111 protein-coding genes and 1 riboswitch (1 of these 112 running past the window's edge) are annotated in these 112,556 nt (G+C 61.5%); of the genes, 75 read left to right on the top strand and 36 right to left on the bottom strand.

Annotated elements, in window-relative coordinates:
• Together NTD80_RS01695 and NTD80_RS01690 are read left to right on the top strand one after the other, a co-directional pair.
• Window positions 1-424, top strand: partial view of an RNA polymerase sigma factor gene (locus NTD80_RS01695; protein ID WP_065909639.1) — the 3' portion only. It extends 191 nt beyond the left edge of the window; only the last 424 of its 615 coding nucleotides appear in the window; its start codon lies beyond the left edge, outside the window; it ends in the stop codon at window positions 422-424.
• Entirely contained in the window at window positions 418-663 is a 246-nt protein-coding gene (locus tag NTD80_RS01690; protein ID WP_106802993.1) for a zf-HC2 domain-containing protein, read from the top strand. Before NTD80_RS01695 ends, NTD80_RS01690 begins: the two co-directional genes overlap by 7 nt.
• A gap of 107 nt (window positions 664-770) precedes the next feature.
• On the opposite strand, the gene NTD80_RS01685 is transcribed toward NTD80_RS01690, so the two are convergent.
• A complete protein-coding gene (locus tag NTD80_RS01685; protein WP_065909643.1) occupies window positions 771-2,117 on the bottom strand; it encodes a putative porin in 1,347 nt (448 codons plus the stop codon).
• 283 nt (window positions 2,118-2,400) lie between these two features.
• Here NTD80_RS01685 and NTD80_RS01680 point away from each other — a divergent pair, with 283 nt between their 5' ends.
• Window positions 2,401-3,525 carry a GNAT family N-acetyltransferase gene (locus NTD80_RS01680; protein ID WP_262131870.1) on the top strand — a complete coding sequence of 375 codons (1,125 nt, stop codon included), beginning with the start codon at window positions 2,401-2,403 and terminating at the stop codon, window positions 3,523-3,525.
• Window positions 3,526-3,535: 10 nt separating this feature from the next.
• Here NTD80_RS01680 and aqpZ read toward each other — a convergent pair whose 3' ends face one another.
• From aqpZ to NTD80_RS01655, 5 genes are all read right to left on the bottom strand, one after another.
• Complete coding sequence (gene aqpZ / locus NTD80_RS01675; RefSeq protein WP_065909644.1) at window positions 3,536-4,237, bottom strand: aquaporin Z; 702 nt, start codon at window positions 4,235-4,237, stop codon at window positions 3,536-3,538.
• Window positions 4,238-4,509: 272 nt separating this feature from the next.
• Window positions 4,510-6,342, bottom strand: a complete 1,833-nt coding sequence (locus tag NTD80_RS01670) for an ABC transporter ATP-binding protein (protein WP_262131868.1) — start codon at window positions 6,340-6,342, stop codon at window positions 4,510-4,512.
• Window positions 6,343-6,424: 82 nt separating this feature from the next.
• Window positions 6,425-6,988, bottom strand: a complete 564-nt coding sequence (locus NTD80_RS01665; protein ID WP_262131867.1) for a peptidylprolyl isomerase — start codon at window positions 6,986-6,988, stop codon at window positions 6,425-6,427.
• A 3-nt stretch (window positions 6,989-6,991) separates the two neighbouring features.
• Window positions 6,992-7,795 carry an alpha/beta fold hydrolase gene (locus tag NTD80_RS01660; protein WP_213553478.1) on the bottom strand — a complete coding sequence of 268 codons (804 nt, stop codon included), beginning with the start codon at window positions 7,793-7,795 and terminating at the stop codon, window positions 6,992-6,994.
• Window positions 7,796-7,809: 14 nt separating this feature from the next.
• On the bottom strand, window positions 7,810-8,733 hold the full coding sequence (locus tag NTD80_RS01655; protein WP_065909653.1) for a LysR family transcriptional regulator: 924 nt from the start codon (window positions 8,731-8,733) through the stop codon (window positions 7,810-7,812).
• A 49-nt stretch (window positions 8,734-8,782) separates the two neighbouring features.
• Here NTD80_RS01655 and NTD80_RS01650 point away from each other — a divergent pair, with 49 nt between their 5' ends.
• From NTD80_RS01650 to NTD80_RS01640, 3 genes are all read left to right on the top strand, one after another.
• Window positions 8,783-9,097, top strand: a complete 315-nt coding sequence (locus tag NTD80_RS01650; protein ID WP_065909655.1) for a 3-phosphoglycerate kinase — start codon at window positions 8,783-8,785, stop codon at window positions 9,095-9,097.
• Between the two features lie 151 nt (window positions 9,098-9,248).
• Entirely contained in the window at window positions 9,249-9,848 is a 600-nt protein-coding gene (locus NTD80_RS01645; RefSeq protein WP_262131863.1) for an FMN-dependent NADH-azoreductase, read from the top strand.
• A gap of 202 nt (window positions 9,849-10,050) precedes the next feature.
• Window positions 10,051-10,920, top strand: a complete 870-nt coding sequence (locus tag NTD80_RS01640) for a carboxylate/amino acid/amine transporter (protein ID WP_106802996.1) — start codon at window positions 10,051-10,053, stop codon at window positions 10,918-10,920.
• On the opposite strand, the gene NTD80_RS01635 is transcribed toward NTD80_RS01640, so the two are convergent.
• Window positions 10,917-12,215 (bottom strand): mechanosensitive ion channel family protein, encoded by a 1,299-nt coding sequence (locus NTD80_RS01635; protein WP_106802997.1) that lies wholly within the window; start codon window positions 12,213-12,215, stop codon window positions 10,917-10,919. The two genes, NTD80_RS01640 and NTD80_RS01635, sit on opposite strands and share 4 nt — an antisense overlap.
• A 193-nt stretch (window positions 12,216-12,408) precedes the next feature.
• Between NTD80_RS01635 and NTD80_RS01630 the strand changes: the two genes are divergently transcribed.
• A complete protein-coding gene (locus tag NTD80_RS01630) occupies window positions 12,409-13,755 on the top strand; it encodes a DEAD/DEAH box helicase (protein ID WP_262131860.1) in 1,347 nt (448 codons plus the stop codon).
• A gap of 49 nt (window positions 13,756-13,804) precedes the next feature.
• On the opposite strand, the gene NTD80_RS01625 is transcribed toward NTD80_RS01630, so the two are convergent.
• Window positions 13,805-14,080, bottom strand: coding sequence for a hypothetical protein (locus NTD80_RS01625; RefSeq protein ID WP_262131859.1), 276 nt, complete (start codon window positions 14,078-14,080; stop codon window positions 13,805-13,807).
• Window positions 14,081-14,233: 153 nt separating this feature from the next.
• Here NTD80_RS01625 and NTD80_RS01620 point away from each other — a divergent pair, with 153 nt between their 5' ends.
• Window positions 14,234-14,623: a hypothetical protein gene (locus NTD80_RS01620; RefSeq protein WP_017134854.1), complete on the top strand. Its 390-nt coding sequence runs from the start codon at window positions 14,234-14,236 to the stop codon at window positions 14,621-14,623.
• An 823-nt stretch (window positions 14,624-15,446) separates the two neighbouring features.
• Here the strand turns inward: NTD80_RS01620 and NTD80_RS01615 are convergent.
• From NTD80_RS01615 to NTD80_RS01605, 3 genes are all read right to left on the bottom strand, one after another.
• A complete protein-coding gene (locus NTD80_RS01615) occupies window positions 15,447-16,313 on the bottom strand; it encodes a DUF6279 family lipoprotein (protein ID WP_262131857.1) in 867 nt (288 codons plus the stop codon).
• Window positions 16,314-16,379: 66 nt separating this feature from the next.
• Entirely contained in the window at window positions 16,380-17,102 is a 723-nt protein-coding gene (locus NTD80_RS01610) for a TorF family putative porin (RefSeq protein ID WP_262131855.1), read from the bottom strand.
• Window positions 17,103-17,309: 207 nt separating this feature from the next.
• Window positions 17,310-17,489 carry a hypothetical protein gene (locus NTD80_RS01605; RefSeq protein ID WP_003193095.1) on the bottom strand — a complete coding sequence of 60 codons (180 nt, stop codon included), beginning with the start codon at window positions 17,487-17,489 and terminating at the stop codon, window positions 17,310-17,312.
• Window positions 17,490-17,811: 322 nt separating this feature from the next.
• On the opposite strand from NTD80_RS01605, the gene NTD80_RS01600 reads away from it, so the two are divergent.
• From NTD80_RS01600 to NTD80_RS01590, 3 genes are all read left to right on the top strand, one after another.
• The gene (locus NTD80_RS01600) at window positions 17,812-18,648 is read left to right on the top strand and encodes a S1 RNA-binding domain-containing protein (protein ID WP_034099624.1); all 837 of its coding nucleotides are present in this window, start codon (window positions 17,812-17,814) and stop codon (window positions 18,646-18,648) included.
• A gap of 113 nt (window positions 18,649-18,761) precedes the next feature.
• Window positions 18,762-19,160, top strand: a complete 399-nt coding sequence (locus tag NTD80_RS01595) for a DUF2177 family protein (RefSeq protein ID WP_106803003.1) — start codon at window positions 18,762-18,764, stop codon at window positions 19,158-19,160.
• Window positions 19,161-19,356: 196 nt separating this feature from the next.
• Window positions 19,357-20,799 carry an NCS1 family nucleobase:cation symporter-1 gene (locus NTD80_RS01590; RefSeq protein WP_065909676.1) on the top strand — a complete coding sequence of 481 codons (1,443 nt, stop codon included), beginning with the start codon at window positions 19,357-19,359 and terminating at the stop codon, window positions 20,797-20,799.
• Here the strand turns inward: NTD80_RS01590 and NTD80_RS01585 are convergent.
• A complete protein-coding gene (locus NTD80_RS01585) occupies window positions 20,711-21,919 on the bottom strand; it encodes an MFS transporter (RefSeq protein ID WP_120449391.1) in 1,209 nt (402 codons plus the stop codon). The two genes, NTD80_RS01590 and NTD80_RS01585, sit on opposite strands and share 89 nt — an antisense overlap.
• 103 nt (window positions 21,920-22,022) lie before the next feature.
• On the opposite strand from NTD80_RS01585, the gene ptrR reads away from it, so the two are divergent.
• The 5 genes from ptrR (at window position 22,023) to NTD80_RS01560 (ending at window position 26,139) form a co-directional block, all read left to right on the top strand.
• Entirely contained in the window at window positions 22,023-22,916 is an 894-nt protein-coding gene (gene ptrR, locus NTD80_RS01580; protein ID WP_262131852.1) for a putrescine utilization regulator PtrR, read from the top strand.
• A 142-nt stretch (window positions 22,917-23,058) separates the two neighbouring features.
• The gene (locus tag NTD80_RS01575; protein ID WP_003193089.1) at window positions 23,059-23,181 is read left to right on the top strand and encodes a PA1414 family protein; all 123 of its coding nucleotides are present in this window, start codon (window positions 23,059-23,061) and stop codon (window positions 23,179-23,181) included.
• A gap of 231 nt (window positions 23,182-23,412) precedes the next feature.
• Window positions 23,413-24,015 (top strand): N-acetylmuramoyl-L-alanine amidase, encoded by a 603-nt coding sequence (locus tag NTD80_RS01570; RefSeq protein ID WP_262131850.1) that lies wholly within the window; start codon window positions 23,413-23,415, stop codon window positions 24,013-24,015.
• Complete coding sequence (locus NTD80_RS01565; RefSeq protein ID WP_262131849.1) at window positions 24,006-24,386, top strand: hypothetical protein; 381 nt, start codon at window positions 24,006-24,008, stop codon at window positions 24,384-24,386. Before NTD80_RS01570 ends, NTD80_RS01565 begins: the two co-directional genes overlap by 10 nt.
• 187 nt (window positions 24,387-24,573) lie before the next feature.
• Entirely contained in the window at window positions 24,574-26,139 is a 1,566-nt protein-coding gene (locus tag NTD80_RS01560) for an NAD(P)-dependent oxidoreductase (RefSeq protein WP_262131848.1), read from the top strand.
• A gap of 66 nt (window positions 26,140-26,205) precedes the next feature.
• On the opposite strand, the gene NTD80_RS01555 is transcribed toward NTD80_RS01560, so the two are convergent.
• From NTD80_RS01555 to NTD80_RS01535, 5 genes are all read right to left on the bottom strand, one after another.
• A complete protein-coding gene (locus NTD80_RS01555; RefSeq protein WP_262131847.1) occupies window positions 26,206-27,588 on the bottom strand; it encodes a sodium:solute symporter in 1,383 nt (460 codons plus the stop codon).
• A 24-nt stretch (window positions 27,589-27,612) separates the two neighbouring features.
• On the bottom strand, window positions 27,613-29,127 hold the full coding sequence (locus tag NTD80_RS01550; protein ID WP_065909686.1) for a purine-cytosine permease family protein: 1,515 nt from the start codon (window positions 29,125-29,127) through the stop codon (window positions 27,613-27,615).
• Window positions 29,128-29,148: 21 nt separating this feature from the next.
• Window positions 29,149-29,571: a YybH family protein gene (locus NTD80_RS01545; RefSeq protein WP_065909688.1), complete on the bottom strand. Its 423-nt coding sequence runs from the start codon at window positions 29,569-29,571 to the stop codon at window positions 29,149-29,151.
• Entirely contained in the window at window positions 29,571-30,521 is a 951-nt protein-coding gene (speB, locus tag NTD80_RS01540) for an agmatinase (RefSeq protein WP_065909690.1), read from the bottom strand. The genes NTD80_RS01545 and speB overlap by 1 nt, the downstream gene beginning before the upstream one ends.
• Before the next feature lie 98 nt (window positions 30,522-30,619).
• On the bottom strand, window positions 30,620-30,916 hold the full coding sequence (locus tag NTD80_RS01535; protein ID WP_262131845.1) for a hypothetical protein: 297 nt from the start codon (window positions 30,914-30,916) through the stop codon (window positions 30,620-30,622).
• Between the two features lie 110 nt (window positions 30,917-31,026).
• Here NTD80_RS01535 and NTD80_RS01530 point away from each other — a divergent pair, with 110 nt between their 5' ends.
• The 7 genes from NTD80_RS01530 (at window position 31,027) to NTD80_RS01500 (ending at window position 38,891) form a co-directional block, all read left to right on the top strand.
• On the top strand, window positions 31,027-31,920 hold the full coding sequence (locus NTD80_RS01530) for a LysR family transcriptional regulator (protein ID WP_017134867.1): 894 nt from the start codon (window positions 31,027-31,029) through the stop codon (window positions 31,918-31,920).
• Window positions 31,921-31,925: 5 nt separating this feature from the next.
• On the top strand, window positions 31,926-32,531 hold the full coding sequence (locus tag NTD80_RS01525) for a tRNA-uridine aminocarboxypropyltransferase (RefSeq protein ID WP_262131844.1): 606 nt from the start codon (window positions 31,926-31,928) through the stop codon (window positions 32,529-32,531).
• A gap of 173 nt (window positions 32,532-32,704) precedes the next feature.
• On the top strand, window positions 32,705-33,607 hold the full coding sequence (cysM, locus tag NTD80_RS01520) for a cysteine synthase CysM (protein ID WP_106803010.1): 903 nt from the start codon (window positions 32,705-32,707) through the stop codon (window positions 33,605-33,607).
• Complete coding sequence (rlmD, locus tag NTD80_RS01515; RefSeq protein ID WP_262131841.1) at window positions 33,607-34,959, top strand: 23S rRNA (uracil(1939)-C(5))-methyltransferase RlmD; 1,353 nt, start codon at window positions 33,607-33,609, stop codon at window positions 34,957-34,959. The genes cysM and rlmD overlap by 1 nt, the downstream gene beginning before the upstream one ends.
• A 122-nt stretch (window positions 34,960-35,081) precedes the next feature.
• Window positions 35,082-37,325, top strand: a complete 2,244-nt coding sequence (relA, locus tag NTD80_RS01510; protein WP_065909697.1) for a GTP diphosphokinase — start codon at window positions 35,082-35,084, stop codon at window positions 37,323-37,325.
• A gap of 161 nt (window positions 37,326-37,486) precedes the next feature.
• Window positions 37,487-38,320, top strand: a complete 834-nt coding sequence (mazG, locus tag NTD80_RS01505) for a nucleoside triphosphate pyrophosphohydrolase (protein WP_262131839.1) — start codon at window positions 37,487-37,489, stop codon at window positions 38,318-38,320.
• Window positions 38,321-38,345: 25 nt separating this feature from the next.
• Complete coding sequence (locus tag NTD80_RS01500; RefSeq protein ID WP_010208656.1) at window positions 38,346-38,891, top strand: DUF2058 domain-containing protein; 546 nt, start codon at window positions 38,346-38,348, stop codon at window positions 38,889-38,891.
• Window positions 38,892-39,381: 490 nt separating this feature from the next.
• Here NTD80_RS01500 and NTD80_RS01495 read toward each other — a convergent pair whose 3' ends face one another.
• The 4 genes from NTD80_RS01495 to purM all read right to left on the bottom strand — a co-directional run bounded on the left by NTD80_RS01495 (window position 39,382) and on the right by purM (window position 42,308).
• Window positions 39,382-39,570: a hypothetical protein gene (locus tag NTD80_RS01495; protein ID WP_065909702.1), complete on the bottom strand. Its 189-nt coding sequence runs from the start codon at window positions 39,568-39,570 to the stop codon at window positions 39,382-39,384.
• 307 nt (window positions 39,571-39,877) lie between these two features.
• Entirely contained in the window at window positions 39,878-40,591 is a 714-nt protein-coding gene (locus tag NTD80_RS01490) for a DUF3108 domain-containing protein (protein WP_065909705.1), read from the bottom strand.
• Between the two features lie 8 nt (window positions 40,592-40,599).
• Window positions 40,600-41,250 (bottom strand): phosphoribosylglycinamide formyltransferase, encoded by a 651-nt coding sequence (purN, locus tag NTD80_RS01485; protein ID WP_065909707.1) that lies wholly within the window; start codon window positions 41,248-41,250, stop codon window positions 40,600-40,602.
• Window positions 41,250-42,308 (bottom strand): phosphoribosylformylglycinamidine cyclo-ligase, encoded by a 1,059-nt coding sequence (purM, locus tag NTD80_RS01480; protein ID WP_005790182.1) that lies wholly within the window; start codon window positions 42,306-42,308, stop codon window positions 41,250-41,252. Before purM ends, purN begins: the two co-directional genes overlap by 1 nt.
• Before the next feature lie 356 nt (window positions 42,309-42,664).
• Here purM and NTD80_RS01475 point away from each other — a divergent pair, with 356 nt between their 5' ends.
• The 5 genes from NTD80_RS01475 to NTD80_RS01455 all read left to right on the top strand — a co-directional run bounded on the left by NTD80_RS01475 (window position 42,665) and on the right by NTD80_RS01455 (window position 47,257).
• Window positions 42,665-43,705 (top strand): DUF2066 domain-containing protein, encoded by a 1,041-nt coding sequence (locus tag NTD80_RS01475; RefSeq protein WP_262131835.1) that lies wholly within the window; start codon window positions 42,665-42,667, stop codon window positions 43,703-43,705.
• Between the two features lie 43 nt (window positions 43,706-43,748).
• The gene (locus tag NTD80_RS01470; protein ID WP_065909713.1) at window positions 43,749-44,822 is read left to right on the top strand and encodes an AI-2E family transporter; all 1,074 of its coding nucleotides are present in this window, start codon (window positions 43,749-43,751) and stop codon (window positions 44,820-44,822) included.
• A gap of 203 nt (window positions 44,823-45,025) precedes the next feature.
• Entirely contained in the window at window positions 45,026-45,730 is a 705-nt protein-coding gene (gene hda, locus NTD80_RS01465; protein WP_058422138.1) for a DnaA regulatory inactivator Hda, read from the top strand.
• Window positions 45,731-45,943: 213 nt separating this feature from the next.
• Window positions 45,944-46,573 (top strand): C40 family peptidase, encoded by a 630-nt coding sequence (locus NTD80_RS01460; RefSeq protein ID WP_065909715.1) that lies wholly within the window; start codon window positions 45,944-45,946, stop codon window positions 46,571-46,573.
• Window positions 46,574-46,717: 144 nt separating this feature from the next.
• Window positions 46,718-47,257 carry a C40 family peptidase gene (locus NTD80_RS01455; RefSeq protein WP_025855819.1) on the top strand — a complete coding sequence of 180 codons (540 nt, stop codon included), beginning with the start codon at window positions 46,718-46,720 and terminating at the stop codon, window positions 47,255-47,257.
• Between the two features lie 43 nt (window positions 47,258-47,300).
• On the opposite strand, the gene NTD80_RS01450 is transcribed toward NTD80_RS01455, so the two are convergent.
• Window positions 47,301-48,614 (bottom strand): PQQ-dependent sugar dehydrogenase, encoded by a 1,314-nt coding sequence (locus NTD80_RS01450; RefSeq protein ID WP_262131833.1) that lies wholly within the window; start codon window positions 48,612-48,614, stop codon window positions 47,301-47,303.
• 99 nt (window positions 48,615-48,713) lie between these two features.
• Window positions 48,714-48,978: riboswitch (cobalamin riboswitch) on the top strand.
• Window positions 48,979-49,056: 78 nt separating this feature from the next.
• On the opposite strand from NTD80_RS01450, the gene cobO reads away from it, so the two are divergent.
• The 14 genes from cobO (at window position 49,057) to NTD80_RS01380 (ending at window position 60,473) form a co-directional block, all read left to right on the top strand.
• Complete coding sequence (gene cobO / locus NTD80_RS01445; RefSeq protein WP_010208674.1) at window positions 49,057-49,668, top strand: cob(I)yrinic acid a,c-diamide adenosyltransferase; 612 nt, start codon at window positions 49,057-49,059, stop codon at window positions 49,666-49,668.
• Entirely contained in the window at window positions 49,665-51,056 is a 1,392-nt protein-coding gene (locus NTD80_RS01440) for a cobyrinate a,c-diamide synthase (protein WP_262131831.1), read from the top strand. Before cobO ends, NTD80_RS01440 begins: the two co-directional genes overlap by 4 nt.
• Window positions 51,053-51,703, top strand: a complete 651-nt coding sequence (gene bluB, locus NTD80_RS01435) for a 5,6-dimethylbenzimidazole synthase (protein WP_262131829.1) — start codon at window positions 51,053-51,055, stop codon at window positions 51,701-51,703. Before NTD80_RS01440 ends, bluB begins: the two co-directional genes overlap by 4 nt.
• Window positions 51,700-52,608 (top strand): adenosylcobinamide-phosphate synthase CbiB, encoded by a 909-nt coding sequence (cbiB, locus tag NTD80_RS01430; RefSeq protein WP_262131826.1) that lies wholly within the window; start codon window positions 51,700-51,702, stop codon window positions 52,606-52,608. The genes bluB and cbiB overlap by 4 nt, the downstream gene beginning before the upstream one ends.
• The gene (cobD, locus tag NTD80_RS01425; RefSeq protein WP_262131825.1) at window positions 52,601-53,590 is read left to right on the top strand and encodes a threonine-phosphate decarboxylase CobD; all 990 of its coding nucleotides are present in this window, start codon (window positions 52,601-52,603) and stop codon (window positions 53,588-53,590) included. The genes cbiB and cobD overlap by 8 nt, the downstream gene beginning before the upstream one ends.
• Complete coding sequence (locus NTD80_RS01420; protein WP_262131823.1) at window positions 53,587-55,038, top strand: cobyric acid synthase; 1,452 nt, start codon at window positions 53,587-53,589, stop codon at window positions 55,036-55,038. Before cobD ends, NTD80_RS01420 begins: the two co-directional genes overlap by 4 nt.
• Before the next feature lie 139 nt (window positions 55,039-55,177).
• A complete protein-coding gene (gene cobU / locus NTD80_RS01415; RefSeq protein WP_262131821.1) occupies window positions 55,178-55,699 on the top strand; it encodes a bifunctional adenosylcobinamide kinase/adenosylcobinamide-phosphate guanylyltransferase in 522 nt (173 codons plus the stop codon).
• The gene (gene cobT, locus NTD80_RS01410; RefSeq protein WP_065909729.1) at window positions 55,696-56,751 is read left to right on the top strand and encodes a nicotinate-nucleotide--dimethylbenzimidazole phosphoribosyltransferase; all 1,056 of its coding nucleotides are present in this window, start codon (window positions 55,696-55,698) and stop codon (window positions 56,749-56,751) included. The genes cobU and cobT overlap by 4 nt, the downstream gene beginning before the upstream one ends.
• Window positions 56,748-57,323: an alpha-ribazole phosphatase family protein gene (gene cobC / locus NTD80_RS01405; RefSeq protein ID WP_262131819.1), complete on the top strand. Its 576-nt coding sequence runs from the start codon at window positions 56,748-56,750 to the stop codon at window positions 57,321-57,323. The genes cobT and cobC overlap by 4 nt, the downstream gene beginning before the upstream one ends.
• Before the next feature lie 2 nt (window positions 57,324-57,325).
• Window positions 57,326-58,054: an adenosylcobinamide-GDP ribazoletransferase gene (locus NTD80_RS01400; RefSeq protein ID WP_262131887.1), complete on the top strand. Its 729-nt coding sequence runs from the start codon at window positions 57,326-57,328 to the stop codon at window positions 58,052-58,054.
• A 42-nt stretch (window positions 58,055-58,096) separates the two neighbouring features.
• Window positions 58,097-58,501 carry a MarR family winged helix-turn-helix transcriptional regulator gene (locus tag NTD80_RS01395; protein ID WP_065909733.1) on the top strand — a complete coding sequence of 135 codons (405 nt, stop codon included), beginning with the start codon at window positions 58,097-58,099 and terminating at the stop codon, window positions 58,499-58,501.
• Window positions 58,502-58,564: 63 nt separating this feature from the next.
• A complete protein-coding gene (locus tag NTD80_RS01390) occupies window positions 58,565-59,764 on the top strand; it encodes an MFS transporter (protein WP_262131885.1) in 1,200 nt (399 codons plus the stop codon).
• Window positions 59,761-59,883 (top strand): hypothetical protein, encoded by a 123-nt coding sequence (locus tag NTD80_RS01385; RefSeq protein ID WP_262131817.1) that lies wholly within the window; start codon window positions 59,761-59,763, stop codon window positions 59,881-59,883. Before NTD80_RS01390 ends, NTD80_RS01385 begins: the two co-directional genes overlap by 4 nt.
• 35 nt (window positions 59,884-59,918) lie before the next feature.
• A complete protein-coding gene (locus NTD80_RS01380) occupies window positions 59,919-60,473 on the top strand; it encodes a glutathione peroxidase (protein ID WP_262131816.1) in 555 nt (184 codons plus the stop codon).
• Between the two features lie 65 nt (window positions 60,474-60,538).
• On the opposite strand, the gene NTD80_RS01375 is transcribed toward NTD80_RS01380, so the two are convergent.
• The 4 genes from NTD80_RS01375 to NTD80_RS01360 all read right to left on the bottom strand — a co-directional run bounded on the left by NTD80_RS01375 (window position 60,539) and on the right by NTD80_RS01360 (window position 63,724).
• Window positions 60,539-61,843, bottom strand: a complete 1,305-nt coding sequence (locus NTD80_RS01375) for an OmpP1/FadL family transporter (protein WP_262131814.1) — start codon at window positions 61,841-61,843, stop codon at window positions 60,539-60,541.
• A gap of 146 nt (window positions 61,844-61,989) precedes the next feature.
• The gene (locus NTD80_RS01370) at window positions 61,990-62,472 is read right to left on the bottom strand and encodes a hypothetical protein (protein ID WP_262131812.1); all 483 of its coding nucleotides are present in this window, start codon (window positions 62,470-62,472) and stop codon (window positions 61,990-61,992) included.
• 281 nt (window positions 62,473-62,753) lie between these two features.
• On the bottom strand, window positions 62,754-62,975 hold the full coding sequence (locus NTD80_RS01365; RefSeq protein ID WP_024076751.1) for a hypothetical protein: 222 nt from the start codon (window positions 62,973-62,975) through the stop codon (window positions 62,754-62,756).
• 443 nt (window positions 62,976-63,418) lie between these two features.
• Entirely contained in the window at window positions 63,419-63,724 is a 306-nt protein-coding gene (locus tag NTD80_RS01360; protein ID WP_262131810.1) for a hypothetical protein, read from the bottom strand.
• 456 nt (window positions 63,725-64,180) lie between these two features.
• Here NTD80_RS01360 and NTD80_RS01355 point away from each other — a divergent pair, with 456 nt between their 5' ends.
• Window positions 64,181-64,504, top strand: coding sequence for a hypothetical protein (locus NTD80_RS01355; protein ID WP_065909744.1), 324 nt, complete (start codon window positions 64,181-64,183; stop codon window positions 64,502-64,504).
• A 175-nt stretch (window positions 64,505-64,679) separates the two neighbouring features.
• Window positions 64,680-66,044 carry a DNA recombination protein RmuC gene (gene rmuC / locus NTD80_RS01350; protein WP_177343968.1) on the top strand — a complete coding sequence of 455 codons (1,365 nt, stop codon included), beginning with the start codon at window positions 64,680-64,682 and terminating at the stop codon, window positions 66,042-66,044.
• A gap of 90 nt (window positions 66,045-66,134) precedes the next feature.
• On the opposite strand, the gene NTD80_RS01345 is transcribed toward rmuC, so the two are convergent.
• From NTD80_RS01345 to NTD80_RS01335, 3 genes are all read right to left on the bottom strand, one after another.
• Window positions 66,135-69,605 carry a PAS domain-containing hybrid sensor histidine kinase/response regulator gene (locus tag NTD80_RS01345; RefSeq protein WP_262131809.1) on the bottom strand — a complete coding sequence of 1,157 codons (3,471 nt, stop codon included), beginning with the start codon at window positions 69,603-69,605 and terminating at the stop codon, window positions 66,135-66,137.
• Between the two features lie 119 nt (window positions 69,606-69,724).
• Window positions 69,725-70,108, bottom strand: a complete 384-nt coding sequence (locus NTD80_RS01340) for a YbaN family protein (protein ID WP_065909749.1) — start codon at window positions 70,106-70,108, stop codon at window positions 69,725-69,727.
• Window positions 70,109-70,128: 20 nt separating this feature from the next.
• Window positions 70,129-70,716, bottom strand: a complete 588-nt coding sequence (locus NTD80_RS01335; RefSeq protein WP_065909751.1) for a YecA family protein — start codon at window positions 70,714-70,716, stop codon at window positions 70,129-70,131.
• A 275-nt stretch (window positions 70,717-70,991) separates the two neighbouring features.
• Between NTD80_RS01335 and recQ the strand changes: the two genes are divergently transcribed.
• Entirely contained in the window at window positions 70,992-73,118 is a 2,127-nt protein-coding gene (recQ, locus tag NTD80_RS01330) for a DNA helicase RecQ (protein WP_065909753.1), read from the top strand.
• 121 nt (window positions 73,119-73,239) lie between these two features.
• Window positions 73,240-73,674 carry a MarR family transcriptional regulator gene (locus NTD80_RS01325; protein ID WP_065909756.1) on the top strand — a complete coding sequence of 145 codons (435 nt, stop codon included), beginning with the start codon at window positions 73,240-73,242 and terminating at the stop codon, window positions 73,672-73,674.
• Window positions 73,675-73,788: 114 nt separating this feature from the next.
• On the opposite strand, the gene NTD80_RS01320 is transcribed toward NTD80_RS01325, so the two are convergent.
• The gene (locus NTD80_RS01320; protein ID WP_106803026.1) at window positions 73,789-75,978 is read right to left on the bottom strand and encodes a patatin-like phospholipase family protein; all 2,190 of its coding nucleotides are present in this window, start codon (window positions 75,976-75,978) and stop codon (window positions 73,789-73,791) included.
• A gap of 84 nt (window positions 75,979-76,062) precedes the next feature.
• Between NTD80_RS01320 and NTD80_RS01315 the strand changes: the two genes are divergently transcribed.
• Window positions 76,063-76,350, top strand: a complete 288-nt coding sequence (locus NTD80_RS01315; protein WP_262131807.1) for a SelT/SelW/SelH family protein — start codon at window positions 76,063-76,065, stop codon at window positions 76,348-76,350.
• Window positions 76,351-76,389: 39 nt separating this feature from the next.
• Here the strand turns inward: NTD80_RS01315 and NTD80_RS01310 are convergent, their stop codons facing one another.
• The 3 genes from NTD80_RS01310 to NTD80_RS01300 form a co-directional block, all read right to left on the bottom strand.
• Window positions 76,390-76,671, bottom strand: coding sequence for a hypothetical protein (locus NTD80_RS01310; RefSeq protein WP_262131805.1), 282 nt, complete (start codon window positions 76,669-76,671; stop codon window positions 76,390-76,392).
• A 128-nt stretch (window positions 76,672-76,799) separates the two neighbouring features.
• Window positions 76,800-77,684, bottom strand: a complete 885-nt coding sequence (locus NTD80_RS01305) for a DMT family transporter (protein ID WP_065909764.1) — start codon at window positions 77,682-77,684, stop codon at window positions 76,800-76,802.
• An 82-nt stretch (window positions 77,685-77,766) separates the two neighbouring features.
• Window positions 77,767-78,528: a helix-turn-helix transcriptional regulator gene (locus NTD80_RS01300; protein ID WP_262131802.1), complete on the bottom strand. Its 762-nt coding sequence runs from the start codon at window positions 78,526-78,528 to the stop codon at window positions 77,767-77,769.
• Window positions 78,529-78,665: 137 nt separating this feature from the next.
• On the opposite strand from NTD80_RS01300, the gene NTD80_RS01295 reads away from it, so the two are divergent.
• Window positions 78,666-79,475, top strand: a complete 810-nt coding sequence (locus tag NTD80_RS01295; protein WP_106803028.1) for a UDP-2,3-diacylglucosamine diphosphatase — start codon at window positions 78,666-78,668, stop codon at window positions 79,473-79,475.
• 123 nt (window positions 79,476-79,598) lie between these two features.
• On the opposite strand, the gene NTD80_RS01290 is transcribed toward NTD80_RS01295, so the two are convergent.
• From NTD80_RS01290 to phhA, 3 genes are all read right to left on the bottom strand, one after another.
• Entirely contained in the window at window positions 79,599-80,792 is a 1,194-nt protein-coding gene (locus NTD80_RS01290) for an amino acid aminotransferase (protein WP_262131801.1), read from the bottom strand.
• Window positions 80,792-81,148: a 4a-hydroxytetrahydrobiopterin dehydratase gene (locus tag NTD80_RS01285; protein WP_010208721.1), complete on the bottom strand. Its 357-nt coding sequence runs from the start codon at window positions 81,146-81,148 to the stop codon at window positions 80,792-80,794. Before NTD80_RS01285 ends, NTD80_RS01290 begins: the two co-directional genes overlap by 1 nt.
• A gap of 97 nt (window positions 81,149-81,245) precedes the next feature.
• Entirely contained in the window at window positions 81,246-82,037 is a 792-nt protein-coding gene (phhA, locus tag NTD80_RS01280) for a phenylalanine 4-monooxygenase (protein WP_120449348.1), read from the bottom strand.
• Window positions 82,038-82,293: 256 nt separating this feature from the next.
• Here phhA and NTD80_RS01275 point away from each other — a divergent pair, with 256 nt between their 5' ends.
• From NTD80_RS01275 to NTD80_RS01145, 27 genes are all read left to right on the top strand, one after another.
• Window positions 82,294-83,856 (top strand): sigma-54-dependent transcriptional regulator, encoded by a 1,563-nt coding sequence (locus NTD80_RS01275; protein WP_106803030.1) that lies wholly within the window; start codon window positions 82,294-82,296, stop codon window positions 83,854-83,856.
• A gap of 311 nt (window positions 83,857-84,167) precedes the next feature.
• A complete protein-coding gene (locus NTD80_RS01270) occupies window positions 84,168-84,908 on the top strand; it encodes a flagellar basal body rod protein FlgF (protein ID WP_065909780.1) in 741 nt (246 codons plus the stop codon).
• A 60-nt stretch (window positions 84,909-84,968) separates the two neighbouring features.
• Complete coding sequence (gene flgG / locus NTD80_RS01265; protein ID WP_005790105.1) at window positions 84,969-85,754, top strand: flagellar basal-body rod protein FlgG; 786 nt, start codon at window positions 84,969-84,971, stop codon at window positions 85,752-85,754.
• A 53-nt stretch (window positions 85,755-85,807) separates the two neighbouring features.
• Entirely contained in the window at window positions 85,808-86,503 is a 696-nt protein-coding gene (gene flgH, locus NTD80_RS01260) for a flagellar basal body L-ring protein FlgH (RefSeq protein ID WP_003214607.1), read from the top strand.
• A 27-nt stretch (window positions 86,504-86,530) separates the two neighbouring features.
• On the top strand, window positions 86,531-87,619 hold the full coding sequence (locus NTD80_RS01255) for a flagellar basal body P-ring protein FlgI (protein ID WP_033901075.1): 1,089 nt from the start codon (window positions 86,531-86,533) through the stop codon (window positions 87,617-87,619).
• A 4-nt stretch (window positions 87,620-87,623) separates the two neighbouring features.
• The gene (gene flgJ, locus NTD80_RS01250) at window positions 87,624-88,889 is read left to right on the top strand and encodes a flagellar assembly peptidoglycan hydrolase FlgJ (RefSeq protein WP_065909782.1); all 1,266 of its coding nucleotides are present in this window, start codon (window positions 87,624-87,626) and stop codon (window positions 88,887-88,889) included.
• Between the two features lie 10 nt (window positions 88,890-88,899).
• Window positions 88,900-90,954, top strand: coding sequence for a flagellar hook-associated protein FlgK (gene flgK / locus NTD80_RS01245; RefSeq protein WP_120449346.1), 2,055 nt, complete (start codon window positions 88,900-88,902; stop codon window positions 90,952-90,954).
• A gap of 14 nt (window positions 90,955-90,968) precedes the next feature.
• Window positions 90,969-92,600: a flagellar hook-associated protein 3 gene (locus tag NTD80_RS01240; RefSeq protein WP_262131800.1), complete on the top strand. Its 1,632-nt coding sequence runs from the start codon at window positions 90,969-90,971 to the stop codon at window positions 92,598-92,600.
• Between the two features lie 276 nt (window positions 92,601-92,876).
• Window positions 92,877-93,806 (top strand): ketoacyl-ACP synthase III, encoded by a 930-nt coding sequence (locus tag NTD80_RS01235; RefSeq protein WP_065909788.1) that lies wholly within the window; start codon window positions 92,877-92,879, stop codon window positions 93,804-93,806.
• 264 nt (window positions 93,807-94,070) lie between these two features.
• Entirely contained in the window at window positions 94,071-95,480 is a 1,410-nt protein-coding gene (locus tag NTD80_RS01230; protein WP_262131799.1) for a flagellin, read from the top strand.
• Between the two features lie 74 nt (window positions 95,481-95,554).
• Window positions 95,555-95,905 carry a flagellar protein FlaG gene (locus NTD80_RS01225; protein ID WP_262131798.1) on the top strand — a complete coding sequence of 117 codons (351 nt, stop codon included), beginning with the start codon at window positions 95,555-95,557 and terminating at the stop codon, window positions 95,903-95,905.
• Between the two features lie 80 nt (window positions 95,906-95,985).
• Window positions 95,986-97,389, top strand: coding sequence for a flagellar filament capping protein FliD (gene fliD, locus NTD80_RS01220; protein ID WP_262131797.1), 1,404 nt, complete (start codon window positions 95,986-95,988; stop codon window positions 97,387-97,389).
• A gap of 140 nt (window positions 97,390-97,529) precedes the next feature.
• Window positions 97,530-97,934: a flagellar export chaperone FliS gene (fliS, locus tag NTD80_RS01215; protein WP_262131795.1), complete on the top strand. Its 405-nt coding sequence runs from the start codon at window positions 97,530-97,532 to the stop codon at window positions 97,932-97,934.
• A 41-nt stretch (window positions 97,935-97,975) separates the two neighbouring features.
• Complete coding sequence (fliT, locus tag NTD80_RS01210) at window positions 97,976-98,272, top strand: flagellar protein FliT (RefSeq protein ID WP_028617332.1); 297 nt, start codon at window positions 97,976-97,978, stop codon at window positions 98,270-98,272.
• 171 nt (window positions 98,273-98,443) lie between these two features.
• Complete coding sequence (locus tag NTD80_RS01205; protein ID WP_065909797.1) at window positions 98,444-99,919, top strand: sigma-54 dependent transcriptional regulator; 1,476 nt, start codon at window positions 98,444-98,446, stop codon at window positions 99,917-99,919.
• A gap of 110 nt (window positions 99,920-100,029) precedes the next feature.
• Window positions 100,030-101,241, top strand: coding sequence for a sensor histidine kinase (locus NTD80_RS01200; protein ID WP_106805615.1), 1,212 nt, complete (start codon window positions 100,030-100,032; stop codon window positions 101,239-101,241).
• 6 nt (window positions 101,242-101,247) lie between these two features.
• Window positions 101,248-102,624 carry a sigma-54-dependent transcriptional regulator gene (locus NTD80_RS01195; protein WP_065909799.1) on the top strand — a complete coding sequence of 459 codons (1,377 nt, stop codon included), beginning with the start codon at window positions 101,248-101,250 and terminating at the stop codon, window positions 102,622-102,624.
• A gap of 132 nt (window positions 102,625-102,756) precedes the next feature.
• The gene (gene fliE, locus NTD80_RS01190) at window positions 102,757-103,086 is read left to right on the top strand and encodes a flagellar hook-basal body complex protein FliE (RefSeq protein WP_065909800.1); all 330 of its coding nucleotides are present in this window, start codon (window positions 102,757-102,759) and stop codon (window positions 103,084-103,086) included.
• A gap of 16 nt (window positions 103,087-103,102) precedes the next feature.
• Entirely contained in the window at window positions 103,103-104,881 is a 1,779-nt protein-coding gene (gene fliF / locus NTD80_RS01185) for a flagellar basal-body MS-ring/collar protein FliF (protein WP_065909802.1), read from the top strand.
• Window positions 104,874-105,893, top strand: a complete 1,020-nt coding sequence (gene fliG / locus NTD80_RS01180; protein ID WP_010208743.1) for a flagellar motor switch protein FliG — start codon at window positions 104,874-104,876, stop codon at window positions 105,891-105,893. The genes fliF and fliG overlap by 8 nt, the downstream gene beginning before the upstream one ends.
• A gap of 10 nt (window positions 105,894-105,903) precedes the next feature.
• Window positions 105,904-106,668, top strand: a complete 765-nt coding sequence (gene fliH, locus NTD80_RS01175; protein WP_065909803.1) for a flagellar assembly protein FliH — start codon at window positions 105,904-105,906, stop codon at window positions 106,666-106,668.
• Window positions 106,658-108,016: a flagellar protein export ATPase FliI gene (gene fliI / locus NTD80_RS01170; RefSeq protein ID WP_065909805.1), complete on the top strand. Its 1,359-nt coding sequence runs from the start codon at window positions 106,658-106,660 to the stop codon at window positions 108,014-108,016. Before fliH ends, fliI begins: the two co-directional genes overlap by 11 nt.
• Before the next feature lie 3 nt (window positions 108,017-108,019).
• A complete protein-coding gene (gene fliJ / locus NTD80_RS01165) occupies window positions 108,020-108,469 on the top strand; it encodes a flagellar export protein FliJ (protein WP_065909807.1) in 450 nt (149 codons plus the stop codon).
• A 171-nt stretch (window positions 108,470-108,640) separates the two neighbouring features.
• Window positions 108,641-108,946, top strand: a complete 306-nt coding sequence (locus NTD80_RS01160) for an STAS domain-containing protein (protein ID WP_106803036.1) — start codon at window positions 108,641-108,643, stop codon at window positions 108,944-108,946.
• Entirely contained in the window at window positions 108,943-110,661 is a 1,719-nt protein-coding gene (locus tag NTD80_RS01155) for a fused response regulator/phosphatase (protein WP_262131786.1), read from the top strand. The genes NTD80_RS01160 and NTD80_RS01155 overlap by 4 nt, the downstream gene beginning before the upstream one ends.
• 30 nt (window positions 110,662-110,691) lie before the next feature.
• Window positions 110,692-111,036, top strand: a complete 345-nt coding sequence (locus tag NTD80_RS01150; protein ID WP_065909810.1) for an Hpt domain-containing protein — start codon at window positions 110,692-110,694, stop codon at window positions 111,034-111,036.
• Between the two features lie 146 nt (window positions 111,037-111,182).
• Window positions 111,183-112,523, top strand: a complete 1,341-nt coding sequence (locus NTD80_RS01145; RefSeq protein WP_262131784.1) for a flagellar hook-length control protein FliK — start codon at window positions 111,183-111,185, stop codon at window positions 112,521-112,523.
• Window positions 112,524-112,556 lie beyond the last annotated feature (33 nt).

The raw sequence follows: 112,556 nt of genomic DNA, 5'->3' as shown, positions 1-112,556 counted from the left end.
GGGGCGCTCCAGCCTCAAGACCTGGCTGCTGACCATCACGGCCAACGCCGCCAAGGGTCGCTATAAGCAGAATCGCCGGGAAGTGCTGCTCGACGACCTGCCTTCGCCCCATGGCACCATTGGCGACGACCGTTTTACCCCCGATGATGGCCACTGGGCCGTCGCGCCCTACGCCTGGCACCAGGACACCCCGGAAGCCCTGCTGACCGAGGATGAACTGCGCAAGTGCCTGGAGCATACGTTGCTGAACCTGTCTGATTTGCAAAGCAGCGTGCTGGTATTGCGCGAACGCCAGGGCCTGGAGTTGGAAGAAATCTGTAATCTTCTGACACTCTCGCTCTCCAATGTCCGTGTGCTGTTGCATCGAGCACGGCTTAAAGTCTTCGCCACGGTGGAGCATTTTGAGGAAACGGGCGAATGTTGACCTGTAAAGAGCAAGTGGCGCGGTCCAGTGACTATCTCGACGGGCAATTGACCTTTCGCGAGCGTCTGCTGGTGCGTCATCACTTGATGTTCTGCCCGAACTGCCGACGGTTCATCCGTCAGATGCGCCTGATGCAGGCGACGCTGAAGATCATGCCGCAAGCGCCGGTAAAGGATGTGGATGCCTTGGCGCAGCGCCTGGCTGACGAGCGGCTCAAGGATCAGAAAGACGGGGAATAGGCAGGCTCGCGTGGGTGGGGCGAACGGATGATGGGGATCTCCCCGCCCACGCAAGACTGTTACAACCACCTCGGGCCGTCCTGGCCCAAGGTGTTCAACGCTGACACTTAGAACTTGGCTTCTGCATCCAGCTGCAGGGTATTGGCGTTCGCGTCGCGGTAGCCCGGGGCGCTGGCGTAATCGGCCTTGGTCAGGAAGTACGTGGCGCCGATGGCGAAGTTCTTGTCGATGTCGTAGCCGACCTTGAACTTGTGACCGCGCGCACCGGTGAAGCCGCCGGCGAAGTCGGAGTCGGTGAAGGCGCCGACCACTGCGTAGCGCTGTACGTCGCGGTAGTTGTAGTCCAGGTTGAAGCCGAACACCTTGGACTTGGCACCCAGCAACCAGGCAGTGTCCTGATCTTTTTGAGTGGCTTCGTTGTTCTTCACGTATTGACCGTAGAACGACAACGGTACGGCCAGGCCGCCGATATCGACTTGGCTGAAGCCTTCATACAAACGGTACTCGCTGGCATTGCCGGCTGCGGTGTTGGCAATGGTTTCGGCCGGCGTCAGGCATTGAGTCGAGCCAGCGGTAGGGCAGCGGCTGTCCTGATCGTTCTGAAAAGCGTAGACGCTGCCACCCAGGGTGACTTTCAGGTTGTCGGTGAGGGAGAAACGCGAGCCCAACTGGCCGGCCGTCATGCGCAGGTCATTGCGAAATTGCACGCCTTCGCCGTTGACGTTGTCCTTGAGGGTGTAGTTACCCAGGCTGCCGAACAGCTCGGCGCTGGTGCCCAATGGGTATTTGTAGGTCACCGCCAGGCCTTCCGGGTTGACATCGCTGTCCCAGATCACGTCGCCCATGCTGACCCAGGGTTGCAGCATCTTGCCGCCAATCACGTGCAGGTTCTTGATCTGGTCCGGGTGATAGTCGATGTAGCCGAGGTCCAGCCACAGCGACTTCTTGTTGAAGTAGCTGTCCAGGTCCTGGTTGGTGGAGCGGGCGTCTTCGCTGTTGCCGGTGGCGATACGGATACCGGTGTCGACCTGCGAGTTAATTTCGGTATAGGCGCCCAGGCGGGCACGGATGCGCTGGCGATCCTTGTCCTTGCCACCGTTGTTGGGGGTGCCGTCGATCTTGACGGTTTCCTGGCGGAAACGCACATCACCCTTGAGTTGAGTCTTGGCGGCCCAGGCCAGCTTCTGGTCGAACACGCTGAGGTCGTTGGTTTTTTTCGCGGTGGCCGCGATCTGTTCGTTGGTCTCTTGTTGAGCTTGCTGTGCGATCTGCTTTTCTTTCTGATCCTTGGCCAGTTCCGCTTGCAGCTCGGTGTACTGCGCCGCAGTGATCTGGCCATTGGCCTTGAGCATGTCGAGCAATTTAGCGTCGACTGCAGCGCTGGCCGGAACGCTCAGGGCCAGTAACAGGCCGCCGCACAGGACCGCCGCAGTTTTAGTGGAAGCAAGACGCATATCAATCTCCGAAAGTGAGGAGGGATGGCAAACCATCCAGGACACAACCGACCGATGACGGACGGACAAATAACCACCTGTTAGAACCAGGCGCTCTAAAAACAGGCGTCAGTATCACGATCGTTTATGACGCAACAGTGGCGAAGTGATGTCATCTAGATGACAAATTATTTAAGAATGGAACTATCGGTTTAGAGCCTTGTCCGGCGATTTGAGGGTGTGCTGGGCTCGGCGATAAGCGATACTCGCGAGGCTTTCACGCCATGACGTAGTGAGGATGCCGATGCCGTTGCAACGCCTGGACAGCCTGTCCGAAATCGCCCCGCAGGTTTGGGATGCACTGGTGCCGCAGGCCCAACCTTTCGTGCGACACGCCTTCCTCAGCGCGCTGGAAGACAGCGCCAGCCTGGGTCCGCAATCGGGCTGGCAACCGGAGCACCTGTTGCACTGGGAGGGTGATCGGCTGGTGGCGGCCTTGCCCAGTTATCGCAAGTGGCATTCCTATGGCGAGTACGTGTTCGACCACGGCTGGGCGGATGCCTGTGAGCGGGCGGGCATCGACTATTACCCCAAGCTGCTGACGGCCGTGCCGTTCAGTCCGGTCAGCGGGCCGCGCCTGCTGGCGGCCAATGCCGAGGACGGGTTTGAGCTGCTCAAGAGCCTGCCGGGCTACCTGGAAATCGAGGGCCTCTCCAGCGCCCATATCAATTTCACCGACGCGTTGGCCGATGATGCGCTGGCCCGGCAACCCGGCTGGTTGCAGCGCCTGGGGTGTCAGTTTCACTGGCAGAACCGTGGCTACCGTGACTTCCAGGATTTCCTCGACGCGCTCAGTTCGCGCAAGCGCAAGCAGATGCGCAAAGAACGCGAACAAGTGGCGGGGCAGGGCATCGACTTCGAGTGGCTGCAAGGCCATGAACTGAGTGAGGCACAGTGGGATTTTGTCTACGCCTGCTACGCCAATACCTACGCGGTACGCCGCCAATCGCCCTACCTGACCCGCGCGTTTTTCAGCCTGCTGGCCGAACGCATGCCCGAGGCGATCCGAGTGGTGCTGGCCAAGCAAGGTAGTCGCCCGGTGGCCATGGCCTTTAGCCTGATCGGTGGCGACAGCTTCTACGGCCGCTACTGGGGCTGCCTGGCCGAGTTTGATCGACTGCATTTCGAAACCTGTTTCTACCAGGGCATGGACTACGCCATCGCCAACGGCCTGCAACGCTTCGACGCCGGCGCCCAGGGCGAGCACAAGCTGATTCGCGGGTTCGAGCCGGTGATTACCCGCTCATGGCACTACTTGCGTCATCCGGGATTGAAGAATGCGGTCGAGGACTTCCTGGCACGCGAACAGGTGGGAATCCTGGCGTATGCCGAAGAAGCAAGGGCAGCCCTGCCGTATCGGCAGGGCTGACCGGTTTGCCTTAAGCCGGCTCCTCCTTGCCCAGCCATCGATAGGCCACGCCGGCTATCGCCGCACCCAGCAATGGCGCGAGCCAGAACATCCACAACTGCTGGATCGCCCACCCGCCCACGATCAGCGCCGGGCCCGTACTGCGGGCCGGGTTGACCGAGGTGTTGGTCACGGGGATGGAGATCAGGTGGATCAAGGTCAAGGCCAGGCCAATGGCGATGGGCGCGAGGCCCTTGGGCGCGCGGTGGTCGGTGGCGCCGAGGATGATCAGCAGGAACATGGCTGTCATCACCAGCTCACAGACAAACCCCGCTGCCATTGAATAGCCACCCGGCGAATGCTCGCCATAGCCGTTGGAGGCCAGGCCCGACGCGAGTTCAAACCCCGGTTTGCCGCTGGCAATGAAATACAGCAAGGCGGCAGCGAGTGTGCCGCCAATGACTTGAGCCACGATGTACGCCGGTAACTCCCTGGCCGGAAACCTTCCGCCCACGACCAGCCCCACCGAGACCGCCGGGTTGAGGTGACAACCACTGATGTGCCCGATGGCGACTGCCATGGTCAGCACCGTGAGCCCGAACGCCAGGGCCACCCCCAACAATCCGATCCCGACTGCAGGAAACGCTGCGGCCAACACCGCACTCCCGCAACCGCCCAACACCAGCCAAAACGTACCTAACCCCTCTGTGACTGAACGCTTGAACAAAGACATGCAACCCGTCCTTGATAGATCGCTCTACCCAATCCGTAAATCAGTGATGCTCCCTGCAGATTTACTTCAGCGCCCGTCTGGGCACTGCTCTGAAGTACAGCACGTATACGGCACAAATCCAGGCGCAAAAAAAAGCGCCAGCCCTTTGAAACAGAGGGCTGGCGCCGTTTTAACCTGGAGTCGGCTTGCCGGCGATGGTGCCGGCAAACACTGCGGTGATCTTTCGGTCATCGCCGGCAAGCCGGCTCCTGCGGGGAGTTAGCGGTGTTGTCTCAGTCGATGCCGACAAAACCGCCGGTCTGGTGCTGCCACAACCGCGCATACAAGCCGCCATGGGCCAGCAGTTCGGCATGGCTGCCACTTTCGGCAATCTGGCCTTTCTCCAGCACCACCAGGCGGTCCATGCGCGCGATGGTCGACAACCGGTGCGCAATCGCAATCACCGTCTTGCCCTGCATCAGGGTCTCCAGGCTTTCCTGGATCGCCGCTTCCACTTCCGAGTCGAGCGCTGAGGTGGCTTCGTCCATGATCAGAATCGGCGCATCCTTGAGCAACACGCGCGCAATCGCAATGCGCTGGCGTTGTCCGCCCGAGAGTTTGACCCCGCGCTCACCCACGTGTGCATCCAGCCCGGTGCGGCCTTCGGAGTCGGACAGCAGCGGGATGAATTCATCGGCCCGCGCCTTGCGCACGGCGGCCCAGAGTTCTTCATCGGTGGCGTCCGGCTTGCCATACCGCAGGTTGTCGCGGATCGAGCGGTGCAGCAGCGAGGTGTCCTGGGTGATCATGCCGATCTGTTCGCGCAGGGTTTCCTGGGCCACCTCGGCGATGTCCTGTCCATCGATCAGGATGCGCCCGCCTTGCAGGTCGTACAGGCGCAGCAGCAGGTTGACCAGGGTCGATTTGCCCGCGCCGGAAGGGCCGATCAAGCCGATTTTCTCCCCGGCCCTGATGGTCAGGTTCAGGCCGCCAATGATCCCGCTCTTCTTGCCGTAGTGGAAATCCACCTGCTCGAAGCGCACTTCGCCGTGCGGCACGCTCAGGCGCGGGGCCTGGTCACGGTCGATTACGGCGAGCGGCTGGGCGATGGTCTTCAGGCCGTCCTGCACCATGCCGATGTTTTCGAAAATACCGTTGACCACCCACATGATCCAACCGGACATGTTGACGATCCGAATCACCAGGCCGGTGGCCAGGGCGATGGCGCCCACGGAGATCAGCGACTGCGTCCACAGCCACAGGGCCAGGCCGGTGGTGGTGACGATCAGCAGGCCGTTCATGGTGGTGATCACCACGTCCATACTGGTGACCACGCGGCTGGCCAGCTGGGTTTTTTCGGTCTGCTCGATGATCGCTTCCTTGGCGTATTCCTGCTCGTATTGAGTGTGCGCGAACAGCTTCAAGGTGGTGATGTTGGTGTAGCCGTCGACGATGCGGCCCATCAGCTTGGAGCGCGCCTCGGACGAGATCACCGAGCGTTCCTTCACGCGTGGCACGAAATAGCGCAGCGCCAGGCTGTAGCCGATGATCCAGGTCACCAGCGGGATCATCAGGCGCCAGTCGGCCTCGGCAAACAGCACCAGGGAGCTGATGGCGTAGATCGCCACGTGCCAGATCGCATCGACTGCCGCCACGGCGGAGTCGCGCAGGGAATTGCCGGTCTGCATGATGCGCTGGGCGATCCGCCCGGCGAAGTCGTTCTGGAAGAAATTCAGGCTCTGCTTGAGCACATAGCTGTGGTTCTGCCAGCGAATCAGGCTGGTCATGCCCGGGCTGATGGTCTGGTGTACCAGCAGGTCATGCAGGGCGCCGAAGATCGGGCGCAGCAGCAGGGCGACCACGGCCATCCAGATCAGCTCGGTGCTGTGCAGCTGGAAGAAGTTCGCCGGCGGCGTGCCTTGGGCCAGGTCGATGATGCGGCTCAGGTAGCTGAACAGCGCGACTTCGATCAGCGCGCCGATCAGGCCCACCACCAGCAACGCGGCAAAACTCGGCCACACCTGGCGCAGGTAGTAGAGATAGAAGGGCAGGACTTTATCGGGAGGGGCGGCGCTGGGCGCGTCGCGGAAAATATCGATCAGCTTTTCAAAACGACGATAGAGCATTAGGTTGACGCCCGCCTGGCGGGCTCTCCTGTTCAAATGCGCGCGCCGCCTCGTGGGCCGCGCGCGGAACTACCTGCAGACCTCAGTCGATGCGCTTGGCCGACTTGATCAGGACAGGATCGATTGGCACGTTCTGCATGCCTTGTTTGTTGGTGGTCTGCGAGTTGACGATGATGTCGACTACGTCCATGCCCTTGACCACTTTGGCGAATACGGCGTAACCGGCATCGCGGCCCGGGTCGAGGAAGGCATTGTCGGCCACGTTGATGAAGAACTGGCTGGTGGCCGAGTTCGGGTCATTGGTACGCGCCATGGACAAGGTGCCACGCACGTTATGCAGGCCGTTGCTGGCTTCGTTCTTGATCGGTGCTTCGGTCGGCTTCTGCGACATCGACTGGGTAAAGCCGCCACCCTGGACCATGAAGCCCGGGATCACACGGTGGAAAATCGTGTTGGTGTAGAAGCCCTTGTCGACATAGGCCAGGAAGTTCTTGGTACTGATCGGCGCCTTGACCGGGTCCAGTTCGATTTCAATGTCGCCGTTGGTGGTGGTGATCAGCACGTGAGGCGCCTTGGCGGGCTCGGCGGCCATCAGATTGGCAGCGAACAGAACGGAACCGGCAAAGAAGGCGATTTTTTTCAGCATGGGTCAGTGATCCTGGGTAGTGGTTTCGACTGTCTCTAGAAAATCGAGCAGGGTGGTATTAAAGACTTCGGGTTGATCCAAGGGCGTGGCATGGCGTGAATCTTCGATCACCACCAGCCGCGCATCGGGCAGCAGTTTTACATAGTTTTCTTTGTGCGCCACGGGGGTGTAGTCGTGGTCGGCGCTGATGACCAGGGTTGGACAGGTAATTCTCGAAAGTCGTTCCTGTACGCCCCAGCCCACAATCGCATCGAAGCTGGCGAGATAAGCACGTTTGTCGTTTTTTGCCCAGCGTTCGGCCATCTTGCGCCGCAGGTCGGCCTGTTCCGGCTTGGGGAACAACCGGTCGCCGAGGGCCTTGCCGATGGTCGCGAGGCTGAGCACCCGGGCGAGCGTCCAGCGCTTGGCCCACCACCCGTATTCCTGGAGACTGCGCACCTTGACCTCGGGCGCGCTGTTGACGATGCACAGGCTCTTGACCCGTGCGGGCTCGTCCACCGCGAGTTGAAACGCAATCATGCCACCCATGGACAGCCCCACCACGTGCGCGGCGGGCAGGTCCAGATGCTCGATGAGCGCGAGCAGGTCGTTGGTGAAGCCCTGGATGCTGTAGCGCTCGCGGGGTTTGTCCGAACGGCCGTGGCCACGTACATCCACCACGATCAGCCGATAGTGACGGGCCAGCACCGGGACCTGCAGCTCCCAATCCTGGCTGCTGGAGCCCAGGCCGTGGATCAGGATCAGCGGGCTGCCGCGACCGTATTGCGCGTAGTGCAGGTTGCATCCTTCATGTTCGAACCAGGCCATGGGTGAACTCCGTTTCAGGCTTGCTGGGGGGCCGCGAACGGTGCGTCCAGCGGCGCAGTGTCAAAGGTGCGCAGCAGTTCCACGAGGATCTGCGTGGCCGGGCCCAAGGGTTTGTCTTTGTTCGAGTAGAGATAGAACGTCGGGTTGCGGCTCCCGCCCTTTTCCAGGGGCAGTTGCTTGAGCAGGCCCTCCTTGAGCTCGCGCTCGATCAGGTGGCGGGGCAACCAGGCAAAGCCCAGGCCGCTGCTGACGAACGTGGCGGCGGTGGCCAGGCTGCCGACGGTCCAGCGTTGTTCGGCGCCGAGCCAACCCACATCCCGCGGTTGCTGGCGGCCGGAGTCACGGATTACCACCTGCATCTGGCTTTCGAGGTCCTGGAAGCTCAGTTCGCGGTTGAGCCGATGCAGGGGGTGATCGGGGTGAGCCACGGCGATGAATTCCACGTCGCTCATTTCCGTGCCCAGGTAACCCGGGATGATGAACCCACTGATGGCCAGGTCGGCCATGCCATCGAGCAACAGTTCTTCAACGCCCGACAGTACCTCTTCGCGCAGTCGCACGCGGCAACCACGGCTCTGCGGCATAAAGGCGGTGAGGGCACGCACCAGGCGCGCGTTGGGGTAGGCGGCGTCCACCACCAGGCGGACCTCGGCCTCCCAGCCCTGTTCCATATGATGGGCGAGGTCTTCTAATTGGCTGGCGTTTTTCACCAGTTGCCGGGAGCGGCGCAACAGCACTTCTCCGGCGTCGGTGAGCACCGCCTTGCGCCCATCGATGCGCAGCAGTGGCACGCCGAGCTGGTCTTGCATGCGGGCCACGGTGTAGCTCACCGAGGACTGCGAACGGTGCAGCGCTTCAGCCGCCTGGGCGAAGCCGCCGTGGTCGACCACGGCTTGCAGCGTGCGCCATTGATCGAGGGTAACGCGGGGCGCTTTCAAGATGGGCTCCTCTTGTCCTAAGCTGACAGTCCTTATTGGAGACTGCCGAATGAGAAAATTCTGTTGCGTGTTGCTGGCACTGCTGCCGATGACCGCGTTTGCCTACCCCATCGACGTGACTAAAAAGATCAATGGGGTACAAATCGATTACACCGCTTCCGATGTGGACGGCGACATCAGCTCGATCCAGCTCAATAACTACGGCACCCAGGATGCCGTGTGTTCGGTAACCTTCACCAACGGTCCGGAGTCCCCACGTCGCCGTACGGTGACGGTGCCCGCCGGCAAAAGCACCAACACCACGGTCAAGTTCAACCGCGCAATCATCAAGATGCGAATCGCCTTGGACTGTGCGCCGAAATAAAGCAACAGCAGAGCAGGTCGACAGGAACACTGCACATATAAACAAATTTATAGATGGGTTATAGCAGTTTTTTGCGCTTTTTAATCGAATGAGCCCTGGTTAACCTTTTCTCCATCGCCTTACAGCATTTACAGATGGAGCCTACGAAGCCATGTCCAATGTTCTGGTCATCGAAAGCAGCGCTCGCCAGCAGGATTCGATTTCCCGCCAACTGACCCGCCAGTTCATCAGCCAATGGCAGGCCGCCCATCCGGCAGACCAGATCACCGTGCGCGACGTGGCCCTCAACCCGGTTCCGCACCTGGACGCCAACCTGCTCGGCGGCTGGATGAAGCCTGCCGAGCAGCGCAACGACGATGAGCAGGTGTCGCTCGACCGTTCCGATGAATTGACCCACGAATTACTCGCCGCCGATGTGCTGGTGATGGCTGCGCCGATGTACAACTTCGCCATCCCAAGCACCCTCAAGGCCTGGCTGGACCACGTGCTGCGCGCCGGTGTGACCTTCAAGTACACCGCTACCGGCCCGCAGGGTTTGCTCACCGGCAAGCGCGCGATAGTGTTGACCGCTCGCGGCGGCATCCACACCGGCGCCAGCTCCGATCACCAGGAACCGTACCTGCGCCAGGTCATGGCGTTTATCGGGATTCACGACGTGACCTTCATCCACGCCGAAGGAGTGAACCTGAGCGGGGACTTCCAGGAAAAGGGCATCAACCACGCCAAGGCCTTGTTGGCACAGGTGGCCTGATCCGTTAATCGCCAGATAATCGCGCGGTGTTTATCTAGTGCCACGCAAACCCTTCAAGTACGCGTAACGAACCTCCCTTTGCACTTTTGCTCCTGAGTGCTCCTGCCCGACTGACGCTTTAGCGAGGTCGGGTTTTTTTTGCCTCGAGTTTCGTCAAGCGCCGAAAACCTTTAATGTCCCGCCCATTCGAAACGAGGCGCGCATGGGCTATCTACTGGTTGTCACCCTGATTCAGGCTTTTTCCTTCAGCTTGATCGGCGAATACCTCGCCGGTCACGTCGACAGCTACTTCGCGGTGCTGGTGCGCGTGGTGCTGGCTGGGCTGGTGTTTATCCCACTGACCCGCTGGCGTTCGGTGGAGCCGGCCTTCATGCGCGGCATGCTGCTGATCGGCGCCTTGCAGTTTGGCGTGACCTACGTGTGCCTGTACCTGAGCTTTCGCGTGCTGACGGTGCCGGAGGTGCTGCTGTTCACCATCCTCACGCCGCTGCATGTGACCCTGATCGAAGACGCCCTCAACCGCCGCTTCAATCCCTGGGCGCTGATCGCCGCGCTGGTGGCGGTAGCGGGCGCGGCGGTGATTCGTTTCGACCAGATCACCCCGCACTTCCTGATGGGCTTTTTGCTGCTGCAATTGGCCAACTTCACCTACGCCGCCGGGCAGGTGATGTACAAGCACCTGGTGGCGCGTTACCCGAGCGATCTGCCGCACTACCGACGTTTCGGTTATTTCTACGTGGGGGCGCTGCTGGTAGTGCTGCCGGCATTCCTGCTGTTCGGCAAAGCCGACTTCCTCCCCGACGCGCCGCTGCAGTGGGGCGTGCTGGTGTTCCTCGGGTTGGTCAGCACTGCGCTGGGCATGTACTGGTGGAACAAGGGCGCCTGCCTGGTGCAGGGCGGCACCCTGGCGGTGATGAACAACCTCCACGTGCCGGTGGGCCTGCTGCTGAATTTGCTGATCTGGAACCAGCATGAGCCGCTGGGACGGCTGGCGTTGGGCGGGCTGGTGATCGTGGGGGCGGTGTGGATCAGTCGGTTGGGCGTAAAACCGCCCAACCGCTCCATGGCTTAAATCGCGCGACTTTCCGGGGCCGGCAAATGGCTGGCCCCCAGCACCGCCGGCAACATCCCCGCGCGCAAATCACTGCCACTCGGCTGTTGATACAGGCTCAAGCCAAACTCCGGCAGCACGGCCAGCAGGTAATCGAAGATATCCCCCTGGATCCGCTCGTAATCCGCCCACGCGGTGGTGCGGGTAAAGCAGTAGATCTCCAGCGGCACGCCCTGGGCGGTGGTCTGCATCTGGCGGACCATGCAGGTCATGTTCGGCTGGATGTCCGGGTGGCTTTTCAGATAGGCCAGGGCGTAGGCGCGAAAGGTGCCGAGGTTGGTCATGCGGCGGCGGTTGGCCGACAGTTGCGCGCTGTTGCCCTGGGCTTCGTTCCAGGCCTTGAGTTCAGCCTGCTTGCGCCCGATGTAGTCGGTGAGCAAGTGCACCTGGGTCATGCGCAGTTCTTCATCGTCACGCAGGAAGCGCACGCCGCTGGCGTCGATAAACAAGCTGCGCTTGATCCGCCGGCCGCCGGAAGCCTGCATGCCGCGCCAGTTCTTGAACGACTCGGACATCAGGCGCCAGGTGGGAATCGAGACGATGGTCTTGTCGAAGTTCTGCACCTTGACCGTGTGCAGGGTGATGTCCACCACGTCACCGTCGGCGCCGACCTGGGGCATTTCGATCCAGTCGCCGACCCGCAGCATGTCGTTGCTGGTCAGTTGCACGCTGGCGACGAACGACAGCAGCGTGTCCTTGTACACCAACAGGATCACCGCCGACATCGCACCCAGGCCCGACAGCAGCAACAGCGGAGAGCGGTCGATCAGGGTGGCGACGATGATGATTGCGCCGAACACGAACAGCACCATTTTCGCCAGTTGCACGTAGCCCTTGATCGAGCGGGTGCGGGCGTGTTCGGTGCGCGCGTAGATATCCAGCAGTGCACTGAGCAGCGCGCTGATGGCCAGCACCATGAACAGGATGGTCAGTGCCAGGGCCACGTTGCCGATGAACAGGATGGCGGTTTTGCTAAGGTCAGGCACCAGGTACAGGCCGAACTGGATGACCAGCGACGGCGTCATCTGCGCCAGGCGGTGAAAGACTTTGTTGTGCCGCAGGTCGTTGAGCCAGTGCAGCGCCGGCTGCCGGCCGAGCAATTTGACGGCGTGGAGGATGAGGTAGCGCGCCACCCGTCCGAGCAGCAGCGCCACTACCAGCAACACCAGCAAGCCCAGGCTGGCGTGCAGCAGCGGGTGTTGATCGAGGGCGCCCCAGAGGTCCTGGGCGTTGAGCCAGAGCTGTTTGATATCCATGGGTGAAACCGATTCTTCTGTAAGACAAGACGAGGCGATTAGAGCATTTAAGTGCAACAAAGTTGATGTTCCGGACAAATGCCCTGACAAAAAAGCAGCTGATTAGCACCGTTCGCGTAAAGACACTCGGTTTGGACGCCCGAAACCGGTACCCTATGCAGCTGATTTTTTGTATTTCTTCGAGGTGGCACCCGTGTTTTCCCAATTCGCCCTGCACGAACGCCTGCTCAAAGCCGTGGCCGAGCTTAAATTTGTCGAGCCTACGCCTGTGCAAGCAGCGGCCATCCCGCTCGCGCTCGAAGGGCGTGACCTGCGGGTGACGGCTCAAACCGGGAGTGGCAAGACCGCCGCTTTCGTCCTGCCGATTCTTCACCGTCTGATCGGCCCGGCCAAAGTCCGTGTCAGCATCAAGACCCTGATCCTGCTGCCAACCCGCGAGCTGGCCCAGCAGACCCTGAAGGAAGTGGAACGCTTCTCGCAGTTCACCTTCATCAAGTCCGGCCTGATCACCGGTGGCGAAGACTTCAAGGTCCAGGCCGCCATGCTGCGCAAGGTGCCGGACATCCTGATCGGCACCCCGGGCCGCATGATCGAGCAACTGAATGCCGGCAACCTCGACCTCAAGGAAGTCGAAGTGCTGGTACTCGACGAAGCCGACCGCATGCTCGACATGGGCTTTGCCGACGACGTGCAGCGCCTGGTCGGCGAATGCGTCAACCGCCAGCAGACCATGCTGTTCTCCGCCACCACCGGCGGTTCGACCTTGCGCGATATGGTCGCCAAGGTCCTGAACAATCCTGAGCATCTGCAAGTCAACAACGTCAGCGACCTGAACGCGACCACGCGCCAGCAGATCGTCACCGCCGACCACAATGTGCACAAAGAGCAGATTCTCAACTGGCTGCTGGCCAACGAGACCTACCAGAAAGCCATTGTGTTCACCAACACCCGTGCAGCGGCCGACCGTATCTACGGTCGCCTGGTGGCTCAGGACTACAAAGCGTTCGTGCTGCACGGCGAAAAAGACCAGAAAGACCGCAAGCTGGCCATCGACCGCCTGAAGGCCGGTGGCGTGAAGATCCTGGTGGCCACCGATGTCGCCGCTCGCGGCCTGGACGTGGACGGCCTGGACATGGTCATCAACTTCGACATTCCCCGCAGCGGCGACGAGTACGTGCACCGTATTGGCCGTACCGGGCGTGCCGGCAACGATGGCCTGGCGATCTCGCTGATCTGCCACGGCGACTGGAACCTGATGTCGAGCATCGAGCGCTACCTCAAGCAGTCGTTCGAGCGCCGTACTATCAAGGAAGTCAAAGGCACCTACACCGGGCCGAAGAAGGTCAAGGCGTCGGGCAAGGCCGTGGGCGTGAAGAAGAAAAAGACCGACGCCAAGGGCGACAAGAAAAAGGCCGGTGCCAAGTCGCCGACCAAGCGCAAGATTGCCAACCGCCCGAAGACCGACAACCTGTCGTTGGTCAGCAAGGACGGCATGGCACCCCTCAAGCGCCGCAAGCCAGAAGCACCGGCTGCTGAGTAATTCAGCGCTGATATGAAAAAACCGGACAATGTCCGGTTTTTTTATGCCTTCAGTTTTTCGCCTTGGCGGCGGCTTCTTTCAATTCTTTCAAGCGGGCGTCGATCAGCTGGCACTTGTCGGGGAATTCCGCGCTTTCCGTGTCCAGGTCCATTTTCTGCAATTCATCATTCATTTCCTTGGCCTTGGTCGGGTTCTGCTCGGTGAGCTTGGCCACTTCCTGGCCGAGTTGCTCGCGCTTGGCGGTGGCCTCCTCGGGCGTGCAGGCCCAGGCGGGCAGGGCAGTCAGGAGCGTGGCGGCGATGGCGAGATTCATCAGGGTTTTCATGGGGGACCTCCTTGGCGGTTATGCTCAGTTGAGGTGGCGAACGTCTGGAAAGTTCAGAGAAATCACGCCCGTCCGGTCGGCTGAACGGCGAGTGACGTGGCGTGTCACACCTTTAGACGGGCTACTTTCCTTAGGCCTGCAGGAGGAATCAGGATGACGACTTACAACTGGGATTTGATCGAACGTCTGCTGCATGAAGTGCAGAACGGCGAAGGCAGCTTTGCCCCGCGCAAATATGCCGAGCAGGAAGCCGCCGAGAAGGCCACGGCGGGCGAATCCACGGGCAATCTGGATGCGCTGAAAAAGACCGCTGCCGATTACGAAGCGCTGCTGTTCAAGCGAGGGTTTATTGAATCGCGGCCTGAGGAGGAGGGCGGCAATGGTGAGAATTTCATACTGACCGCGCTCGGTGCGCAACTGCTGGCGCTGATCGACAGCTCGATACCCGGCAATGACCACCCGCGCCAGGTGCTCGATGAGCAAGCGGATGCGCTGGACCCGGCAACGTTTGCCGAGGTGGCGTCGAAGGCCCAGATTGCCTGAGCGGCCAACGTGAGGGCTTGCCCGCGAATACGGTGTGTCAGTCAAAGAATATGCTCGCTGATCCACCGCTTTCGCGGGCAAGCCCGCTCCCACATTTTTGATCGCGCTTCCGGGTTGGGATTTGGTTAGGTTTTCCAACATTCGCGCTGGCGGTACAACTCGGTTTAGCCCTGAAATACATACCAAATGTGGGAGCGGGCTTGCCCGCGAATACGGTGTGTCAGTCAACGAATATGCTGGCTGATTCACCGCCTTCGCGGGCAAGCCCGCTCCCACATTTTTGATCGCGCTTCCGGGTTGGGATTTGGTTAGGTTCGCCAACATTCGCGCTGCTGGTACAACTCGGTTTAGCCCTGAAATACATACCAAATGTGGGAGCGGGCTTGCTCGCGAATACGGTGTGTCAGTCAACGAATATGAGGGCTGATCCACCGCCTTCGCGGGCAAGCCCGCTCCCACATTTTTGATCGCTCTTCCGAATTGGGATTTGGTTAGGTTCGCCAACATTCTCGCTGCCGGTACAACTCGGTTTAGCCTTGAAATACATCCCAAATGTGGGAGCGGGCTTGCCCGCGAATACGGTGTGTCAGTCAACGAATATGCTGGCTGATCCACCGCCTTCGCGAGCAAGCCCGCTCCCACATTTTTGATCGCGGTGAAGCCGGGGGGTTGGCTGCGTGGCTGGAATAGTCGGGCCTTGCACTGCCGGCGGGGAGAACGCCTTTCTACCTGTGGGAGCGGGCTTGCCCGCGAATACGGTGTGTCAGTCAACGAAGATGCTGGCTGATCCACAGCCTTCGCGAGCAACCCCGCTGCCACATTTCTAGCTCGCAGCACCCTTCAGGCATTTGAGCGCCTTGAAGTCACTGCGCACGCCGTCGATTTTTTGCGTCAGCTTCAGTCGCTGCTGCACGGTGCTCTCAGCCATCAAGTCGACGATCAAACTGCGCGCAGCCGCTTCGGTCTGGGCATAGGCCGCGCGGTATTGCGGGGTCCACAGGCTTTCGCGATCTACCAGCAGTTGCTGCATTTTCTGCGGGAAGTCGGGGCTCTGGCGCTGCTTCACCGCTTCGATAAATTGCGCCTGCCAATGCGCGCGGTTGCCGATCCATTCCTGGTTTTGTTCCCCCAGGGCGATGGACCAGGCGGTCACGCGATTCTGCTGGCTGGCACTCAAAGGGCCCATCCAGGCGTCCAGGCGTTTGCTCATGCGTTGGGCGCGTTCCTTGATCTGCTGCTCAAGCGGCGGCTTGAGGTACTCGTCCTGACGCTTGCGCAGGTCTTTGGCCAGCGCATCGTTCATGTCCTTGACCTGTTGGCCGTCCAGCCCCTTGAGCAGTTCGATGGCCGACGGGGTGATCTCGCGGGCGACATCGGCAATGGCCTGTTTGGCTTCGGCAGTACGCGTCTGCAAAGCGGCGTCGGTGACCTGGTTGGTGTCGACCATCTGCTGCAGGCGGTCCAGCCAATCCAGGTAGCCCGGCAATTGCGTGGTGCAGTGCCAGGCCAGGTGTTCCTTGAGTTTGTCGTTGAACCAGCTCTTCTGCCCGGCGTTCATGTCCAGGTAGTCGTTGAGGGTCCAGGGGATGATGACGTCGAGGTTGCGATAGGCCAGGCCCACGCGATTGCAGCCGGCGAGCACCAGGCTCAGGGTCAGCAATACCACCAGTAGTTTGAGCCGACGCAGCATGGGCGGGTCCTTGCGCTGAGGGGGTTAGTGCATGTGAACCCGCGGCAGGCGCGACAGTTCAGCCCATCAATAAAACGACCGCGCGGCCTTCAAGGTCAACAGGCCGTCGCATTGCGAGTTGTGTCCGGAGTACGCCGAGCAGTCGCCGCCGCTGAGGCTGGAGTCGCTGTAGATCAGGTTCAGGTCAACGCCCTTCCACTGGCGGGAGAACTGCACCGACCAGTCACTGAACGTGCTGATGGAGCCGCCCTCCACCGAGACCGGGGTGCCCAACTGATGGGTGGTGTATTTCATGCTCACACCGATGCCGAATGGCTGCGTGCCGCCGAGGTCGGCGAACAGCGTGCTGTCCTGGCGGTCCGGATCATTGCTGAACGACGCACCGAAGCGGTTGCCCAGCAGGTTCAGTCCACCGTAGAACTCCTGGCTGTCGAGAGGGCTGAGCTTGGGATAGCTGTAATGGATCAGGCCCACTTCATAACCCAGGGTCTGGTCGAAGGGGTGCTTGAAGCCCATGTACGAGTCGACTTCAAGATTGCTGGTCGAGGACAGTCCCATGTTCGGCGAAAACTGGCCGACATACAGGCCGCTGTCGTGGCTCAGATCCAGCCCGCCGTGGAACGAGTCGCTGCCGGGAGAAGTCGGCTTGACCAGGCCCTGCGCCATGCTGCGGGTAGGTGTGGTGCCCAGTTTGAGGTCGAAGTCGCCCAGTTCGCGCTGGAAGATCTGCGCTTCGGCGAGGGGGCTGGCGGCCAGGGCTGCGACCAGGAAAATGCAGGGTTTGAACATGCTTCACTCCGTGAAAAGCGAGGAGCAGTGACGAAGAAAGTCGGGGAGATGCCCGTGCTAGACGTGTGCAAGCATACCGGCGAATGCCAGGAGTTGAGCCCCGTTCGTCGATTGGCGCGAGATTGAGTGTGTTTAAGAGGGTATCTGCGGCTCTAGTCCTAGCGCCTTGATGGCAAGGCGCTTAGGGACCAGGTGTGTTGCGCGGTGTTACTTTTTACCCAGGCTGATCTGCTTGGACGGGCCGAAAGTCTGGCCGCTGACGCCCTTGGCAATTTGCTGGATTTCGCCACCGGACTTGAGGAAAGCAGCAATCTGGCTGTTGATCGATTCGCTGGTTTCAACGGCGGGAGCTGGCTTTGCTTTGCTGTTGGATGCTTTTACGCGCATGGCGGCCACTAACCTGTAGAAAATTAACTTGGCCAGGCATCGTACAGGAAATACTTGACAATTGCTTGGCAAATATCCCCCGGGAATAAGTCTTGAGGCAGGAAAAGCGCAAACTTGGTTTTTGAATTAAGCCCCTAACTTACTGTTTTAACTGGAAACCAGTGGGCTGTGAGGCGTGACGGGCGCGCCGAAATTCAGCCGAATGATCGGACGAGCGGGGCGGTGCCAGTAGAACGCCACGCACGCCGCGATTTTTCAGGCGCGCGCGCGTGGCGAGCGCAACTCGGGTAGAATGCCGACCACGCAATGAGGGTATTTGGAAATGGCTTTAGTCGGGCGCTACAACAGCTTGCAAGTGGTTAAACACACGAACTTCGGTTTGTACCTGGACGGTGCGCAAGACGGTGAAATCCTCTTGCCTAATCGGTACATCCCCAAAGATATTCCCAGTGAAGATGAAGACTGGCTTAACGTTTTCATTTATCTGGACAGCGATGACAAACTTATCGCCACGACCGAAAAACCCAAAGTTCAAGTTGGCGAGTTTGCCAGTTTGAAAGTTGTTGAAGTCAACAGTATCGGCGTGTTCCTCGACTGGGGCTTGCCAAAGGATCTGTTGCTGCCGTATTCGGAAGAAAAACGCCAGTTGAGCGCCGGTGAATACTGCGTGGTGCATGTTTATCTCGACAAGCACACCAAGCGCATTACCGCCACCGCGCGGCTTGATCGCTACCTCGACAAAACGCCTGCCAACTACCAGGTGGGCCAGGAAGTCGACCTGCTGGTCGCAGAAGCCACCGACATGGGCTTCAAGGCGATCATCAACAACAAGCATTGGGGCCTCATCCACAAGAACGAAGTGTTCAAGTTCCTGCGCCCGGGCAAGGAAGAGAAAGGCTTTATCAAAGAGATCCGCGCCGATGGCAACATCAGCCTGAGCCTGCAGCCGGTCGGCCAGGAAGCGGCCTCCAGCCTCAACTCCAAGATCCTCGCCAAGTTGCGTGAAAACAATGGCACCCTGCCGGTCAGCGACAAGAGCGACCCGGCGGTGATCAGCAACTTGTTCGGCGTGAGCAAGGGCAACTTCAAGAAAGCCATCGGTGCGCTCTACAAGCAGGGCCAGATCGTGATTCATGCGGATCGCATTGAACTAAGCTGAGTGCGATTTGCTCTCCTGTAGGCGCCGGCTTGCCGGCAATGAGGCCAGTGGCCTTTAAGGTGTTTCCTCACACGCCGTCGCTGGCCAGCCAGCGCCTACAGAAGGTCACTGCAATGTCCAAACGATCGCTGTTCGCCTACCTCGGCACGTTGCTCGCGTTTCTCGTCCTTGACGGCCTTTGGCTCGGCGTCCTGATGGGCCCGACCTACAAATCCTTGCTGGGCCCGCTGATGCTTGATCAGCCGCGCCTGTTGCCCGCGGTGCTGTTTTACCTCCTTTATGCCCTCGGTTGTGTCGTCTTCGTGGTCTTGCCCAGCGCCAGCTGGCAACGCGCCGCGCGCCTTGGCGCCTTGCTTGGGCTGGTCGCCTACGGCACCTATGACCTGAGCAATTGGGCCACGCTGTACGGCTGGTCGGCCGCTCTTGCGATCATGGACATGGCGTGGGGCACCTTCCTGACGGCGGCCTGCTGCACCGTGGGATTCCTGTGTGCACATCGAGTGCACCAATGATTGTGTACAGGATTTACGTGCACCGTTACTGAGCGAAACCCAGTCTCTCACGACTGAAAAAGCCCTTTGGAACGCCGTCACACAGGGATTGTGTGCCATTGGCATGTATTCTGCTGAATACCTCGTATACAAATCATGCCGCCTTCCGTATGCACCCGCTACGGTAGCGCAGGCAGGTATTTCGAGGAGCCCAGCGATGACCGAACACTTGCCCAAAGGCTACAGCCCGCGCCTGTACAACCAGGACCTGGGGCCGCTGCCGCAGAAGTGGACCTGGTACAACATTTTTGCCTTTTGGATGAGTGACGTGCACAGCGTCGGCGGCTACGTGTTCGCCGCCAGCCTGTTCGCGTTGGGGCTGGCCAGTTGGCAGGTCTTGATTGCCTTGCTCGCCGGCATCTGCATCGTGCAATTGATCGCCAACCTGGTGGCCAAACCGAGCCAGCAAGCGGCAGTGCCTTATCCGGTGATCTGCCGGCTGGCCTTTGGCGTATTCGGAGCGAATATTCCCGCGGTGATTCGCGGCCTGATCGCCGTGGCCTGGTACGGGATTCAGACGTACCTGGCGTCGAGTGCCTTGATCATCGTGGTGCTGCGCTTTTTCCCACAGATGGCGGTGTATGCAGAGCCGCATTTCGCAGGCTTGTCGTACTTGGGCTGGTTTGGTTTCCTCAGCCTGTGGGTGCTGCAGGCAGCGGTCTTCTGGGCCGGCATGGAGTCGATTCGCCGCTTCATCGACTGGGCCGGTCCGGTGGTCTACGCGGTGATGTTTGCCCTGGCTGGATGGATTGTGTGGAAGGCCGGCTGGGCGAATATCAGCTTCACCCTGGCAGAAAAGTCGCTGTCGGGCTGGCAGGCGTTCGGTCAGGTGATCGTGGCGACGGCGCTGGTGGTGTCGTACTTTTCCGGGCCGACCCTGAATTTTGGCGACTTCAGCCGTTACTGCCGCAGCATGCGCGACGTGCGGCGCGGCAACTTCTGGGGGCTGCCGGTGAATTTCCTGGCGTTTTCCCTGGTCACCGTGGTGATCGTCTCGGGCACTTTGCCGGTGTTTGGTGAAATGCTCCATGACCCGATCGCGACGGTTTCGCGCATCGATAACAGCATGGCGGTGTTGCTGGGCGCCTTTGCCTTTGTCACGGCGACCATCGGCATCAATATCGTCGCCAACTTTGTCTCCCCGGCGTTTGACTTCGCCAACGTCGCACCGAGCAAAATCAGCTGGCGCGCCGGCGGGATGATCGCGGCTGTGGCATCGATCTTCATCACCCCCTGGAACCTGTTCAACAACCCGCTGATGATTCACTACACCCTGGACATCCTCGCAGCCTTCATCGGGCCGTTGTTCGGGATTCTGTTGGTGGATTTCTACCTGATCAAAAAGCAGAAGATCGATGTCGATGCGCTGTTCGATGACAGCCCAGGCGGGCGCTATTACTTCGACGGCGGCGTGAATTGGACGGCGGTCAAGGCGCTGGTGCCGGCGACGCTGGTGGGCGTCGCGATCACCTTCACCCCCGCGTTGCAGGGCATGGCCAATTTTGCCTGGTTTACCGGATGCTTCCTGGGTGGGCTGTTTTTCCTGGTGTTGTCGCGGCGCGAACAGGTGCGAGTGCCTGCGCCGATGGTTGCCGGCTGACCAACACCCCGCCCGCTACCAGCAGGCCCGCACCGGCGACTACCAGCGCCGGTTGCAGGCCGCCGCTGAGCTGGCTGCTGACCGACGCCAGCAATGGCCCGCTCAGTTGGCCGATCGCAAAGCTCGCGGTCAACAGCCCGGTGCTGCGCTGGTAGCCGTGGGGGGCGACTTCGCGCAAGCGCGCCATCACCAACTGCATGCACGCCAGGAACGGCCCGCCGCACAGCAGCACGCCCAGCGCCAACCCCCAGCCATTGCCCAGCAGGCAGGCGAACACCCCGGCCGCTTGCAACCACAGGGTCGCCATCAACCAGCGGCGGGTGGTGTGCGGGTCCTTGCGGCGCAGGCTCGCGGCCACCACGCCAATCGCCGCGGCCAGGCCAAAGCAGGGCCAGAACAGGTCGGCCTGCCAGGCGCCCTTGAATTGCGCGCTGGCCATCTGTGACAGAAACGTCGCCGGGATGATGTAGCCCAGGCCGTACAGCACGTAGATCCAGCACAGGTGCGTGATGCTGCCATTACTGGCTACCTCGGTGTGGCTGGAAACGGGCGCGCTGGCGGCGGAAGGCTTGGGCAAGAATGGCAGGATGGCCAGCAGCATCACCAATGCCACCCCGCCATACACCAGCCACAGCGTTGCGGAGTTTTGGCCCAGCAGGTTCGAGCCCAGCGCCAGCAACCCGGTCAGCAGAATCCCCAGCCCCGGCCCGGCAAACACCAGGGCGCCGAGGCGTGGGCGGCCGGCGGCAATCGCCAGCGGCTGGCTCAGGCTGGTGATCATCACCAGCGCCCAGGCGCTTGCCACACCCGTGCCGAAACGCAGCAGCAGGTGCGGCCAGAACCCGTGGGCCCAGTAAGACGCCAGCGTCAGCAGCACACACAGCCACAGCCCGCCGTACAAGCGACCGCGTACGTGGTGATGGCTACGGGCGAAGATCGAATCCACCGCGCCGACAAAGTAGCCCAGGTAATTGGCGGCAGCGATCAGTCCAGCGCCGGTCAAGTCGATCTGCCCCTCGCTGAGCAAATGCGGCATTTGCGGGGTGAGGGCGAAGCGGCCGATGCCCATCGCCATCATCAAGGCGACAAAGCTGGCAAGTAAGCGGATCAAAGGGGACATGGTCAGGTTTCCTGCGGGTCAGCGAATACCCTCAGGCTAAAGCGGATTGACTTTCTGTAAAAATGAATAATAGTGAGTAACTTGTTCAGTTTTGGAGAAAGGTATGGAGTTCAGTCAATTGCGCATCTTCCAGGCCGTGGCGGAAGAGGGCTCCATCACGCGGGCGGCTGACCGGTTGCACCGGGTGCCGTCAAACCTGTCTACGCGCCTCAAGCAAATGGAGGAGCAGCTCGGCGTAGAGCTGTTCGTGCGCGAGCGCCAGCGTTTGCAGCTTTCTCCTGCAGGTAAGGTGTTGTTGGACTACAGCACGCGCCTGCTGGCTCTGCATGATGAAGCCCATGGCGCCGTGCAAGGCGGGCAACCGGCGGGTGATTTTGTACTCGGCAGCATGTACAGCACGGCTGCCGTGCATTTGCCGAAGCTGCTGGCGCGTTATCACAAGGCTTACCCGATGGTGAACCTGCAGGTGCAATCGGCGCCCAGTGGCGAGTTGCTTGAAGGTCTGATTACCGGTCGCCTGGATGCTGCATTTGTGGACGGCCCGATCACGATCGCCACGCTGGACGGCGTGGCCTTGTGTGAAGAGCGCCTGGTGCTGATTTGCGAAGCCGACCATCCGCCAGTGCGCGGGCCGCAGGACGTCGCCGGGCGCGCAGTGTTCACCTTCCGACGCAGCTGCGCCTACCGGGCGCGGTTGGAAACCTGGTTTTCCCACGATCGCGTGGCCATGGGCCGGGCGATTGAGATCGAATCCTATCAAGGCATGCTCGCCTGCGTGATCGCAGGCTCCGGCGTGGCGCTGATGTCTGAATCCATGCTCGACAGCCTGCCGGGCAAGGACAGCGTGTCCGTTCATCCGCTGACAGGGCCTTTCGCCACTGCTACCACTTGGCTGATGTGGCGAAAGGGTATGCTCGGCGCTAACCTCAATGCGTGGATCGACCTGCAGCAAGAGGGCAAGGCCGAGTTCCTGCCGGACACGCGCGCAATCGCTTGAACGATCTGTCAGGATTTTGATCAATCCAGTAATAGTTCGTTGTGGTTTCGTTCAAGCAATACGTAGGACTTCGGGCTACTATCAGTGTAGGAAAGGGCGACAGAACTTGCGCCTACCAGCATTACCCTCAAAGGGGGCAACCATGAAAGAGAAAATCCAGAACTGGCTCCACGACCTCGGTGTTGCACTGGGCTTGATCGAGCCGCCACTGCAGCCGGTGCCGATCCGCACCGACGATGAGCAGCGTCGTCCACGTCGCAGGTAAGTCTTGAGGCGCTCACGGGATTCAATCGCGCGAGCGCTGACGCCTTCAGTCGTTCTTCAGGGCCTCACCGGTTCCCTGTAATCCGAGTGCACGTTTAGTACTATTCGCACCGCTTGATTGTCTGATGAGGCACGCCTCAATGTCGGACCCTTCTGCTTGTTACGTCATCCCTGCCTTTTCCCTATTTGCTCTCCTATATTTTTGTCTTTACAGGGATGAAAAGGCATTGAAATGTCGAGTGTTGATAGCGAAGGAATGTTGATTTCCGAAAGAGTCGAGCATCGTCGGTTTCAAACGATCGAACACGGCGATTTGCGCAGTGTGCGTGCTTTAGTGGTCCACCAGACCGACGCGCCCACGGCGCAGCACACCTTTAATGGCTACCTTGCCAAAGGCAGCGGTGCGCACTTTCTCATCGAAAAAAATGGCGTTATCTACCAGACGGCCAGCCTGAAAAAACGCTGTTATCACGTTGGGCGCTACCTTCGTTCCAAGTGCCTGGCCGTTGATAAGACGACGTGCGATACCCCTCAGATCCAAACTATCCAAGCACTCACCTGGACGTTGCAGATTCGGGCATTGGACAGGTATGAGCGTAGTAAGGACTATCCTGAGCGATACCCCATGAATGCTGATTCCCTGGGTATCGAACTGGTTGGCAAACATCTGGATGCTGCTCGTTATGAGGAGGTGACCGCTATGCAGAATGAGTCCCTGCGGTGGCTCGTGTCTGAATTGTATGGGCATTTTCGTCTGACACCGGCTGACGTCTACACACACCCGCAAATCTCATATAAGCATCCAGGTGAAGCCAGCAGTGCGGTATGGCAATGAATTTAAGGGCATTGTCTTTCGGCGTGTGTGTATTACTTGCCGGATGTTCGTCCTCCCATGCGGTTATCGAGGACATTCTCATCTCTGGCTTCCATTCCGACGAGCCTGAACGGTGCCGACCCAGTGACGTTGCACTGGATGAGCGGCAGGTGTCGTCCTTTTTTAAACGTGCCGAGCCTATCGACGGCCGCACACTGCATGACCAGTTTGATTGGGCGCCTTGTTACCTTGAAGGCACGCTGAAATATCAGGGAAACGCCTGTATTTGGCGGGTTAGGGCAGGCGCTACGGGTGAGGTCGAATGCTCGGCATCCGCGCAATATTTTGGCTGCAAGGACTGCGATGATTTGTTTAAAACACTCAAGCAGTAGCGTGGCGTGGGTCAGGCTTTGGCGTGCAACTGTCGGAATTGGACTACCTGTTCGTCAGAAATGGCTGGCTTATCTAATTCCAACAATCGGCATAGGTTGAAACTCAAGCGCCTCTTCGTAGCGCCCCAACTTTATTGAGTTCCTCACTTCGAGGTGTCAGTAATTCAGAATTGTTGGAGACAAAGCCATGTTGCTCTCTTCAGTTCCGCCCGTCGCCGCGTCGCTCATTGCCACGACCGAAAATATTCTGCATATCGCACCGGCCTCGAAGAGTTGGAAGGCGCAGGCGCCCGGTAACGTAGTGTTTCTTCCCCCGACAATAGCCAAGCAGGCCCTGCTCATACAGATCGGACTCCTGCGTCCCTCGACGATTATTCTCGGGGACCAAGCCGTCGATGCAGATGTCATTGAGCAATGGCGTATCTCTCATCCGTTTGGAGACCTTCATTTAATCCGCAGAGGCACAAGCCTGGATAACGTGCGGCTGGATCTATGCGAGTCCAATGGCATTCGAGTGGCCAACACACTGGGGGTCGACGCCCCGCATGTCGCGGTCTATATCGCACACTGGTTGAAACGGGCCGATGGCTCACTACCGCCCGATATCTGTGTGTTGGGATACGGCAATGTGGGTAAAGAGCTTGTCAAACTGTTACTTGATCGAGATCCGAATGTGCGGGTCAAAGTGTTGGACAGACACGGCCGAGCAACTGGCAATATCGACAGTCGAGTGTCATTTGTTAAGGACTGGTCCGAGGCGCTGGAGGGAGCCTTTGCTGTTGCCCTGTGCTTATCCCTGAATGATGACTGCGCTCATCGTATCGACGGGGTCCTCATCCAGCGTATGCACACACTCGCTCGCCTGGTCTGTATCGCCAACCCGGATGTCTTCAGTGATGACGCGTTGCGGACCCTGGCAACCGCTGAACACACCCAGCTTGTATTGGACTCCGATCCCGGGATATTGCATGCATTTCGGATGCGCACAGAAGCGCTCGGTTGCAGTCTTTCCACTTGGTGCAAACCCGCGACGCTGACGACACAGGCGGCCAGCACCGACGCCTGCCAATGCGACCTTGACTACGCGGTTTCAGTCCAACTGAGCGTCAAGGCCTTGCACTGCATTGCCAGGCGCAAGCGTGCACAATCATTGGTGATCCCCTCCCTGCAGGCCCATGCCGATGCGCCACGCGTCTCGATCATCGGTCGAGGTGTCAACGGCTTGTTGCAAGCGATGATGTTCCGGTTGGTAAATTATCGAGTCACCGTGTACGGCGAAAATCAGCCCGGCGAGGGAGCCCGTCGCAGGTCTGTGATGACGACTGTCAAACCGCCGCATAACGATTATCTACTGCTCGCGAATCAGTATTTGAATGACGAGTTAGATCGCGTCGGCATCGAGCTGTTTGAAAAGCTTCTGGCGGACAATCCTTCGATTGACGCATCAATTGAAGGTCTGCAATCCATCCGTTTTAGGGAAGGGGTTTCGGCGTTGTTGCTGCAGTCTGGGGTTCAGTTCCGTCCCCGGTCTCTAAGCCCGGTGCAAATTGCAGAGCTGAGCAAAGAGCAGTTTGTCGTTACTGCGCTGGGGGAAGGCGAACTGGATGGGCTTTCGATAGTGTATTGCGCTGCATACAACCAGATTGTGTCCGAAGCAACCTATTCCGATTGCACGGCACATGGGTTGATTTGGGCCTGCCTGGTCCAGGAAATCATCCAGGCTAGAGCGCCCTCGGTTTCGGCAATGCACTGATAAAAAAACGGGCGCGACATCCGACGTCGCGCCCGCTGAAGAAACCGCTCTAAATCCCGCTCTATCTCACACCGCGCTGGCCGCGACCCCCGCTGGCCGGCGCGACAACAAACTCACCAGCACAAAACTCACCAGCCCTACCGCCAGGCTGTAGTAGATCGGTGTGTTGGCATCCAAGCCATCCTTGATCATGAACACCAGCGCTGTCACAAAGCCCAGGGTCATGGACGTAATCGCCCCCGAGGTGGTCGCGCGTTTCCAGAAGATCGCACCGATCAGCGGGATCAGCATGCCACCCACCAACAGGTTGTAGGCCAGGGTCAGGGCGCTGATCACGTCGCTCACCACCAGCGCGATACCCAGCACGGCAATGCCGGTCAGCATCGTGAAGAGGCGGTTAATGCTCAGGCTCGACTGCTTGCCACCGCGCAGGCGCGGCAGCAGGTCTTCGGTCAGCACGGTAGAGGCGGCCAGCAGGCCGGCACTGGCGGTGGACATCATCGCTGCCAGTGCAGCGGCGATCACCAGGCCACGAATGCCGTCCGGCAGCGACATTTTGACGATGGCCGCAAAGGCGTTGTTGACGTTGTCCAGGTCCGGAATCAGCACGTGGGCGGCCATGCCGATCAGTGCACAGGCCAGGCCGTAGAGGATGCAGTAGAAGCCGGCGAACGTGCCTGCGTACTTGGCGACCTTTTCGTCACGGGCGGTGAATACTCGTTGCCAGATGTCCTGGCCGATCAGGATGCCGAAGAAGTAGATCATGAAGTAAGTAATGATCGTGTCCCAGCCGATCGCGGTGAAGCTGAAGCTGGATGCCGGCAGCTTGGCCACCAGTTCATCCCAGCCGCCCACGCGGTAGAGGCAGATCGGCAGCAGGATAAACATCAGGCCGACGGTCTTGATCACGAACTGCACGATGTCGGTCAGGGTCAGCGACCACATTCCGCCGATGGTCGAGTACACCACCACCACTCCACCACCAAGCAGCACCGAGATCCAGAACGGCAGGCCGAACAGCACCTGCAGCACCGTGCCGATAGCCAGGATCGAGGTCACGCCGATCATCAGCGCGTAGGCCAGCATGATCACCGCACTCGCTTGGCGGGCCATGGGGTTGTAGCGTTTTTCCAGGACCTGGGTCACGGTGAAGATCTTCAGCTTCAGCAGCGGCTTGGCCAGGAACAGGTTCAGCGCAATGATGCCCATGCCCAGCGCGGCACACAGCCAGAAGCCGGAGATGCCGTGCACGTAACCCAGGCGCACGGTGCCGACGGTGGACGCCCCGCCCAACACTGTGGCGGCCATGGTGCCCATGTACAGCGACGGGCCCAGGTTGCGGCCAGCCACCAGGTAGTCTTCGTGGGTCTTGGCGCGGCGCATGCCGTAATAGCCGAGCACGAGCATGCCGGCGGCGTAGATGAGTACGACGAATAAATCCAAAGCCATGACGGCGGTTCTCCGATTATTTTTTTAGGCTATTGAGGCGCTTTTTGTGGCGGGGGAGCTTGCTCCCGTGGGGCTGTGCAGCAGCTCCCTGGGGCCATAAACGGCCGCTGGTTCCGGGAACACACGCAGCAAGGTCAGGTACACCACCGAAGCCAGTCCCAGCGTCACCGGCAGGCTGATATCAATCCCGTCGGCCAGGTTGCCCAGCGGCCCGACAAACTGCCCAGGCAGGTTGACGAAGCACAGGCCGACCAGCGCGCTCGGGATCCAGGCCCCCAGCCCGCGCCAGTTCCAGCCGTGGCTGAACCAGTAGCGGCCGCCGGTTTCACCGCGGGTGAAGACCTGCAGGTCATCCGGGCAGTAGAAGCCGCGACGCACGATCAGGCCGATGATCATCATCACCATCCACGGCGTGGTGCAGGTGATGATCAGCACGGCGAAGGTCGACACGCTCTGCACCAGGTTGGCGGCGAAACGTCCGATAAAGATGAAGGCAATCGACATCACCCCGATCAGCAGCGTGGCCTTGACCCGCGACAGCAGGCGCGGGAACACGCTGGACATGTCCAGCCCCGTGCCATACAGCGAGGTAGTGCCGGTGGACATGCCGCCGATCACCGCGATCAGGCACACCGGCAGGAAGAACCAGCTGGGCGCAACCGCCAGCAGGCCGCCGACGTAGTTGTTGGCCGCGATGTAGTCCGGTGCCTTGACCGCCACGATGGTCGCGGTGGCCAGGCCGAACAGGAACGGGATCAGCGTGGCGATCTGCGCGAGGACCACCGCCAGCATGATGCGCATTTTCGGCGTCTCACGCGGGATGTAGCGCGACCAGTCGCCGAGGAATGCACCGAAGGAAATCGGGTTGCTCATGGCTACCAGCGCGGCGCCGATGAAGGCCGCCCAGAACCCGGCCTGGCCCATGGCGACGCTGCCGGCGAAGTGGCTGTCGAAGGCCGGCGCGAAGGCGAAGATCCCCAGCAGGAACAACAGGCTCGCCGCCCACACCGCGATGCGGTTGACCCACAGCATGAAGCGAAAGCCATAGATGCAGACGGTGAGGACGAGCAGCGCAAACAGCCCGTAGGCCAGGCCCAGGGTCAGGTCAGTTTCAGGCAAGCCCACCAGGCGTTTCGCACCGCCTACCAGCGCATCGCCTGAACTCCACACCGACAGTGAGAAGAACGCAATCGCCGTCAGCAGCGACAGGAACGAGCCGACAATCCGCCCGTGCACACCAAAGTGCGCACCGGAAGACACGGCGTTGTTGGTGCCATTGATCGGCCCGAACAGGCCCATCGGCGCCAGGATCAGCGCACCCACCAGCACGCCCAGCACGATCGCCCAGACGCCGGCCTGGAACGACAAGCCGAACAACACCGGAAAGGCACCCAGCACGGCGGTGGCAAAGGTATTGGCACCGCCGAAGATCAGTCGAAACAGATCCTTGGGGCCGGCGGTACGCTCGTGGTCCGGGATCTGTTCGACCCCGTTGGTTTCTATTTTGCGAATACTGTTTTCGTTGTTTTTATTATTCATGATCTGCTCCGATCACATTGGCTAATGGGGCGGCAGCCCTTCCGGCATAGCGGACAAATGTTCGTGACAGGCCAGCCACAGGCCTTGTTGTTCTGCGCCAGACCCTTGCCGTTTGAAGACAATGGTCTCGCGTTCCTGGCTATGAAATTGCTCCCCGTTCATGCGCAACTCGGTGGCCACGTCATGAATAAATATCGCCACGTCACCCTGCAGGCTGACGAAGGCATTGCTCGAGGTGCAGGACAGCACCTCGAATCCCTCGTCCCGACGCCAGCTGTCCCACAACGCCTGGTAGGCATCGCGACTGAGCAGCGGCTGGGGGAGGGTGTAGAACACAAAGCTGGCATCGTGGGTGAACGCGCCGAAATAGGCCTCGCGGTCATTGCGCGCGAAGGCCGCCACCAGATCGGCGGCGGCACGCAGCACCTCGGCTTGCGCGTTCATCAGCGGTGCGCCACGCCGGGCAGTACGCAGAGCATCTCGTACAGCAGGTTGGCGCCCAGCAACGAGGTGTTGCCGGTGGTGTCGTAGGGCGGCGAAACTTCTACCAGATCGCAACCAATCAGGTCGAGGCCCTGGCAGCCACGGATGATCTCGATGGCCTGGATGGTGGTCAGCCCGCCGATTTCCGGGGTGCCGGTGCCGGGCGCCCAGGCCGGGTCGATGCCGTCGATATCGAAGCTCAGGTACACCGGGCCGCCGCCGACTTTCTCACGCACTTCGGCCATCAATGGCGCGAGGGAGTGGTGCCAGCATTCTTCGGCCTGGACCACACGGAAGCCCTGTTTGCGGCTCCAGTTGAAGTCTTCGGCGGTGTAGCCCTGGGCACGCAAGCCGATCTGCACCACGCGGTCGCAATCGAGCAGGCCTTCTTCCACGGCGCGGCGGAAAGTGGTGCCGTGGGCGATTTTCTCGCCGAACATATGGTCGTTGACGTCGGCGTGGGCATCGATGTGCACCAGCCCGACCTTGCCGTGTTTCTTGTGGATCGCCCGCAGGATCGGCAGGGTGATGGTGTGGTCGCCGCCCAGCGTCAGCGGGATCACGTCGTGCTCGAGGATCTCATCGTAGGCTTCTTCGATGATGCGCACGGCGTCGAGCAGGTTGAAGGTGTTGATCGCCACATCACCGATATCCGCCACCGACAGCGAGTCGAACGGTGCGGCGCCGGTGGCCATGTTGTACGGGCGGATCATCACGGACTCGGCGCGAATTTCACGCGGCCCGAAGCGGGTGCCGGCGCGCAGCGAGGTGCCGATGTCCAGGGGCACGCCAACGAAGGCGGCATCCAGGCCCTTGGCCGTTTGCAGGTGGGGAAGACGCATCATGGTGGCGATGCCGGCGAAGCGCGGCATTTCGTTGCCGCCCAGTGGTTGGTGGAAAATCTTGTCCACGGGATTGCCTCATCGTTGTTTTGTTTATTAGAGGCCGATTCTGCGAAAAGCCCGGGACGGGAAGAATCGGCAGGGGCAAATACTTAGTTCAGATTTTTCTAAACTAATGCCAGCAGGTAGACTGTGATGAGCGGGTTCTCTGTGATGAGCGGGGGGGCTGTGGTGAGCAGGCTTTCTGTGGTGATCAGGTTTTCTGTGGTGAGCAGACTTGCTGTGGTGATCAGGTTTTCTGTGGTGAGCAGGCTTGTTGTGGTGAGCAGGCTTGCCCTGCGTTGGGGTGCGAAGCAGCCCCCAAAACACACTGAGGTTTTCCAGATGTAATGAGTCGTCAGGTTACGGGGCCGCTGCGCGGCCCAACGCAGGGCAAGCCTGCTCGCCACAATAAGCTTGTGCAACACAACAAGCCTCTGCAACCAGCAGGCTTGTGCAACACAACAGGCCTCTGCAACACGACAAGCCTGTGCACCACAACTAGCCCGCTTGCCACGAGACACCTGGAGACACGATGGCCAACGCCTTGCCCGACCTGAAACTCCTGCGCATCTTTGTCAGCGTCGTGCGCCACCAGGGGTTCGCCAACGCGCAGCACGAACTCAACCTGTCCACCTCGGCCATCTCGACCTATATGAGCCAGTTGGAAAGCGCGCTGGGCCTGGTGCTGTGCCATCGCGGCCGGGGCGGGTTCAGCCTGACCAGCAAGGGCGAGTTGTTTCATCAGGAAACCTTGCGTCTATTGGGCGAGCTGGAAGGCTTCGAGCAATACGCCGCCGCGCTCAAGGGCGAGCTGCGCGGTACCCTCAAGCTGGGTGTGCTCGACTCCACCGTCAGCGACAAGGCCTTGCCGTTCGCCGAAGTGATCGGCGCCTACAGCCTCGAGCACCCGGCGGTGCACCTGCACCTGTCGGTGATGAGCCCGTACGAACTGCAGCTCGGCGTGCAGGACAACCGCCTGGACCTGGCCATCGGCGCCTTTTCCAACCGCATGAGCGGGCTGATCTACATGCCGCTGTACCGCGAGCAGCACTGGTTGTATTGCAGTACCCGGCACCCGCTGTTCAACGAGCGACGCATCCCGGAACAGGTGATCACCCAGCAACGCATGGTCGGGCGCGGCTACTGGAGCCAGGCCGAATTGGCGCGCCATGGCTTCAAGCACAGCGCGGCGACCGTGGAAAGTATGGAGGCGCAACTGATCCTGGTGCTGTCCGGTGCCTACATCGGCTACCTGCCCGAGCACTACGCCCAGGCCTGGGCCGACAAGGGCGACCTGCGCGTCCTGTTGCCGGCCACCTTCGGCTACCAGGCGCCGTTCTCGATGATCATGCGCCGCGGTCGCAGCCGCGAACCGCTGATCCAGACTTTCCGCGATCTGCTCAAAGCTCAGCTCAACCAGGCCTGATAATCATGTCCAGACCCCAATGCCCCCGCTGCCTGAGGCCCGCCACTCACTGCCTGTGCGCGCTGATCCCGAGCCTCGACAGCCGCACGCGGGTGTTGCTGCTGCAGCATCCGAGTGAGGTCAACCATGCGCTGAACACGGCGCGGCTGGCGGCGTTGGGGTTGAACAACGCGCAGTTGGTCGTGAGTGAGGTATTCGACGACCTGTCGACATTATTGAACCCGCCCGGCTATCAGGCGCGGTTGCTGTTTCCGGCTGACGATGCCCAGCCGTTGCACGCCTACGCGTCTGGGGATCAACCGCTGTTGCTGGTAGTCCCCGACGGCACGTGGCGCAAGGCGCGCAAGCTGCTGCACCTCAATCCGTTGCTGGCGGCGTTGCCACGGGTGACGCTGGTCGAAGGCGCGGTTTCCCGCTACCGATTGCGCAAGGCGCCGGGGCCGGGTGCGCTGTCGACGGTGGAGGCGATTGTGCAGGCGTTGCAGGTGCTGGAGGCGCCGACTTCCTTCGAGCCGTTGCTCAAACCTTTTGAAGCATTGATCGAGGGGCAGATTGCGGCGATGGGGGAGGAGGTATTTCGCAAGAATCATGGCGACGGACAGGGCGGGTAGGCTATTGACCGGGGTGCGGCCATCGCCGGCAAGCCCGCGCATTTCCTGTAGGCGCGCGTCCACACAGTGCGTGCTTATTCCTTTACGCCATAAGCACCGCACTTTGCGTGATATGGCCCGCCAGCCTTTCCCGGTATGATGTTCGCCCCCGCAGTCTGGATTGCGAATACGCCATGACCTTGCAGTACCCTACAATCGCCGATTGCGTCGGCAACACGCCCCTGGTCCGCTTGCAACGCATGGCGGGTGAAACCAGCAATACCCTGTTGCTCAAGCTCGAAGGCAACAACCCGGCCGGGTCGGTAAAAGACCGCCCGGCGCTGTCGATGATCACCCGCGCCGAGTTGCGTGGGCAGATCCAGCCCGGCGACACCCTGATCGAAGCCACTTCCGGCAACACCGGGATCGCCTTGGCCATGGCCGCCGCGATCAAGGGCTACAAGATGGTCCTGATCATGCCCGACAACGGCAGCGCGGAGCGCAAGGCAGCGATGACCGCCTATGGCGCCGAGCTGATCCTGGTCACCCAGGAAGAAGGCATGGAAGGCGCGCGTGACCTCGCCGAGCGCATGGCCGCCGAAGGCCGTGGCCTGGTGCTGGACCAGTTTGCCAACGGCGATAACCCCGAGGCGCACTACACCACCACCGGTCCGGAAATCTGGCGCCAGACCCAGGGCACCATCACCCATTTCGTCAGTTCGATGGGCACCACCGGCACCATCATGGGCAATTCGCGCTACCTCAAGGAGCAGAACCCCGACATCCAGATCATCGGCCTGCAACCGATGGAAGGCTCGGCCATCCCCGGCATCCGCCGCTGGCCCGAAGAGTACCTGCCGAAGATCTACAACTCGACGCGCGTGGATCGCATCATCGACATGGCCCAGCGTGAAGCCGAAGACACCACCCGCCGCCTGGCGCGTGAGGAAGGCATCTTCTGCGGCGTGTCCTCCGGTGGCGCAGTGGCGGGCATGTTGCGCCTGTCCAGGGAAGTGGAAAACGCGGTGATCGTCGCGATCATCTGTGACCGAGGCGACCGCTACCTGTCGACCGGCATCTTCGACGCGCCCAACTGATGGCCAAGCACGAGAGAGGCCTGCGCTTCCAACCGACGGGCGGCAGCCGGGCCCCACAGATTCCCGTGGGCAAGAAACAGCGCCTGACCATCGAGCGCCTGGCCAACGATGGCCGTGGCATCGTGTTCTTTGAAGGTCGCACCTGGTTCGTCAACGGCGCGCTCGCCGGTGAAGAGGTTGAAGCGCGGGTGTTGGGCGCCCATGGCAAAGTGGTCGAGGCGCGCACCGAAAGAGTTTTCAAGGCCAGCGAACTGCGCCGCCCGGCGCCGTGTGCGCATTTCGGCCGCTGCGGCGGCTGCAGCGTGCAGCACTTGCCCCATGACGAACAACTTGCCCTGAAACAGCGCATGCTCGCCGAGCAGCTGTCCCGCGTGGCGGCGGTCGAACCGCTGGAGTGGGCAGCCCCGTTGAGCGGGCCGGAATTCGGCTATCGGCGCCGCGCCCGCGTGGCTGTGCGCTGGGATGCCAAGGCGAAAAAACTCGAAGTGGGTTTCCGCGCCGTGGCCAGCCAGGACATCATTGCCATCGATGATTGCCCGGTGCTGGTACAGGCCTTGCAACCGATCATGCAGCGCCTGCCCAACATGCTGCGCCGCCTGAGCAAGCCGCAGGCCCTGGGCCATGTGGAGCTGTTCAGTGGCTCGTCCGTCGCCGTGCTGCTGCGGCATATGGCGCCGTTGTCGGATGCGGATCTGCTGATCCTGAAAGAATTCTGCGCTTTCCATGAAGCCCAATTGTGGCTGCATGGCGAGGGCCAGCCGGAACCCGTCGAGGCTGATCAGCCACTCGGTTTTCGACTCGACGCATGGGACTTGGAGCTGGCGTACCGGCCAGGGGATTTTGTCCAGGTCAACGCCGGCGTCAACGAGGCGATGGTCGCCCAGGCCCTGGAATGGCTGGCGCCACAACCCGACGAGCGGGTGCTGGACCTGTTTTGCGGCCTGGGCAACTTCGCCCTGCCACTGGCGCGCAAGGTGCGTGAAGTGGTGGCGGTGGAAGGCGTGCAGACCATGGTGGACCGCGCGGCACTCAACGCCGTCAGCAACAATTTGCATAATGTGCAGTTTTTTCAGGCCGATTTGTCCCAGCCTTTGACTGACGCGGAATGGGCCAAACAGGGCTTTTCTGCGGTACTCTTGGACCCACCCCGTGACGGTGCCCTGGAGGTTGTGCGCAAGCTCGCCACCCTTGGGGCCAAGCGCCTGGTGTATGTGTCCTGCAACCCGGCTACGCTGGCGCGGGACACGGTTGAGTTGGTCAAGCAAGGCTACCGGCTAAAACGTGCCGGGATCCTCGACATGTTTCCGCAAACTGCGCATGTCGAGGCCATGGCGTTATTTGAAGCGGGCTAGGATGCCCGTTTAATCCGACTGGCCTGCATTCTCCAAGGCCTGTGATCTGCCAGGGAGTCTGCAGTAAAAGGTCGGCGATGATATTGGCGCACCGAAGGTGCGTCGTAGGGAAGGTAAGCAAGATGGTACAGGTGAGAGCACACCAGCCGATCAACACCGACGGCAGTATCAATCTCGAGGCATGGCTGGATCATGCCATCAGTGTCGACCCGGCACTGGACCGTGAAGCCTTGAAAGCAGCCTGCGAGTTCGCTCGTGAGTCTGAACAGCAAGACAATGCGGCCAAGAACCTGTGGGCCGAAGGCACTTCAAGCTTTCGCACCGGGTTGGAAATCGCCGAGATCCTCGCCGATCTCAAGCTGGACCAGGATTCGCTGATCGCCGCCGTGCTCTATCGCGGCGTGCGTGAAGGGCACATTCCGTTGCCGACGGTCAGCCAGCGCTTCGGCGCGGTGGTGGCCAAACTGATCGACGGCGTGCTGCGCATGGCTGCCATCAGTGCCAGCCTGAGCCCGCGCCAGTCGATGGTGCTGGGCACCCAGGGCCAGGTCGAAAACCTGCGCAAGATGCTGGTGGCGATGGTCGACGACGTGCGCGTCGCCCTGATCAAGCTGGCCGAACGCACCTGCGCGATCCGTGCGGTAAAGACCGCTGACGACGAAAAGCGCAACCGCGTAGCCCGCGAGGTGTTCGACATCTACGCGCCACTGGCGCACCGCCTGGGCATCGGCCATATCAAGTGGGAGCTGGAGGACCTGTCCTTCCGCTACCTCGAACCCGATCAATACAAACAGATCGCCACCCTGCTGCACGAGCGGCGCCTCGACCGTGAGCGCTTCATCACTGACGTGATGGGCCAGCTGCGTTCCGAGCTGCAGGCCACCGGTGTGGATGCCGACATCAGCGGCCGCGCCAAACACATCTATTCCATCTGGCGCAAAATGCAGCGCAAGGGCCTGGCGTTCAGCCAGATCTACGACGTGCGTGCGGTGCGCGTGCTGGTGCCGGAAATGCGCGATTGCTACACCGCGCTCGGCATCGTCCACACCCTGTGGCGGCACATTCCCAAGGAATTCGACGACTACATCGCCAACCCCAAGGAAAACGGCTATCGCTCGCTGCACACGGCGGTGATCGGCCCCGAGGGCAAGGTGCTGGAAGTGCAGATCCGCACCCACGCCATGCACGAAGAGGCGGAGCTGGGGGTGTGTGCGCACTGGCGCTACAAGGGCACCGACGTCAAGGCCGGGTCCAACCAGTACGAAGAGAAAATCTCCTGGCTGCGCCAGGTGCTGGAATGGCACGAAGAGCTTGGTGACATCGGCGGCCTGGCGGAACAGCTGCGGGTGGATATCGAGCCGGACCGGGTCTACATCTTCACGCCCGACGGCCACGCCATCGACCTGCCCAAAGGCGCCACGCCGCTGGACTTTGCGTACCGCGTACACACCGAGATCGGCCACAATTGCCGTGGCGCCAAGATCAACGGGCGTATCGTGCCGCTCAACTACAGCCTGCAGACCGGCGAACAGGTCGAGATCATCACCAGCAAGCACGGCACGCCGAGCCGCGACTGGTTGAACCCGAACCTGGGCTACATCACCACGTCGCGGGCGCGGGCGAAGATTGTCCACTGGTTCAAGCTGCAGGCGCGCGACCAGAACGTCGCCGCCGGCAAGACTCTGCTCGAACGCGAACTGGCGCGCCTGGGCCTGCCGCAGGTGGACTTCGACAAGTTGGCCGAAAAAGCCAACATGAAGATCGCCGAAGACATGTTCGCCGCCCTCGGTGCCGGCGACCTGCGCCTGGCGCAGCTGGTCAACCTGGCCCAGCAACTGGTCGAGCCGGAACGCGGCAACGAGCAGCTGGAGCTGATCCCGCGCAAGGCCACGGGCTACAAGCCGGGCAAGCGCGGCGATATCCAGATCCAGGGCGTGGGCAACCTGCTGACCCAGATGGCTGGCTGCTGCCAGCCTCTGCCGGGCGATGCCATTGTCGGCTACATCACCCAGGGCCGTGGCGTGAGCATTCACCGTCAGGACTGCGCCTCGGTGCTGCAGTTGGGCGGGCGCGAGCCGGAGCGGATCATCCAGGTCAGCTGGGGCCCGGTGCCGGTGCTCACCTACCCGGTGGACATCGTCATCCGCGCCTACGACCGGTCCGGCCTGCTGCGTGACGTCTCGCAAGTGCTGCTCAACGAGCGGATCAACGTATTGGCGGTCAACACCCGCTCGAATAAAGAGGACAACACCGCGTTGATGTCCCTGACCATCGAGATTCCGGGACTGGATGCGCTGGGGCGGTTGCTGGGGCGGATTTCCCAGTTGCCGAACATCATTGAAACCCGGCGTAATCGCACCCCGTAATGCGGTCTGAAAATGTGTAAGGGCTGCTTTCTGTGGGGAGCTGGCTCGCCCGCGATGCAGGCGACTCGGTCTGTCTGACAGACCGAGTGGAGGCCATCGCAGGCAAGCCAGCTCCCACATTAGATTTTCAGCGGTTCCAGACAATGGGCAGAGATTGACTGATGTATTCACTTGAAGACCTGCTGCACCTCATGAAGCGCCTGCGGGACCCGCAATACGGCTGCCCGTGGGACCTCAAGCAAACCTACGCGACCATCGTCCCGCACACCCTGGAAGAAGCCTACGAAGTCGCCGACGCCATCGAGCGCGGGGATTTCGATCACCTGCAGGGCGAGCTTGGCGACCTGTTGTTCCAGGTGGTGTATTACAGCCAGCTGGCGCGCGAAGAAGGGCGCTTCGAATTTGCCGGGGTGATCGACAGCATCACCCGCAAGTTGATCCGTCGCCATCCGCATGTGTTCCCAACCGGTGATTTGTACGCGCCGCTGGATATCCCGCAGTTGAGCGAGGAGCAGGTCAAGGCGCGCTGGGAGCAGATCAAGGCCGAGGAGCGCGCGGAAAAATCCGACGCACCGGAGCAGCTCTCGCTGCTGGACGATGTGCCGACCGCGTTGCCATCGTTGTCGCGTGCCGCCAAATTGCAGAAGCGCGCCAGCCAGGTCGGGTTCGATTGGCCATCGGCCTTGCCGGTGGTCGACAACGTGCGCGAAGAGTTGGATGAAGTGCTCGAAGCCATGGCCGATAACGACCCGGTGGCTATCGCCGACGAGGTCGGTGACCTGCTGTTTGCGGCGGTCAATCTGGCCCGTCATCTCAACGTCGACCCCGAAACCGCGCTGCGTGGCGCCAACGCCAAGTTCGAACGCCGTTTCCGATTTATCGAACAGGCATTGCGCGACACGCACCAACCCATAGAAGATTGCACCCTCGAAGAGTTGGACGCCCTGTGGGGCGAAGCCAAACGTCAGGAAAAGAATGTGTCCAGCTGCGGTTGAGCAGTTGCCTAAGTGAGTAAGCACCATGAGCCTTTCCCTTCGCGACCAGTTGCTCAAAGCAGGTCTGGTCAACCAAAAGCAGGCCAAGCAGGTCGGCAAAGAGAAACAGAAACAGCAGCGCCTGGTCCACAAGGGCCAGATCGAGGCCGATGATACCCAGGCTCGCCTGGCTGCCGAGGCGCAGGCCGAGAAGGTCAAGCGCGACCAGGAGCTGAACCGCCAGCAGCAGGAAAAAGCCGAAGCCAAGGCCCGCACGGCCCAGGTCAAGCAACTGATCGAGACCTCGCGCCTGCCCAAGCTGACCACCGAGGACTACTACAACTTCGTGGATGACAAGAAGGTCAAGCGCCTGTCGGTCAACACATTGATGCGCAACAAGCTGAGCAACGGCTCCCTGGCCATCGTGCACCATGGCGGCGGCTACGAGGTGATCCCGCGCGAGGCCGCCCTGAAGATCCAGGAACGCGCCCCGGAGCGTATCGTGCAGCTCAACATCCTCACCGAAAGCCAGGTGCCGGACGAGGATGATCCGTACGCCGCGTACCAGATCCCTGACGATCTGATGTGGTAAGGCGTCAAAGCATTGCAATGACCCGATGGTGAGGAGCTGCAGCGTCGCCGTGGCAAGCAGGCTTGTGAGGATGACAGGTGTGTCGTGGCAAGCAGGCTTGTCAGGGTGACAGGCGTGTCGTGGCAAGCAGGCTTGTCAGGGTAACAGGCGTGTTGTGGCAAGCAGGCTTGTCAGAGTGGCAGGTGTGTCGTGGCAAGCAGGCTTGTGAGGGTGGCAGGTGTGTTGTGGCAAGCAGGCTTGTGAGGGTGACAGGCGTGTCGTGCCAAGCAGGCTTGTGAGGTGGCAGGTGTGTCGTGGTAGGCAGGCTTGTCAGGGTAACAGGCGTGTTGTGGCGAGCAGGCTTGCCCTGCGTTGGGGTGCGAAGCGCCCCCAAAAAAACCAAGCCTAAAAAAACCAAGCCAACAAACACAAACCCCGCTCAAAAGGCGGGGTTTGTGTTTATAGGCACCCCAGCTGCGTGGGGCTGGGATGCCTACAGGATTTCAGAGTCTCAGGAGCCTTGCGCCTGGCTTCTCATTTCAAGGGCTTCAAGCTCGTTTTTATAATTATGGGCGTCGCTCTCATTGTGAAACATGCCGACCAACATATCTTGTTGGTGTACATCCCAGATGTGAATCCCATGGCCCAGTGCTTCGTGGGACATATGTTCGTCGTCGCGTTCAGTTACTTTTACAGTCATCTGCTTGCTCCAATCTCTGGTGGATCTGCGGCAAGTCGTCGCAGGCCTTTGTTATATGTTTTGTTAGCTTGCTAAGTAAACCGATTTTGCACGCAACAAATCATTGCGCAAAACGCAACAGTGCTGCAGGCCGCGAAAACCGCGACATTGCGCCGCAGGGTGCTGAGTTATATGACAAAAGTTTCATGTTCGAGTGAGGCTTTTCAGCCCTTTATTGGCCTCGCCGGCGATGGCGTTCTACGAGCCGCCACACATCCAAGGCGAAAAAAAGCCCCGCATTCGCGAGGCTCTTTATTCCATCTACCGATCAGCTACCTTTGACAGCCTTGCCGTCAACGGTACCGTCCTGCAGCATGATGTTGTACTCCTTGCCGTCGGTCTCGACCTGGCGCAGGGCAACGAGGATGCCGCCCTGGTCCTTGGCAAACCACATCTGGGTGATGCGCTTGCTCTGAGTCGGGTCACGCACGCGCTCGACCTTGATCGCGTCGATGGAGCCGACCTTGGTCTGGACCTTTTCCGGGCCGATCACGCGGAAGTCGTAGGTGTCGACGTCAGTGCCTTCCACCACGTTGTAGCTCATGCTCTTCTTGCCCGCTGCCACGTCGCGCTGCAGCGCCAACTGGTAGGTGGACTTGTCGAGCATGCCGCTTTGCAGGGGTACATTGACCGGGTCCTTGTTTTCGAAACCGGTGACTTTCTTGGCCGCCTGGTCGAAGTCCAGGTTGATCTTCTTGGCCTTGCCCAGGCCACCGCGTTCGAAGGTGTAGCTCTTCGGTTGCAGGGCATCCTTGTCAAACTGGATCACGCTGGTTTCGGTCAGGCTGGCGATCATCATGGAAGCCTTGAAATTCAAGGTCCAGGTGCCGTCGCCGTTCTTGGTCAGGCTGCGCTCAGCCGAACCACTCATGGGCAACTGTTTCCAGTCGGCGGTGTAGCTCGCGGAGAAAGGGTGAAGGTCTGCTGCTTGCACGGCAGGCAAGGCGAACAGCGCAAAAGCGAAGAGCAAGGCGCGACGCATAAAATCTCCTAGGTTCGAATCAAGTGGCCGCTGGCCGCAAGTAACTGACCGTCCAATAATGCACCCTGGTCGCCAAGAATCAACCGCCCCTCGGCAAACCAGCGAACCGCCAGCGGGTAAATCCTGTGTTCCTGGGTGTGAACCCGTTGCGCAAGCGTCTGCGCCGAGTCGTCAGACTCTACCGGAACCACTGCCTGTACGACCAGAGGCCCGCCATCGAGTTCCTCGGTGACGAAGTGCACACTGCAGCCATGCTCGCTGTCACCGGCGTCGAGTGCGCGCTGGTGCGTATGCATGCCTTTGTACTTGGGGAGCAGGGAAGGGTGGATATTGAGCAGGCGCCCTTCGTAGTGCCGCACGAAATCCGCGCTGAGGATGCGCATGAAGCCGGCGAGTACCACAAGTTTGGGGTTGAAAGCGTCGATCAGGTCGACCAGGGCACTGTCGAAGGCCTCGCGGCCTTCGAAAGCCTTGTGATCCAGGGAGCGGGTTTCGATGCCCGCGTCCCTGGCGCGTTGCAGGCCGTAGGCGTCGCTGCGGTTGGAGATCACCGCAGCGATGCGCACCGGGCTGTCGCCGGTGCGCGTGCTGTCGATCAGGGCCTGCAAGTTACTGCCGGTGCCGGAAAGCAGCACCACGACATCACAGGTCTGGGACATCAATGCGCCTTGAGGTTCTTCAGTTCAACCTGGGCTGCGCCTTCCGGAGCAGTGGCGATCTGGCCGATGACCCATGGCTGCTCGCCGGCTTCACGCAGTACATTCAGCGCGGTTTCCACGTGCTCTTGTGCCACGCAGATGACCATGCCCACGCCGCAGTTCAGCACGCGGTGCATTTCGGTTTCGTTGACGTTGCCTTTCTCTTGCAGCCAGTCGAACACTGCAGGACGCTGCCAGCTGGCCACGTCGACGATCGCCTGGGCGCCTTTTGGCAGCACGCGCGGGATGTTGTCCAGCAGGCCGCCGCCGGTGATGTGGGCCATGGCCTTGACCGCGCCAGTGTCCTTGATCAGCTTGAGCAGTGGCTTGACGTAGATGCGCGTCGGTGCCATCAGCAGGTCGGTCAGTGGCTTGCCGTCGAGCTGGATGTTTTCGATATCGGCGCCGGACACTTCGATGATCTTGCGGATCAGCGAGTAGCCGTTGGAGTGCGGGCCGGAAGAAGGCAGGGCGAGCAGGGCGTCACCCGCGGCGACTTTGGAGCCGTCGATGATCTCGGCTTTTTCCACGACGCCGACGCAGAAGCCGGCCAGGTCGTAGTCTTCGCCTTCGTACATGCCTGGCATTTCAGCGGTTTCGCCGCCGACCAGGGAGCAACCCGACAGTTCGCAGCCGGCGCCGATGCCGGTGACTACCTGGGTGGCGGTCTCGACGTTGAGCTTGCCGGTGGCGTAGTAGTCCAGGAAGAACAACGGCTCGGCGCCGCACACCACCAGGTCGTTGACGCACATGGCCACCAGGTCGATGCCGATGCTGTCGTGCTTGTTCAGGTTCAGCGCCAGGCGCAGCTTGGTGCCCACGCCGTCGGTGCCGGAAACCAGCACAGGCTGCTTGTAGCCGGCCGGGATTTCGCAGAGGGCGCCAAAACCGCCCAGGCCGCCCATGACTTCGGGGCGCGCAGTGCGCTTGGCGACGCTCTTGATGCGTTCGACCAATGCTTCACCGGCGTCGATGTCTACACCGGCGTCCTTGTAGCTCAGGGAGGGTTGCTTGCTCATGATCCAGGCCTTTAGGGGGGATTTCTGGGTAACGACCGAGCGGGCAGGGGCTTTTGAACAGCGGCCCAGCCGTTGACGGTCTGCGAAGGCGCGCGATTTTATCAGGCTTGAGGGGCAGCGGCCATCCTCGGGCCGACGGGCAGGGCTGCATATCTGAAAAAAGCCGGTTAAAAAAATGCTAATCGGGTCTGCCATGCTGCGTATTAAGGTATAGCCTTTAATCCGCTATCGTTATGACAGTACGAAAACTTACCGAGACCCTGTGAATGTTTTACCGGTCGCTGTGGTCACAGCCTTGCCAAGCCGAGTTCACGCGGTCTGTTCCAGCCGCTAAATTTGTCGTTCGGGAATCTTCCATGCGTCTGTGTAAATTCTTTTTTGTGGGCTGCCTGTCTTGGGTCAGCCTGGCGAGTCATGCCGAAACCCTCAATGGTCTTTATCAAGTACTTGAACCGGTCAGCAGTCAGTCCCCGCAGGAGCGCGACCAGGCCACCCAGCGCGCCGTGCAGACGCTGGTGATCCGCCTCACCGGCGATGCCAAGGCCGCCGATGGCCCGGGCCTGGCGGCGGTGCGCAAGGATCCGCAGCAAATCATCAGTCAATACGGCTACGACGCCGGCCCGCCGGAAAGCCTCCAAGTCGATTTCGATCCAGTCAGCACCGATCGCGCCCTGCGTGACGCCGGCCTGTCGATCTGGGGCAGCAACCGGCCGTCGATCCTCGGTTGGTGGCTGAACGACTCCACCGAAGGCAGCAGCCTGGTGGGCGATGGTCAGACCGTCGCCCAGGCGCTGCGCCGCGCGGCACAGCACCGTGGCTTGCCATTGCGCCTGCCGCTGGGTGATCTGGATGAACAGGTCGTTGCCACCGCGCCGAACCTTGAAAGCGCCGATGCCACGCCATTGCGCGCCGCTTCCGAACGCTACGGCGCCGATGCCTTGCTCGCCGTGCACGCGCGCCAGGAAGGCAACCAATGGCAGGCCAAATGGCGCCTGTGGCTGGGCGACAAGAGCGATCAGGGCACCGCGCAAGGCGCCGACACTGCCGCCGTGGCCGATGCGGTGATGTTGGCCGTCAGCCAGAAGCTGGCGCCGCGTTTTGCGGTCAAGCCCGGTGCGAGCACCGAACAACTGCTGGAAGTGCAGGGCATGAACCTGGAGCGCTACGCGGCCCTGGGTCATCTGCTCGAGCCGTTTGGTGGCCATCCGCTGCGGGTGGATGGCAATCGCATTGTGTATCGCGTCAACGGCAGCGCCGACCAGTTGCGTACCCAGTTGAGCCTGGCCAAGTTGCAGGAGGTGCCGGCCGGCGAGGCGCCTGTGCAGCCGCCAGTGGGTGATGGCACCCAGCCGGCGCCCGCTCCTGAGCCGCAGGCGCAGCTGCGTTTTCGCTGGTAAACGTTCTTCCTTTATATAGAAGCAAAGACAGATGGAGTGGTTTATGGCGGATACGCGTCGTTGGGTGTGGCTTGGCGGACTTGTCCTGCTGTGCGCTTTTGTATTCTTGCTGCATTCGATCCTGACGCCGTTCCTGGTGGCGTTGCTGCTCGCCTATCTGTTCGATCCCGTGGTGGATCGCCTGGAAAAAGCCGGACTGTCGCGTACCCTGGGTGTGGTGACGGTGTTTGCCCTGTTCACGTTGATCATCACGGCATTGGTGCTGGTGCTGGTGCCGATGCTGGCCAAGCAACTGTTTCGCTTGTACGAGTTGGCGCCGCAAATGCTCGACTGGCTGCAACACACGGCCATGCCGTGGGTGCAGACCAAGCTGGGGTTGGCGGATGGCTTCTGGAAGTTCGACAAGGTCAAGGCTGCGATCAGCGAGCACATGGGCCAGACCACCGACATTGTCGGGGTGGTGCTCAGTCAGGCCACCGCATCCAGCCTGGCGCTGATCGGCTGGCTGACCAACCTGGTGTTGATCCCGGTGGTGGCGTTCTACCTGCTGCGCGACTGGGACATCATGATGGCCAAGATCCGCAGCCTGCTGCCGCGCAACCGCGAAGAGCGCATCGTGGCCCTGGCTGGCGAATGCCATGAGGTGCTGGGCGCCTTCGTGCGGGGGCAATTGCTGGTGATGCTGGCCCTGGGGATCATCTATGCGGCAGGCTTGATGGCGATCGGCCTGGAGCTGGGCCTGTTGATCGGCCTGATCGCCGGTCTGGCGGCTATCGTGCCGTACATGGGCTTTGTGATCGGGATCGGCGCGGCGCTGGTTGCCGGGTTGTTCCAGTTTGGCGGCGACCTGTACCCGATGCTGGGGATTGTCGCGGTGTTCATGGTCGGCCAGGCCCTGGAAGGCATGGTGCTCACGCCGTTGCTGGTGGGCGACCGGATCGGCCTGCACCCGGTGGCGGTGATCTTTGCGATCCTGGCGGGCGGTGAGCTGTTCGGCTTTACCGGCATCCTGCTGGCGCTGCCGGTGGCGGCGGTGATCATGGTGCTGGTGCGCCATGTGCACGATCTGTACAAGGATTCGGATGCGTATACCGGGGTCGAAGACCCGGACCTGTAACCGTTTCATCACAAACCCGGCCTGAGCCGGGTTTGTTGTTTCTGGGGGCGGGGCGTCAAACAATCTGCGAAAAACCGCCAAGTTAACGCAAACCTTTGATTTTGCTTGTGGTCTGCTGCATTGTGCGCCCGGCGTCACGGGTATAAACTTTGCAAACTTTACACAGAGGCCACTAACGGTTCGTTTGGAGCCGTTCAGTCAGCATGAAACCGATTCAGCTGCCCTTGGGTGTGCGTCTGCGTGATGACGCCACCTTTATCAACTACTACCCAGGCGCCAATGCCGCTGCACTCGGCTATGTCGAGCGGCTCTGCGAAGCCGACGCCGGGTGGACCGAAAGCCTGATCTATCTGTGGGGCAAGCACGGCGTAGGGCGTACCCACCTGTTGCAGGCCGCGTGCCTGCGTTTCGAGCAGATGGGCGAGCCAGCGGTGTACTTGCCGTTGGCGGAGTTGATGGACCGCGGTATCGGCATCTTCGACCACCTCGAGCAATACGAGCTGGTGTGCCTGGACGACCTGCAGGCGATTGCCGGCAAGGCGGAGTGGGAAGAAGCGCTGTTTCATCTGTTCAACCGCCTGCGCGACAGTGGCCGGCGCTTGCTGATCGCCGCCTCGACGTCGCCGCGTGAATTGCCGGTGAAGCTGGCAGACCTCAAATCGCGCCTGACCCTGGCGTTGATCTTCCAGATGCGTCCCCTGTCCGACGAAGACAAATTGCGTGCCCTGCAGTTGCGCGCATCCCGTCGCGGCCTGCACCTGACCGACGAGGTCGGACACTTCATTCTGACTCGTGGTACGCGCAGCATGAGCGCGTTGTTCGATTTGCTCGAACAGCTCGACCAGGCCTCTTTGCAAGCCCAGCGCAAGCTGACCATTCCCTTCCTCAAGGAAACCCTCGGCTGGTAGCCGGCCCTTTGTTTTCAGGGCTTTCGGCAATTTCCAGGCGTCAGAAAACCCGCGTTTGGGCCGTTTTGGCCACGCGAAAGGCGGGTAAGGGGTGTTAAGGGCTTAGATGTCATAGTCCAAACAAGAAGTCACATAGATCACGATTGAATTTGCAAATCGATGTGATAGAAGGCATAGTCTCGACTTCTTTACATATCAGCCACGGTCGTGCCCATGCTAAATCGCTTCGCACCCCTCGTGCCTCTCGCACTCGTTACCCTGTTGTTTGGTTGCGCCTCCCACCCTCAACAGGTGGCAGAACAGCAAAAACCACAGGTTCAAAATCAGGCAAAATTCGTTGCTGCACAGTCTTCCACTGTTTATGAGGAAGAAGTGGCAACTGAAAAGGAACTGGCCGACTTCGCCGGCAACAAGCCTTACCAGCTTCCAGTCCTGGCCGACAGCATCCTCGAACGCGGCATGTCCCTGATCGGTACCCGTTACCGTTTCGGCGGTACCTCTGAAGCCGGTTTCGACTGCAGCGGCTTCATCGGCTATCTGTTTCGTGAAGAAGCTGGCATGAACCTGCCACGCTCCACGCGCGAAATGATCAACGTGAATGCACCGTTGGTCGCACGCAACAACCTCAAGCCCGGTGATCTGCTTTTCTTCAGTACAGCGGGTCGTGGTCGCGTCAGCCATGCCGGTATCTACCTGGGCGATAACCAGTTTATCCACTCCAGCAGCCGTCGCAGTGGCGGTGTTCGAGTCGACAACCTGGGTGACAGCTACTGGAGCAAAACCTTCATCGAAGCCAAGCGCGCACTCGCCATGGCCCCGACGACGGTTACCGCTAGCAAGTAAACTTAAAGTGATACTTGAAGTTTGACGTGTAAGCGCTAGAATCCCTGGATATTGTTGGAATCCGTTCGCGCGAGCTTTGCTTGCGCGTTCTGGTTTTCAGCGTTCGGCAGCGAAAGCCGCATCCAGACCAGGATTGTTCTGCACATGTCGACCTCGGCCCGCCTTATTCTCATTGTTTGCGCCGCGCTGCTCAGCGCCTGCGCCAGCCGTCCACCGCCGCCCGCTCCCGTAGCGGTGAAACCCAAGCCGGTGTTCAACTACTCCACACAGAATTTTTCGCCTGCTGCCGAAGATGTGCTCTTCCGTGCCTTGGGCCTGGTTGGCACGCCTTATCGATGGGGCGGCAACACGCCGGACTCAGGGTTTGACTGCAGTGGCTTGATCGGCTTTGTGTTTCGCGATGCGGCCGGTATTTCCCTGCCGCGTACCACCCGTGAGCTGATCGTGATGCGCGCGCAGGATGTCAGCGAGCAGAACCTGCAAACCGGCGACTTGTTGTTCTTCGCCACCGGTGGCGGTTCCCAGGTCAGCCACGCCGGGATCTATGTGGGTGAGGGCCGCTTTGTGCACGCGCCACAGACTGGCGGTACGGTGAAGCTGGATACCTTGTCCAAGGCGTATTGGCAGAATGCCTACCTGAGTGCCAAGCGCGTATTGCCAGGAAACCTGGCGCGTAACCCCTGACGCACCGTATCACTGTAGGAGCCGGCAAGCCGGCTCCTACCCATCATTTAGCGGCCGACACCCGCCACACCTTGTTCCCCACATCATCTGCCACCAGCAAATCCCCCTGCTGATCAATCACCACGCCCACCGGCCGGCCCATGGCTTTCTCATCCTTGTCGAGGAAACCGGTCAGCACGTCCACGGGCTGCCCCTTCGGCTGACCACCCTCGAACGGAACGAAGATCACCTTGTAGCCACTGTGCGGCTTGCGGTTCCACGACCCATGCTGGCCGATGAATGCGCCGTTGCTGAACTGGGCCGGCAGTTTGCTGCCCTCGGCAAACGTCAATCCCAGGGAGGCGGTGTGCGGGCCCACTGCATAATCCGGCGCAATCGCCTTGGCGACCAGGTCCAGGTTCTGCGGGCTGACGCGCACGTCCACATGCTGGCCGTAGTAACTGAAGGGCCAGCCATAGAATGCGCCGTCCTTGACTGAGGTGATGTAGTCCGGCACGAGGTCGCTGCCGATTTCATCGCGTTCGTTCACCGCCGTCCACAGCTTGCCGCTTTGTGGTTCCCAGGCCATGCCGTTGGGGTTGCGCAGGCCGGAGGCGAAGATGCGGTGCTCACCGCTGGCACGATCGACTTCCCAGATGGCAGCCCGGCCCTGTTCCGCATCCAGGCCGTTTTCGCCGACATTGCTGTTGGACCCGACGCTCACATACAGTTTGCTGCCGTCCTTGCTTGCCACCACGTTCTTGGTCCAGTGGTGATTGATGCTGCCGCCCGGCAGGTCGACGACTTTGGTGCCGGCCTCCTTGATCGCGGTTTCACCCGGTTGGTAGGGGAAGCGCAACAGCTTGTCCGAGTCAGCCACGTACAGATCGTTACCGACCAGGGTCATGCCGAACGGCGAATTGAGGTTTTCCAGGAACACCGTGCGCGTTTCGGCGACGCCGTCGTGGTCGGCGTCACGCAGCAAGGTGATGCGGTTCGGGCTCGGCACAGCGGCGCCGGCACGGCCCATGACTTTCTCCATGACCCAGCCGCGAATACCCTTGGCGTCATCCGGCTTGGGTGGCGCGTTGGTTTCCGCCACCAGCACGTCGCCATTGGGCAATACATACAGCCAGCGCGGATGGTCCAGGCCTTCGGCGAACGCCGCCACCTGGGTGCCGGCAGCGGCGGTGGGCTTGGCGCCGTCCGGCCAGCCTATCGCCGGGGCGATATTCACGGTCGGGATCAGGGTCTTGTTCGGCTCCGGCAACTTGGGCGAGGGCCCGGTGCCATCGGAGACCTGCAAGGTAGAGCTTTCCCCGCAGGCAGCGAGGGTGCCGGCGAGCATGATAAGCAGGGCGAGTCTGGTTTTGTGCATGGTGTTCTCCTTAATACCTGTAAGGGTAGAGGAGGCCGGCCGTAGGATGGTTCAAGTGCAAGGCCAGCTTTAATTGACGCTCCACCCCCAACCCACTAACCTTCGCGGCTTGTTCCAGGTGCTCTGTGACCCATGGGTCGACGGAGTGAAACAGGGAAGCCGGTGAGTGAGCGCACTTGTACACAGTGCTGCCGCGATTCCGGCGCTGCCCCCGCAACGGTAAATGAGTCAAGACGGTGCTTTCTGCCACTGTATCGCGAGCGATATGGGAAGGCGCGCTGTCGGCCTGTCCTAATGCTCTCTCTATAAAGAGCCAGGGCGCCACTCATGAGTCCGGAGACCGGCCTGGTTCATCCAACAGCATCACGGTGGGCGATGCTTGGCTGTCTGTTTATCCTTTTTCCTGCCCGCCGTTTTTGTCCAGCCCCAACGGAGAGCTGTCATGACCGATTCCCCCGACCGCGACGAACGCCACCTGGCGCGCATGCTGCGCAAAAAAGCCGTGATCGATGAGCGCATCGCCAACTCCCCCAACGAATGCGGCCTGCTGCTGGTGCTCACCGGCAACGGCAAAGGCAAGAGCAGTTCGGCATTCGGCATGCTCGCCCGGGCCATGGGCCACGGCATGCAGTGCGGGGTGGTGCAGTTCATCAAGGGTCGCAACAGCACCGGTGAAGAGTTGTTCTTCCGCCGCTTTCCCGAGCAGGTGCGTTTTCATGTGATGGGCGAAGGCTTTACCTGGGAAACCCAGGACCGCCAGCGCGATATCGCCGCCGCTGAAGCCGCGTGGGCGGTGTCGCGCGAGTTGCTGCAAGACCCGTCCATCGGCCTGGTGGTGCTGGACGAGCTGAACATCGCCCTCAAGCACGGCTATCTCGACCTCGACCAGGTACTCAGCGACCTGCAGGCGCGCCCGCCAATGCAGCACGTGGTGGTGACCGGTCGTGGCGCCAAGCCCGAGTTGATCGAAATGGGCGACACCGTCACCGAGATGGGCATGCTCAAGCACGCGTTCCAGGCCGGTATCAAGGCACAGAAGGGCGTCGAACTTTGAATCAGCCCCGTCATTGCCCGGCTGTCTTGATCGCCGCACCGGCGTCCGGCCAGGGCAAAACCACCGTCACCGCCGCGCTCGCCCGTTTGCACCGCAATCTGGGGCGCAAAGTCCGCGTGTTCAAATGCGGCCCGGACTTTCTTGATCCGATGATCCACGAGCGCGCCAGTGGTGCGCCGGTGTATCAATTGGACATGTGGATGGTGGGCGAGCAGGAAAGTCGCCGCCTGTTGTGGGAAGCCGCCGCTGAGGCTGACCTGATCCTCATCGAAGGGGTGATGGGGCTGTTCGACGGCACGCCGTCCAGCGCCGACCTGGCGCGGCATTTCGGCGTGCCGGTATTGGGCGTGATCGACGGCACTGCGATGGCGCAGACGTTTGGCGCCCTGGCCTTGGGCCTCGCGCGTTATCAGCCGGATTTGCCGTTCGCGGGCGTGCTGGCCAATCGCGTCGGCACCTTGCGCCATGCGCAACTCCTCGAAGGCAGTCTCACCGAAGGCCTGCGCTGGTATGGCGCGCTGTCCCGTGAAACCGGGATCGAACTGCCGAGCCGCCACCTGGGGCTGGTGCAAGCCTGCGAGCTGAATGACCTCGACCTGCGCCTGGATGCTGCTGCGCAGGCACTGGGCAGCAGTTGTGAAGTTGCCTTGCCGCCGCCGGTGACCTTCGCCGCCCCCGAAGTGATCGAGGCCGAGCCGTTGCTGGCCGGCGTGCGCATTGCGGTGGCCCGTGACGAAGCGTTTGCCTTCACCTACGGCGCCAGCCTCGACCTGTTGCGGGCGATGGGCGCCGAGCTGCGCTTTTTCTCGCCGATCCATGACCGCGAATTGCCTGATGCCGACAGTCTCTATCTGCCCGGCGGCTATCCGGAACTGCACCACCAGGCGCTGTCGGAAAATACCTCGATGCTCGATGCCATCCGCGCCCATCACGCGGCCGGCAAACCCTTGCTCGCTGAATGTGGCGGCATGCTCTACCTGCTGGACTCGCTGACCGACGTCGACGGCACCCGCGCCGAACTGGTCGGCCTGCTGCAGGGCGATGCGGTGATGCAAAAGAAACTTGCGGCCCTGGCCCTGCAAAACGTCGAGCTGCCGGAAGGCGTGCTGCGTGGGCACACTTATCACCATTCCCTGACCAGCACCGAGTGGCAGCCGATTGCCCGTGGCGTCAGCCCCAATGGTGGGCGCGGCGCCGAGGCGGTGTTCCGACAAGGGCGTATGACCGCGTCCTACGTGCACTTCTATTTCCCGTCCAACCCGAGGGCGGTGGCAGCCTTGTTTGCGCCCGACCCTGAGGTCGCCAGCGCCGGCCAGCCGGCGCCCACAATCGACCACGTTGAATCCCCATTCACTGTGGGGGCGGGCTTGCCCCCGATGCGGCCATGACCGACAACGCCTTCCCCCAGGCCGACCGCGACGCCGTCTACCGCGCCATCGCCGAGCGCCGCGACATGCGCCACTTCAGCGGCGGCAGCGTGGCCCCCGAGTTGCTGCACCGCCTGCTCCAGGCTGCACATCAGGCGCCGAGTGTCGGCCTGATGCAGCCGTGGCGCTTTATCCGCATCAGCGACCGCCAACTGCGTGGGCAGATCCAGCAAGTGGTGGAAGAAGAACGCGTGCGCACTGCCGAGGCGTTGGGCGAGCGTTCCGATGAGTTCATGAAACTCAAGGTCGAAGGCATCCATGACTGCGCCGAAGTGCTGGTGGCAGCGCTGATGGATGATCGCGAGCGGCATATCTTCGGCCGGCGCACCTTGCCGGAAATGGACATGGCCTCGCTGTCCTGTGCGATCCAGAACCTGTGGCTGGCGGCTCGCGTCGAAGGGCTGGGCATGGGCTGGGTCTCGCTGTTCGAGCCCCAGGCCCTGGCCGACCTGCTGGGCCTGCCGCCCGGCGCAAAACCCCTGGCGGTGTTGTGCCTGGGGCCGGTGGCCGAGTTTTATCCGGCACCGATGTTGCAGCTCGAAGGCTGGACCGAACCACGGCCGCTGAGTGACATGTTGTATGAGAATGTGTGGGGAGTGAGTCAATGAGTGTGGCCTTGCTGTGTGTCGCTGCAGTGGCGCTGGATGCGCTGCTGGGTGAGCCCAGGCGCTGGCATCCGCTGGTGGCGTTCGGCAATTTTGCCGGGCGCATCGAGCAACGTTTCAACAGCGGTGGCCGTGGCTGGCGCAGCCATGGGGTGACCGCGTGGTTTATCGCGGTGGTGCCGCTGACCCTGCTGGCGACCGCCTTATCGTGGGCGCCGTATATCGGCTGGGTGCTGGAGATCCTCGCGCTGTACTGTGCCCTTGGCATGCGCAGCCTTGGCGAACACGTGATCCCGGTGGCCCGGGCGCTGCGCAGCGATGACCTGGAACAAGCCCGCCAGCGCGTGAGCTACCTGGTCAGCCGCCAGACCAGTGAACTGGATCGCACCGAAGTCGCCCGCGCCGCCACCGAGTCGGTACTCGAAAACGGCAGCGATGCGGTGTTTGCCGCGCTGTTCTGGTTCGTCGTCGCTGGCGTGCCGGGCGTGGTGCTTTACCGCCTGAGCAACACCCTCGACGCGATGTGGGGCTATCGCAACGAACGCTTCGAACGCTTCGGCTGGGCTGCGGCGAAAATCGACGATCTGCTGAACTACATTCCGGCACGCCTGGTGGCGTTGACCTACGCAGTGCTGGGCAAAACCCGCCTGGCGCTCAAATGCTGGCGGACCCAGGGCCCGACGTGGGACAGCCCTAACGCTGGCCCGGTGATGGCCGCCGGTGCTGGCGCCTTGGGCGTGGAGCTGGGCGGCGCGGCGATCTACCACGGTGAGGTGCATCAACGGCCGCCACTGGGCGAAGGTCCGGCGGCGGATGCCGATTCCATCGACCGGGGCTGGCAACTGGTGCAGCGCGGCGTATGGTTATGGCTGCTGATCCTATGTGCGGGGGCGCAATTCTATGCTTGAACACGGTGGCCGGCTGCGCAAGGCGGCGATGCAGTACGGGATTGCCGAGGCTGATTGGCTCGACCTCTCCAGCGGCCTGGCGCCGTGGCCCTGGCCGATCCCCGAAATCCCGCTGCGAGCCTGGGCGCGCCTGCCGGAAACCGACGACGGCCTGGAGCAGGCCGCCAGCGAGTATTACGGCGCTGCGCATCTGTTGCCGGTGGCCGGTTCCCAGGCGGCGATCCAGCTGCTGCCGCGCTTGCGCCGTGCGGGCAAGGTCGGCGTGTTGTCGCCGTGCTATGCCGAACACGCCGAAGCCTGGCGCCGCGCCGGTTATGTGGTGCGCGAGGTGCAGGAGCAGGAAGTCGACTTCTTCCTCGATGGCCTCGACGTGCTGGTGGTGGTCAATCCCAACAATCCCACCGGCCTGAGCCTGGCGCCGCAACGCCTGCTCGACTGGCACACCCGGCTGGCCCAGCGCGGCGGTTGGCTGGTGGTGGACGAAGCGTTCATGGATGTCACCCCGCAACTGAGCCTGGCCAGCCAGGCCCATCAGGTCGGTTTGATTGTGCTGCGCTCATTCGGCAAGTTTTTCGGCCTGGCCGGTGTGCGCCTGGGCTTCGTGCTGGCCGAACGCAAACTGCTCAAGCTGCTCACCGAACAGGTCGGGCCCTGGGCCGTCAGCGGGCCGACACGCGTGCTGGGCCAGGCCTGCCTGCGCGACACCGCCGGGCATGCGCGGCAACGTGCGCGCTGCATCGAGGCCGGCCAGCGCCTCTACGCCTTGCTCAAGCGCCATGGTTTCCAGCCCCAGGGCGGCTGCGCGTTGTTCCAATGGCTGATCACACCGCATGCCGAGCGCATGCACGAATTCATGGCCCAGCGCGGCATTCTGCTGCGCCTGTTTGTCCACGACAGCAGCCTGCGCTTTGGCTTGCCCGACACCGAGGCGGACTGGCTGCGCCTCGACGAGGCCCTGGGCGCCTACAAGGAAGCTGCATGACTACGCTGATGGTGCAAGGCACCACCTCCGACGCCGGTAAAAGTACCCTGGTGACCGCGCTGTGCCGTTGGCTGGTGCGCCAAGGCGTGGCGGTGGCGCCATTCAAGCCGCAGAACATGGCGCTCAACAGTGCCGTGACCGCCGAGGGTGGCGAAATCGGCCGCGCCCAGGCGGTGCAGGCGCAGGCTGCCAACCTCGCACCCCACACCGACATGAACCCGGTGCTGCTCAAACCCAACAGCGACACCGGCTCCCAGGTGATCATCCACGGCCGCGCCGTGACCAGCATGAACGCCGTGGCCTACCACGACTACAAAGCTATCGCGATGCAAGCGGTGCTGGCCTCCCACGCGCGGTTGAGCGAACGCTTCCCGGTGGTGATGGTCGAGGGCGCGGGCTCGCCGGCGGAAATCAACCTGCGCGCCAATGACATCGCCAACATGGGGTTCGCCGAGGCGGTGGACTGCCCGGTGCTGCTGATCGCCGACATCAATCGCGGCGGCGTGTTCGCCCATCTGGTCGGCACCCTGGAACTGCTGTCCCCGAGCGAACAGGAGCGGGTCAAGGGTTTCATCATCAACCGTTTTCGCGGCGACATCGCGCTGTTGCAACCGGGCCTGGATTGGCTCGAAGCGCGCACCGGCAAACCGGTGGTGGGTGTGTTGCCCTACGTGATGGACCTGCACCTGGAAGCCGAAGACGGCATCGACCAGCGCCAGATCGACAAGGCCGCGCAAGTGCTCAAAGTGGTGGTGCCGGTACTGCCGCGCATCAGCAACCACACGGATTTCGACCCGTTGCGCCTGCACCCCCAGGTGGATTTGCAGTTCATCGGGCCGGGCCAGCCGATCCCGGCCGCCGACCTGATCATCCTGCCAGGCTCGAAAAGCGTGCGCAGTGACCTTGCCTACCTGCGTGCCAATGGTTGGGACAGCGCCGTGGCCCGGCATTTGCGCTACGGCGGCAAAGTGCTGGGGATTTGCGGTGGCCTGCAGATGCTCGGGGAGCAGGTGCATGACCCGCTGGGCCTCGAAGGGGCGGCCGGCTCCAGCCCTGGCCTGGGGCTGCTGGCATTCAGCACGACGTTGGAAGAAGAGAAGCAATTGCGCAATGTGCGCGGGCGTTTGTTACTGGAGAACGCCGAGGTCAGTGGCTATGAAATTCACGCGGGCGTGACGTCCGGCGACGCGCTGTCGACCGCCGCGGTCCTGCTCGATGACGGCCGCAGTGATGGCGCGCAAAGTGCCGACGGGCAGATTCTTGGCACTTACCTGCATGGCCTGTTCGAGACGCCGGCGGCGTGCAGCGCCTTGCTGCGCTGGGCCGGCTTGCAGGATGTGCAGGAGGTGGATTACCACGCCCTGCGCGAGCGCGATATCGAGCGGTTGGCCGACTTGGTGGAAAATCATCTGGATACCGAACTGCTGCGCACGCTATGTGGGATTTGACGGTGCGCACGCACTCTCCCTGTAAGCGCTGGCTAGCCTGCGATGCAGGCACCTCGGTGAATCAGCAAACCCCGGTTGACGCCATCGCAGACAAGCCCGCGCCTACAGTTGAGCGGGTGGTAAATAGAGGGAGTGTCCCATGCACCAACTGATCCTCGGCGGCGCACGCTCCGGCAAAAGCCGCCTGGCGGAAAAGCTCGCCGCTGACAGCGCGTTGCCCGTCATCTACATTGCCACCAGCCAGCCGCTGGACGGCGAAATGAACGCGCGCGTGGCCCTGCATCGCCAGCGCCGCCCCGACCACTGGGGCTTGATCGAAGAGCCCGTCGAACTGGCGCGGGTGCTGCGCGAAAACGCCGCGCCGGATCGTTGCCTGCTGGTGGATTGCCTGACGTTGTGGCTGACCAATCTGCTGATGCTCGAAGGCGCCGACCGTCTGGCGTTCGAGCGCGATCAATTGCTGGAAACCCTGGCCGCGCTGCCGGGGCAGATCATTTTTGTCAGCAACGAGACCGGACTGGGTGTCGTGCCGCTGGGCGAATTGACTCGCCGCTATGTGGATGAAGCCGGTTGGCTGCATCAAGCTTTGGCCGAGCGGTGTCAGCGTGTGGTCCTGACCGTTGCCGGCCTGCCCCTGACTTTGAAAGGTACTGCGATATGACTGACACCTGGTGGCTCAACCCCTGTAAGGCGATTGACGCTCAAGCGTACGAACAAGCCTTGGCACGCCAGCAACAATTGACCAAGCCGGCCGGCTCCCTTGGCCAGCTCGAAGCGCTGGCGGTGCAATTGGCCGGCCTGCAGGGCCAGGTCAAACCCTCGGTCGAACAGTTATGGATTGCGATTTTTGCCGGTGATCACGGTGTGGTAGCCGAAGGCGTGTCGGCGTTTCCCCAGGAAGTGACCGGGCAGATGCTGCTCAATTTCGTCAGTGGCGGCGCGGCGATCAGCGTATTGGCGCGGCAGTTGGAGGCGCAACTGGAAGTGGTCGACCTCGGCACCGTCACGCCGTCGCTGGATTTGCCCGGGGTTCGTCACTTGAACCTCGGCGCGGGCACGGCCAACTTCGTCAACGGCCCGGCAATGACCGCAGCCCAAGGGCGCCTGGCCTTGCATGCCGGGCGTGAGAGTGTGCTGCGCGCGCGCGAAAGCGGTGCACAGCTGTTTATCGGCGGCGAGATGGGCATCGGCAACACCACTGCCGCCAGTGCACTGGCGTGTGCCTTGCTCGATTGCCAGGTCAGTGACCTGACCGGGCCGGGCACCGGGCTGAATGCCCAGGGCGTCAGTCACAAGGTAGCGGTGATCGAGCGCGCGCTGGCCGTGCATGCCGGGCAGCGCGGTGATGCGTTGCAAACCCTGTTCAACCTGGGCGGCTTTGAGATCGCGGCGCTGGTGGGCGCCTATCTGGCCTGTGCCCAGGAAGGCATCGTGGTGCTGGTCGACGGGTTTATCTGCAGCGTCGCTGCGCTGGTTGCCACGCGGTTGAATCCGGCCTGTCGCGAGTGGTTGCTGTTTGGCCATCGTGGCGCCGAGCCGGGCCATCGTCATGTGCTGCAGAGCCTCGACGCGCAGCCCTTGCTGGAACTCGGCCTGCGCTTGGGCGAGGGCAGTGGGGCGGCGCTGGCGGTGCCGTTGCTGCGCCTGGCGTGTGCGTTGCACGGGCAGATGGCGACCTTCGCCGAAGCGGCCGTGGCAGACCGCCCCGCATGAATCTGCACCTGGACCTGTTGCGTCACGGCGAAACCGAACTGGGCGGCGGCCTGCGCGGCAGCCTGGACGACGCACTGACTGCCCAGGGGTGGGAGCAGATGCGCGCCGCCGTCGAGGCGCGCGGCCCGTGGGACCGCTTGATCAGCTCGCCGCTGCAACGCTGTGCGCGCTTTGCCGATGAGCTGGGCGCGCGCCTAAATGTGCCGGTCAGCCTCGAAAAAGATCTGCAGGAGCTGCATTTCGGTGCCTGGGAAGGCCAGAGCGCGGCGGCGTTGATGGAAACCGATGCCGAAGGATTGGGCCTGTTCTGGGCCGATCCCTACAGTTTCACACCGCCGCAGGGGGAGCGTGTCAGCGACTTTTCCGACCGTGTCCTGGGCGCCGTCTCACGCTTGCATCAAGCCTATGCTGGCCAACGGGTGCTGTTGATCAGCCACGGTGGTGTGATGCGCCTGCTGTTGGCCCGGGCGCGGGGGTTGCCCCGGGAGCAGTTGCTGAACGTCGAGGTCGGGCACGGTGGATTGTTCAGTCTGCAGGTCGCGGCTGACGGCGTATTGAAGGAAGTGGATTGAGCATGTTGCCCTTCTGGATTGCCCTGCAATTTCTCAGCAGCCTGCCGATTCGCCTGCCGGGCATGCCGCAACCTCAGGAGCTGGGACGTTCGCTGCTGTTTTATCCGCTGGTTGGCCTGTTATTCGGCGTGCTGTTGTGGGCGCTGAATACGGCGCTGATGGGCGCACCGCTGTTGCTGCACGCCGCGTTGCTGCTGACTGCTTGGGTGTTGCTCAGTGGCGGCCTGCACCTGGACGGCCTGGCGGACAGCGCCGACGCCTGGCTGGGTGGCTTCGGCGATCGCGAGCGTACCCTTGCCATCATGAAAGACCCGCGCAGCGGACCGATTGCCGTGGTCACTCTCGGCCTGGTGTTGCTGCTCAAGTTCACTGCGCTGGTGGCCTTGATTGAACAGCACAATGGCGCGGCGCTGATCCTGGCACCCCTGATCGGCCGGGCGTCGATGCTGGCGTTGTTCCTCACCACGCGTTACGTGCGTGCCGGAGGATTGGGCCAGGCGCTGTCGGATCACTTGCCGCGCATCGTCGGTCAGCAGGTGCTGATCCTGAGTGGCTTGGCGTGCCTCCTGATCGGAGGTTTCAGTGGCGGGATCGCGGTGTTGCTGGCGGCCCTGTGCTTTGTCGGCCTGCGCCAGCTGATGATCAACCGCCTGGGCGGCACCACCGGTGACACGGCGGGCGCGTTGCTGGAGCTGCTGGAAGTCGCGGTATTGGTCGGCCTGGCGCTGTAACACTTTCTTGCATTTTCTTAATCGCGGGTATATACACGTTCCATGCTTGCCTCCCAATGTTTATGTACCAACCTGCGACGTGCCGCCCGTGGCGTCAGCAGGCATTACGACGGCGCTCTCGACGGCTTCGGGATCAACGTCGCCCAGTATTCTCTGCTGTGCAACCTGCAGCGCCTTGATCAACCGAGCATTTCCAGCCTGGCGGAAGCCATGGGCCTGGATCGCAGTACGTTGGGGCGCAACCTGCGGGTGCTGGAAGGCGAGGGCCTGGTGCAGTTGGTCGAGGGCGATGACCTGCGCAACCGCCTGGTGCTGTTGACCACAGCCGGTGAGGAGCGACTGGCTGCAGCGTTACCCGCCTGGGAAGCGGCGCAACAGAAATTGATCAATCAACTCGGCGCGGAAAAACGCGAAACCCTGTTGGCCTTGCTGGATGAACTCGCCTGACGGCGAGTTTGTTCGACTACAAGCGGGTATATACCCGCGAACGGAGAATAAGAAATGACCTCGATGTGGCGCACCAGTGGCTGGATTCTTGTAGGAAGTGCGCTGATCCTGGCGTTGTCATTGGGTGTGCGGCACGGTTTCGGCCTGTTCCTGGCGCCGATGAGCAGCGAATTTGGCTGGGGCCGTGAGACCTTTGCCTTTGCCATCGCTTTGCAGAACCTGATCTGGGGCCTGGCGCAGCCGTTCACCGGCGCGCTGGCCGACCGCTTCGGCGCGACCAAGGCAGTGTTTGTCGGCGGTGTACTGTACGCCGCGGGCCTGGTGCTGATGGGCATGTCGGATTCGGCGTGGTCGTTGTCGCTGAGTGCCGGCTTGTTGATTGGTATCGGCCTGTCCGGCACCTCGTTCTCGGTGATCCTGGGTGTGGTCGGGCGCGCCGTGGCGCCGGAAAAACGCAGCATGGCCATGGGCATTGCCAGCGCTGCCGGCTCGTTCGGCCAGTTCGCCATGGTGCCAGGCACCCTGGGCCTGATCAGTTGGTTGGGCTGGTCGGCAGCGCTGCTGGCGCTGGGCTTGATGGTGGCGCTGATCCTGCCGCTTGTCAGCATGCTCAAGGACAAGCCGCTGCCGGTAGTGGCCGGCCAGCAAACCCTGCGTGAAGCGCTCAAGGAGGCCTGCTCGCACTCGGGTTTCTGGCTGCTGGCCTTCGGCTTTTTCGTCTGCGGTTTCCAGGTGGTATTTATTGGTGTGCACCTGCCGGCCTATCTGGTCGACCAGCACTTGCCGGCCACGGTTGGCACCACGGTGCTGGCACTGATCGGCCTGTTCAATATCTTCGGCACCTACACCGCCGGCTGGCTGGGCGGGCGCATGTCCAAGCCACGCCTGCTGACGGGCCTGTACTTGCTGCGCGCCGTGGTGATCGTGTGGTTCCTGTGGGCACCGGTCACTGAAATCACGGCTTACCTGTTCGGCATGGCCATGGGCTTTTTGTGGCTGTCCACGGTGCCACTGACCAACGGCACGGTCGCCACGCTGTTTGGGGTGCGCAACCTCTCGATGCTCGGCGGGATCGTATTCCTGTTCCACCAGCTCGGCTCGTTCCTCGGCGGCTGGTTGGGCGGGGTGGTCTATGATCGAACCGGCAACTACGATTTGATCTGGCAGGTGGCAATTCTCTTGAGCCTGCTCGCCGCGGCCCTCAACTGGCCGGTGCGTGAGCGACCCGTGGCGCGCTTGCAGGCGCAGATGGAGGCGGCATGAGTTTCAACGGGTATTGGCTCGTCGGCGCAGGGACGGTGGTACTGCTGTTGCTGCTGGCGTGGTGGGGCTGGCAACGCGGTGGCCTGGCGTTGATGCAACTGGGCATGTCGATCTGTTAAGTTCGTGGTCTGAACTCTTTAAAGGACTTTTCGACATGCAGATGCGCTGGCTTGCAGTTCCCGTGCTGATGGCTGCTTTTGGCGGTGTGGCGATGGCCGCCGATTGCCCACCGTTGCTCGAAGGCCAATTACCCAAGTTGCGCGCCAAGGAATCCATCGACCTGTGCCAGCGCTTTGCCGGCAAGCCCTTGGTGATCGTCAATACCGCGAGTTTCTGTGGGTTTGCCCCGCAATTCAAAGGCCTTGAGGCCTTGTACCAGCGCTACAAGGGTGAAGGGCTGGAGGTCATTGGCGTACCGTCCGATGACTTCAAGCAGGAGGCCAAGACCGGCGAGGAAACCGCCAAGGTCTGCTATGTGAATTACGGCGTGACCTTCACCATGACCGAGCCACAGAAGGTCAAGAGGCCGGACGCGGTGCACTTGTTCAAGGTGCTGGCACAGCAGACCGACGCGCCACCGAAGTGGAATTTCTACAAATATGTGGTCGATCGCCAGGGCAAGGTGATTGCCAATTTCTCCAGCCTGACCAAGCCGGACAGTCCGGAGCTGATCAAGGCAGTCGAGCAGGCGATCGCCTCTAAACCTTGATCGAGGCCCACTAAAAAGCCCCGCCTCCTTTGCAGGAGAGCGGGGCTTTTTTATGCGGCGTTGAATCAGAACTTGTACGTTACACCCAAGCCGAAACCGTTGGCGCTGTTTTCGTACTTGGAAGCGTAGGTCTGGCCCAGCGCGTTCTGTTTGTTAACTTTGACAGGCTCTTCCTTCAGGTAGGAATAAGCCAGGTCGACGGTCATGTTGTCCATTACCGCGTAACCCAAGCCGACACTGAAGATGGTCCGGTCACCGGTAGGAATACGCGGCGAACGGTCAGTGTTGTTGGTTGGCGACTGGTCGAATGTCAGGCCGGTACGCAGTACCACTTGCTTGGTGATCTGGTACGAAGTACCCAGGGCGTAGGCCCAGGTGTCGTGCCAGTTCTGCGGCTCGGTGATCTGGCCGACGATCTGAGGCGCCAGGCCGCCACCGTTAGCTGCCGTGACACCTTCGTTGTTGACAGTGATGTCTTTCAGGCGGCTCCAACGAGTCCAGGTAGCACCGCCATACACCTTCCAGGCATCGCTCAGGTCTTGGGTGACCGAGGCATCCCAGGATTCAGGGGTGTCAACTTTCAGCGAGGCATCGTAACGGGCGCCAATCAGGTAGGGCGCTGGAACTCGCGCTCCTGGCGTGACTTCGGTGTGGCCTTCGAGCTTGTATTTCACTTTCGAGTGGTAAGTCAGACCTACACGAGTGGTGTCGGTGGCTTGCACGAGGATACCGGCGTTGAAACCGATAGCGGTGTCGTCGCCCTTGACTTTGATTTTGGCGTCGCCGGTGCCAGCCAGGCCTGGCCGTGGCACAAAGCCCAGGTTTGGCTGCGATTCCAGGGTGCCGTCGATACGGTTAATAGTCGGGCCGAAACCGATCGAAACTTTGTCATTGAAGGCGTAGCTGACGGTCGGCTGGAAGGTGATAACCGACACTTCGCTCTTGCTGCCAAACGCACGACCTTGGAAACCACTTTCGTAGTCGGTCTTCAGGCCGAACGGCGCGTAGACACCGAAGCCGATTGCCCACTGATCATTGAGTTTGTTGGTGTAGAAACCAAAGGGGACTGCGGTGAAAGGCACCATATCGCCTTTGTTACTGCCGCTGGAGCGGCCGCTGGCATCTTTGATATCAGTCGAAGCATCAATCGCAGCAACGCCACCCGTAATCTGCTGGCCTTCAAGGCGAGCCATACCGGCAGGGTTACCATAAACGGTGCTTGCGTTATCGGCAGAAGAAGAGCGACCTGCGAAACCTGTACCCATCCCGGCGACATCTTGTTCGTTAAGGGCAAAGCCGCTTGCGAAGATGCTGGAAGAGGCCATGGCAACGGCGAGGCTAAGTGTGGTCTTGAGCATTACTTTTTTCATTATTAGAACTCCGTGGTGATCACCGCTGCGGAAAGTAACAATAATTTTAAGATCGCGCTATAGGCTGAAATGCAGGAGATAGAGCGGTTTTGTAGGACAATCCGACCAAAATTCGTGATTTTTGGCGAATCTTGCAAAATGCCCGGTCAGCAAACCACGTGATTCATGGGTGAAACACAGGTTTGCCAGGCTTGAGTGAAATCACGCAGCCGTCCTTGTGGATGAAAAATTTCTTTCCAGATACGCGCCATGGCCAAGACGTCACCCGGTTCCGGCAGTGCCGGACGGTGCTGTTCCACCAGTAGCCAGGCGATGGCCGTGGCGTAACGCAGGTTGACCGTCAGCTCAAGCTGGGGCGCGCTGAGGAACGCATGTTGGCTGGCCAGCCCGCGTACCAGGCTGGCGCGTTCCGGGTCCCGCGCCAGATAGTTGTCCCACAAGGCGCGGTGGCGGGGTTCGGTGATGCTGTACAGGCCGTGGCCGCGGCGGTCGTGCAAGGCGGAGCCGAGCTCCGATTGACTGGCGGCGATGCCCAGCAGCAGGGACTCAGCCGTTTGATCGTGTCGGCCCAGGTACATCAACGTCGGCCGGATCACATAACGACACAATTCGCTGGCGGCGATACCCATACAAGCCTCAATCCGTGGAAGTGGGCGACGGGCCTGAGAAGGGTGGGGGCTTGGCAGCAGTGGATCGGATCTCAGGCGCGTCGCAAGCGGATCATGCCGCTTGAGTTGAAGTGTAGTGTCATATTTGTGATGTAAAGGACTGTTTTTAAAACATCTTCGCTATGCAGTTATAACGGTTATATCTATTTGAACTTAGTGCAAAAGCTCAATGACCGAATTCCGGGCAATAAAAAACCCTGTTTTTCAGACAGGGTTTTTGGTGTTTCAGCGACTCGGGTCGATCAGGCAACCAGTGCCTGACGGGTACGCTCGATCACGGCCTGCAGCGGTTCTGCGCTGGAGTATTGATCGGGGTACAGGCGTTCGCTGTGACGAGCGATGCCGTGTTCGTTGACCAGGGTGAAGCTGAAGCAGCCTTTGCGAGCGGCCATGATCAGGCAGTTCATTGGAGCAAAAGCGTTGGTGAGGGTGCGAATGGCATCCTGAGTGTGGATAGTCGACATATTATTGGTGTTCCTACAAATGACACGGTTAAGAACCGTGCAACGTTAAAACGTTCCAGTGACGTTGATCACCATTGATCGAACGAAGAACCCGACTGGAACAAAGCAGCCAGTTTGAAGCGCTGATAAGTTAGGCGCGCTTGGGCTGGCAGGTAGGTACTTAGGAGGGCAGGCAACACAACAGGGGCAAAGGTTCTGGGCCCGGGGTGAAGATCCTGATCAATTTGCAGGTTGGTTCGGTCAGAGTATTGAGACTTCGCGACACCCTTTGCTTGTTCAAAGGCAGTGTCGTCGCAAGTGATACCTGGAAACCATCGAGGTGGTCGATCCCGTGTTGTTCAGGGGAGTTGTTCGACCAGAATTGACTTTCAGCTTGGTACTAACGCCGCGGATAGTAACGGATTGAAACAGGGAAGGGAAGTGTGCTAGCCAAAAAACTTCAATCAGGCGCCCAGCAGGCCACGGTAGACCAGCACCGTGATCGCCGCCGCCAGCGAGCAACCCAGGGCATAGGCCGCCAATGTCAGGCGCACGCACCGACCGGTCTCGATCACGTTAATCACATCGCCCATGTCATCGATGCGACCTTCACCCAGTTCGATGCACAGGCACACGGCCGTGAAGGCGGCCGACAGCAGAATGGCAATGGCAAACAAGGCGCCGTCCGGCGACGGCAGGGTCGCGTTTATTCCCAGGGAAAGGGCGCAGATCGCCAGTAACAGCAGCGCGAACAGCAGAATGCCTTTCATCGACCCACCCACTGTTGTGCTGTCGGTCGGGCAGTGTGGCGAGCGCGCAAAGTTTTGAAAAGTCCCGACCTGGCCTGTCGGTAACATTTTTGGCGGCGGTCGCTTCAAAAAACGCCGGCGATATAACCAATGGATGGGTACTTGTGCACATTAGTTGCCGCATGTGTAACCGCGCTGTCAACTGCTTCGCTCAGCCGCCATTTGCCTGCAATGGAAATTTAAGTCAATGAAAAATCTGGCTTTTTTTTATTGGTGAAAAAATCGTCAGTTTGACTGCGGCCCCCATTCCATGGGGCTTTGCGCGAGTTAAAGGGGGGTTGTCCACTGAGTTATCCACAGCTTCTGTGGATTGTCCCGAGCGCTTGCTCTAGAACGGGCGTGCAGGGTTTTTTCAGCTTTACCTGTGCGAAAAAAAGAGTAGAGTGGCGCGCCTTCCGTTCTGTCCCACAGTGCTTTATGAAGTTTCGCTCAGTATCACCTTCTGTTACCGATACCCCTCAGACTGTTACCGCACCCAAGCGTTTCTCTATGAAAGTCGCCTTGTGGTTGCTCGACAGTCCACGCCTGGGTCACAACACCAACGTCAAACACTTTGCCGGACGTTTGCTCAAGCAGCCTGCCCGTGAGGGTGTGGTCGCGGCACAGAGCCGCCTGGGCCAATTGATGTGCCGTGAATGCGGCAATGCCCGCGACCGTCGCATCGGCCACGACCTGTTGCGCCTGGCCGCCCGCGCGGGCGACCGCCGCGCCCAACGCGAACTCGGCCAGGTCGAAGACTGAGCTGTCCTCCAGCCCTGTGCTTGGTTAACCTTGCTCTTTTTCGGTAATGGCAGAAATGGCTATGGTTTTTGACTGGACCAGTATCGCCCTGGGCCTGGCGGGTGCCGCAGTGCCTTTATTGGCGGTGTGCTGGCAGATTCAGCGACGACTGACTGCGCGCATGGCCGGTTGGGAGCTGCTCGAAGAGCGCCTGGCCACTGCGCAACTGGCCCAGGAAGGCCTCGCCGCCCAGCTGGATGCCAGTCGCGACGAGATCAGCGACTTGAGCCAGGCCAACGCCGCCAAGCAGGCCGACCTGGCCGCTGTCCGCCGTGAAGTCGAGCTGCTGCAGATCGACCGCGACAACGCTCGCGACGCGGCCCACGCCTGGAACCTCGACCGCAGCGCCAAGGAAACCGAATTGCGCCGCCTCGACGCGCTGGCGGCGGCCTTGCGCGCCGAACTGCGCGAGCAACAGGACAGCCATCAGCAGCGCCTCGCCGACCTTCAGGGCTCGCGCGACGAGCTGCGTGCGCAGTTCGCCGAGCTGGCCGGCAAAATCTTCGATGAACGCGAGCAGCGCTTTGCCGAAACCAGCCAGGAGCGCCTGGGCCAGTTGCTCGACCCGCTCAAGGAGCGCATCCAGTCGTTCGAAAAACGCGTGGAAGAAAGCTATCAGAACGAGGCGCGCGAGCGCTTTTCCCTGGCCAAGGAGCTTGAGCGCCTGCAGCAATTGAACCTGCGTCTGTCAGACGAAGCCACCAACCTGACCCGCGCACTCAAGGGCCAGAAAACCCAGGGCAACTGGGGCGAACTGATCCTTGAGCGGGTGCTGGAGCACGCCGGCCTGGAGAAGGGCCGCGAGTACCAGACCCAGGTCAGTCTCAAGGGCCCGGATGGCGAGCGCTTCCAGCCTGATGTACTGATCATGTTGCCCGGCGACAAGCAGGTGGTGGTCGATTCCAAGGTCAGCCTGACCGCGTATCAGCAATTCGTCGCCGCCGATGATGAAGTGATTGGCCAGGCAGCGCTGAAGCAGCACGTGCTGTCGCTGCGCAATCATGTCAAAGGCTTGGCCGGCAAGGATTACAAGCGCCTGGAGGGCCTGCACAGCCTGGACTTTGTCCTGCTGTTCGTGCCCATCGAAGCGGCGTTTTCGGCGGCGCTGCAGGCCGAGCCCAACCTGTTCCAGGAAGCTTTCGACCGGCATATCGTCATCGTCAGCCCGACAACGTTGCTCGCCACCCTGCGGGTGATCGACAGCCTGTGGAAGCAGGAACGCCAAAGCCAGAATGCCCGGGAGATCGCCGAGCGTGCGGGGTGGCTGTACGACAAGTTTGTACTGTTTATCCAGGACCTGGATGAAGTGGGCAACCGTCTGCAGCAGTTGGACAAGGCTTACAGTGCTGCGCGGAACAAGCTGACAGATGGACGCGGAAACCTGGTCAGCCGCACCGAGCAATTAAGACTGCTCGGCGCGCGAGCCAGCAAAAGCCTGCCGGCCGATCTGCTGGAGCGGGCGATGACCGACTCCGACGGTGTGGCGCACCTGCCCGAATGATAGCTGGCGATGGCGTCGGTAAAATCGGCGCCACGCTCGAGGCCCGCTTCGCCGGCAAGCCGGCTCCTACGGGGGGCCGAGTCGGGTCGGTTACAGCGGTAGGTGCCGGCTCAGCAGCGCCCGCAACGCCGCTGGCTTGACCGGCTTGGCGAGGTAGTCCAACCCTGCCGCATGCACCTGGGCGACCATCTCCGGGCGGCCATCGGCGCTGATCACCACGCCTGGAATCGGCTCCGCCAGTTGCGCTCGCAGCCATCCCATCAGTTCGGTACCGGTTTCGCCGTGATCGAGGTGATAGTCCACCAAGGCCAGTTGCGGGCGCACTCCCTCGGCGAGCAGCGCTGCGCATTGTGCCTGGTCGGTGGCGGTCCACACCTCGCAGCCCCAGCGCGTCAGCAGGCTGCGCATGCCGATCAGGATGCTTTCTTCATTATCCACGCACAGTACCTGCGCGCCGCTCAGCGGCAGGCCGTTTTCCGGCGCAGCCTTGATCCGCGGGCTGGCCTGGTTGCGCGCCAGCGGCACGCGCACACTGAACACGCTGCCCTTGCCTGGCCAGGAGCGCACGCTCAATCGGTGATCGAGCACCCGGCACAGGCCGTCGGCGATCGCCAGGCCCAGGCCCAGGCCTTTTTCTGCACGGGTCTGGTGGCTGTCCAGGCGTTTGAATTCTTCGAAGATCACTTTCTGTTTGTCCAGCGGGATGCCGGGCCCTCGGTCCCACACTTCCAGGCACAGTTCGCCCTTGCGACGGCGTACGCCAAGCAGCACCGGGCCGTCGGCATAGCGGAAAGCGTTGGTCAGGAAATTCTGCAAAATCCGCCGCAGCAACTTGATATCACTGTCCACCCGCAACCGGCTGCCACGCAGTCGGAAGCGCAAGCCCTGCTCGTGGGCCAGCGCCTTGAATTCGGCGCCGAGGGTATCGAACAGCTCGTTGAGCACGAACGGCTGGCGTTGTGGATTGATCTTGCCGTTTTCCAGGCGCGAAATATCCAGCAAATCGCTGATCAAGTCTTCGGCGGAGCGCAGCGAACTGTCCAGGTGTTGCACCAGTTGCCGCGCTTCACTCGACAGGCCGTCGTGCTGGTGGGAGAGGGCGGCGGAGAACAGGCGCGCGGCGTTCAACGGCTGCATCAAGTCATGACTGACGGCGGCAAGAAAGCGTGTCTTCGACTGGCTGGCAGACTCGGCCACACCCTTGGCGTCGGTGAGCGCCACATTCAGTTGCGACAGCTCATGGGTACGCTCGGTGACCCGTTGCTCCAGGCCCTCGTTGGCTTCAGTGAGGGCCTGTTCGGCTTCGCGGAACGCGGTAATGTCGGTAAAACTCATGACGAAACCGCCACCGGGCATCGGGTTGCCAATCAGCTCGATCACCCGCCCGTTCGGGAACAAGCGTTCGGACGTGTGCGCGCGGCCCTGGCGCATCCAGTGCAGACGGCGCGCCACATGCACCTCGGCCTCGCCTGGGCCACACAAACCGCGCTCGGCGTTGTAGCGGATGATGTCGGCAATCGGCCGCCCCACGCTGATCAGCCCGTCCGGGTAGTTGAACAGCTCCAGGTAGCGGCGGTTCCAGGCCACCAGCTTGAGGGACTGGTCCACCACGCTGATGCCCTGGGTAATGTTCTCGATGGCGCCCTGCAGCAGGGCCCGGTTGAACTGCAGCACTTCGGAGGCTTCGTCGGCGATCCGTACCACGTCCTCCAGTTGCATTTCGCGCCCTTCGATGGCGGCTTTCACCACCGCCCGCGTCGACGATGCACCGAGTACACCTGCCAGCAATCGCTCGGTGTGAGCGATCCAGTCGTTGTCGGCATTCTGGTTGGGGTTGAAGCCTTTGCCCTGCCGGTAGGCAAAGCGGATAAAGCTCTGCTGGGCCCGCTCATCCCCGACGAAACGCGCGGCCAAACTGAGCAGGTCGCTGATTTGTACCGAGAGCATCGAGCGGGCGCTGGCACGTTGGCTGATTTCCTGGCCAATAAAGCGCCCGGCCTGCCAGTGTTCCGATACGCGCGTGCGCGACAGCATCGACACCCACACAAACAGCGTGAAGTTACCCGCCAGCGAGAACACGGTGCCCAAGGTCAATGACGTCACGGACAAACCCAGTGGGTGCGAATGCATCCACGTCAGCCCAGGGAAAAGGCTGAGGGACCAGCCCAGGCTTTTCGCCGTCACCGGTAGGACCAGGGTGTAGAACCACAGGAAGGTGCCCGCTGCCAATCCGGCAAATACGCCGCGCCGGTTCGCCTGTTTCCAATACAGCGCACCGAGCATCGCCGGCGCCAATTGGGTCACGGCAGCAAAGGCGATCTGGCCGATGGTCGCCAGGCTGGCACTCGAGCCGAGCAAGCGGTAGCTGACATACGCCAGCAGCAGGATGATCACGATGCTGACCCGGCGCACCGACAGCATCCAGTGGCGGAACACTTCGAACGGCCGCTCGGCACTGGAGCGACGCAGCAACCACGGCAGCAGCATGTCGTTGGAGACCATGGTCGACAGCGCGATGCTCGCCACGATCACCATGCCGGTGGCCGCCGACGCACCGCCGATAAACGCCAGTACGGCGAGGGCCGGATGGGCTTCGGCGAGTGGCAGGCTGATGACATAGGAGTCCGGCATCACCGAGCCGGGCAGCATCATTTTGCCGCCGAGCGCGATAGGTATCACAAACAAGGCGGCGAGAATCAGGTAGGCCGGGAACACCCATTTGGCCAGGCGCAGGTCCTGCGGGTCGATATTCTCGACCACCGTGACATGGAATTGCCGCGGCAAGCAGATGATCGCCATCATCGCCACGCCGGTCTGTACCACCATCGATGGCCAGTTGACGGTTTCTTTCCAGTATTCCTCCAGCCTCGGCGCGAGCATGGCCTGGCTGAACAAGTCGCCGAAACCGTCGTACAGGCCGTAGGTCACGAACGCGCCGACGGCGAGAAACGCGAACAGCTTGACCAGCGATTCAAAGGCAATCGCCAGCACCATGCCACGGTGGTGCTCCGTGGCGTCGAGGTTGCGCGTACCGAAGACGATGGTGAACAGCGCCAGCACCAGCGACACGATCAGTGCCGTGTCCTGGGCGCGGGTGCCCGTGGTGTCGGCACCCGCACCGATCAGCAGGTTGACGCCCAGTACGATGCCTTTGAGTTGCAGGGCGATATAGGGCAGCACGCCAACTAGGCAGATCAGTGCCACCACCACGGCCAGCGATTGGGATTTCCCGTAGCGTGCGGCGATAAAGTCGGCGATCGAGGTAATGTTTTCCTGCTTGCTGATCAGAATCATCTTCTGCAGCACCCAGGGTGCCAACACCAGCAGCAGCACGGGTCCCAGGTAGATCGGTAAAAACGCCCACAACTGTTCGGCGGCCTGGCCTACGGCGCCGAAGAACGTCCAACTGGTGCAGTAGACCGCCAGCGACAGGCTATACACCCACGCGCGCATGCGCGGTGGCAGCGGCGCACGGCGGCGGTCACCGTAGAAGGCGATGGCAAACATAATGGCCATATAGGCCAGGGCAACGGCGGCGATCAGCCCGCTGGACAGCGTCATGGTAACTCCGAGCATAAGAACACCCAGGCATTCCAGGCCCGGTTGGACAGTCTCGCATGATGCCTGGGGTTAGTCAGTGTCGACCAAGGTCGTGTGGGCGCTAATGTCGCAGGCAGTGATCAACGTGGCGGCAGGGTTTTCTGGCGCAGGATGTAGATCGTCACCAGCACGGCGCTGGTCAGCATGAAACCACGGGCCCACGGCAGCGGCACCAGGTAGCAGGAGACACCGATGCTCAGCCACATCAAGCCAATGGCGTAGACCTTGCCTTTGAGCGGGATGCCATTGCCGTCCAGATAGTCCTTGATCCACGGACCCAGGCGCGGGTGTTCCACCAGCCAGTGGTAGAAACGCGGGGAGCTTCGGGCGAAGCAGGCGGCGGCGAGCAGCAGGAAGGGCGTAGTCGGCAGCACCGGCAGGAAGATGCCGATGACGCCCAACGCTACGCTGAGCCAGCCGATGGCCAGCAGCAGGTAGCGCAGGAGCAGCGAGCGATTGCCCATGGGTGTCACGGGCAACTGACTCAGTGGTGACGTGGCTTGAGGATCGCCGGTTTTTCGTCAGGGGCGTTGCACAGCAGGTACAGCGCGGTCAGTGCTTCGGGGATCTGTACGATCATGTCGTCCATCAGGTTGGCGTCGGCGGCGATGTCGGAGAATTCCGGCTGATCGTCGAACAGGCCCGAACCGACCATGATCGGCAGCAGCATTTCGCTGACTTCTTCCTCGGCGGTTTCGAACCAGGCGGCTTCGCGCAGGAACACACCTTCCATGAAACCAATGCACCAGCCGCGCAGGTCGGAGTCATCCGGCTCTTCGCCCAGGTCCAGGTCGCACGGCAACTCGAATTCCTCGTCGGAGGCCAGCTGGCGACCGATATGGGCCTTGAGGGCGAGCAGGGTCGATTCGATTTCTTCACGCTGGGCCGCGTCGGTGTAGTGCGGCTCTTCGGCGAACAAGGCGTCGATCCACTCACGGTCCGGCACGGCTTCGGAGCAGATGGACAGGGCGGTCAGGTAGCCGTGGGCGGCCACGTAGTCCAGCGCCTCGTCATGCAGCTCATCGGCGTCGAGGAAGGCTTGCAGGCGGGTTAGTTGCTCAGCGAAGGACATTGAAGGGCTACCTTGGGAATAAACGATGCTGAATTCTAGGCTTTCTTGAGCGCCCAGGCCAGCTGCAAGGCATATTTGCCGGGTTTTAGAGACGGGCGTCTATTCGTCAGTCGCGCCCTTTGCCGAGTGTCGCTCGGGTATACTGCCGCGTTTTGTGATGCCCCTGCAGGTTAGGCGCCCGTCCGCGAAAACTTCGCTTACGGATTATTCTCCGTGAAAACGTATTTTTTCGGCCAGCCTGTACAGAGGGATTTCGGCACTATTTGGAGTTTTACATGCTCGAGCAGGCTCAACGCGTCCTCAAGGACATCTTCGGCTACGACAGTTTTCGTGGCCGCCAGGGTGCGATCATTGAGCGCGTGGCCAGTGGCGGTGACGCGCTGGTCCTGATGCCTACCGGCGGCGGCAAATCGTTGTGCTTCCAGGTGCCGGCGCTGTTGCGCAACGGCCTGGCCGTGGTGGTGTCGCCGCTGATCGCATTGATGGACGACCAGGTGGCGACCCTCGAAGAACTCGGCGTCGCCGCCGCCTCCCTGAACTCCACCCTCAGCGCCGAGCAGCAGCGCGACCTGGCTGCCCGCATCAAGCGCGGTGAAGTCAAGATGCTCTACCTGGCCCCCGAGCGTCTGGTGCAGCCGCGCATGCTGGCGTTTTTGCAAAGCCTGGAAATCGCGCTGTTTGCCATCGATGAAGCCCACTGCGTGTCGCAATGGGGGCATGATTTCCGTCGCGAGTATCTGCAGCTGGGCCAATTGGCGGAGCTGTTCCCTGACGTGCCGCGCATCGCCCTGACCGCCACCGCCGACAAGCGCACCCGCGAAGAGATCGTCGAGCGCCTGCATTTGCAGAATGCCGAGCGCTTCCTGTCGAGCTTCGACCGCCCGAACATCTTCTACCGCATCGTACCCAAGGAGCAGCCGCGCAAGCAGTTGCTGGCGTTCCTCTCCGAGCGGCGCAGCGATGCGGGCATCGTGTACTGCCTGTCGCGCAAGAAGGTCGATGAGGTCGCCGCGTTCCTCTGCGAACAAGGTTACCCGGCGCTGCCTTATCACGCCGGGCTGCCGAATGATCTGCGTGCCTACCACCAGAAGCGCTTCCTCAATGAGGAAGGCCTGATCATGGTGGCGACCATCGCGTTCGGCATGGGCATCGATAAATCCAACGTGCGCTTCGTGGCACACATGGATCTGCCCAAGTCCCTCGAGGCGTATTACCAGGAAACCGGACGTGCCGGCCGTGATGGCCTGCCGGCCGATGCCTGGATGGTCTATGGCCTGCAAGATGTGGTGATGCTCAAGCAGATGCTGCAGAACTCCGAAGGCGATGAGCGCCACAAGCGCCTGGAGCAGCACAAGCTCGACGCCATGCTCTCGCTGTGTGAAGAAACCCGCTGCCGTCGCCAGACGCTGCTGGCGTATTTCGACGAGGATATGCCCGAGCCGTGCGGCCACTGCGACAACTGCGTCGACGGTGTGCAGACCTGGGACGCCACCGAGCCTGCGCGCCAGGCATTGTCGGCGATCTACCGCACCGGCCAGCGCTACGGCGTCGGTCACCTGGTGGATGTGCTGTTGGGCAAGGACAACGAAAAGGTGCGCAGCTTCGGCCACGAGAAACTATCGGTCTACGGCGTCGGCAAGGCCCGCGCCGAAGGCGAGTGGCGCTCGCTGTTCCGGCAGATGGTCGCGCGCGGCCTGGTGGATATCGACCTGGAAGGCTATGGCGGGCTGCGCCTCAACGACAGTTGCCGGCCATTGCTCAAGGGCGAAGTGAGCCTGGAGCTGCGACGCGATCTCAAGCCGCAGACCACCGCCAAGAGCAGTACCAGCCAGGCCAGCCAACTGGTGCGCGGCGAAGAGCGCGAGCAGTGGGAAGCCTTGCGCACCCTGCGGCGCAAACTGGCGCAGGAACACAGTGTGCCGCCGTACGTTATTTTCCCCGACTCGACCCTGCTGGAAATGCTGCGCGAGCAGCCCACCACGATGGCCGAAATGGCGCGAGTCAGCGGTGTCGGCGCGCGCAAGCTGGAGCGTTACGGCCAGGCCTTCCTCGAAGTGCTCGGCGGCCAGGCCGAAGCCCCCAAGGAAGTTGCGGATATTCGCCACGAACTGATCAGCCTGGCGCGCGCCGGGATGACTCCGATCCAGATTGCCGGCCAGCTGCAATGCTCGGAAAAAAATGTGTACACCTTGCTGGCCGAGTCCATCGGCAAGCAACAGTTGTCGCTGGAGCAGGCGCTGGATTTGCCGGAGGATCTGCTTGGTGAAATCCAGGATGCCTTCCTCGACGGAGAAGGCGAATTGCCACCGGTTGCCGAGATCGCGCCGCTGTTTACCGGGCGTGTTCCGGAGGGCGTTTTATACTGCGTACGCGCTGCTTTGCAGTCTGAATTCGAAATTTAGTGCGTTGATTATGACAATGTAACGAATCAGTACATAGCAACTCTTGCCTACTGGCATGGCTCATGCTTAGCTGACTAATAATTAGCCACACTTTATTTTCAGTCTAAACCATGAGTTTTTTATGCCGTTAACCGATCAACACCGTTTTGGCATGCAGCTGGCGCAAATGTCCCGAGGTTGGCGCGCCGAGTTGGACCGCCGTCTGGCGGGGCTGGGCCTGTCCCAGGCGCGCTGGCTGGTGCTGCTGCACCTGGCCCGTTTCCAGGACGCGCCGACGCAACGCGAGCTGGCGCAAAGCGTTGGCGTCGAAGGGCCGACACTCGCACGCTTGCTCGACAGCCTGGAAGGCCAGGGTTTGGTGCAACGCCAAGCCGTCGTGGAAGATCGTCGTGCCAAACGCATTCTGCTGTGTGACACCGCCCGCCCCCTGATCGAACAGATCGAAACCATCGCCACCGCCCTGCGCCATGAGTTGTTTGTGGGTGTGGACGAAGCTGACTTGAGCGTGTGCATGCGCGTGCATGGGCACATCCTGGCAAACCTGGAAAAGTCCTGACCTCCAGGAAACGACAGCCCCCCGCAGGAGTCGGCTTGCCGGCGATGAGGCCCTGGAGCCATGCGGCGAATACCGCTGCCATCGCCGGCAAGTCGGGCGCCTGTGAAGCGCGTGTCAGAACGTCTGTCCGAGGTTCAGGTACACCGCTTTCTGATTGTCATCGTTGAACCCGTAGCTGAAATTCAGCGGCCCCAACGGTGTGTCAAAGCCGAGGAAAATACTCGCCGCGTTGATATAGCCACTGTCGAATTCATTGTCGTTGTTCCACGCCCGGCCGCGTTCCAGCGACGCGCCCAGGTACAGCGGGAAATCTAGCGGCAGGTACGAGCGTGGCGTCAACCTGCGGTAGTACACGGCACGCATCAGGCTGATGTTCTGCCCCGAGATCGCATCCTGGCGAAAGCCCGATAGCTGCCGTGCACCGCCGAGCAGGAAGCTGGAAATCACCACGTCCGAATCATCCAGGGTGCGCCCGTAGCGGCCGCCCAGCACCAGTGTGTCCGGGCCGTGGCTCATGGCCTTGTCCAGCTTGAATTCCCATTGGCGATAGCGCTGGTCCGAGCCCAGCCCCGGTTCGAATTCGCGGTAGGCCAGGCCGATGTCTTCGCCGGTATGCGGGAAGTACACGTTGTCCAGGGAGTCGAAGGAGTACTTCAGTTCATAGAAGCCTTCGCTGAAGCTCACGCTGGGCAAGCTGCGATCGCCGATGCGCACATCGGCCTTGCCCCAGGCTTCGCCGACGCCGAAGCGGATCTCGCCGCTGTTGCCGATCTGGCGCCCCACGTTCAGGCCGAAGCCGTAGCGTTCCAGGCGGTATTCGGAAATCGGGTCGTTGTCCAGGATCAGTTCGACGTTCTGTGCCTGGGCACTCAGGTAGGGGGCGACGAAGTAGCGCGAACCGGTGTCCATCGGCTGGTAGAACTCGCTGTACAGCTCCTGGCGATCACCGATCTGCACGCGCGTCAGCCATTCGGCGCCGAGGCGGTTGATGCCATTCATGCGGTAGCTGGCGCCGAGGTTGAAGGCGCTGTCGCCGCGCATGTCGTCCGACAGGTTCAGGCCCAGGCGCAGGTAGTCGGTGCCGCTGCGCTTGCCGCGTGCGCTGATCACCAGGGTGTTGTCCTGGCCTTTCTTGACCACGCGGTATTGCACTTGCTCGAAGTAATCCAGGCCGTACAGGGTGCCCATGTCCGTTTGCAGGCGACCCAGATTCAGCGGCTCGCCCAGCGGTTGGCGGATGTAGTAGCGGATCACGTCGTCGCTGACTTTCGAGTCGTTCTCCACGTTGATCGCGGTGATGACCGGGGTGCGCTCACCCGGCGTGCGCGCGGCCACCAGTTGCGGGTCGATCGGCTCGGCCGGGCGCAGGTGCGCCAGGCGCACATCGAGGGCACGGGTGGCACGGTAGCCGGCGTCGATCATGTCCTTGGCCCGGCCGAAGTCGGTCACGCCATAGGCGGCCAGCGGCGGCTGGATCAGCACATCCTTGGGGTGCAGGGCCTTGAGTTGTTCTTCGGAGTTGCGTCGGGTCATCAGGGTGATGGACTGGTTGAGCACGTCCACCACCGTGGCCAGTTGCTTGCGCGAGCGCAGCGGGGTGCCGATGTCCACGACGATAGCGATGTCGACGCCCATCTCCCGCGCCACGTCCAGCGGGATGTTGTCAGTCATGCCGCCGTCCACCAGCAGCCGGCCGTCCAGTTCCACCGGGGCGAACACCGCCGGGATCGACATGCTGGCGCGGATCACCTGGGGCAGATGGCCTTTGCTGAACACCACCTTTTCACCGGTGGTGATGTCGGTGGCCACGGCGCGAAAGGGGATCGGCAGCTTGTCGAAATTACGCGTATTGCTGCTGTGGGCGAACATGCTTTCCAGCAGCAGCGCCAGGTTCTGGCCCTGGATCACCCCGAGGGGCAGGCCGAGGCTGCCGTCATCGCGAAAGCTCAGTTTCTGCTTGACCAGGAAATCGCGGTCATCCTGTTTGCGCCGAAACGGCACGTCTTCACGCGGTGGCGCGTCGGACAGGGCCTGCTGCCAGTCGATGCCGAGCGCGAGTTTTTCCAGCTCGTCGATCTTGTAGCCCGATGCATACAGGCCGCCGATGACGGCACCCATACTGGTGCCGGCAATCGCATCGATATGGATGCCCTGTTCTTCCAGTGCCTTGAGCACGCCGATGTGGGCGAGGCCACGGGCGGCGCCGCCGGACAGCACCAGGCCGATTTTCGGGCGTGGCGTTTCGAGGGCGTCGGCGAGAAGAGGGAGCAGGCACAGGAACAGGCAGGACAACAGGCGGCGCATCATGAATCTCGAGGCTGGGCGATAAAGGCCGGTATTATAGCCACCCGATCCGCCGAGCCCGTTACGTCAGGAGCCTCTCAAATTATGTCCGCTGATAAACCCGAGATCGTCATCACCTATTGCACCCAGTGCCAGTGGCTGCTGCGCGCCGCATGGTTGGCGCAGGAACTGTTGAGTACGTTTGCCGATGACTTGGGCAAAGTGTCGCTGGAACCGGCCACGGGCGGGGCGTTTCGCATCACCTGCGAGGGTGTGCAGATCTGGGAGCGCAAGGCGGACGGGGGCTTCCCCGAGGCCAAGGTGCTCAAGCAGCGCGTGCGCGACCGGATCGACCCACAGCGCGACCTCGGGCACAACGAGCGCAAGCCCTGATAGTCACCGCCACAGCAGGGCGGTGACGGGTGCCGGCAGCTATTTGGCGGCCATTTTGCTCTTGATGAAGCCTACGACCCAGGTCAGCACCAGGCCGCCGATACCGCCACCGAGGATATTGCCGCCGACTGCCGCGACATCCAGCGCTTCGCCGCCGCTGGTGCCGGTCAGTGCCGCGACTATCTGGCCCAGTACCAGTCCGCCCACGCCACCGATCAGTGTATTGAGCCCGGTGCCCAGGCCCTCTTTGGTCATGCCGGCGATGTTGCCGCCGATGGCGCCGCTGATGATCTGCACCAGCAAGCTGATGAACATTTCCATGATGAAACCCCTGCATAGCGTTAATCGAGTGACCTCTCGCTTGCAGCAACTTCAAGCATCAGGGCTGTCGTCGAGGAGTCTTTATCCGTTGAACGACGACAAACTGTTGCGGATGACCAGAGTATAGATCAGGCGCTCGCTGCGGGCTGTTTGGCCTGGCTGGCGCTGCCCATCAACCCGGACAGCACGATGGCGACGATGATCAGCGCGCCGCCCATCAGCATGCGCAGTGTCGGGGTTTCGGCGAACAGCAGCCAGGCCACGGTGATGCCGTAGACCGGTTCCATGGCAAATACCACCGAGGCGGTGCGCGCCTTGATCACCGCGAGGCTGGCGACGAACAGGCTGTGGGCCAGGCCGGTGCAGAACACGCCGAGCAGGCCGATCCACAGCCAGTCCAGCGCGCGAACCTCGGCCAACCCCGGCGCCGCCACGGGCAGCAGGCAGGCCGCGACTACCAGGTTCTGGCACAGCGCCGCCTGCACCGCCGGAATCCGTCCGGAGCTGGCGCGGTTGTTCAGCGACAGCAACGAGAACAGCAACCCCGAGACGATCCCCCAGAGCAGGCCGCCGGTGGCTTCGCTGGCGAGATTGAAATCCGGTGTCACCAGCACCAGGCCGACGGTGACCAGCGCCACCAGCAGCACTTCATTGGCGCGAATGCGCTCGCGGAAGATCAGCCCTTCGAGGATCACGGTAAACGCCGGGAACGCGGTGAACCCCAGCGTTGCCACGGCCACGCCAGCCACCTTGACCGCGATGAAAAACGTCACCCAATGCGCGGCCAGCAGCACGCCGCTGATCACCAGCCGGCGCCAGTCGCGCAACGCCAGGCGCTTCCAGGTGGTGTTGCTGGCAAATCGCGCAAACACTGCCAACGCCAGCACCGCAAACGCGGCACGGCCGAACACGATGATGGCGGGTGAAGCGGCCGCCAGTTTGCCGAATACGCCGGTGAGGCCAAACATCAATGCGCCGATATGCAGGGCGCCGAGGGCTGAGCGGGGAGTCATTGCGATCCTTGAAACCAACGGGAGTGACAGGTTCGCAGTCTAGAGGGTTGCGGGCGAAGGTGTCTGTCGTGGGGCTCGCGATTTATAGCGCAGGACTCTCGCCCACGCGCAAGGCGGTGGGGGAAGCGCCAAATTCACGCAGCATCGCCGCCGCGAATGCACTTTGCGACGCATAGCCGACGCGCGCGGCAATCTCGCCGATCGCCACTGGCGTCTCGCGCAGCAGGCCCAGGGCCTTGTGCAGGCGGCGGCTGCGGATGTAGTCCATCGGCGTTTGCCCGCACTCGGCGACGAATCGCGCGTGCAGGCGCGCCACCGACAGCTCGGCGATACGGGCCAGATCGGCGACTTGCAGCGGGTGCGCCACGTGTCGCTCGATATGCGCATTGAACGCCGCATACGGCAGGCGCCGGCCCGGCAGCGGTGGCGCGAGAGAATGATTGAGGCTGGCCAGCAGCAACACCGCGCCCTGCTGGACGATCAGCGGATCGTCCACCGGGCTGTGCGCCAGCCATTGCACCAGTTGATGTTGCCGCGAGTCGAGGGCCAGGCGCGCGGGCTGGTCGAGCAGGCGGCGGCTGGCGTCCGCATGCTCGCCCAGGGATTGCAGCAGCCAATGTTCGGTGGGCACATCCAGCACCAGGCACCGGCTGCCATCGCGACTGCCGCACGCGTGGTGGGCGGAGAAGGGCAGCACCATCACGCTGCTTTCGCGCACCTGGCTGCCACGGCCATCCACTTCCAGGTCCAGGTGCCCGGACAGGCCGAACACCAACTGCGCGTGGTCATGGCTGTGGGCGAGCGGCGCTTCGAGGTAGTGGCGTAGCGTGAGGGCGGCTCTCATCGCGGTCTCCAGGGTTGCAGCGTGCCAGTCTACAACGCTTTGCGGCGCCCCGGCGCTGTCATCAGAGTGACGCACGATTGTCATGGGCTATTAATCGCCAGGGCGCAAGCTCGCGAAAACACCGTCGAGGGATGCCCATGACCAGTGCCGAGTTCGCCAAGCCCAGCCGCAAGCAACGGGTTCGTACCCTGTGGATTTCTGATGTGCACCTGGGGACCCGGGATTGCCAGGCCGAACATCTGTCGCAGTTCCTCAAGGGGTATCACGCCGACAAGGTGTACTTGGTCGGCGATATCATCGATGGTTGGAAAATGCGCGGTGGCATGTATTGGCCGCAGGCTCATACCAACGTGATCCGCCGCCTGTTGACCATGGCCAAGCGCGGTACCGAAGTGATCTACGTCACCGGCAACCACGACGAATTCCTGCGCCGCTATTCCAAGCTGATCCTGGGCAACATCCAACTGGTGGACGAGGCCGTGCATGTCACCGCCGATGGTCGTCATTTGCTGGTGATCCACGGCGACCAGTTCGATGTGATCACCCGGTATCACCGCTGGCTGGCGTTCCTCGGCGACTCGGCCTACGAGTTCACCCTCACCCTGAACCGCTGGCTCAATCACTGGCGTGCGCGTTATGGCTATGGCTACTGGTCGTTGTCGGCGTACCTCAAGCACAAGGTCAAGACCGCGGTGAGTTTCATCAGCGATTTCGAAGAAGCCATCGCCCATGAAGTGACCAAGCGCGAGCTGCACGGCGTGGTGTGTGGGCATATCCACCATGCGGAGATTCGCAAGGTGGGCGAGGTGGACTACCTCAATTGCGGGGATTGGGTGGAGTCGTGCACGGCGTTGATCGAGCACTGGGATGGGAGTATCGAGTTGTATCGGTTGGCGGATGCGCAGGCGAAAGAGGCGCAGCTCAAGGCTGAAATGGTGGCGGGCTAAGGGCCGATACCTTCCACATGCGGGCGCTGGCGTGCCAGCGATAGCGGTATTCAGTCAGCTTGTTCAGTGACTGATACACCGCCATAGCAGGCACGCCAGCTCCTACAGTTTGAGTCGGTCTCGTCAGTTGCAGACGTCGGCGATGGCTTCGGCCAGCAGCGTCAGGCGCGTGGCATCGATGCCTGCGACGTTAGCCCGGCCCGAACTCACCATGTACACGCTGTGTTTCTCGCGCAGTTGTTTCACCTGCTCGGCACTCAGGCCGGTATAGGAAAACATCCCGCGCTGTGCGCCGATGTGCGCAAACCGCGCCGACAGGCCATGGGGCGCCAATGCTTCCACCAGCCCGGAACGCAGGTGTGCAATGCGTGAACGCATGGCTTCGACCTCGTCGCTCCAGCGTTTTTTCAGCTCGGCATCCCCCAGGATCGTCGCGACCACCGCCGCGCCATGATCCGGCGGCGTCGACCAGAGGTTGCGTGCGATATTCGCCAGTTGGCTGCGCACATCCGTCAGCTTCTCGGCATCCGCCGCGCACACGATCAACGCGCCGACGCGGTCGCTGTACAGGCCGAAGTTCTTCGAGCAGGAGCTGGTGACCAGGACTTCCGGCAACTCGGCCGCAAACAGGCGCACCGCCCAGGCATCCTGCTCCAGGCCGTCGCCGAAGCCCTGGTAGGCGAAGTCGATCAGCGGCAGCAGCTGGCGCTCGCGCACGATCTGCAGGACCTGGCGCCAGTCATCCTGGGACAGGTCGAAACCCGTCGGGTTGTGGCAGCAGGCGTGCAGCAGCACCACGTCGCCCTTGGGAATGGTGGCGAGGGTCGCCAGCATCGCCGCCACATCCAGGCGGTTGTCGGTGCCCACGTAAGGGTAATGACTGACCTTGAGGCCGGCCTTGGCGAAGATGGTTTCGTGGATCGGCCAGGTCGGGTTGCTCAGCCACACGCCGCGGCCGGGCAGGCTGTGGGCGATGAAGTCGGCACTCAGGCGCAGGGCACCGGTGCCGCCCGGCGTCTGGGTCGCACCGGCGCGGCGGGCTTGGATCAGGGCCGAATCGGCGCCGAGCACCAGGGCGCTGATCAGCGTGCCGAAGGCCGCGTTGCCGTGGCCGCCGATGTAGGTCTTGGTGGTCTGGGTGTCGACCAGGCGCTGCTCGGCGAGCTTCACCGAGTGCGGAATCGGTGTCAGGCCCTGGTCGTCCTTGTACACGCCCACGCCGAGGTCGAATTTGTTCGGGTTGGGGTCCTGGGCGTACAGGTCCATCAGCCCGAGGATCGGGTCGCCGGGCACACGGCCAATGGCATCGAAATGCATTACTTGCGGCCCTCGGCGTCCTTGGCCACTTCGTCGGTGCGCGCGGCCATGATGAAGTCGTTGCGGTGCAGGCCCTTGATGGAGTGGCTCCACCAGGTCACGGTTACCTTGCCCCATTCGGTCAGCAGGCCTGGGTGATGGCCTTCGGCTTCGGAGATTTCACCCATGGCGTTGGTGAAGGCCAGGGCAAACTTGAAGTTCTTGAACAGGAAGACCTTCTCCAGTTGCATCACGCCGTCGCGCACTTCGATGTTCCAGTCGGGAATCTGCTTGAGCAGCACCGGCAGTTCTTCATCGCTGACTTGTGGAGCGTCGGCGCGGCAGGCTTCGCAATGGGCTTGGTTCAAGGTGGTCATGGGGGTGTCCTGAATTCGAATGTATGAAGGTCAGTAGCGTTACCCTAAAGCAACGCGCGGCCAGGGAACAGACTCACCTGGCCTCAAGATGTGAGGTTCAAGCAGCCTTGGGCTTTGGCGGGAATTTCGGTGCATGCAGACCCAGCTGCATCCCGCGTTCGACCATGCCCATGATGTCTTCCTGCGCCACGTCGAACAGGCGCTTCAGATCCGGCAACACGAAGTACAACGGCTGCAGGATGTCGATGCGGTACGGCGTGCGCATCGCTTCCAGTGGGTCGAAGGCTTGGTGCTCGGGCTCGGACGACAGGCTGTACACCGTCTCCTTGGGCGACGACAAAATGCCGCCACCGTAGATGCGCAGGCCGGCGGGCGTATCCACCAGGCCGAACTCGATGGTCATCCAGTACAGGCGCGCCAGGTACACGCGCTGCTCTTTGGTGGCCGCCAGGCCGAGCTTGCCGTAGGTGTGGGTGAATTCGGCGAACCAGGGGTTGGTCAGCAACGGGCAGTGACCAAAGATCTCGTGGAAAATATCCGGCTCTTGCAGGTAGTCCAGCTCTTCACGGGTACGAATAAAGGTCGCCACCGGGAACTGCTTGTTGGCGAGCAATTCGAAAAAGGTCTGGAAGGGGATCAGTGCGGGGACACGGGCGACTTGCCAGCCTGTGGTCTCGGCCAGCACTTTATTGATCTCGCCCAATTGCGGAATGCGGTCCAGTGGCAGGCCGAGCTTGTCGATGCCGTCCAGGTATTCCTGGCAGGCGCGGCCTTCGATCACTTTCAACTGGCGCGTGATCAGGGTGTTCCACACCGCGTGTTCTTCCGGCGGGTAGTGGATAAAACCTTGCGCATCGGGCTCGCGGGCCACGTATTGCGTCTGCTTCATACGGCTCTCCTGCTAGGCATTCGTTCTTGTTATGTCCTGCGATGCCTCTATTGATACCGAGGCGCGGCGCCGATGCCATCCACCCGCGGTAGCAATCTGTAGGAAAATTTACCGAATTATGTAAAGTATTCGTTACGATTGTGGGCCGGCGGCGTCGGCGGGCTGTAAAAATGGCGGTGACTGTCACATAATCTTGACGACTATCTGCGCCCAGCGGCAAAAAGACGCGGCGCCTCCCCACTCTTCGAGCCTTTTCATGCGTATCAAAGTGCACTGCCAGAACCGCATCGGCATCCTGCGGGACATCCTCAACCTGCTGGTGGAATACGGCGTCAACGTCGCGAAGGGCGAGGTCGGCGGCGAGCATGGCAACGCCATCTACCTGTATTGCCCGAACTTGGTGAACATGCAGTTCCAGGCGTTGCGCCCGCAGTTCGAGGCGATTGCCGGGGTGTTTGGCGTCAAGCGGGTCGGGCTGATGCCCAGCGAGCGGCGGCATATGGAGCTCAATGCCTTGCTCGGCGCCCTGGAATTTCCGGTGCTGTCGATCGACATGGGCGGTTCCATCGTCGCCGCCAACCGTGCGGCGGCGCAGTTGCTCGGGGTGCGGGTGGACGAGGTGCCGGGGATTCCACTGTCGCGCTACGCCGAAGACTTCGACTTGCCCGAGTTGGTGCGCGCGAGCAAGTCGCGGATCAATGGCCTGCGGGTCAAGGTCAAGGGTGACGTGTTCCTGGCGGACATCGCGCCGCTGCAATCTTCCGAGCACGATGACAGCGAGGCCATGGCCGGGGCCGTACTGACCCTACACCGCGCCGACCGCGTGGGCGAGCGTATCTACAATGTGCGCAAGCAAGAGCTGCGCGGCTTCGACAGTATTTTCCAAAGCTCCAAGGTCATGGCCGCGGTGGTGCGTGAAGCCCGGCGTATGGCGCCGCTGGATGCGCCTCTATTAATAGAAGGCGAAACCGGCACCGGCAAAGAACTGCTGGCGCGTGCCTGTCACCTGGCCAGTCCACGCGGGCAATCGCCGTTGATGGCGCTCAATTGCGCGGGTCTGCCGGAGTCCATGGCCGAGACCGAACTGTTCGGCTACGGTCCCGGCGCGTTTGAAGGTGCGCGGGCCGAGGGCAAGCTCGGGCTGCTGGAGCTGACGGCGGGCGGTACGTTGTTTCTCGATGGTGTCGGTGAAATGAGCGCGCGGTTGCAGGTGAAATTGCTGCGCTTTCTGCAGGACGGTTGCTTTCGCCGGGTCGGCAGTGATGAAGAGGTGTACCTGGATGTGCGCGTGATCTGCGCTACCCAGGTGGATTTGTCCGAGCTGTGTGCCCGGGGCGAATTCCGCCAGGACCTGTATCACCGCCTCAATGTGCTGTCCCTGCATATCCCGCCGCTGCGCGAATGCCTGGATGGCCTGGCGCCGCTGGTCGAGCACTTTCTTGATCAGGCCAGCCGCCAGATTGGCTGCCCGCTGCCCAAGCTGGCACCTGCCGCGATGGATCGCCTGAGCCACTACCACTGGCCGGGCAACGTGCGGCAGCTGGAAAATGTGCTGTTCCAGGCGGTGTCGTTGTGCGAGGGCGGCACGGTCAAGGCTGAGCATATTCGTTTGCCGGATTACGGCGTGCGTCAGCCGCTTGGCGATTTCTCCCTGGAGGGCGGCCTGGAAGAGATCGTTGGACGCTTTGAGAAGGCTGTATTGGAAAGCCTGTATGCCGAGCATTCCAGCAGCCGGCAACTGGGCAAGCGCCTGGGGGTGTCGCACACCACCATCGCCAATAAGTTACGCGATTACGAAATTCTCAAGGCCGACAAGTAACTACCTGACACAACTGGGTCAAAATGTGGGAGCGGGCTTGCTCGCGAATGCGCTGGATCAGTCACCTTATGTGCTGGCTGACACAGCGCCTTCGTGAGCAAGCCCGCTCCCACATTTGATTGTGTCGTTGCCGTAAGCGGCATAAGTCCGCCGTTTTTTCGACTCTTACTCACTGCCCATTTCCCGTCACCCAGCCGCAAACCCTTGCCCCGCCTGGTCTTTCCCTCATTTTAAAAAGTTGGTTCGCAAATTGCTTAAGCCTCATCAGTACAGCGGTGGGCGGCAAGCGTCCGTCAGAAAGAGGAAAGAGCGTGGACAAGTACCTTTATGTGGCAATGACCGGCGCCAGCCAGAATGCTCTGGCGCAGAAGGCCCATGCCAACAACCTGGCGAACATTTCCACCAATGGTTTTCAGCGCGACCTGGAACAGGCGCGTTCGATGCCGGTGTTTGGCGACAGCTTTCCGGCGCGCGCCTTTGCCATGACCGAGCGCCCAGCCACCGACTTCAGCCCCGGCGCGATGATCGAAACCGGTCGCGACCTTGATGTAGCCGTCAACGGCAACGGCTGGTTGGCTGTGCAGACCCCGGATGGCAGCGAAGCCTACGTGCGCAGCGCCAGCATGAACGTCGATGCATTGGGCGTGCTGCGGGCCGGCAACGGTATGCCGGTGATGGGCAATGGTGGTCCGATCGCCGTGCCGCCGCAGCAAAAAATCGAAGTGGGTTCCGACGGCACCATCAGCATCCGCGCCATGGGCGAAGGCCCGCGTGTGATGGCCGAAGTGGACCGCATCAAGCTGGTCCAGCCGGACCTCAAGAATATGAATAAAGGCCTGGACGGCACCATCCACACCAAGGATGGCCAGCCGGCCCAGGCCGACGCGAACGTGACCCTGACCTCGGGTTTCCTGCAGGCGAGCAACGTGAATGCGGTGGAAGAAATGACCGCAGTGCTGGCGCTTTCCAAGCAGTTCGAGCTGCACATCAAGATGATGAACAGCGCTAAAGAAGACGATCAGGCCATGACTCGCGTCATGCAGATGAGCTGATAACAGCCCTAACTAATTTGTGATGCGGCGCCAACAAACAGGCGCACGAAGGAGAACAGCATGCTTCCGGCTCTATGGGTTGCCAAAACAGGCCTGTCCGCCCAGGACACCAACCTGACCACCATTTCCAACAACTTGGCCAACGTGTCGACCACGGGTTTCAAACGTGACCGTGCCGAGTTCCAGGACTTGCTCTATCAGATCAAGAAACAGCCGGGCGCCCAGTCGACCCAGGACAGCGAACTGCCGTCGGGCCTGCAACTGGGTACTGGTGTGCAGATCGTCGGCACCCAGAAGAACTTCAGCGCCGGTAACCTGCAGCAGACCGGCCAACCGCTGGACATGGCCATCAACGGCCGTGGCTTCTTCCAGATCCTGCAGCCGGATGGCACTACTTCCTACACCCGTGACGGTACTTTCCACCTGGATTCCAACGGCCAGATCGTGACGGCCAACGGTTTTGCCCTGGAGCCGGCTGTGGTCGTCCCAGCGGATGCCAAGACCTTCACCGTCGGCAACGACGGCACCGTGTCGATCACCGTCGCCGGCAACCCGGCGTCGCAAGTAATCGGCAACCTGCAGACCGCCGACTTCATCAACCCGGCCGGCCTGCAGGCCATGGGTAACAACCTGTTCCTGGAAACCGCCTCCAGCGGCGCGCCGCAAATCGGCACCCCTGGCCTCAACGGTTTCGGCACCACGCTGCAAAGCACCCTGGAAACTTCCAACGTGAGCACGGTTGAGGAGATGGTCAACATGATCACCACCCAGCGCGCCTACGAGATGAACTCCAAGGTGATTTCCACCGCCGACCAGATGCTTTCGTTCGTAACGCAGAATCTGTAATCAAGTCTATGGGGCGCTCTTGAGGGCGCCTGCAACACCGTGAGGTAAGGGTCATGAATCGCTATGTTTCCGTTCTGGCATTGAGTGGGATTGCCGTGCTCGCGGGCTGTGTCGCCCCGACGCCAAAACCCAATGACCCGTACTACGCGCCGGTGTTGCCACGCACGCCGCTGCCGGCGGCGGCCAACAATGGCTCGATCTACCAGGCCGGTTTCGAACAGAACCTGTACAGCGACCGCAAGGCGTTCCGCGTGGGTGACATCATCACCATCACCCTGAACGAGAAGACCCAGGCCAGCAAGAATGCCAACTCGCAGATCGGCAAGACCAGCAAGACCAGCATTGGCCTGACTTCGCTGTTCGGCGGCGTGCCCAACACCAACAACCCGTTGGGCAGCGGTGACCTGAGCCTTGACGCCGGCTACAGCGGCGACCGTGCCACCAACGGCAAGAGCGCGGCAGGACAGGGCAACAGCCTGACCGGCTCGATCACCGTGACCGTGGCTGACGTGTTGCCCAACGGCATCATCGCCGTACGGGGTGAAAAGTGGATGACCCTCAACACCGGCGATGAGCTGGTGCGCATCGCCGGCATGGTCCGCGCCGATGATATTTCCACCGACAACACCGTGCCGTCGACGCGGATTGCCGATGCGCGCATTACCTACTCGGGTACGGGTTCGTTTGCTGATGCGAGTCAGCCGGGCTGGTTCGACCGTTTCTTCCTTAGCCCGCTGTTCCCTTTCTAGGTGGCCACTTTGAAACTCAAACAGCTGATGGCGGCGGCACTCCTGCTGTCCCTGAGCGCCGTCGCCCAGGCCGAACGCCTGAAGGACATCGCCAGTATTTCCGGCGTGCGTTCGAACCAGTTGATCGGCTACGGCCTGGTGGTAGGGCTCAATGGCACGGGTGACCAGACCACCCAGACCCCGTTCACCTTGCAGACCTTCAACAACATGCTCTCGCAGTTCGGCATCAAGGTGCCGGCAGGCTCGGGCAACGTGCAGCTCAAGAACGTCGCCGCCGTATCGATCAGTGCCGACTTGCCGGCGTTTTCCAAGCCGGGCCAGGTGGTAGACATCACCGTGTCGTCCATCGGTAACTCGAAAAGCCTGCGTGGCGGCACCCTGTTGATGACGCCCCTGAAGGGTATCGACGGCAACGTCTACGCCATCGCCCAGGGCAACCTGGTGGTCGGCGGTTTTGATGCCGAAGGTCGCGACGGTTCGAAGATCACCGTCAACGTGCCGTCGGCCGGGCGTATTCCCGGGGGCGCCACGGTCGAGCGGACCGTGCCGAGTGGTTTCAACCAGGGCAACAGCCTGACCCTGAACCTCAATCGCTCCGACTTCACCACCGCCAAGCGCGTGGTCGACAAGATCAACGACATGCTCGGCCCTGGCGTGGCCCAGGCCATCGACGGCGGCTCGATCCGCGTCACCGCGCCGCTCGACCCAAGCCAGCGCGTCGACTACCTGTCGATCCTGGAAAACCTGGAAGTCGATCCGGGCCAGGCCGTGGCCAAGGTCATCATCAACTCGCGGACCGGCACCATTGTGATCGGCCAGAACGTCAAGGTCTCGCCAGCGGCAGTGACCCACGGCAGCCTGACCGTGACCATCACCGAAGACCCGATTGTCAGCCAGCCTGGCCCGTTGTCCAACGGCCAGACCGCAGTGGTACCGCGTTCGCGCGTCAATGCCCAGCAAGAAGCCAAGCCGATGTTCAAGTTCGGCCCCGGCACCACCCTGGATGAGATTGTCCGCGCGGTGAACCAGGTGGGCGCAGCCCCCGGCGACTTGATGGCGATCCTCGAAGCACTGAAACAGGCCGGCGCCTTGCAAGCCGACCTGATCGTGATCTGAGGCCATGGCCATGGATATGCGCAAGAGCGGGATCAGCAGCACGGCGGACTCGGGGTCCTACTCCGACCTGAACCGGCTTAACCAGCTCAAGGTCGGTGACGACAAGAACAGCGAAGGCAACATGCGCAAAGTGGCGCAGGAGTTCGAGTCGCTGTTCTTGAGCGAGATGCTCAAGTCGATGCGCTCGGCCACTGAAGCGCTGGGCAAGGACAACCCGCTGAACACCCCGGCGGCCAAGCAGTATCAGGAAATGTACGACCAGCAACTGGCGGTCTCGATGTCCCGCGAGGGCGGTGGTATCGGCCTGGCCGACGTGCTGATGCGCCAGATGCAGAAGAACAAGCCGGTGGACGCCCAGGCGGCCACCTTGCAGGGCCCGGCGGCAGCCGAGCCGGTGAAGAAAGCCGCAGTGCCGACCGAGATTGCCGCCGGCACCCAGGCCGAAGGTCCGCTGGGCCGTTCCAATGGCCAGCGCCCACTCTGGGCTTACCGCGTGGCGGTCCCCGAGGGCGCCAGCGCGCATGCCAACGATATGGAGCTGATGAACCAGCGCCGTATCGCGTTGCCGAGCAAACTGACCGATCGCCTGCTGGCCGGCATCGTGCCGAGCACCGACGCAACCACCGTGGCCCAGGCCGCGCCGCTGCGTAACAGCGCGGCTGCCGACAACGTGATCAACAGCAGCGCACGCACCTTTGCCGTGCCCAGCGGGCGCATGCAGGTGTACGGCCGCGCCGTCGCCCAGCCACCGTTGGCGCCGGCGAAGAAGGCCTTCAGCTCGCAGGATGAATTTGTCGCCACCATGTTGCCGATGGCCAAGGCGGCCGCCGCGCGTATTGGCGTCGACCCCAAATACCTGGTGGCCCAGGCCGCCCTGGAAACCGGCTGGGGCAAGTCGGTGATGCGCGCCGAAGACGGCAGCAGCAGCCACAACCTGTTCGGCATCAAGGCCGGCCAGAGTTGGCAAGGCGGCCAGGCGCGCGCAATCACCAGCGAGTTTCGGGATGGGGCAATGGTCAAGGAGACGGCACAGTTCCGCTCCTACAATTCCTACCAGGACAGCTTCCATGACCTGGTGACATTGCTGCAAAGCAATGATCGCTATAAAGAAGTTGTGAAGTCGGCCGACAACCCGGAACAGTTTGTACGCGAGTTGCAAAAAGCCGGATACGCAACCGATCCGGACTACGCCAGCAAGATTTCGCAGATCGCCAAAACGATGAACAGTTACCAGAACTACGCTGCCGCTGGCGCAACCACACATTTATAAGGTCTGAACCATGAGTTTGCTCAGTATCGGGATGTCAGGGCTTAACGCCGCTCAAGGATCGTTGTCGGTCTTGAGTAATAACATTGCCAACGCCAATACCGCGGGCTATTCGCGTCAGCAGACCACCCAGAGCGCCAATGCGTCGAACCCGTACGGCGGCGTGTTCATCGGCAGCGGCACGACCCTGGCTGACGTGCGTCGGGTGTACAACGAGTACCTGGACACCGCCTACCAGAACAGCACCGCGCTCAATAGCGATGCCGCGGCGTACCTGGACCAGGTCAGTGCCGTCGACAAGACGCTGTCGGACAAGACCACCGGCATGTCGGCCGTGCTCAGTTCGTTCTTCGCTGCCGTGCAGACGGCGTCGGCCAACCCCAACGATACGTCGGCCCGCCAGATTCTGCTCACCAACGCCCAGACCTTGAGCAACCGGTTCAACTCGATCTCCAACCAGTTGGGCCAGCAGAAAGAAACCATCAACAGCCAGCTGACCTCGATGGCCGACCAGGTCAATCAACTGACCTCGTCGATTGCTTCCCTGAACAAGCAGATCAACCAGGTCCAGGGCTCGTCGAACACCACGCCGGCCAACCTGCTGGATGCGCGTGCCGAGGCCGTGCGCTCGCTGAACGAGCTGATTGGCGTGACCGCCAGTGAGAAAAACGGCGTGTTCAGTGTCAGCACCGGCAGCGGCCAATCGCTGGTGCTGGGTGACCAGTCCAACACGATTTCTGCAGTACCGAGCAAAGGCGACACCAGCCAATACACGATCCAGCTCAACATGGCCGGGAACACCGCCGTCGACCTGGGCAACGTGATCAGCGGCGGCAGCATCGGCGGCCTGTTGCGCTATCGCAGCGACGTGCTGATGCCGGCGATCAACGACCTGGGTCGGATTGCCATCGTCACCGCCGACGCGATCAACAGCCAGTTGGGCCAGGGTGTGGACCTCAACGGTGAATTCGGCGCCTCGATGTTCAAGGACATCAACAACGCGGCGTCCGTCGCCCTGCGCAGCCAGGCGGCACAAGGCAACACGGGTGACGCCAGCCTGGGCGTGACGATTACGGACAGCAGCAAGCTGACCAACTTCGACTACAAGGTCTCGTTCAACGACGGTACCAACCTCAACAAGGTCACCGTGCTGCGTTCCGACGGCAAGGCCATGGGTACCTACGATCTGAGCGCCACGCCGCCGCCGGTAATCGACGGGGTTACCCTGACGATCAAGAACGGCGCGGCCGGGGTAAAAGAGGGTGACAGCTTCAAGGTCAGCCCGACCGCCAACGGCGCCAAGGAAATCGGCACCGTGCTGACCGATCCGAGCAAGATCGCGTTTGCCGCGCCGTTGCAGGGCGAGGCCGGCAAGAGCAACCAGGGCACCGGCACATTTACGCCACCGACCCTGACGGTGCCCATCGACATTGAGGGCGGGGCTGACGCCGCGCAGCTGCGCGTCGGCATCGCCAACTCGATGCCGGTGAAAATGGTATTCGGCGACAAAGCCGCCGATGGCACCCAGAGCTACACCCTGAGTAACGCCAAGGGTGAGCCTATCGGCACGGGCACTATCGTTCCGGGCCAAGCCAACAAGATCACCATCAATGTGCCGATGCGCGATGCCAGCGGTACTTTGCTCGATCCGGCCAAGAGCTTCAGCTTCGACACCACCGTGGCCGGTTCGCCGACCAGCGGTGACAGCACCTCGTTCTCGTTCAATGCCACCGGCAAGTCCGACAACCGCAACGCCCAGGCGCTGATCGGTCTGCAGACCAAGGCGACCGTCGGTGTTGGGGCGGATGGCAGTGGCGGGCTCAGCCTGGTGGGGGCCAACAGCAAGTTGGTGTCGACCGTCGGCGCCAAGGCCGCTGCGGCCACCACCGACACCACGGCTACCACCGCGCTGTTGACGGCCAACAAGAACGCGCGCAACTCGGTATCCCAGGTCAACCTGGACGAGGAGGCGGGCGACATGATCAAGTTCCAGCAGTACTACACCGCGTCGTCGCAGATCATCAAGGCTGCGCAAGAAACCTTCAGTACGCTGATCAATAGTCTTTAAGGGAGCCTGGGACGATGCGCATTTCTACACAGCAGTACTTCGACACCAGCGCCACGCGCTATACGGATAACTACTCCAGCGTGGTCAAGGCGCAGCAGCAGGCGAGCTCCGGCGTGCGTGTGCAAACCGCCGCGGATGATCCCGTTGCCGCCCAGCGCCTGCTGATGCTGCAACAGCAGAAAGACATGCTGGCCCAGTTCAGCGGCAATATCACCAGCATTCAAAATACGCTGACCAACGAAGAAAGCGTCCTGACTGCGATCAGTAACACGATCCAGGCCGGTAGCCAGCTGGCACTGCGCGCCGGTGGCGTGACCAGTGATGCCGACCGCAAGTCGATTGCGGTCGAGGTGGGCGCGCTTGAGGATCAACTGCTGGGCTTGCTCAACAGCAAGGATTCGGCGGGCAACTACCTGTTCTCCGGCTCCAAGACCGATACTCCGCCGTACTCGCGCAACAACGATGGCACTTATAGCTATCAGGGCGACGAAAACGAGCTGAGCCTGCAAGTCTCCGAGACGCTCAACGTGCGCACCGGCGACACCGGCAAGACCATCCTCGAAGGGGCGGTCAACACCAGTCGCACCCAGTCCAATTACCTCGCACCTGCCACTGCGCCAGTGCCGCCGGCGATTTCGCCGCCGCTGGTGGATGATCACAAGGTCGCGATTTCGGCGGGCCTGGTGGGTTCGGGCATCGACTACACCAAGCAGTTCGCCGATGGCCAGCCGTACAAGGTGACCTTTACCAGCAGCACCCAGTACGTGGTGACGGACAAGGACAACAACAACATTACCTCGCAGCTGCCAGGTAATGGCACGTTCGATTCCACCAAGGAAGGCAGTGCCAGCATCAACATCCGCGGGGTGAAGTTCGATATCACCGTCGACCTCACCGATACCGCCACCGGGCCTGACGCCGATGCGCTGGTCGCCGGGCGCGAATTCAGCCTGAGCGCCAAGCCGGACGCCTTCAACACCTCGCGGACCCCGAGCAACACCTCGTCGGCGCAATTGACCAATGGCCAGGTCAGCAGCGCGGCCGGCTACGCCAGCACCTTTCCGAACAGCGGCGTGTTGATCAAGTTCGATGACACCGACGCGACGGCTTATAAAGTCTATGCCCAGCCGTACACCGCCAACAGCAAGTCGATTGGCGAGGGCGTGATCAACGCCGGCACTCCGCCGGCTCCGAACACGATCACCGCGGCGGGGGTCACTTTCGAGGTGAGCGGCACGCCGAATGTGGGCGATCAGTTCTCGATCGGCAACAGCACCCAGAAAACCCAGAACGCCCTCGACACCCTGAGCCAACTGCGCCAGGCCCTGCAACAGCCGGCAGACGGTATCCCGGGCGCGCGGGTCAAGCTCCAGGACGCCTTGAACGCGGCGGTCGCCAACCTCACCAGTTCGTCCGACCAGGTCGACAACGTGCGCGGTTCCATCGGCGCGCGGCAGAACGCGCTGACGGTGCAGGCCAGCGAAAACACCAGCGTCGGCCTGGCCAATACCAGCACCATGAGTGCGCTGGCCAACGTCGACATGGGCGAGGCGGCGATCAACCTGACCTTGCAGCAAACCATGCTGGAAGCCTCGCAACTGGCGTTTGTGAAAGTCTCGCAGTTGAGCCTGTTCAACAAGATGTAAGCGCTGGCATGTCAAGCGGCCCAGCCTGGAAACAGGCTGGGCCGTTGTCGTTTCTGGGATTTAATTGTTTGAAGGTTTTGCATAAAGCACACAAAATTGAGTGACCTGTGAGTCATAAAGCGCATCTTCACTGTATCGTGTGAAAAGGATAAGTCGTCACAGGGTCCGTGCGGGGCGGCTTTCAGCGAGATTTTTTATGGGGTTATCCCCTTTATTGTCAGCACCCCAGGCGTGGTCCGGGGGTGTTCTCCAGCTATTTAGTATTGGGAAGCCACAATGATTGGCATAAAAAGCATCGCCAGTTACGTGCCGGCAGACGGGATCGATAACTACGCCCAGGGTGCCAAATTCGCCAAGGATGAAGAGTTCATCATTGGCAAGATCGGCTCGGCCTTCCTGCCGCGCAAGGAAGCGGCGCAGGAAACCTCTGACCTGTGTGTCGAGGCGGTCAACGCTTTGTTTGCCAACAACCCGGATTTGAAGCGCGAGTCCATCGACGCGCTGATCGTCGTCACCCAGAACGGCGACGAAGAGGGCCTGCCCCACACTGCCGCCATCGTCCAGGACAAACTGGGCCTGCCGACTCACGTCGCCGCCTTTGATATCTCCCTGGGCTGCTCCGGCTATGTCTACGGCATCTACGCGATGAAGGGCTTCATGGAAGCCGCCGGCCTGAAAAACGGCCTGCTGATCACCGCCGACCCGTATTCGAAGATCGTCGACCCGGAAGACCGCAACACCACCATGCTGTTCGGTGATGCCGCCACCGCTACCTGGATGGGCGAAGACGCGCCGTGGTTGCTCGGCAAGTCCAAGTTCGGCACCGACGGTTCCGGCGCGCCGCACCTGAAGGTCAGCGATGGCGTGTTCTTCATGAATGGTCGCCAGGTATTCAACTTCGCCTTGCTCAAGGTGCCGGCGCATTTGCACGAGCTGCTCGATGAGTCGCAGCTCAAGGCCGATGACATCGATGCATTCTGTATTCACCAGGGCAGTGCGGCGATTGTCGACGCCGTGGCGCGTCGTTTCGAAGATGCGCCGGTGGACAAGTTCATCAAGGACATGGTCGAGACCGGCAACACCGTGTCGTCGAGCATTCCGCTGCTGTTGGAAAAGCACGTGATGGACGCCACCTGGAAGCGCGTGGCCATCAGCGGTTTCGGGGTTGGCCTGTCGTGGGGTTCGGCGATTCTCTATCGCCCGTGACGCTTTAATAGCGACAAACAAAAACGCCGATGATCGAAAGATCATCGGCGTTTTTTATTTGGCGCCAGAAAAGCCAATGTTTGTTGGGTTTTGCGCAGGCGTAAACCCTTGAATTGCAAGGGGTGGCACGGCGCCAGTAAAAAAAATCAAAAAAATCCTCAAGCAACCGGCTACCACGACGATAACTATTACGTAGGTTCTCAGGCCACACCCGGCGGTTGCCAGGGCCGGAAGCCGCAGTATCCATCCAACGAGGATTTCGTCATGGCTTTAACAGTAAACACCAACATTGCTTCGATCACTACTCAGGGCAACCTGAACAAAGCTGGCGGCGCCCTGGCCACTTCCATGCAGCGCCTGTCTTCCGGCCTGCGTATCAACAGCGCTAAAGACGACGCTGCCGGCCTGCAGATCTCCAATCGCCTGACCAGCCAGATTAACGGCCTGGGCCAAGCTGTCAAAAACGCCAACGATGGTATTTCCATCGCTCAGACTGCTGAAGGCGCAATGCAGGCTTCGACCGACATCCTGCAGAAAATGCGTACCCTGGCTCTGTCCTCCGCTACTGGCTCCCTCAGTGCTGACGACCGTAAGTCGAACAATGACGAATACCAGGCTCTGACTTCGGAACTGACCCGTATCTCGCAGACCACTACCTTCGGTGGCCAGAAGCTGCTGGACGGTTCGTACGGTACCAAAGCAATTCAGGTTGGCGCCAATGCTAACGAAACCATTAACCTGAGCTTGGACAACGTCGCGGCGAATAACATCGGCTCGCAGCAGATCAAGTCGGGGGCGATTAACGTGCAGGCCGACACCAAAATTACCGTTACTGGTAATGGTCAGTCGGAAGGCGTAGACATCAAACAAGGCGCCTCGGCAAAAGATATCGCCAAAGGCCTGAATGGTTTGATCGGTGGTTTGAGCGCTACTGCCAGCACCGAAGCGAAATTCACCGTCGATGCAGCAGCTGCCAAAGCGGCACCGGCATCGTTCACCCTTACTGTCGGTGGTCAGGACGTTCAATTCGTAGGTGTTACCAGTAATGCCAACTTGGCTGATCAATTGAAGTCAAATGCTGCCAAGCTGGGCATTAGCGTTAGCTACGACCAGACCAAAGATGAGTTGACTGTTAAATCAGACTCGGGTGAAAACCTGGCTTTCACCGCGGCAACTGATGCTGGTTCCGTTCTGGTAGCGACTAAAGATGGTACGGGCAAATTTGGCACTGGTGTTGCAGTTACTAGCACCTTGGTCGCTACCGGTGCGGTCAGTCTTGACTCGGCCAGCAGCTACTCGTTGACTGGTACAGGCACTGGTGTTGCCGATATCTTCGGTACTAATACTGCATCCGAAAAAACCAGCATTGCCCAAACTAGCGTTACTAGTTCCGACAACGCTCAAAACGCACTTGCTGTAATTGACAAAGCGATCGGTACCATCGACGGCGTGCGTTCGGGCTTGGGTGCTACCCAGAACCGCTTGACCACCACTGTAGACAACCTGCAGAACATTCAGAAAAACTCCACTGCTGCGCGTTCCACCGTTCAGGATGTCGACTTCGCTGCTGAAACCGCCGAACTGACCAAGCAACAAACCCTGCAATCGGCTTCTACCGCGATCCTGTCGCAGGCTAACCAGCTGCCATCCGCTGTACTGAAGCTGCTTCAGTAATCCCAGCGCTTGGTAACTAACGGAAGGGCGCGTCTACGTGCCCTTCCGTTTTTTCGGTTTAGAGGAGATTGGACATGGACATGAGTGTAAAGCTGAACCAGTCTTATCCGCCGGTTGCACCTCAGAGCGCGCCTGTTCAAGTGGCAGCCGACAAAAGCACCACCCAAGTCCAGGAAGTCCCCGCCATCGGCAAACAGCCTGAGCGTGCGGACCTGGAAAAAGCGGTAACCGATATTCGCGAATTCGTACAAGCTGCCCAGCGCAGCCTGGATTTTTCCATTGATGACACGACTCACCGTGTGGTGGTCAAGGTCATCAATACCGACAATGGTGAAGTGATTCGCCAGATTCCGTCGGAAACGGCATTGAAACTGGCACAGAGCCTCTCCAGCGCAAGCCACGTGTTGTTTGACGACAAGGCTTGAGCTGGCATGAAACTTGTTGCTGAGTTGTCTTGAGGCGTAATAAGTCAAGATAACGGCAGCCACCGAACAGGAGATAGATGATGGCGGGTTCAACGGTAAGTGGTATCGGTTCGAACATCGATACGCAAGCGATCGTGACATCCTTGGTCAATGCCGAAAAGGTGCCCAAGCAGACGCAGATCAATACCGCGTCCCAGAAGGCGACCACCACGCTGTCTTCGATCGGCAAGATTCAGGCAGCGCTGGATGCGTTTCGTGGTGCGCTGGACACTATGGCCGCGAGCTCCGGCTTCACGGGTTTGACCGGTTCATCCTCGGATGAAAAAGTTGCGACAATGACGGCGAGCAACACGGCCTCCAACGGCAGCTTTCGGTTGATTGTCAGTCAGCTTGCCCAGGCCTCGAAGCTGTCGACCCAGAATTTCAAGGGCGGTACCTCGACGGTGGTGAATACCACTGACAAGCCGACGACATTGACTATCAGCCAGTCCGGCAAGAACTACGACGTCAGTATTCCTGTTGGCGCGACGTTGCAGCAGGTGCGTGACTCGATCAACACCCAGTTCGGCACCTCGGGGCTCAGTGCGAACATCCAGACCGACTCCAACGGCTCGCGGTTGATCCTGACCTCGACCACCATGGGCACCGGTTCGGACCTGAAGCTGTCGGGTAATTCGGGCCTGGATGTCGGCTCGACTGTTGTTGATGAACCCAAGGATGCGTTGTACAGCATTGACGGCGTTGCTTCGGTTTCCAAAACCAACAACATCGAAGGCGCGTTGAGTGGCGTGAATATCAAGTTGGTATCGGTTTCGGCGCTCAAGACTCCGGGGGATGACAGTGAAAACCCTGATCGAAACGCGACCCTCATCACCGTCAGCACCAACAACGCCGCGCTCAAGTCTGGGGTCAAGGGTTTCGTCGACACCTACAACGCCCTGATCACCGCCATGAACGCCGAAACCAAGGTCACCACCAACCTCGATGGCAGCACCACGGGGGCGACCCTGACGGGCGACTCCACCATGCGCTCGCTCCAGGCGGCCATCCGTAATGAGTTCAACGCGCTGTCGGGCACTGGTCAGTTCAAGTCCCTGGCTCAATTCGGTGTCGTCACCAACTCGAGCACCAGCCTGCTGAGCATCGACGACAAAAAGTGGGACGCCGCGGTAAAAACCAACGCCGCCGATATCAACAGCATGTTCACCGGCCCAAGCGGCATGCTGGCGCGCATGAAAAGCGCCACCGACGACTACGCCAAGTCCACCACCGGCATCCTGGCAACGCGCTCCACCTCGTTGTCCGACACGCTCAAGGACCTGACCAAGCAACAGTCCTCCCTGGACGAGCGCATGGACGTGCTGACCAAGAGCCTTTCGGACAAGTACAACGCCATGGACACCCTGGTTGCCCAGTTGCGCCAGCAAAGCACCAGTGTGATGACCACGCTCAATGCGCTGAACAACCCAAAGACCAATAGTTGATCGCTGCGAATAAAAAAAGGCCAGGCAACCTGCCTGGCCTTTTTTTATCGAGAGACGACTGGCGCTAAAGCTTTTTGCGAACCCGTCGACATATTGGTTACTGAAACCCTTTTCGCTGTCGCCTGTCACGAGGTAGAAACATGAATCCCATGAGAGCCCTTCGCCAATACCAGAAGGTCAATTCCCATGCTCAGATCTCCGAAGCCAGCCCTCATCGCCTGGTGCAGATGCTGATGGAAGGCGGGCTGGACCGCATGGCCCAGGCCAAAGGTGCGCTGGCGCGTGGTGACATCGCGCAGAAGGGCCTGATGCTTGGCAAGGCTATCGATATCGTGATCGGGCTGCGTGATGGCCTGGATGCAGAAAAGAGTAATAACCCGGCTCACGTCCAGCAGTTGGAAAGTCTGTATGCGTACATGACCAACCGCCTGATGGAGGCGAACCTGCATAACGACGCCGACATGATCGACGAAGTGGCGCGTTTGTTGATTACCGTGAAAGAAGGCTGGGATGCCATCGCCGCGCCACAGGCTGTAACCGAGTAAGGCGCAGCAGAGAAGGGCCTGAGGGCCTTGAGGACTATGTGATGAGCCAAGCACTGCAACGCATTGATGAAACCCGTGAGGCGCTGATGGGCGCGCTGGCGGACCGTAATTGGGACGCGATTGGCGAGCTCGACATGGGGTGTCGCGACGTGATCGAGCAGGTGCTCAGTGAGGCGCCGGTCGACGAGGATGCGTTGCGTGAGAAGCTTGAGAGCCTGCTCGCGGTTTACCAGCAATTGCTTGAGGTGACGACGGGCGAGCGGCAGGCGATTTTCGAAGAGATGTCGCAGATCAACCAAGCGAAAAATGCGTCAAAGGTTTACCATCTGTTCGGCTGAATGAGCTCAGTTAATCCGAACGGCGCGTCATATATTTGACTGTGCCAGCATTTTTGACTTAACTAGTGCTGTTTTCAGATTTCAGACGTCTAGTAAGGCATGAAGTCTTACAGGCGTCTCGATTGCCCTCACTCTTGGGGCAGAGCGTTTTACTAGGGAAGTTGCTATTGCATGTGGCGTGAAACCAAAATTCTGCTGATTGATGACGATAGCGTCCGCCGCCGCGATTTAGCGGTGATTTTGAATTTTCTTGGCGAAGAAAATTTGCCCTGCGGCAGCCATGATTGGCAGCAGGCGGTCAGCTCATTGTCATCGAGCCGTGAAGTCATTTGTGTGCTGATCGGGACGGTGAACGCTCCTGGCGCTGTTTTGGGCTTGTTAAAGACACTGTCAACCTGGGATGAGTTCCTTCCGGTGTTGCTGATGGGCGATATTTCTTCTATCGACCTGCCTGAAGACCAGCGCCGCCGCGTGCTGTCCACCCTGGAAATGCCGCCCAGCTACAGCAAATTGCTCGACTCCCTGCACCGTGCCCAGGTCTATCGCGAGATGTATGACCAGGCACGCGAGCGCGGTCGCCACCGCGAACCCAACCTGTTCCGCAGCCTCGTCGGCACCAGTCGTGCGATCCAGCACGTGCGCCAGATGATGCAGCAAGTGGCTGACACCGACGCCAGCGTGCTGATCCTCGGCGAGTCGGGCACCGGCAAGGAAGTGGTCGCACGCAACCTGCACTATCACTCCAAGCGCCGCGACGGGCCTTTTGTGCCGGTCAACTGCGGGGCGATTCCGGCCGAGCTGCTGGAAAGCGAATTGTTCGGCCATGAGAAGGGCGCCTTTACCGGGGCGATCACCAGCCGTGCCGGGCGTTTCGAACTGGCCAACGGCGGCACGCTGTTCCTCGACGAAATCGGCGACATGCCGCTGCCGATGCAGGTCAAGCTGCTGCGCGTGCTGCAGGAACGCACCTTCGAACGTGTGGGCAGCAACAAGACCCAAAGCGTCGACGTGCGCATCATCGCGGCCACCCACAAGAACCTCGAGAGCATGATCGAGGTGGGCAGCTTCCGCGAAGACCTGTACTACCGCCTCAACGTATTCCCGATCGAGATGGCCCCGCTGCGCGAACGCGTGGAAGACATCCCGCTGCTGATGAACGAACTGATCTCGCGCATGGAGCACGAAAAGCGCGGCTCGATCCGTTTCAACTCGGCGGCGATCATGTCCCTGTGCCGCCACGGCTGGCCGGGTAACGTTCGCGAGCTGGCCAACCTGGTGGAGCGCATGGCGATCATGCACCCCTACGGCGTGATCGGCGTGGTCGAGTTGCCGAAGAAATTCCGCTACGTCGACGATGAAGACGAGCAACTGGTCGACAGCCTGCGCAGTGATATGGAAGAGCGGGTCGCCATCAACGGCCACACCCCGGACTTCGGCTCTACCGCCATGCTGCCGCCCGAAGGCCTTGATCTCAAGGACTACCTCGGCAACCTCGAACAGGGGCTGATCCAGCAGGCGTTGGATGACGCCAATGGCATCGTCGCGCGGGCTGCCGAGCGCCTGCGCATCCGCCGAACCACCCTGGTTGAGAAGATGCGCAAGTACGGCATGAGCCGCAAAGAAGGTGATGAACAGGCGGATGATTGACGCCTGTTTTCCAAACCGCTGAAATTTCAGCGGTTTTTTTTCGGCACAACTATTGCTACAGCCCTCGCAACGTTCCGTTTAACTGACGGTCAGCCAAGCGAGAGAGCATGATGCCCCACGCCGCCCAACTATCTTCGGTCCCTGTCCTGCAGGGGCCTGCCCCGTCTGTAGAAGAACTCAGCCGCAATGGCCTGGAGCAGGCCTTTTCGCTGTTCAACCAGATGTCGAGCCAATTGACTGACTCCTACAGCCTGCTGGAAGCCCGGGTCTCCGAGCTTAAAGGCGAGCTGGCGGTGGTCAGTGCCCAGCGCATGGAAGAGCTGGCCGAGAAAGAGCGCCTGGCCAACCGTCTGCAAAACCTGCTGTCGCTGTTGCCGGGCGGCGTGATCGTGATTGACGATCAGGGCCGAGTGCGCGAAGCCAACCCGGCGGCCTGCGACATGCTCGGCCTGCCCCTGGAAGGTGAGCTGTGGCGCCATGTCATCACGCGCTGCTTTGCGCCGCGCGAAGACGACGGCCACGAAATCTCCCTGAAGGACGGGCGCCGCTTATCCATCGCTACCCGTTCCCTGGATGCGGAGCCGGGCCAGCTGGTGCTGCTCAACGACCTGACTGAAACCCGTCACCTGCAAGACCAGCTGGCGCGCCACGAGCGTTTGTCGTCGCTGGGGCGGATGGTCGCTTCTTTGGCGCATCAGATCCGCACGCCCCTGTCGGCGGCGTTGATCTACGCCAGTCATTTGACTGATGAGCAATTGCCCGCTGCCACCCACCAGCGATTTGCCGGGCGCCTCAAGGAGCGCTTGCACGAGTTGGAGCACCAGGTGCGCGACATGCTGGTGTTTGCCCGTGGCGAATTGCCGCTGACTGACCGCATCACTCCGGCCGCGCTGATGCAGGCCCTGCAGGCTGCAGCCGCGACGCATATTCAAGACGTCCAGGTGCGCTGGCAGTGCGACAGTCATCTCGGTGAGCTGCTGTGCAACCGCGACACCCTGGTCGGCTCGCTGCTCAACCTGATCGAAAACGCCACCCAGGCCAGCGGCCCCGGCGCGCGCCTCAAGGTGCACCTGTACAGCCGCGAGCAAACCCTGCGCCTGTGCATCAGTGACAGCGGCAGCGGTATCGACCCGGTCGTATTGCAGCGCCTGGGCGAGCCGTTTTTTACCACCAAGACCAACGGTACCGGCCTCGGCCTGACCGTGGTCAAGGCGGTGGCACGTGCCCATCAGGGAGAATTGCAACTGCACTCCCGGGTCGGGCGTGGCACCTGTGCATTGATGACCTTGCCGCTGTTTTCATGCGCGGCAGGCGCGGAGTAAAAAGTAATGGCTATCAAGGTTCTGTTGGTGGAAGACGATCGCGCCCTGCGTGAAGCATTGGCTGACACGCTGTTGCTGGCGGGCCATGACTACCGGGCGGTCGGTTCTGCCGAGGACGCCTTGGAGGCGGTCGAGCAGGAAACCTTCAGCCTGGTGGTCAGCGACGTGAACATGCCCGGCATGGACGGCCACCAGTTGCTCGGCCTGCTGCGTGCGCGCCAGCCGCAACTGCCGGTGTTGCTGATGACCGCCCATGGCGCCGTTGAGCGCGCGGTGGACGCAATGCGCCAGGGCGCGGCGGATTACCTGGTCAAGCCTTTCGAGCCCAAGGCCCTGATCGAACTGGTGGCGCGGCATGCCCTGGGCGTGATCACGGCCAGTGACAGCGAGGGCCCGATTGCCTTCGAACCGGCCAGCGCGCAGTTGCTGGAACTGGCGGCCCGCGTGGCGCGCAGCGATTCGACTGTGTTGATTTCCGGCGAGTCCGGTACCGGTAAAGAGGTGCTGGCGCGCTATATCCACCAGCAATCGACTCGCGCCAAACAACCGTTCATCGCCATCAACTGCGCGGCGATCCCCGACAACATGCTCGAAGCCACGCTGTTCGGCCACGAAAAGGGCTCCTTTACCGGCGCCATCGCGGCCCAGGCGGGCAAGTTCGAACAGGCGGACGGCGGCACCATCTTGCTCGATGAGATCTCGGAGATGCCCCTGGGCCTGCAGGCCAAGCTGCTGCGGGTGTTGCAGGAGCGTGAAGTGGAACGTGTGGGCGCGCGCAAGCCGATCCAGCTGGATATTCGCGTGGTAGCCACCACCAACCGAGACCTTGCCGGTGAAGTGGCGGCGGGGCGCTTCCGTGAGGATCTGTTCTACCGCCTCTCGGTGTTTCCGCTGGCCTGGCGTCCGTTGCGCGAACGCCCGGCGGATATCATTCCACTGGCCGAGCGCCTGCTGAACAACCACGTCAAAAAAATGAAGCATGCCCAGGCGCGGCTCTCGGCCGAGGCCCAGGCGTGCCTGATCGGCTATCCATGGCCGGGCAACGTGCGCGAATTGGACAACGCTATCCAGCGCGCGCTGATTTTGCAGCAGGGCGGCTTGATCCAGCCCCAGGATTTCTGCCTGGCCATGGGCAGTGGCGCAGCGCCGCTCCCGACCCTGGCGCCGGTGCCGGTGGTCGCCGAAACCGAGACCGCCGGGGCCCTGGGCGACGACCTGCGTCGCCGCGAATTCCAGATGATCATCGACACCCTGCGCGCCGAGCGCGGCCGCCGCAAGGAAGCCGCCGAACGCCTGGGGATCAGCCCACGCACGCTGCGCTACAAGCTGGCACAGATGCGCGACGCCGGGATGGATGTCGAGGCTTATCTTTTCGCCACCTGATCGGTAACAAGGCGGACAAGCTTTGTCGCCTTTTCTTACGAGTTGCTACAGAGCTGGCACCCTTGTTGCTACCTCCCCTAGTAATTGCTGCGTAGTGTCAAAAATTTGCGGGTTGTCGGGAGAGAGAAGGTCATGAGCCAGGGTATTGAGTTCAATCGGTTGATGTTGGATATGCGCTCCATGCAAATGGATGCCATGGCTCAACCGAAATCCGTCGCGCCAGCGCCGGAATTGGGCCAAAGCAGCTTCGCCGACATGCTCGGCAAAGCTATCAACAAAGTCAGTGATACCCAGCAAGCCTCCAACCAGTTGGCCAATGCGTTCGAGATCGGCAAAAGCGGCGTGGACCTCACCGATGTGATGGTCGCCTCGCAAAAGGCCAGCGTCTCGTTCCAGGCCCTGACCCAAGTGCGTAACAAGCTGGTTCAAGCCTACCAAGACATCATGCAGATGCCGGTTTAAGGACGAGATTTAAGTCATGGCAGAAGCAGTCGTGGACAACGTACCCGCCAAGGCAGACGGCAAGCCGCCGCTGTTTGGCCTGTCGTTCCTGGAAAACCTCTCGGAAATGACCATGTTGCGTCAGGTGGGCCTGATGGTCGGCCTGGCTGCCAGCGTGGCGATTGGTTTTGCCGTGGTGTTGTGGTCGCAGCAACCCGATTACCGGCCGCTGTACGGCAGCCTGGCGGGCATGGATTCCAAGCAGATCATGGAAACCCTGTCGGCTGCCGACATTTCCTACACTGTAGAGCCCAACTCCGGCGCTCTGCTGGTCAAGGCCGACGACGTGGCCCGGGCGCGGATGAAACTCGCGGCGGCTGGCGTGACCCCGTCCGACAGCAACATCGGTTTTGAAATCCTCGACAAGGACCAGGGCCTGGGGACCAGCCAGTTCATGGAAGCCACTCGCTATCGTCGTGGCCTCGAAGGCGAACTCGCCCGCACCATCTCCAGCCTCAACAACGTCAAGGGCGCCCGCGTGCACCTGGCTATTCCGAAAAGCTCGGTGTTCGTGCGCGATGAGCGCAAGCCAAGCGCCTCGGTATTGGTCGAACTGTTTTCCGGCCGCTCCCTGGAGCCTGGCCAGGTCCTGGCAATCATCAACCTGGTGGCCACCAGCGTTCCCGAATTGAGCAAGTCGCAAATCACCGTGGTCGACCAGAAGGGCAACCTGCTGTCCGACCAGGCTGAAAACTCCGCGCTGACCCAGGCCGGCAAGCAGTTCGACTACAGCCGCCGCATGGAAAGCATGCTCACCCAGCGTGTGCATAACATCCTGCAACCGGTGCTGGGCAACGACCGCTACAAGGCTGAAGTGTCTGCCGATGTGGACTTCAGCGCCGTCGAATCGACCTCCGAGCAGTTCAACCCCGACCAGCCGGCCTTGCGCAGCGAGCAGTCGACCAGCGAACAACGCACCGCCAGCAATGGCCCGCAAGGTGTGCCGGGTGCCCTGAGCAACCAGCCACCGGCACCGGCCACCGCGCCGCAAACCACCGGTGGCGCTGCCGCGACTGCTGGTGCAGTGCAACCTGGCCAGCCGCTGCTGGACGCCAACGGCCAGCAGATCATGGACCCGGCCACCGGCCAGCCGATGCTCGCCCCGTACCCGGCGGACAAGCGTAACCAGTCCACCAAGAACTTCGAACTCGACCGTTCCATCAGCCACACCAAGCAACAACAGGGCCGTGTCAATCGCCTGTCGGTGTCGGTGGTGGTCGATGACCAGGTCAAGGTCAACCCGGCTGACGGTGCGGTCACCCGTGCGCCCTGGAGCGCCGACGAATTGGCGCGCTTCACTCGCCTGGTGCAGGACGCCGTCGGTTTTGACGCCAGCCGTGGCGACAGCGTCAGTGTGATCAACATGCCGTTCTCCGCCGAGCGTGGCGAAGTGATCGCCGACCCGGCGTTCTACACGCAGCCGTGGTTCTGGGACATCGTCAAGCAAGTGCTGGGTGTGTTGTTCATCCTGGTGCTGGTGTTCGGCGTGCTGCGCCCGGTGCTCAACAACATCACCGGCAACGGCAAGAAACAACTCGCGGCCTTCGGTGGCAGCGACGTCGAGTTGGGTGGCATGGGCGGCCTGGATGGCGAACTGGCCAACGACCGCGTCAGCCTCGGCGGCCCGCAAAGCATCCTGTTGCCAAGCCCGAGCGAAGGCTATGACGCTCAGCTGAATGCAATCAAGAGTCTGGTGGCAGAAGACCCGGGCCGTGTGGCCCAGGTCGTGAAAGAGTGGATCAACGCAGATGAGTGATAATCGAGCCGCTGTTGCCAAGCTCACCAAGGTCGACAAAGCCGCTGTATTGCTGCTGTCGCTGGGTGAAACCGACGCCGCCCAAGTGCTGCGCCACATGGGCCCTAAAGAAGTCCAGCGGGTTGGCGTGGCCATGGCGCAGATGCGCAATGTGCACCGTGAGCAGGTCGAGCAGGTGATGAGTGAGTTCGTCGAGATCGTCGGCGACCAGACCAGCCTGGGCGTCGGCTCCGACAGCTACATCCGCAAGATGCTCACCTCGGCCCTGGGCGAAGACAAGGCCAACGGCCTGATCGACCGCATCCTGCTGGGTGGCAACACCAGCGGCCTCGACAGCCTCAAATGGATGGAGCCGCGCGCCGTCGCCGACGTGATCCGCTACGAGCACCCGCAGATCCAGGCTATCGTCGTGGCGTACCTCGACCCGGACCAGGCCGGTGAAGTGCTTGGCCACTTCGACCATAAAGTGCGCCTGGACATCATCCTGCGCGTGTCGTCGCTGAACACTGTGCAGCCGGCGGCCCTGAAAGAACTCAACACGATTCTCGAGAAGCAGTTCTCGGGCAACTCGAATGCCTCGCGGACCACCCTGGGCGGTATCAAGCGCGCGGCCGACATCATGAACTTCCTCGACAGCTCGGTCGAAGGCCAGTTGATGGACTCGATCCGCGAGATCGACGACACCCTGTCCGGCCAGATCGAAGACCTCATGTTCGTGTTCAACAACCTCTCCGATGTCGACGACCGTGGCATCCAGGCGCTGCTGCGCGAGGTGTCTTCCGACGTGCTGGTGCTGGCGCTCAAGGGCTCCGACGAGAACGTCAAGGAGAAGATCTTCAAGAACATGTCCAAGCGTGCTTCCGAGCTGCTGCGCGACGACCTCGAGGCCAAGGGCCCGGTGCGCGTCAGCGACGTGGAAACCGCGCAGAAAGAGATCCTCACCATTGCCCGCCGTATGGCCGAAGCCGGAGAAATCGTTCTCGGCGGGAAGGGCGGCGAAGAAATGATTTAAGGCGCCACTCATGTCGAACAAAGATGGGGCTCCCAGCGATCTGATTCGCGCGCGGGATGTCGGCGGGTTCGACATCTGGTCGTTGCCCAGCTTCGATCCGCATGTGCCGGAGCCCGAGCCGGAACCGGTGGAAGAGCCGCCTGCGGAAATGGAAGAAGTGCCGCTGGAAGAAGTCCAGCCACTGACCCTGGAAGAGTTGGAGAGCATCCGCCAGGAGGCCTACAACGAAGGGTTTTCCGCCGGTGAAAAAGACGGTTTTCGCAGCACCACCCTCAAGGTGCGCCAGGAGGCCGAGGCGGCGCTCGCCGTCAAGCTGGCCAGCCTGGAGCGCTTGATGGGCGGCCTGTTCGACCCCATCGCCGAGCAGGATTCGCAGATCGAGAAAGCCATGGTCGGCCTGGTGGAGCATATCGCCCGCCAGGTGATCCAGCGTGAGCTGGTGCTCGATTCCAGCCACATCGAAAGCGTGATGCGCGAAGCGCTCAAGTTGCTGCCGCTGGGCGTCGGCAATGTGCGGCTGTACATCAACCCGCAGGATTTCGAACAGGTCAAGGCCCTGCGCGAGCGCCATGAAGAAACCTGGCGCATCGTCGAGGACGCCTCCCTGCAGCCAGGGGGTTGCCGCGTCGAGACCGAGCACAGCCGCATCGATGCGACGGTGGAAACCCGTATCAGCCAAATCATGGCCAAGCTGTTCGACCAACTCCACGAACAAGCCCTGCACCCGGCCGAGCCTGACCTGAGTGTGGACCTGGACGCCCCTGATGCGCCTTGATCGCACCAGCTTCGCCAAACGCCTGGGTGGCTATGCCGAAGCCACCGAATTGGCTGGCCAACCGATCCTCGAAGGGCGCCTGTTGCGCATGGTCGGCCTGACCCTGGAGGCCGAGGGCCTGCGCGCGGCCATGGGCAGCCGCTGCCTGGTGATCAACGACGACAGCTACCACCCGGTGCAGGTCGAAGCCGAAGTGATGGGCTTTTCCGGCAGCAAGATTTTCCTGATGCCCGTCGGTAGCCTGGCCGGCATCGCCCCGGGTGCCCGCGTGGTGCCGTTGGCTGATACCGGTCGCCTGCCCATGGGCATGAGCATGCTCGGCCGCGTACTCGACGGCGCCGGTCGCGCGCTGGACGGCAAGGGCGGGATGAAGGCCGAAGACTGGGTGCCGATGGACGGCCCGACCATCAACCCGCTGAACCGCAACCCGATCAGCGTGCCGCTGGACGTGGGCATTCGCAGCATCAACGGATTATTGACGGTCGGTCGCGGCCAGCGTCTGGGCCTGTTCGCCGGTACCGGCGTGGGTAAGTCGGTGTTGCTCGGCATGATGACCCGCTTTACCGAGGCCGACATCATTGTGGTGGGGCTGATCGGCGAGCGGGGTCGTGAGGTCAAGGAGTTCATCGAGCACAGCCTCGGTGAAGAAGGCCTCAAGCGCTCGGTGGTGGTCGCATCCCCGGCCGACGATGCACCGCTGATGCGTTTGCGCGCCGCGATGTATTGCACGCGCATCGCCGAATATTTTCGCGACAAGGGCAAGAACGTCCTGTTGCTGATGGACTCGCTCACGCGTTTTGCCCAGGCCCAGCGGGAAATCGCCCTGGCCATCGGTGAGCCGCCGGCCACCAAGGGCTATCCGCCGTCGGTGTTTGCCAAGCTGCCCAAGTTGGTGGAGCGCGCCGGTAATGCCGAAGCCGGTGGGGGCTCGATCACCGCGTTCTACACCGTATTGTCCGAAGGCGATGACCAGCAGGACCCGATTGCCGACTCGGCGCGGGGTGTACTCGACGGCCACATCGTACTGTCGCGGCGCCTGGCGGAAGAGGGGCACTATCCGGCCATCGACATCGAGGCGTCGATCAGCCGGGTGATGCCGGCCGTGGTCACGCCGGAGCACATGGCGCGCGCGCAGCATTTCAAACAGTTGTGGTCGCGCTACCAGCAGAGTCGCGACCTGATCAGTGTCGGCGCCTATGTGGCCGGTGGTGATCGCGAGACCGACCTGGCGATCGCCCTGCAACCGCAGTTGGTGACCTACCTGCGCCAGGGCCTCAACGACAAGATCAGCATGGGTGAAAGCGAAGCGCACCTGGGCTCGATCTTCGCCCCGGCGCCAGGCGGCTAAGCCATGGCCAGCACGCGTTCCTCACGTCTGGCCCCGGTGGTGGACATGGCCGAAAAGGCCGAGAAAACCGCCGTGCAGCGCCTGGGGTATTTCCAGGGCCAGGTGCGTCTGGCGGAAAGCAAGCTGGGCGACCTCGAGCGTTTTCGCAGCGAGTACCAGCAGCAATGGATCGAACGCGGCAGCAAGGGCGTTTCCGGCCAGTGGCTGATGGGCTACCAGGGCTTTCTCAACCAGTTGGAAACCGCCGTCGGCCAACAGCGCCAGAGCCTGGCCTGGCACCAGAACAATCTCGATAAAGCCCGCGAGAGCTGGCAAGCGGCGTTTGCGCGGGTCGAAGGCCTGCGCAAACTGGTGCAGCGCTACATCGACGAGGCGCGGGCCATCGAGGACAAGCGTGAGCAGAAGCTGCTCGACGAACTGTCCCAGCGTCTGCCGCGTCAATCCCAATTCTAAAAAGGTGGCAGCGGGCTTGCTCGCGAAGGCGGTATGTCAGTTTGCATCTGTGGTGGCTGACAGACTGCTTTCGTGAACAAGCCCGCTCGCGCATTTGATTCGCTGTGTTGCTCAGATCCGCTTCGCCTGCTAAACCTTGTTGCACATTGCCAATGACAAGGAAGCAGTCGTATGTCAGTCGAGTCAGAAGTATCCCTGGATGGGACGAAATTGACGATTACCATCAAGGGGCGGTTCGATTTCGGTAGCCACCAAGCCTTTCGTGATGCCTACGAGCGGTTTTACAAAGTGCCCGAGATCTATGTGGTGGACTTGAAGCACACCACTTATATGGACAGCTCGGCCCTGGGCATGCTCCTGCTGCTGCGTGACCATGCCGGTGGCGATAACGCCGAGGTTCAGGTGATCAACAGTAATTCTGACGTGCGCAAGATCCTCGCCATTTCCAACTTCGACAAATTGTTCGACCTCACTTGAGCGTCCTGGCCCCGGTTCCTGAAGCGCTGAGCATATTGATCGCCGAAGACAGCGCCGCCGATCTGCTGTTGCTGTCGACGATCATCCGGCGTCAGGGCCACCAGGTGCTGACCGCCACCAACGGCGCGCAAGCGGTTGAGGTGTTCGCCCGCGAGCGGCCGCAGCTGGTGCTGATGGATGCGCTGATGCCGGTGATGGACGGCTTTGAGGCGGCCCGCCGCATCAAGCAACTGGCCGGCGAGGCGCTGGTGCCGATTATCTTCCTCACCTCCCTGCGCGAAAGCGAAGCGCTGGCCCAATGCCTGGATGCCGGCGGTGACGACTTCCTGCCCAAGCCCTACAACCAACTGATCCTGGCCGCGAAGATCAACGCCATGGACCGCCTGCGCCGGTTGCAGGCCACCGTGTTGCAGCAGCGCGACCTGATCGCCAGGCACCACGACTATCTATTGCATGAGCAGCGGGTCGCCAAGGCCGTGTTCGACAAGGTCGCCCATTCCGGCTGCATCAATGCCGCGCCGAACATTCGCTACCTGCAATCGCCCTATGCATTGTTCAACGGTGACTTGCTGCTGGCGGCCTACACGCCGTCCGGCGACATGCACGTGCTGCTCGGCGACTTCACCGGCCACGGCCTGCCGGCAGCGGTGGGCGCGATGCCGCTGGCGGAAGTGTTCTACGGCATGACCGCCAAGGGCTACGGCCTGGCGCAGACCCTGCGCGAGATGAACGCCAAGCTCAAGCGCATCCTGCCGGTGGACATGTTCTGCTGCGCCACCCTGTTGTGCCTGAGCACGCAGCGCCGCGTGGTGGAGGTGTGGAACGGTGGCATGCCCGATGGCTATGTGCATGAAGTCGCCAGTGGCAAGCGCACGCCGCTGCAGTCGCGGCATTTGCCGTTGGGCGTGCTTTCGGCCGACGCTTTTGATGATCGCACCGAAGTCTGGCCCATGGCCTTGGGCGACCGCGTGTTCCTGCTGTCCGATGGTGTGCTGGACACCGCTGACGCGAATGATCAATTGTTTGGCGCCGAGCGTTTGCAGCAAGTGTTCGCCGCCAATCGCGAGCCGGATCGGCTGTTCGAGGACATTGAACAGGCGCTGGCGGCCTTTCGCGGCGAGGCGCGGGATGACGTGAGCATGGTGGAAATCACCCTGCAGCCCGGCCAGTCGTTGCGCGCGACCGGGCCGTTGTATGCCGACAGCGGCCAGTCGTGCCCGCTGGATTGGTCGGTGAGTTTCGAGTTCCGCGCCGAAACCCTCAAGCGCTACAACCCGTTGCCCTACCTGCTGCAGCTGTTGCTGGAGATCCACGGCCTGCGTGAGCAGAGCGGGGCGCTGTACAGCGTGATGGCCGAGCTGTATTCCAACGCGCTGGAGCACGGCGTGCTGGGCCTGGACTCGCGGCTCAAGCGCGATGCCCAGGGGTTTACCGAGTATTACCGCCAGCGCAACGATCGCCTGGCGCAGCTGAACAGCGGTTATGTGCGCGTGCACGTGCAGGTGGTGCCCACCGAAGCGGGCGGCAAGATGACCTTGCGCCTGGAAGACAGCGGGCCGGGGTTCGACGTCGAACAGGTACTGGCCCGCCCGTTGGATATCGACCGTCTGTCCGGCCGCGGGCTGAGCCTGGTGCGCCAGTTGAGCAGCGATGTACGCTGGTCCGATGGCGGGCGCAGTGTCTGCGTGGAGTTTTGCTGGGGGGCTCTGGCATAATCCGCCGATTCTTGATCAAGGAGCGAGCAAGTGGTTGATATTCATCTGGACCCAGACGTGTTGTCGGGTTTGCAGGAAGTCATGGAAGGCGAGTACCCCAAGCTGCTCGATACCTTTCTCGATGATTCCCAGAAGCGCGTCGAAGCCCTGCGCAAGGCCCGCGACGACGCCAAGGCGCTGGGGCGCATCGCCCATAGCTTCAAGGGTAGCAGCGGCAACCTCGGCGCGGTGCGCCTGGCGCAGTTGTGCCAGCGGCTGGAGGTCGAGTCGGTTGAGTCCTCGGCGGACCTGGGGGCGCTGGTGGATCAGATTGATCATGAGTTTGCGTTGGTGAAGCCGTTGTATGAGTCCGAGCGGCAGCGGTTTGGCGTGTAGTTGGGGGGTGTACGTATCCATATCAGCCATTACCTGAATAACGGATAGGTACACAACAAAACCAAGCCCAAGTAAAACCTGGCCCGACTCTTGCTCTATCTCCCGATACTGCATCCCCGATCCCCATGCAGTGGAGACCTTTACCTATGCCAGTCGCCCCTAATTCGCTCCTTCAGGCTGCCCCCGCGGCCAAGCCTCAAGCGTCCGCCGCCCCGCAGCCGGTTGCGGATGCGGACCCACGGGACAAGGGCCCTGGCTTCGCACAGGTGTTCGCCAACCAAGGCGCCAAGCCCGCGATCAAGGCCGACGACAACTCGGCCAAGTCCACACGGGACAAGCCTTCCGACAACTCTGCCAAGCCTGTCGCCAGCAGCGACAAGCCTGCCGCCAGCACGCCAGCGGTTGCCGATAGCGGCAATACCTTGCCTGCCACGCCGCCGGCCAAGTCCGATGACAGTGCCAGCACCGATGACGACGCGCCGGTCGATCCGACCCTGGTGCAGCAGCCCCCGACCGACCCGGTGGTCGATCCGGCGTTGATTGCCACGGTCACGCCGGTGGTCGTGCCGGTGCCGGTGCAGACCCCGGCACCGGCGGCTGCCGCCCAGGACGACAGCGCCCAGCCGGTGGTTGCGGCGCCGATCGCGGCCACCGAGGACGCCAAGCCGGCATTCGACCCCGAGGCCGATCCACTGGATGCGATGCCGGCCGTGCGCCTGGCGATGGAGCAGGGCGGGCATGTGTCGGCCAGCAGCCAGGCACCGGCAAAAACCGCCCCGGCGCCGACCCAGGACCAGCCGACGGCCGCGCAGAACTTTGCTGCCGGCCTGGCCAACATGGTCGACCAGCAAGCCACCAAGGACAGCACTGACTCCGGCGGCGAGAAGGCCTTCAGCGGGCTGATCGAAGGCGGCCTCAAGGACCTCAAGGAAGCCAGCAGCGACACGCGCGTCGATGACTTCGCCAATCGCCTTGCCGCGCTGACCCAGGCCGCCACGCCGAAAACCGCCAATGCGCTGCCGCCCACGACCAATGCGCCGCTGGCCATGCACCAGAGCGGCTGGACCGACGAGATCGTCAACCGCGTCATGTACCTCTCCAGCGCCAACCTCAAGTCGGCTGAGATCCAGTTGCAGCCGGCCGAACTCGGCCGCCTGGACATCAAGGTCAACATGACGGCCGACCAGCAGGCCCAGGTCAACTTCATGAGCGCCCACCCGGTGGTGCGTGAAGCGCTGGAAAGCCAGTCCGGCCGCCTGCGGGAGATGTTCGCCCAGCAAGGCATGGGCCAGGTCGACGTCAACGTGTCCGACCAGTCCCGTGGCCAGGAGCAGCAGCAACAGCAGGCCCAGACCCGTGGCGTGAGTGGCACGGGTGGGCGCGGCGGCGACAACGGCGACAATGCCAGTCACGGCGATGTGGCTGAGGCCGTCGCGCCGGTGACGTCTACCGTGATCGGCTCCAGCGCCGTCGACTATTACGCCTGATCCCTGTCAACACCGGGTCAATGTGGGAGCTGG

Source organism: Pseudomonas sp. 13B_2.1_Bac1, assembly GCF_025466155.1.
GTDB lineage: Bacteria > Pseudomonadota > Gammaproteobacteria > Pseudomonadales > Pseudomonadaceae > Aquipseudomonas > Aquipseudomonas aylmerensis.
Note: the sequence above shows the minus strand (reverse complement) of the source record. Positions and strands in the feature narration are given on the sequence as shown.

Bases quoted from the DNA above. Each gene is read 5' to 3' on its own strand.
- NTD80_RS01690 (WP_106802993.1), top strand. From the start codon at position 418: ATGTTGACCTGTAAAGAGCAAGTGGCGCGGTCCAGTGACTATCTCGAC.
- NTD80_RS01685 (WP_065909643.1), bottom strand. From the start codon at position 2,117: ATGCGTCTTGCTTCCACTAAAACTGCGGCGGTCCTGTGCGGCGGCCTG.
- NTD80_RS01680 (WP_262131870.1), top strand. From the start codon at position 2,401: ATGCCGTTGCAACGCCTGGACAGCCTGTCCGAAATCGCCCCGCAGGTT.
- aqpZ (WP_065909644.1), bottom strand. From the start codon at position 4,237: ATGTCTTTGTTCAAGCGTTCAGTCACAGAGGGGTTAGGTACGTTTTGG.
- NTD80_RS01670 (WP_262131868.1), bottom strand. From the start codon at position 6,342: ATGCTCTATCGTCGTTTTGAAAAGCTGATCGATATTTTCCGCGACGCG.
- NTD80_RS01665 (WP_262131867.1), bottom strand. From the start codon at position 6,988: ATGCTGAAAAAAATCGCCTTCTTTGCCGGTTCCGTTCTGTTCGCTGCC.
- NTD80_RS01660 (WP_213553478.1), bottom strand. From the start codon at position 7,795: ATGGCCTGGTTCGAACATGAAGGATGCAACCTGCACTACGCGCAATAC.
- NTD80_RS01650 (WP_065909655.1), top strand. From the start codon at position 8,783: ATGAGAAAATTCTGTTGCGTGTTGCTGGCACTGCTGCCGATGACCGCG.
- NTD80_RS01645 (WP_262131863.1), top strand. From the start codon at position 9,249: ATGTCCAATGTTCTGGTCATCGAAAGCAGCGCTCGCCAGCAGGATTCG.
- NTD80_RS01640 (WP_106802996.1), top strand. From the start codon at position 10,051: ATGGGCTATCTACTGGTTGTCACCCTGATTCAGGCTTTTTCCTTCAGC.
- NTD80_RS01635 (WP_106802997.1), bottom strand. From the start codon at position 12,215: ATGGATATCAAACAGCTCTGGCTCAACGCCCAGGACCTCTGGGGCGCC.
- NTD80_RS01625 (WP_262131859.1), bottom strand. From the start codon at position 14,080: ATGAAAACCCTGATGAATCTCGCCATCGCCGCCACGCTCCTGACTGCC.
- NTD80_RS01620 (WP_017134854.1), top strand. From the start codon at position 14,234: ATGACGACTTACAACTGGGATTTGATCGAACGTCTGCTGCATGAAGTG.
- NTD80_RS01615 (WP_262131857.1), bottom strand. From the start codon at position 16,313: ATGCTGCGTCGGCTCAAACTACTGGTGGTATTGCTGACCCTGAGCCTG.
- NTD80_RS01610 (WP_262131855.1), bottom strand. From the start codon at position 17,102: ATGTTCAAACCCTGCATTTTCCTGGTCGCAGCCCTGGCCGCCAGCCCC.
- NTD80_RS01605 (WP_003193095.1), bottom strand. From the start codon at position 17,489: ATGCGCGTAAAAGCATCCAACAGCAAAGCAAAGCCAGCTCCCGCCGTT.
- NTD80_RS01600 (WP_034099624.1), top strand. From the start codon at position 17,812: ATGGCTTTAGTCGGGCGCTACAACAGCTTGCAAGTGGTTAAACACACG.
- NTD80_RS01595 (WP_106803003.1), top strand. From the start codon at position 18,762: ATGTCCAAACGATCGCTGTTCGCCTACCTCGGCACGTTGCTCGCGTTT.
- NTD80_RS01590 (WP_065909676.1), top strand. From the start codon at position 19,357: ATGACCGAACACTTGCCCAAAGGCTACAGCCCGCGCCTGTACAACCAG.
- NTD80_RS01585 (WP_120449391.1), bottom strand. From the start codon at position 21,919: ATGTCCCCTTTGATCCGCTTACTTGCCAGCTTTGTCGCCTTGATGATG.
- ptrR (WP_262131852.1), top strand. From the start codon at position 22,023: ATGGAGTTCAGTCAATTGCGCATCTTCCAGGCCGTGGCGGAAGAGGGC.
- NTD80_RS01575 (WP_003193089.1), top strand. From the start codon at position 23,059: ATGAAAGAGAAAATCCAGAACTGGCTCCACGACCTCGGTGTTGCACTG.
- NTD80_RS01570 (WP_262131850.1), top strand. From the start codon at position 23,413: ATGTCGAGTGTTGATAGCGAAGGAATGTTGATTTCCGAAAGAGTCGAG.
- NTD80_RS01565 (WP_262131849.1), top strand. From the start codon at position 24,006: ATGGCAATGAATTTAAGGGCATTGTCTTTCGGCGTGTGTGTATTACTT.
- NTD80_RS01560 (WP_262131848.1), top strand. From the start codon at position 24,574: ATGTTGCTCTCTTCAGTTCCGCCCGTCGCCGCGTCGCTCATTGCCACG.
- NTD80_RS01555 (WP_262131847.1), bottom strand. From the start codon at position 27,588: ATGGCTTTGGATTTATTCGTCGTACTCATCTACGCCGCCGGCATGCTC.
- NTD80_RS01550 (WP_065909686.1), bottom strand. From the start codon at position 29,127: ATGAATAATAAAAACAACGAAAACAGTATTCGCAAAATAGAAACCAAC.
- NTD80_RS01545 (WP_065909688.1), bottom strand. From the start codon at position 29,571: ATGAACGCGCAAGCCGAGGTGCTGCGTGCCGCCGCCGATCTGGTGGCG.
- NTD80_RS01530 (WP_017134867.1), top strand. From the start codon at position 31,027: ATGGCCAACGCCTTGCCCGACCTGAAACTCCTGCGCATCTTTGTCAGC.
- NTD80_RS01525 (WP_262131844.1), top strand. From the start codon at position 31,926: ATGTCCAGACCCCAATGCCCCCGCTGCCTGAGGCCCGCCACTCACTGC.
- cysM (WP_106803010.1), top strand. From the start codon at position 32,705: ATGACCTTGCAGTACCCTACAATCGCCGATTGCGTCGGCAACACGCCC.
- rlmD (WP_262131841.1), top strand. From the start codon at position 33,607: ATGGCCAAGCACGAGAGAGGCCTGCGCTTCCAACCGACGGGCGGCAGC.
- relA (WP_065909697.1), top strand. From the start codon at position 35,082: ATGGTACAGGTGAGAGCACACCAGCCGATCAACACCGACGGCAGTATC.
- mazG (WP_262131839.1), top strand. From the start codon at position 37,487: ATGTATTCACTTGAAGACCTGCTGCACCTCATGAAGCGCCTGCGGGAC.
- NTD80_RS01500 (WP_010208656.1), top strand. From the start codon at position 38,346: ATGAGCCTTTCCCTTCGCGACCAGTTGCTCAAAGCAGGTCTGGTCAAC.
- NTD80_RS01495 (WP_065909702.1), bottom strand. From the start codon at position 39,570: ATGACTGTAAAAGTAACTGAACGCGACGACGAACATATGTCCCACGAA.
- NTD80_RS01490 (WP_065909705.1), bottom strand. From the start codon at position 40,591: ATGCGTCGCGCCTTGCTCTTCGCTTTTGCGCTGTTCGCCTTGCCTGCC.
- purN (WP_065909707.1), bottom strand. From the start codon at position 41,250: ATGTCCCAGACCTGTGATGTCGTGGTGCTGCTTTCCGGCACCGGCAGT.
- purM (WP_005790182.1), bottom strand. From the start codon at position 42,308: ATGAGCAAGCAACCCTCCCTGAGCTACAAGGACGCCGGTGTAGACATC.
- NTD80_RS01475 (WP_262131835.1), top strand. From the start codon at position 42,665: ATGCGTCTGTGTAAATTCTTTTTTGTGGGCTGCCTGTCTTGGGTCAGC.
- NTD80_RS01470 (WP_065909713.1), top strand. From the start codon at position 43,749: ATGGCGGATACGCGTCGTTGGGTGTGGCTTGGCGGACTTGTCCTGCTG.
- hda (WP_058422138.1), top strand. From the start codon at position 45,026: ATGAAACCGATTCAGCTGCCCTTGGGTGTGCGTCTGCGTGATGACGCC.
- NTD80_RS01460 (WP_065909715.1), top strand. From the start codon at position 45,944: ATGCTAAATCGCTTCGCACCCCTCGTGCCTCTCGCACTCGTTACCCTG.
- NTD80_RS01455 (WP_025855819.1), top strand. From the start codon at position 46,718: ATGTCGACCTCGGCCCGCCTTATTCTCATTGTTTGCGCCGCGCTGCTC.
- NTD80_RS01450 (WP_262131833.1), bottom strand. From the start codon at position 48,614: ATGCACAAAACCAGACTCGCCCTGCTTATCATGCTCGCCGGCACCCTC.
- cobO (WP_010208674.1), top strand. From the start codon at position 49,057: ATGACCGATTCCCCCGACCGCGACGAACGCCACCTGGCGCGCATGCTG.
- bluB (WP_262131829.1), top strand. From the start codon at position 51,053: ATGACCGACAACGCCTTCCCCCAGGCCGACCGCGACGCCGTCTACCGC.
- cbiB (WP_262131826.1), top strand. From the start codon at position 51,700: ATGAGTGTGGCCTTGCTGTGTGTCGCTGCAGTGGCGCTGGATGCGCTG.
- cobD (WP_262131825.1), top strand. From the start codon at position 52,601: ATGCTTGAACACGGTGGCCGGCTGCGCAAGGCGGCGATGCAGTACGGG.
- NTD80_RS01420 (WP_262131823.1), top strand. From the start codon at position 53,587: ATGACTACGCTGATGGTGCAAGGCACCACCTCCGACGCCGGTAAAAGT.
- cobU (WP_262131821.1), top strand. From the start codon at position 55,178: ATGCACCAACTGATCCTCGGCGGCGCACGCTCCGGCAAAAGCCGCCTG.
- cobT (WP_065909729.1), top strand. From the start codon at position 55,696: ATGACTGACACCTGGTGGCTCAACCCCTGTAAGGCGATTGACGCTCAA.
- cobC (WP_262131819.1), top strand. From the start codon at position 56,748: ATGAATCTGCACCTGGACCTGTTGCGTCACGGCGAAACCGAACTGGGC.
- NTD80_RS01400 (WP_262131887.1), top strand. From the start codon at position 57,326: ATGTTGCCCTTCTGGATTGCCCTGCAATTTCTCAGCAGCCTGCCGATT.
- NTD80_RS01395 (WP_065909733.1), top strand. From the start codon at position 58,097: ATGCTTGCCTCCCAATGTTTATGTACCAACCTGCGACGTGCCGCCCGT.
- NTD80_RS01390 (WP_262131885.1), top strand. From the start codon at position 58,565: ATGTGGCGCACCAGTGGCTGGATTCTTGTAGGAAGTGCGCTGATCCTG.
- NTD80_RS01385 (WP_262131817.1), top strand. From the start codon at position 59,761: ATGAGTTTCAACGGGTATTGGCTCGTCGGCGCAGGGACGGTGGTACTG.
- NTD80_RS01380 (WP_262131816.1), top strand. From the start codon at position 59,919: ATGCAGATGCGCTGGCTTGCAGTTCCCGTGCTGATGGCTGCTTTTGGC.
- NTD80_RS01375 (WP_262131814.1), bottom strand. From the start codon at position 61,843: ATGAAAAAAGTAATGCTCAAGACCACACTTAGCCTCGCCGTTGCCATG.
- NTD80_RS01370 (WP_262131812.1), bottom strand. From the start codon at position 62,472: ATGGGTATCGCCGCCAGCGAATTGTGTCGTTATGTGATCCGGCCGACG.
- NTD80_RS01365 (WP_024076751.1), bottom strand. From the start codon at position 62,975: ATGTCGACTATCCACACTCAGGATGCCATTCGCACCCTCACCAACGCT.
- NTD80_RS01360 (WP_262131810.1), bottom strand. From the start codon at position 63,724: ATGAAAGGCATTCTGCTGTTCGCGCTGCTGTTACTGGCGATCTGCGCC.
- NTD80_RS01355 (WP_065909744.1), top strand. From the start codon at position 64,181: ATGAAGTTTCGCTCAGTATCACCTTCTGTTACCGATACCCCTCAGACT.
- NTD80_RS01345 (WP_262131809.1), bottom strand. From the start codon at position 69,605: ATGACGCTGTCCAGCGGGCTGATCGCCGCCGTTGCCCTGGCCTATATG.
- NTD80_RS01340 (WP_065909749.1), bottom strand. From the start codon at position 70,108: ATGGGCAATCGCTCGCTGCTCCTGCGCTACCTGCTGCTGGCCATCGGC.
- NTD80_RS01335 (WP_065909751.1), bottom strand. From the start codon at position 70,716: ATGTCCTTCGCTGAGCAACTAACCCGCCTGCAAGCCTTCCTCGACGCC.
- recQ (WP_065909753.1), top strand. From the start codon at position 70,992: ATGCTCGAGCAGGCTCAACGCGTCCTCAAGGACATCTTCGGCTACGAC.
- NTD80_RS01325 (WP_065909756.1), top strand. From the start codon at position 73,240: ATGCCGTTAACCGATCAACACCGTTTTGGCATGCAGCTGGCGCAAATG.
- NTD80_RS01320 (WP_106803026.1), bottom strand. From the start codon at position 75,978: ATGCGCCGCCTGTTGTCCTGCCTGTTCCTGTGCCTGCTCCCTCTTCTC.
- NTD80_RS01315 (WP_262131807.1), top strand. From the start codon at position 76,063: ATGTCCGCTGATAAACCCGAGATCGTCATCACCTATTGCACCCAGTGC.
- NTD80_RS01310 (WP_262131805.1), bottom strand. From the start codon at position 76,671: ATGGAAATGTTCATCAGCTTGCTGGTGCAGATCATCAGCGGCGCCATC.
- NTD80_RS01305 (WP_065909764.1), bottom strand. From the start codon at position 77,684: ATGACTCCCCGCTCAGCCCTCGGCGCCCTGCATATCGGCGCATTGATG.
- NTD80_RS01300 (WP_262131802.1), bottom strand. From the start codon at position 78,528: ATGAGAGCCGCCCTCACGCTACGCCACTACCTCGAAGCGCCGCTCGCC.
- NTD80_RS01295 (WP_106803028.1), top strand. From the start codon at position 78,666: ATGACCAGTGCCGAGTTCGCCAAGCCCAGCCGCAAGCAACGGGTTCGT.
- NTD80_RS01290 (WP_262131801.1), bottom strand. From the start codon at position 80,792: ATGCATTTCGATGCCATTGGCCGTGTGCCCGGCGACCCGATCCTCGGG.
- NTD80_RS01285 (WP_010208721.1), bottom strand. From the start codon at position 81,148: ATGACCACCTTGAACCAAGCCCATTGCGAAGCCTGCCGCGCCGACGCT.
- phhA (WP_120449348.1), bottom strand. From the start codon at position 82,037: ATGAAGCAGACGCAATACGTGGCCCGCGAGCCCGATGCGCAAGGTTTT.
- NTD80_RS01275 (WP_106803030.1), top strand. From the start codon at position 82,294: ATGCGTATCAAAGTGCACTGCCAGAACCGCATCGGCATCCTGCGGGAC.
- flgG (WP_005790105.1), top strand. From the start codon at position 84,969: ATGCTTCCGGCTCTATGGGTTGCCAAAACAGGCCTGTCCGCCCAGGAC.
- flgH (WP_003214607.1), top strand. From the start codon at position 85,808: ATGAATCGCTATGTTTCCGTTCTGGCATTGAGTGGGATTGCCGTGCTC.
- NTD80_RS01255 (WP_033901075.1), top strand. From the start codon at position 86,531: ATGGCGGCGGCACTCCTGCTGTCCCTGAGCGCCGTCGCCCAGGCCGAA.
- flgJ (WP_065909782.1), top strand. From the start codon at position 87,624: ATGGCCATGGATATGCGCAAGAGCGGGATCAGCAGCACGGCGGACTCG.
- flgK (WP_120449346.1), top strand. From the start codon at position 88,900: ATGAGTTTGCTCAGTATCGGGATGTCAGGGCTTAACGCCGCTCAAGGA.
- NTD80_RS01240 (WP_262131800.1), top strand. From the start codon at position 90,969: ATGCGCATTTCTACACAGCAGTACTTCGACACCAGCGCCACGCGCTAT.
- NTD80_RS01235 (WP_065909788.1), top strand. From the start codon at position 92,877: ATGATTGGCATAAAAAGCATCGCCAGTTACGTGCCGGCAGACGGGATC.
- NTD80_RS01230 (WP_262131799.1), top strand. From the start codon at position 94,071: ATGGCTTTAACAGTAAACACCAACATTGCTTCGATCACTACTCAGGGC.
- NTD80_RS01225 (WP_262131798.1), top strand. From the start codon at position 95,555: ATGGACATGAGTGTAAAGCTGAACCAGTCTTATCCGCCGGTTGCACCT.
- fliD (WP_262131797.1), top strand. From the start codon at position 95,986: ATGGCGGGTTCAACGGTAAGTGGTATCGGTTCGAACATCGATACGCAA.
- fliS (WP_262131795.1), top strand. From the start codon at position 97,530: ATGAATCCCATGAGAGCCCTTCGCCAATACCAGAAGGTCAATTCCCAT.
- fliT (WP_028617332.1), top strand. From the start codon at position 97,976: ATGAGCCAAGCACTGCAACGCATTGATGAAACCCGTGAGGCGCTGATG.
- NTD80_RS01205 (WP_065909797.1), top strand. From the start codon at position 98,444: ATGTGGCGTGAAACCAAAATTCTGCTGATTGATGACGATAGCGTCCGC.
- NTD80_RS01200 (WP_106805615.1), top strand. From the start codon at position 100,030: ATGCCCCACGCCGCCCAACTATCTTCGGTCCCTGTCCTGCAGGGGCCT.
- NTD80_RS01195 (WP_065909799.1), top strand. From the start codon at position 101,248: ATGGCTATCAAGGTTCTGTTGGTGGAAGACGATCGCGCCCTGCGTGAA.
- fliE (WP_065909800.1), top strand. From the start codon at position 102,757: ATGAGCCAGGGTATTGAGTTCAATCGGTTGATGTTGGATATGCGCTCC.
- fliF (WP_065909802.1), top strand. From the start codon at position 103,103: ATGGCAGAAGCAGTCGTGGACAACGTACCCGCCAAGGCAGACGGCAAG.
- fliG (WP_010208743.1), top strand. From the start codon at position 104,874: ATGAGTGATAATCGAGCCGCTGTTGCCAAGCTCACCAAGGTCGACAAA.
- fliH (WP_065909803.1), top strand. From the start codon at position 105,904: ATGTCGAACAAAGATGGGGCTCCCAGCGATCTGATTCGCGCGCGGGAT.
- fliI (WP_065909805.1), top strand. From the start codon at position 106,658: ATGCGCCTTGATCGCACCAGCTTCGCCAAACGCCTGGGTGGCTATGCC.
- fliJ (WP_065909807.1), top strand. From the start codon at position 108,020: ATGGCCAGCACGCGTTCCTCACGTCTGGCCCCGGTGGTGGACATGGCC.
- NTD80_RS01160 (WP_106803036.1), top strand. From the start codon at position 108,641: ATGTCAGTCGAGTCAGAAGTATCCCTGGATGGGACGAAATTGACGATT.
- NTD80_RS01145 (WP_262131784.1), top strand. From the start codon at position 111,183: ATGCCAGTCGCCCCTAATTCGCTCCTTCAGGCTGCCCCCGCGGCCAAG.